The sequence below is a fragment of the Aeribacillus sp. FSL K6-1305 genome, assembly GCF_038050115.1.
GTDB lineage: Bacteria > Bacillota > Bacilli > Bacillales > Aeribacillaceae > Aeribacillus > Aeribacillus composti.
In genome coordinates this window covers 461,372-576,714 of the sequence record NZ_JBBOQV010000001.1, presented here as the reverse complement: position 1 = coordinate 576,714, position 115,343 = coordinate 461,372, and the positions used below count along the sequence as shown (strand labels likewise).

The following is a 115,343-nucleotide window of genomic DNA, read 5'->3' as shown; positions in this document are numbered from 1 at the left end:
GCCCTTCCATCGACGTAGAACAAGCGCCGAAAATGCCGAGATAAGGAACGCCGAACGTTCTTGCTGCAAAGCTGGACGGGGTGATTTGATTCACTAAATCTCCGGAAATAATAAATTCCACCTGTTCTTTTTCAATGTTTCCTTTTTCTATTGCTTTGTAAAACGCTTCTTCAAAAAGCACTTTATGAGCTTTTTCATAAGAGTCCTCACCCAACCACAAATCTTCGTGAAGAAGATCAAAATCGTCGGCTAGTCTGCCATTTGCTTCAAACGGCCCGCCAACGGTAGCGGTTGAAATGATCACGGGTTGATTATGAAATACCCAAGTGCGATGTCCTTTCAGCATTTCAAAAACCACCCCATTTAATTAAAATCGTTTTGATTAAAGCAACTACAAATGCAGAAAATGTTCCAAATAAAATAACAGATCCGGCCAATTTAAACATGTTCCCGCCTACACCGAGGACAAATCCTTCTGTTCGGTGCTCAATCGCTGCAGAAATAACAGCATTTCCGAACCCTGTGACTGGTACAGCGCTTCCGGCACCGCCAAATTGAGCAATCCGGTCGTAAACACCAAATCCGGTCAAAAGCATAGATAAAAAAATCATCGTGGCAACAGTCGGATTTCCAGCGGTTTGTTGAGTAAAATGAAAAAAGTACATGTAAAAAAACTGTATCGCTTGTCCGATGGAGCAAATAATTCCACCGACTAAAAAGGCTCGTAAACAGTTTTGGACAACAGGTCTTTTCGTTTCATTTTTTTTCTCCAATTGATAGTATTCCTGCATGATTTTCGTTTGAAGTTTTCTTTGCTCATTCGCCATCGAAAACACCTTCTTATGTTTCTTCTCTGCTCAATTGAATAATGTTTTCCACTTTCTTGTTCATTTCACGCTTGTCCAGATTTTCCAGTTTGTTAATTAATTTTTCTGTTTCCCAATAAATTTTCATGTCGCTTGAAACGGTGACATCATAATCTCGGAAAGATTTTTTTAATTTTTTTTCAATTGTTTTTTCCTTTTGTTTTAATTGAAACCGTTTCATATGATCTAATTGAAAAGCAAGCAATAGCTTGCGGTCTGTATTGACGCTTATGGCTTTGGGAACTCCATCATAGCTTTCCGCTATTTCCTCCGCCTTTTTCGCGACCTTTTGATTAAAAGGAGCGTTCTTCGTCGAATAATTGATTTTTGTCGGTTGTTCTAAAGTCGGATCGACCATATCGTTCTGTTGGCATGCTGAGAAAACAAAAAGGAAAGTGAAAAAGAATATAAAATGTTTCATCCTGACCAGCTCACTCTTATTTGTGATGTGTTGAAAAGGTTGGTAAATACCAACCTTTACTGTTGTTTATATTGAGGCTCTTCATTCTGGATTTGCTGCAAGCGGGTATTAATCAAATCAACAATTGACTGTGTTTGCTGCGCAGCCTGTTGATAAATCTGTTTTGCTTGCTTGTTTTCCGTTTGCAGTGCAAACGTTTCAAAGCTTGCTTGAGCACTTTTTAATCCTGCTAATGTTTGTTGAACTTGAGTTGAAACTGTCAATGTCAATTCCTCCTTTTTGTTGTTACAAGTTTAATATTTCCTAAATGCCCAAAAGTAAAAAAGGGATGTTCTTCCCTTATATCCATTTTATTCTGTATTATTATTTTGATTTTTCAGGCATAATGACAGCAGGTGCCGAACCAGTCCCGCCGCTGTTGTAAAACTGCGGAACTTTTCCTTCAATAAATAAATCACCAATTTTCACTGAATTTTCTATTTCCATATCTTTTGAAATCGAAGGAATAATGACGTTAATTTTAACTAAAATGTCCATATAAATTTCTAAATAAGCGTTATTAATGCCAATTTCCTTATATTTTGTGCTAATTTCTGAATTAACTGAACCAATAAGTTCAAAGCGTACGGGAACTTCAGGACCTAAATGGGAGATGAGCGCATTGTTCGTTATTAATCCGAGTGGAATATGATAAACCAGGCCTTTTCCATCTGGGTTTTGATTGACGGGGATGCCGTCTTCCGATTCCACCTCCACATTCCCATCCAAATATTGCTGAATATAAACGGTCGCATCTGAAATAAGACGGTTATAAATTTGGGAATTAAAGCTGTAAGTCGCCGTTTCGTCTGATTTCTTTTCATGAATAATGATCAATTCCTTCATATCAAGTTTTTCTGCTATTTTTTTCGAAACAGCATCATGAATTGCATGTTCGGCAATTTGCCTCGTCTTTGTTTCCGCTATTCTGACCAATGTCGGTTCAATAATGGCATTGATCAGCCATAAGCTGTATGCTGTCAAAACATTGAAAATGACAAATGTAATTAAAAAAACATATTTAGCCGGCAGAGGGCCGCGTCTTCGTCGTCTTCTGAATTTTCGGTACAAAAGAATTTCCCTCCCTTTGTACCAATATATGTAGAAAAGAAAGCTGATTAGAAGCTAAAATAAAATTGGAATCAACTGTAACTAATAAAGAATCGTGAAAAAACAATACTATAACTGTTGGAAGATGTTCTTCCAAACACAACTTAGGAAGAGGTGCTTTTATAATGAGAAAAATGGGGTCCCTCTTCAAAATGGGAAAAAACCGCTCCATGTTTCCTAAGAACCGGCAAAGAAACAGCATGATGTGGATTTCTTTAGTCGGTTTGGGGGCTGCAGCATTATACGGATTTGGCAGACGACAAAACTTATTCGCTAACATCATCAAACCGCTGCAACAAAAATTTGCAAACAGTCAAATTCAACAAATCATGCCAAACCGATAAAAGAAAACGGCCGATTTTCTTTCTCATGTTTGAAAGAAAATCGGCTTTTTTTGTAATATGTGTCAGTTGAAACTTTTTCACCCCATCGCTGTTCTAGATTTCCATCGATTTGTGAATTTTCTCCTCCAGCTTCTATTAAAAAGAAAAGGCAACCAATCCATTGAGTTCCTTTGAAAAATTTGTATAATAGAGTAGTTGGTAATTGTTCGAGTATCTAAATATTTTTGTTTTTACAATGCAGGAGGTGCCATCAAATCCATGAAGGATTCTGCCGTTCATACCGCCAAGCCGCCGCTTTGGACAAAATCATTCATTTTGTTAATTATCGGAAATTTATTTATTTTTATGAGCTTTCAAATGCTTTTGCCTACTTTGCCGCCGCAAGCGAAAGCAATTGGAGCATCGGACATTGAAATCGGGCTTGTTACAACCCTTTTTTCCATCGCTGCTGTTGTCATTCGACCGCTCATTGGTTTTCTTCTTGAATCAGCGAAACGAAAATGGCTCGTTATAACTGGAGCTGTAGGCTTACTCTTTTTAACCCTTTCATACTCGCTTACATCGATTGTTTTTTTATTTTTAATTGTCCGCCTCCTTCACGGTTTTGCCTGGGGATGGTCAACAACAGCAAATGGAACGGCAGCTGTTGAATTGGTTCCAACGAAACGCCTCGGAGAAGGAATGGGCTATTATGGTTTATCTATCACCATTGGGATGATCATCGCTCCTAGTTTTGGCATTTTGCTTTTTCAACATTTAGGATTCCAGCCGCTCATCATCGGTTCCGCCATTTTCGGTGTCATATCGATTATCGCCCTTTCATTAGTTCAATACAAAACGCCAAAGTCTGTTTTAGAAAAATCAATGCATGTAAAGGATTTTTCTTTTTTTCGCTCACTCATTGATAAACATGGGGCGTTTCCTGCACTGATTACATTATTATCAGCTTTCGGTTATGGGGGAATTGTCACGTTTATCGTCATATTCGGCCAAGAAAGAGGGATCGATCAAATCTTCTTATACTACTTATGTAATGCGTTGGCGGCAACTGCTGTACGACCAATTTCAGGAAGGTGGTTTGATCGAAGCGGTCCTTGGCTTCTTGCCATTGTTTGCTCATTCTTAACATTTATCGCCTTTTGGGTTTTATCTTTCACATACTCAGTCGGAATGCTTGTTTTAGCTGGTATTTTATTTGGCGCCGGTTTTGGGTCACTGCTTCCTGTTTTGCAATCATGGGTGCTTTCTAAAACACCTGCCGATCGGAGAGGAGTCGCAAACGGAATGTATTATTCAGCATTGGATGGAGGAATAGGAATAAGTGCGGTTTTTCTAGGCTTCTTATCATCCTATGTTGATTTAGGAACGATTTTTCAATTATCAAGCATTTGTTTTTTCATTGTTATTCTGCTAGTTTTAATTGATTATTTAAAAGAGAAAAAGAAAACGGACAAGCGGGAAAACCAGCAAGTTCATGCCAAATCGTTCTCGTAACGAGCATTGACAGATTCAAAGCTTGCGACTCCCGCGCCCGTTTCGCGCCGGCAAGCTTGCGGTCGAGGCCGTCTAAGCAAAAGAAATGCTCGGAGTCTCTCGCTTTCTTTGCGCTGTCAAAATTGGGGCACCCGTCAGTTCGTTGATGATGATAGAAAATTTTTTATGGAAGAAAGTCTTTTCTTCATTCCCGAATTTTTAACGCCCTAATCCGGTTCAAGGCTGCCGCTAATTCAAATCTTCTTACATACGCCAATTCACCTTGATGACCATGATGGGCCGAAAAACTTTGGAGACCGTCCTGATTGATCTTATTTTCTACGAAATCAAGCAATTGTGATACTGTTAAGCGTCTGTCAAAAAGGTTTGTCCGTTCGATATACGATAATATTTCTCCAATCATTCTTGTCTGGCTTTCGTCGACCAGCTGTTCTACATAAGATAAATCAATTTTTTCTAGTCCATATTGAATTTCAGAAAGCCGGCAAGCAATTTTAGATTTTTTCCCTTTTCTGCTGTTCAAGCTGCCTGATTCCGGAATACGAAGCTTCCATTCTCCAAATTTCTCCCCTCCTTCATGCTTTCTTCCGGTTTTAATTTGACAGGCAATCTGTTTTGCTTCATGTGTGACGTCATAAGGCTTATAATGATCCATTTTAATTACGCGATCCGCAACGGAAAAGTAATCTCCCGATCCGCCCATAACTAAAATTGTTGAGACATCAAAATCCTGCTTCAATTGTAAAACTTTATCGATAAATGGAGTAATGGGCTCATGCTCTTTATGAATTAATGCTTGCATTCTGGCGTCCCGAATCATAAAGTTTGTTGCACTTGTATCCTCGTCGATCAATAATGTTTTTGCTCCTGCTTCTAGCATTTCCATTATATTGGCTGCCTGCGATGTACTGCCGCTTGCATTTTCCGTAGAGAAGGATTTTGTGCTTTTTTGAAACGGCAGATTGTTAATAAAAGCGGAAATATCCACCTTCTTTATACTGCGGCCATCTTCGGCACGTATTTTGCATGCTGAACGGTCCGTCAAAACAAATTCACGGCCGTCCCCTTCAATATGGTCATAAACACCATGCTCGAGCGCCTTTAATAAAGTGCTTTTTCCATGATAACCTCCTCCAACGATCAAGGTGATGCCTTTGTATATAGCCATGCCCTTCAACGGTTCTTGCCGATGCGGAACAGGAATTGAGACTTCCATTTCCTTTGGACTTTGAAAAGGAACAGCGCCCTTCAACGGCTGATCACTTACGCCGCTTGCACGCGGCAAAATTGAATTATTTGCAATAAACGCTATTATTCCTCTCTCTTTCATATAGGAGCGGATCGCCATTTGCTGATCGCAAAGCTGAATCGCGCTCTCAATATCTTTCCCCTTCACAGAAAAGACAGAATGCCGCAAAATTTCGGGAAGTAGTTGAAAAAATATTTTTTTGGCTTCCTTGCCTAATATTGTTCTCCCTTGAGCCGGAAGACCGATTGAAAGACAAACTGTAATATCGTTTTCTCCTATCTGAACAGCTGTCCGTTCTAACACCTTCTGCCCCGGTTTGTCAATCATGATCAGCCCGCTTTTTCCAGAGCCGCGTACGTTATTTTTCAAATTAGAAATAGCTTGAAATACTTCGCGGACAATCATATCTTCACATCTTATCTTTCTTTGCCGGCTGTTTGTCCATTTTTGTAAAAAAGCCGTTTTGCTTCTAGCGATCAATATTCTGATTTTCGAAGGACTCGCAAACGGATCGCCCTGTACATAATCGATCAACAATTCAAAATCAGGAAACTTGTACGAGCCTTGAATCTGTTTGTACGCTTTATATCCTTTGCCATCGATTTGTTCCAGCTTTTTTGCAAGATTGATCATAATACTCCTCCATATTTATGCAAAATTGTCTCGTATAGCTTTTTCAATAATTGCTTTTGAGCGGTCCAGCTCTGCTTTTAGTTGTCTTTTATATTGTTTTGCTTTTTCATAATCGACAAACTGATAATAGACAACCTCTTGAAACTCGGCTCCTTCTTTTTTTCGTTTAATTTGTTTTAAAATGCCGTCTTTTATTAAATCATGAAGCGCTTTGTACAGCTCAGAATGATTCGGACGGTAGCCATACGGGCGAAACTCTTCCCGCAGTTCATCCAATATTTTAAAACCATACAGCCGCTTCTTTTCCGTCATCGTGATTAAATATAATTTTAAAAAAGCGCGCTGCTTCAATAAAAAGCCGCTAGGTTTTCTTTTTTCCGTCATCTCTCCATCCATCTCCTTTTTACAATAATATAATTATGTAAACTTATAGTTTTCCGATCCTTTTATTTTAATCATAATATAAGTTCATATAAAAATATATCTTTTTTTCATTTAGAACATTGTTTGCAAAATGAATTGTCACACAATATGACAAGACCTCCATGCTATTTGTTAAAATATTTGTTTAAGCATAAAGTGGAATGGCATTCGGCTGTTGGTTAATTCGAAAGTCTTTTCCTCTACCACCGAATCTTGACCTTTTTAAAATTTAGATTGCATCTCGGAAGCATCGGGCATGAACATTTTTTATTCACGCAATAATGAGTGTTACAAACAAGATGATTCTGTCTGAAAAAACGTAGATTAATGGGATGGATTACTTAAAATCATTATTCCTAACATGCCACCTTTTGAAAACCATTAGAAAAATTTAGGAGCAGCTTGACCAAGGGATCCAACCTTCATTATAATATTTCTATAAATTGCCAAAATCCTCATTCGGAAATACTAGTTTAAAAGAAATTACATGACTTTGTTTTCGGGTTTCATCACATAAGAATTCACGGGCTGCTTAGCTATGCAAGTTCGGTTGATTACAATTTGGCTTCCCGCTTTAGTACAATTGCATGATTTGTTGTTTATAGTCTACTTGAACTAAAAATTTTTGACCAACTAAGTACAGCCCATTCAGTTGCAATTTTAAACGAGGAAAGAATATTATTTGTGTGAAATTAAAGCAATTTTGAGAGGATAAGTTATGAATTTAATCTGACTGCTGCCGGAATTATTCTTGATGGTCTCTCTCAATGAAATTTCTTATGTTTCATGGTGATTGACTCTAACTGTAATAGCCTTTAGCCTCCTGCTGTTTTAATTTTTGTAATAAGGCGGAACACCTTTTCTTATAAAGGGGATAAATATGCTCAAATTAAAAAATGAAAGAATAATAAATTTACTTTCTTTTTGCCTGTTAGTGCTAGCAGTTGTGGCGAATTCATTTTTTTCCATTAAACAGTTTCAAGTGATTGAGCAATTTGATAAACTGCAAGCGAGCTTTCCATTGTTTGCACATTCGTTTGTTGCTGCTTTGTTAATTTTAATACAATTGATTGCGGGAATTACCGTGATCATAATCGAAACAATATTTGTTACTTATATTACAAATGTCATGACGAATAAAAAGTTTACATTTAGTAACTTTTTATCAGCCATCATTTTTGCGAATCTTGTTTCCATTTTATTAAATATGACGATCATTTCACTGGCTGGCTTTAATCAACTGCAAGATATTCAATGGCTGGGCTGGTTTCCAGGTTCGCAAATCCTATTGGTTGTTTTTTTCTACTTATATTTATCATATTTAGACAGTTCCACTTCCATCAGCCTAAAAATAAGACTGTGTACAATAATATTTTCGACCACTTATGGTTTGACGCTTATCATTCAAACGTTCATGACTGTTGTGCAATTTCAATGATCTTAGGAAGGTGCATAATATGGAAAAAAAATTTAAGGCTAAAATGAGAATATTGTTCGTAATCTCGATAATCGTTTTTTTAGTAGGAATTTTTAATCTGGTAAAAATTGTTACGAAAATGTTGGGGAATTGAAGAAGATGAAATACTTCAAATACAAGCGGTTAATGAAAAAAAGAAAAGCATTAGCAAATTTCGAGATTTTATTTGGGAATTTTCTAAATAAGTTTGCTGGCGGCGATAAAAAATTGCTGCTGGTCTTTCTCTATAACGTAAATGCAGTCATTACTTTCGCTTCGATGTTAGCACCGATTTTTGTCTATTTGCTCATTTATTTTTTTCATTCCTTTATAAATATAAATCCTTTTTATATCGCCACTATCTATTTTTTTATAACGCTTTTGTTCACTGATATTAATAATGATGATTACGATCATGTGGAACTGGAGAATATTTCTCAATGGATGTATAAAGCTCACAAAATTAAATTTCAATTACTGATTATTAAAAAATTGCTGTTAACATTTGGAACAAACATTTTGTCTTATTGTTTTTTTATGTTGATTTTTATGAGAGAATTTCATTTTAGTTACATAACCATTCTTTTATACGAGATTTTCTTCTTAATAGCTGTTTTTTTTACTATTATTGTAAAATTTTTATGGAGCAATCCTCAGATTGTCTTTTTATTTATTCACGGGCCGAACGCTACGAAAAAGAAAGAACATTTCATCCGGTATAAAAATGACCTGCATTTAGATCAGTATCAAGCGGCTTTATCCCGATCTTGTCAAAATAGAACTTACTACTTATATATATTGTATACTTATTTGTTTGCAGCTGCTTCTTTAGTTCTGATATGTATGATTCATTTTTATTTTAATATTCATAAATTGATTATCATTTCGGTTTATTTAGGAATTGAAAGCGCAATGATTAGTATGATATCTCAAGGAATCATAAATAGCTCAAAACTGTTAAACGACTGTAATTTAAGCGATTTTTATTATATAAAGAAGTTTGATCAAAAAACTTATTATGAGAATTCGCTTTCTAAATTTCTGTCAAGAAGGCTCATCGTAATCCTAATCAGTTATTATGCTGGTGTATTCCTCCTTTATGGATTTTCATTATTTTCAGCTGTCACTGTTTTATGTTCAACAATCATTTACTTCTACACAATAAAAATCATTTCAAAAAGAGTCTATCGCTTTCAAAAATTATCAATAGAAGATATTAAAAACAATTTTTTTGTATATTTTTTTAATCCTTTAGAAGATTTATTCGTTTTAGGGTTGCCTTCTATTACATGCAGCGTTGTAGCTTTTTATTCAATGAAATTCGGCAGTATATATCCTATACTCTTTTTCTTTATTGTTTATTCACATTTTTTATTATTATATAATTTTCTGACAAAAGAGAGGTAAAACATGCTTGAATTGATCAATATAAAAAAAAGATATGGTGAATCAGCCTACATTTTTGACGGTATTAACTTAAAAATAGATAACATGAGCATTGTTGAATTACTTGGTGAAAATGGAATTGGCAAATCAACGTTGTTGAATATCATCGGTGGAATGACAACATTCGATGGGGACATCAAGTTAAACAATATTTCATTAAAGGACGATTTTCAAAAGTATATAAAAGGAGTCTCCTTAATTGGCAATACACCATTTTTATACGATTATTTAACAACGGCTGAAACAATTGATATGATCTTATCCTTCCTGAATGGGGAAAGATTAGATTCGTCTCTAGAAGGTCTTATAGAAAAAATTGGACTCTACAAATATAAAAATACCCTTACACGCGAACTGTCTTTAGGAACGAAACAAAAACTATCTTTAATTTTAGCACTTCTATCTTCGCCTAATTTGATTCTCCTTGATGAACCTTTTGTCAATTTCGATATTAGGTCAAGAAAAGTTATTCTCGATTATTTGAAAAATTACGTCATGCAAAACAAGGCAATTTTAATTTATGCCACTCATTCAACGGATGCTGATTTAACTGATTTTTCAAATCAAAAGATCATTTTAAAAAGGAATGAACAACTGAATACAGTAGTTTTAGAGTGCGGCAGCCGTGAAGCATAAATTTTGTATGCTCGGTTATAGGAAGTTCATTTTTCTTTTTGGGCTTTCTAAGGAACAGTTTCACCTTGATTTCCAGCCTTCTTTTTCCGCGATTTTACTAACATACAAATACTGTTTGAATCATTCTTTCATATAGCAGAATGAAAAACAAAAAAATTCCTAAAAAAAAACAGCATTTACGAGGATAGCTCGAGTAAATAGTAGTCAAAGCCTGATGAAACAGTTCATAAAGGAGTCCAAAAGCTATTCAAAACCAATCAATCTCTATAAAAATTGACCCTGCTAGAACAGTCGCTAATGTTAATGGAGATTTTCAAACTCAAGGGGCAGTGTCTTGGACTTATAAAGCCTTGGTTGGAAGATTGTTGTCTAGCTCTTTGGAGCGCTTCACGTGCATCGGGTTTGTCATCACGAGAGGAATGCCCTTCTCGTCAAGAAAGTAAGCGAGATTGAGCCAATAATGTCCCGTTGGCTCGATGCCAACGATCACTTCCGTTTTTTCAACTTCCTCCATCGCTTTCACGATGCACTGGTACAACCATTCCAATCCTTCTTTCGATTGCAGAACGGGAAACGGCTTTTTTAACACCCTCCCTCGCTCATCCACAAAGCAGGCATAATGCTTCTTTTTCGCGATATCCATGCCAACGATGAGCGTTTGATCGGTGACTTGATTAATCTTCTTGTTTGAGATAGAACTCATGTATAGTCCTCCTTGGTATCCAAATTAGGGGGCAATTAATCCGATTGACACCCCCGAATCATACCAAGAGGGCTTTTTTATTCAAGTCCCCGAAAAAACTTCTAACAGGAATGTTCCCTCTATAAATGTTGATATATCAACATTTATAGAGGGAGGAGGATATGATTTTGAATTTTATTCATGGGCTAAAGAAAATGGATTAAGTAATGCAAAATACACTATTTTTGTACGTGAACAGCTTCAATTGATCGATTGTACAGCTGTTTGTATTATTTTAAAAGAAAGAGAGTAAAAAAATTCGATCAATGCTGTCAATCTTGGATATTACCAACAATGTTCTGCCTGAAACATAAAAGGAGCATCCAATAGATGAAAGTACGTCTGATTGGATGCTCCTTGAACTTCTTAAAAAAACTTTTTACGATCACGTTCTTCTTTTAAAATTTCCACCGCCTCCCGAAAACGTTGCGAATGAACAATTTCTCTTTGGCGCAAAAATCTTAATCCGTCATTTAAGTCTGGATCATCTGACATATCGATAATCCATTGATAAGTAGCTCTTGCTTTTTCCTCGGCAGCTATATCCTCATACAAATCAGCTATCGGATCCCCTTTTGCTTGAATATAAGTCGCAGTCCACGGAGTTCCAGCAGCGTTGTTATAAAACAAGGCGCTGTCATGATTGACATAATGCTCGCCTAGTCCTGCTTCCTTTAATTGTTCCGGTGTCGCATCTTTCGTCAATTTATACACCATTGTTGCGATCATCTCCAAATGAGCAAATTCTTCTGTTCCAATATCCGTTAAAAGTCCTACTACTTTGTCGGGGATCGTGTATCTTTGATTCAAATAGCGAAGGGCGGCAGCAAGTTCTCCATCTGCTCCGCCGTATTGTTCAATTAAATATTTTGCCAGTTTTGGGTTGCACGTACTCACCCTGACAGGATATTGTAGTTTTTTTTCATAAAACCACATGTTCTTTCTCCTTTCATCGTATGAGTATAGTTAAACAGATTAAAGCTATACTTGCCATGGCCACGGCATCGTTCCCCAGCTCCAGTTCGCGTCTGAAAAGCTGTTTCCAAATTGCTGCAGCGCACCGAATTTTGATTCAAACATTTGCTTCAATTGTTTTGAGTATTGGGCATATTGGTTAAATTGCTGGATTGCTTCTATATCATTTGGATGAGTGTCTAGATAAAGCGATAATTCAACAAGCACGAAATCAGCCGCTTGAATTTCTTCAAGGAGCTGATAGTACTCTTGAGGAAGCTCCTTCATTTTGGCTACCTCCCTTTTTTCTCATACGGATTTTCGTAATAGTCATAAAAAAATCGCCAAAGAGTCCCTTTTTTTAATGCTTCTTTTGCGGAAAATTGCTGCAAGTTCGGCGGCTGAAAACCGAGGAAAAGGTTTGGCGGTGTGGAATAGTATTTGACACCGATTGGTTTACATGGATCATATCTGCTATGAAAAGGACGATATGATTTTACGGTCGTAAAAGATTTTTGATGCTTCTCATTCATAGTCATCACCTCTTTGAAGTTCATTTCTCTTTATACGATTATTCTTAAATAGTTTGTCTTGATGACTGAAATAAAGTTGTTTTCTTAAGTTTTCTGCGGCCATCCAGCAGTTGTTGGTCAGGAGATTTTTGGTAATTTTTAAAAAATGGGTTGAAATATTCTGAATTTTCCTTTATTATAAAACTGTATTTCGTTCATCCAGAGTTTACACAACGAAAAAAAAAATTAGGAGGATGATCGATGAGTCAATTAATCGCTAATGTTGAAGGGAAAGTAGCGGAGTTTCTAAAGGGGAAAAAAAAGTTGTACATTAATGGTGAATTTGTCGAAAGCGTTTCCGGCAAAACGTTCGACACTCCTAATCCAGCAACTGGAGAAACTCTTGCAACGGTTTATGAAGCGGACAAAGAAGATATTGACCGTGCTGTCCGTGCGGCAAGAGCTGCTTTTGACAGCGGGCCATGGTCCAAAATATCAGCTGCTGAACGAAGCCGATTATTGTACAAACTGGCGGATTTGCTGGAGGAAAACAAAGAAGAACTAGCTCAGCTGGAAACGCTGGATAACGGAAAACCGATCCGGGAAACTAGAAATGCAGATATTCCATTAGCCATTGAACACTTGCGTTACTATGCCGGATGGTCTACAAAAATAGTCGGGCAGACCATTCCTGTCAACGGACCATTTTTCAATTATACAAGACATGAACCTGTTGGTGTTGTCGGCCAGATTATTCCATGGAACTTCCCGCTTCTAATGGCAATGTGGAAACTTGGTGCCGCTCTTGCAACTGGTTGTACAGTCGTTTTGAAGCCTGCAGAACAAACTCCACTTTCAGCCCTTTATTTAGCAGAGCTTATTGAAGAAGCAGGTTTCCCACCTGGGGTTATCAACATAGTACCGGGCTTTGGGGAAACAGCTGGGCAAGCGATTGTTGATCATCCTCTGATAGATAAAATTGCTTTTACCGGATCGACGGAAGTCGGCAAGCTGATAATGAAAAATGCCGCACGTTCACTGAAGCGAGTTACGCTGGAATTAGGAGGCAAATCGCCGAATATTATTTTGCCGGATGCTGATCTGTCAAAAGCGATTCCAGGTGCATTAAACGGTGTAATGTTTAATCAAGGTCAAGTATGCTGTGCAGGTTCTCGTGTGTTTATTCAGAAAAAACATTACGATAATGTATTAGCAGATATGGCCTCCCATGCCAAAAATATCCGCCAAGGCTTTGGCCTGAATCCGGAAACGGAAATGGGGCCGCTCGTATCTGAAGAGCAGCAGTCAAGAGTGTTGAATTATATTGAAAAAGGAATTGAAGAAGGCGCAGAAGTTGTGACCGGCGGATCTACGCCATCTGAAAAAGGGTATTTTGTCACTCCTACAATTTTTGCTGATGTTGAAGATAAAATGACAATTGCCAAAGAGGAAATATTCGGTCCGGTCATTGCTGCATTGCCTTTTGAAGATTTAGATGAAGTTATTGATCGGGCAAACAACAGCGAATACGGCTTAGCTGCCGGTTTATGGACGAGAGATGTGGCCAACGCTCACTATGTCGCCAATCGCTTGAGAGCAGGAACTGTTTGGGTCAACTGTTATAATGTATTTGACGCAGCTTCTCCGTTTGGCGGATACAAACAATCAGGTATCGGTCGCGAAATGGGTTCATATGCTTTGAACAACTATACAGAAGTAAAAAGCGTGTGGATTAGCTTAAATTAAAATATATAATTCAGAATAGCGCCTGTCTAAAAAACAATATCTATGCCCCACAGAAAATGATTTCTGTGGGGCTTTCCAGTTGTCGAGAACTTCTCCTAAAAGGTTGAGTTCCGCCTGCTTTAGTACTTTCTGCATTGAGAAAAGCTCGGGCATTTCCTCTGTGAAAAACAACAGAAACAGTAATTGTCCATAATACAGCAGAACACCCCTTCCCTGTTCGGCTTTAAATTGAAAAAAGCGTTGTCTTCTCTGCTTTTTACATAAATGAAAGGACGCACAGCATCAAAAAGGAATTACAGGGAAAATCGCGATATAAAATGAACATTGTTTCTAAAAATCTTTCAAAAACAGAAATGAAGAGGATTATGAAATCTTTAAAGGAAAACCAAGTAACGGGATAAATCAAGTAATTTAATATATGAAATCTGTAAAAATAGTAAACAAAATGAATTTAAATGGTGTATAGACAGATGAAGCTATTATTTGAGATTGAAGAATATGAGGATACAAAAGATGCTCCTTTTGAGCTATCCTTTTATTTCTACAAAAGATTATATATGTATATTGTTGAAAAGGGACAACACAACATTCCGTGATGGTCTTTTATTAGATATCGGAGATTACTTGATCAAATTCAGTAATGAAAAATAGTTCAAGGGACCGTAGAAGCTTTGAGAATGCTTTAAAATATCACATTAAAAAAATCCCAAAATCGTCTGTTTATTGATTGTTGTATTATGATTCAAGCAAACAAAAAGTACTGGATTGTCATTTCACGGACTTTGTTATAGCCTTTTGTAAAGGAATACCAAAAATATATAGACGACATTTTAAAGCAGGATGAAAATGCGTATGATGATAAAAATTTTTGTTATGATGGCAGATCTAATCAAGAAGTAGTATTTTGTTGTTAAAATGAAATTTGAATGTACTTACTTCTGCCATTAAAGTAGAGTTTGTCTATTCGTTCCCAAAAAAGCTAAAGAAGCTGACGTGCTTATTTGAAAAGATGAAAAGTATACTGTTCAATGAACGATGTTTGGGCAGATTGACTTAAGGGGCTGTCCAATAGTTGATTTCACGGTATTGGATCCCCTTTTCATGTTCAGTAATGCTGATATATCAGCATTTCTTGATTATTGAATTCCAATGGATGTATCCTTTTGGGACAATCCCCTGATTTTATTTTGCATTGATATGCATGGCATTTTTCATACATAATTCAGGCAGCTGCTCTTTTTTCATAACAAGACCGAGTATTGACAAACATATTTCTTCCCATCCAGCCTCTCCTCTCACATAAAAAATGCATTTCTTCAAAAAATCATCCGTTTTTAATTGGTGAAAAACCGCTTTAAGGAGCTCCCCTCTTCCATCTAAAAGACGCGCTTCTTTTAGTTCACCCTTTTTCAAATTGCTCATATAGTATTCTGGACGATTGAATGAAAAGGAGGATTTTGTTGTCTTGAGTGAATCGTATATTAATGAATTAAAAAAATGGTGTGATGATCTTTATGGAAACATCATTTCAGAACACCCTTTTGCAAGCGAATTCGAGGAAAAAATAATCCGTTTCAAAACAGAGCTGGACAAAGCCGAGTCCGTTTCAGAAAGCGAACTTTATGAACAGGCGAATCAATTGTATGATGAATTCAGATTATTTATTGAAGGTGAAGATGACCGGTCTTTGGCTGTGCCGATAGGACAACATAAGCTCCCTCCTCTTCCCTATCGATACAATGCGCTTGAGCCGTATATTTCAGAAGAAATCATGAGGCTTCACCATTTGAAACACCATCAAAGCTATGTAGACGGTTTAAACAAGGCGGAAATCGAAATGGAAAAAGCACGGAGAACAGGAGATTTTTCATTGATTAAACATTGGGAACGGGAAGCAGCTTTCAATGGGGCAGGCCACTATTTGCATACAATTTTTTGGAATATCATGAACCCAAATGGCGGGGGCGAGCCGAAAGGTGAATTAAAGGAAGCGATCAAAAATTCATTTGGAAGCTTTCAAGCATTTAAAAAGCATTTCAGTGAAGCTGCAAAAGCAGTCGAAGGCGGAGGCTGGGCGATATTAGTATGGTCCCCCCGTTCAAGAAGATTGGAAATATTGCAGGCGGAAAAGCATCAAAACTTAAGCCAATGGGATGTCATTCCTCTTCTTGTATTAGATGTTTGGGAGCATGCATACTACTTGCAATATAAAAACGATCGGCAAAAATATATCGATAATTTTTGGAAAATCGTCAACTGGCCAGAAGTGGAACAAAGATTTCAAACTGCAAAAAAAGTCATTTGGAAGCCATATTGATAAGGCTATTCGAATCGTTTCATCACTTCCGGCAAAATGTCTGGAATATCGCCCGCAAGCATTGATCTTACACCTTTCGTTTTTACAAACAGATCTGCACATAAACCGTGTAAATAGACTGCATTTGCCACAGCTGCTTTTTTGTTCTCATAATAGGACAAAAAAGCAGCGATGATTCCCGTTAATGCATCTCCGCTCCCGCCTTTGCCCAAAGCAATGTTTCCAGTTGGATTGATCATTCCTGTTCCATCCGGAAATGCAATCACTGTATATTGGCCTTTTAAAACCACAATGACATTTTCTTCAACGGCAAATTTAGAAGCAGCTTCGATTCTGTTCTTTTGTATATAGCTGATCGGCTGATCGATTAAACGGCTAAATTCCCCCGGATGCGGTGTTAACACAATAGGATGTTGTCTATTTTTCGGATATGTGCGTTTATGTAACGCACCGGCATCCAGCACAACAGGCCAATCGTTTTGTAAGATGGATTGAATGGCTTTTTCGGTCTCTTCTCCAGGAACGATACCTGGTCCAATTGCACATACTGACAGCTTTTCCGGGAATTCACCATCTCCTGCTTTTATAAGACCTTCAAAAAAATAAGTTGCTTCAGGAATTTGCCCGGCGATGGCACCGGCTACAAATGGTGTTGTGCCGATCACAAGCTTGCCAATTCCTGCCCTCATAGCTCCCTTCGCAGCAAGAAGCACACTTCCCGGCATTTCGTCGGAGCCAGCAATTAAATAGCCTGTTCCAAAAGTGCCTTTATGGGAAAAAGACGGATGGTTCGGCCATGTTTGCTTCACATCTTTTTCTGTCCAGACCTTCCATTTCCCTTCTTCCTTCAGGCCGATGGACACAACTTCCTTTTTTCCGTAAAAAGATGAAGAAGGCAGCAAAAAGGCTGATCGCTTATATCCGTGGATGCTGATGGTGACGTTTGCTTTAACCGCTATTGGCGCTTCTCCGGAGTCGGATAAAACTCCTGAAGGAACATCAACGGAAACGACAAAAGCGTTTTGTCCATTAATCCATTCAATGATGTTTTTCACATCATCTCTTAGCGGATGCCTTGCACCGACCCCCAGCAAAGCGTCAACGATGACTTGGTAATGATTTTGTTCATATTCGGCTGTTTCGAGAAAACCGCTGTTTTTATAAAAAGCGAAATGATGCTTCGCTGCTTCACTTTTCGGTGCCCCAAGCGGAAAAGAAAGATTGGCATGGTAGCCGTTTTGTTTTAAATATCTGGCCAAAACAATTCCATCTCCGCCGTTGTTGCCTTTACCGGACAATATTAAAATGCGATCATCTTTTTTTACGTACGAAACAAGCTTTTGAAATAAAGAGCGCCCGGCGTTTTCCATCAACACAATAGAAGAAAGGCCATTTTTTTCTGCCAGATTGTCAATGTTGCGAATATCCTCTTCAGTATAAACGAACACGAACAACACCTCCTCTCAAAAAGGAAAGAAAAAATAAAGGGATGATTAGCTATTTTGCTTCTTCAAAATATTCTTTGTAAAACCCGCCTACTTTTCCGGAATTGTCGATAATAAAATAATACTCTTCCGTTTCGTTCAAGACATCATAAGTTTGTCCAGGTGTCAATACATTATTTACCATATACTTTTTTGCATTTGTATGTAAACATACAACTTTTTTATTCGCTTTTTTGTTTTTCCATGATAGATGATTCATGTTTGCCACTCCTTCAATCGCTCGTTTTCATATGAAAAGAAGAACGCGGAATGCGTTCTTCCTTCATTAGTGATTTACCCTTCCAGCAAGAGCTGCTCTGGATCCTCCAACAGCTTTTTGACAGTTGCCAAGAAGCTGACAGCTTCTTTTCCGTCAATAATACGGTGGTCATATGATAAAGCAATATACATCATCGGACGGTTTTCAATGCGCTCTTCGTCAATCGCAACTGGGCGAAGCTGGATTTTATGCATCCCTAAAATACCGACTTGAGGTCCATTTAAGATCGGTGTTGACAATAAAGATCCGAAAATACCGCCGTTAGTTATCGTAAATGTTCCTCCTTGCAGATCCGAAAGCGCAAGTTTATTTGCTCTCGCTTTTGCTGCAAGATCGGCAATTTCTTGCTCGATTTGAGCAAATGTTAAACGATCTGCATCTCTTACAACAGGAACAACCAAACCTTCATCTGTAGAAACAGCTACTCCAATATCATAATATTTTTTCAACACAATTTCATCGCCTTGAATTTCCGCATTCAGTAGAGGGAATTTTTTCAAGGCTGCGACAACTGCTTTTGTAAAGAAGGACATAAAGCCTAAACGAACATCATGCTCCTCAAAAAATTGATCTTTTCTCCGTTTGCGGATGTTCATAACTGCTGTCATATCCACTTCATTAAAGGTTGTCAGCATAGCTGCTGTATTTTGAACTTCTTTTAGACGTTTGGCAATGGTTTGTCTTCTGCGGGACATTCTGATCCGTTCCACAGGCTTCTGATCTGCAACCGTTGCCTTTTGTGTTTCTTGCGGTTCTGGTTTTGGTTTATTAGGGGCTTTTTCTTCCGCTTTTGGCGCTTCATAATATGCAATATCTTGTTTGCGAACACGACCGAGCGGATCAGCCGTCGGCACGGCCGATAAGTCGATTCCTTTTTCACGTGCAAGCTTTCTTGCTGCAGGTGTTGCGATTGGGCGCGGTTTGCCTGCAGACTGTTCTTCCGATTCCACTTGAACTGTTTGCTCCTCTAGATTTTGCTCTGGAGCGGCTTCTACTTTTTGTTCTGGCTGAGGGCTGCTTGCCTGTGGAGCTTCACTTGCGCCTTCATCGATGATTCCGATGACTTCGCCAACTTCGACAACATCGCCCTCATTTTTAAATACTTCTTTTAAAACACCAGCATGTTCAGCAGTAATTTCAACATTGACCTTATCGGTTTCCAGCTCAAGAATGTATTCGCCTTTTTCAATTTTATCGCCAGGTTTTTTCAACCATTGAGAAATTGTACCTTCTAAAATGGATTCTGCTAGTTCTGGAACTTTAATTTCAGCCATTTTTTAAATTTCCTCCTCATTCATTCCATGTAAGCGCTTCTGTTATGATTCGGCTCTGCTCTTTTTTGTGAATTGTCGGGTCTCCTTCTGCAGGGCTTGACCGTCTTGGACGTCCAATATATTTAACAGCGAGCTTATCACCCACAATAGATTTTAATTGCGGATATGTGAAAATCCACGATCCCATATTCTTCGGCTCTTCTTGCACCCAGACGATTTCCTGCAAGTTAGGGTATCTTTCTATAATCTCTTTAATTTCTTCTTCAGGGAACGGATAAATTTCCTCCACCCGTACAATATGAAGAAAATCTTTTTGATCTAATTTTTGCAGACCATTCGCCAATTCTATCGATATTTTGCCAGTGCACAAAATTAAACGTTTTACTTTTTCTTTATTTTGACCTAAACCAGGCTGTTCAATAACCGGTTGAAATTGACCTTCAGTCAGCTCTGTAACGTCGGAAACCGTATTTGGATTACGCAGCAAGCTTTTTGGCGTCATAATGATGAGCGGACGCACTTCTTCTTTTGTTAAAATCGCTGCTTGTCTTCTTAACAAATGAAAATATTGAGCAGCAGTCGTTACATTTGCCACCGTCCAATTGTTTTCTGCAGCAAGGGTCAAGTACCGTTCCAAACGCCCGCTGGAATGTTCCGGTCCCTGGCCTTCATATCCATGCGGCAGCAACATGACGAGTCCAGATTTTTGTCCCCATTTTGCCCTGCCGGCTGAAATAAATTGATCGAATATGACTTGTGCAACGTTTGCAAAATCACCGAATTGTGCTTCCCAAATGACAAGCGTTTCCGGAGAAAATACGTTATATCCGTATTCAAATCCCAATACAGAAACTTCAGACAACGGGCTGTTATGAATCGCAAACGATGCTTGAACATCCGACAAACGATGCAGCGGCGAGAAGGTTTTGCCTGTTTTCACATCGTGCAAGACTAAATGTCTATGAGCAAAAGTCCCGCGTTCCGAATCTTGTCCAGTAATTCTAAGCGGAGTTCCATCTCTCAAGATTGTCGCAAAAGCGAACGCTTCTGCAAGCGACCAATCTACTTTTCTTTCTTCTTCATATACTTTTGCCCTGCGTTCTAGAATTTTTTGCAATTTATTAAAAACGGTGAATCCTTCTGGGAACGTAATTAATTCCTTGTTAATTTTGTCAAGGACATCCACCGGCACAGTCGTGTCGATTTTGGGCAGACCATGGCTGACCGTTTCTGGAATATGAATTTCCTCTTCTTGGTGTTCGTTTTTTGGAACTTTATCGTATGCTTTTTTCAGCCGATCCTGCACTTCTTGTTCAAACTTTCTTGCGTCTTCTAAGGAAATAATTCCATCGCTTTCAAGCTGTTTAGCATATAATTTGCAAATTGTTTCATGTTTCTTAATTTTTTCATAAAGCAACGGATTTGTCGCCATCGGCTCATCCATTTCGTTATGCCCGTAACGGCGGTATCCGATTAAATCAATTAAGAAATCTTTATGGAATTTATTGCGATACAAAATGGCAATATAAACAGCTGCCAAACATGCTTCTGGATCATCCGCATTCACATGAACGATCGGAATTTCGAAGCCCTTGGCTAGGTCGCTGGCATATTTTGTTGATCGAGAATCATGGCTTTCCGTCGTAAATCCGATCATATTATTGGCGATAATGTGGATTGTTCCTCCGGTTTTGTAACCGTTTAACTGACTAAGGTTAAGAGTCTCTGCCACGACTCCCTCGCCAGGGAATGCTGCATCGCCGTGAATCAGCACAGCCATGGATTTGTGAATATCTTGTTCAGGATATCCGCGCACATTACGATTATCTTGGGCTGCACGTGTATACCCTTCCACAATCGGATCCACAAACTCTAGATGGCTAGGGTTGTTCGCTAGCGTGAGCCGTGCACGAACAACATTATGATCTTTAATTTTTCTGTCCGCACCTAAATGATATTTCACATCTCCGGTCCAGCCGTAGTTGATTCCGATTGAACCTTCAGACGGAACCAATTCTTTGTTCGGTGCATGCTGGAACTCAGAGAAAATAAGCTCAAATGGCTTTCCTAACACATGAGCCAACACGCTTAGTCGGCCCCGATGCGCCATTCCGATGTTTATATTTGTCGTTCCGCTTTTCACAGCTTCAGAAATCAGCTCATCAAGCATCGGAACGAGCATATCAACACCTTCAATGGAGAATCTCTTTTGGCCGACAAATGTTTTATGGAGAAAAGATTCAAATCCTTCAACTTCTGTTAATCGCTTCAAAAGAGAAATGCGTTTCTCTTTTGAAAGTGTTTTGAAAATTTTCCCAGATTCCACCATTTCGTTGAGCCATTCATGCTCTTCAAAATTGTGGACATGCTGAAATTCAAATGCAATCGATTTTGAATAAACATCTTTTAAATATTGGATCGCTTCGTACCCGTTGTGTACATGATCAGGAGTATACGGACTCAACAATTTGGCCGGTATTTCAATTAAGTCCTCTTTCGTCAGACCGTATCTTGATTCATTCAAAACATCTTCTTCGTTATGTTTTATCCCCATAGGATAAATAGAAGCATCCAAATGTCCAAATGTCCGAATATCCTCTGCAAACCTTACAGCAGCTGCTACTTTTTGCAGCTTTTCAAACGTATAAGACAAATTTCTGCTTACAGTGGATGAGGAGTTTACATAAGATTGTTCAGTTAGAGCCTCAGGAGCCCCCCAAGCATCAAACATGTTTCTTAATTCTTCATCAACAGAATTCGGATCTTCTAAATATTGTTCATATAAGTCCATGACATACCCTAAATTAGGTCCGTGAAAATCACGCCATGCGATTTTTAAATTTGACGAAGTTTCTTCCATTTTCTTAAAAACCCCCAATGATCACTAATCATTAGAATTCTTCTGCTTTGTTTCCCCACAAAAAATTTTTTTAAATTCTCATCACCATCCCACAAGAAGCAAGCTATATTTTTTTAAATAACCGCTTCCACCGCTATTTTAACACTATTCATCAGATTGACCAATAGTATTTACTTAAAAATTAGCATCTTTATATAATAATTTTCTTGATTTTTTGAATACATGTTGTATTCTGCCATGTTTTGGCGGTTTATTCGATTGTTTTTTGCAGCAATTTTTTCAAAAGCGGGAACAAGACGTCCGGGAGTTCTGTGATATTTTGCACCATGATGCTGTGTTTTCCATAAATCGTTTTCATTACCTTTCTTTTGCTTTCTTCAACTGCTCCGGCGGATAAAAATATGTTCAGCACCTCTATACCGTGCTTTCGAGCATTCATTACGGCTTCATGTGTATCGACAATTCCGTTTTGATCATATCCGTAGGCAGCAGGCTCACCGTCTGAAAAAACAAGAAGAAATTTTTGCTTCTCTTTTCTTGCAAGCAGTTCGTTTGTCATATGCCGGATCGCAAAACCGTCGCGGTTATCTTCTTCAGGCAAAAGCTGCATGATTTCTGGTCCTGAGCTGGAGCTAAGTGAAGTTTCGAAGTTGATTACTTTTTTGAAATAGTTCGGCTGGTTGTTTTCTGTACTGTTTGCCGAGTCTTCCCAAAAACCGACAATTTGATGTGGAACCCGAACGGACTTTAACGTTTCATGAAACAAAATGATGCCTCGTTTTGTTTCTTCCATTTTGTCGTGCATGGATGCAGAGCAGTCGACGAGCAGTGTAAACACCCCGTCAAGATCATTCGCAGGATTCCTTTTTTTGAAAAAAAGCTTCGGGTTTTCATCCGTCCATAGACGCAACAGCTTTTTATTCAATCTGCCGAAATGTTCATCTTGTTTTGGATATGTCTTTTTATGTTCAAGCGTTTTTTGAATGATTCGCTGCAAACGTTTTTTGTACACGATCAATTGCTGCAATTCCTTTTCATACGCAGATTTTTCTGCTTCCTTTGGCATGTTTGCCGTCAGGAAATATGCTTTTGCATGCTTGTTTTCCTTCCCGAGTTGTTGTTGTATTTCTTGCTCTGCTTCTTTTTGCAGCTTTTCATCAGCATTTACTTCGTCATAATAATTGTTTTGAGTCTGTCTAGCTGAACCTTCCACAATCACAAGCGCCTGATCTCCCGTCTCAGTTTGCCTTGCATGTTCATCTATTAAATTCGTTTGCGTTCCTTGTTCTAAATCAAATTGCAAAAAGCTTTTCGTCGGTGTGGATGTTTCACGATGCCATATGGCCATTTTTTCATCATGAAGATCTTCATCGCCCTTTTTTACATTATCCAGTGCATCCTGATTTTGAAGCCGGTCTTTTCGTTTCATGTCGTCAAAAGTCAAGGTATGGAGATCTTTTTCCGATAAATCAGGCAAAATGAAATAAGTATGGATCAAATCTTTTTTCAACACTTCATCCAACAGCCCCATCGTCTTCAGGACAATATCGGAAACTTCTTTCGTGCTATTTGCATCGTATACGTTCATCACTTGTTCCTTCACGAAAGGCAGCAGTTCATCTATTTGGACGCTTATTTCTGGTACATTCAAAACAGGTGATGTGGCCGTAGCCATTTCATACAGGGCCGCAAAGAGCGCATCGGTTGCAAATCCCCGATCAAGGCTTGCTTTCAGCTGATCACGGTAATATTTTTTATAAATATTCAGCCGCTTGCGGAAATAGCGCTTTGTCCCGGGACGATCGCGTTTAACCAGTTCTTCAATCCGGACATCTTCAAGCAGCATCAACAGCTGTTTTGCAAATTTTTGATGATGTAATATCCGAACGAGATCATGAAATGCAGCAATTTGATGAAAATCCGTATAATAATAGCTGCCAATTGCGCGCAAATAAATGTCTGATTTAAATCCTGCAAGCTTGTCTTCTTCCGCACGATAGTTCCAAAAATGGCTGATATAAATTTTTTGTTCTGCTGGATGAAAGTAAGACTGAACGGCAAAAGCGATATCGATATCTCTTCGTTTTGTCAATGTTTGCGCTAAATCGGACAGCTCCATCATTAACATTGAATCTATGATTTCATCATTAAATTTTATATAATGCATCGGATTTCCCTCACTCAAAAACGGTTTCTGCAATGTTCATGATCGCTCTTTTTTCCAGCTCATCATCCAATTTTGCTGCAATGGCCCGTTCAATCGCTCTTAAAGGGGGCAAATAAACCGACAAATCGCAGGCATCGATCAAAGCCCGGATGGAAGCTGCTTCTTCCGAAACCTTCCCGATTTTTACTTGTGTAATAATGTCGCTGGATAATGTGAGAAACTTTTCTATCAGCTTTTCATCTTTTAAAGAAGACTGCTCAGTGAGCACTTGTTTTAACTTTTCATTTTGTACATATGGAACATCAATCACGACGAATCGGTTTTTCAACGCTTCGTTTAACGGAACCGTCCCTACATACCCTTCGTTAATAGCTGCGATGACACCAAATCCCTCTTTCGCCGCCACAACCTCTTGTGTAAATGGATTCGTGATCCGCCTCCGGTAATCTAGCACCCCATTTAAAATTGGCAATGTCTCAGGTTTCGCCATATTGATTTCATCTATATATAAAAAATGCCCTTTTTTCATCGCCTGAATAACAGGTCCTTCGACAAACTCAATGGCTGTTTGATTGCTGGAATTGACAATCGTTTTATATCCAAGCAATGCTTCGGCATCAAGATCAACTGAACAGTTAATGCTGTGCATCGGCTGAGAAAAAAATGATGACAGCGTTTCAGCAAGTTTCGTTTTCCCAGCACCGGTCGGTCCTTTTAACAAAACATTTTTTCCAAGGGCCAATGCCACCAGCGCATCATACAAAATGACTGGATCGTCAGACAAAAAACCGCCTTGTCCAATTAATCTTTGATCTTGATCAGAATGCACCCGCTTTTTGCGAGATTCAATTACATTTATTATTTCTTTTGGCAAATGAAGCTCTAAAGACATCATAAAAATTTCCTTTCTAATCATCACGTTCTTTTTTATATTGTTTCACTACATAACTATATCATATCCTTTTTTAACACATTAATTTTTAAGATTCTTTTGAATTTAAAATATTATAATTTTTACAGACAGCACAAACCATAGACGTGGTTTGTACTACTGGGATTGTCCAGAAAGTCAAAATCCATCAAATCATAAGCATGAATATATCAACGTTTTAAAAAAAGTTAAAGGGGCGTCTATAAGCCCAAAAATCGACTTATTAGACAGCCCCCTATAAATCAATAAATTATATAGAAATTTATTTATATTGAACTCAACTTTCGCATACCAGTAGCTTAGTTAAAATTTTATATATATATAGATCTTGTAATTCAAATGTATCATTTAACATTTTGGCAACATTAAGAAAGACACCTATTTTCAGACCGTCGAAAAACGGTCCAAGCTACATATCCATGCAGATGTTAACATGTCAAGTTATATATAGGGAGGAATGGATTAATCCAATCGTTTTCTATCTTACCAAATGAAAGACGCCTTTCCGCCATTCCCCCATCTCTGGATGTTGGGAGCTCTGAACAGACAATCTTAATTATCGGAATAAAAAGAACAAATCATTTGATGGAAAAGATGAAGCTTTCCCTTTAACTGATGAATGCCGCTCCGTATCAAGAAAGAGCGGCTTTTCTGATTGGATCATCATTCGTTTACACTTGTCCTGCACCATACGAGCGTTTTCGTCGTTGTGATGGCATACAAAATCCGTTGAACACCGAGCGTGCAGATTTTGGATACTAATGCGTCTTTTCAAGCGGCTTTTTAGTCTAATTCACATTCATCGAGAGGAACGACCTTTGTCTTTTTCACGATTTTATAGCCAAACCAAACTGCTAAAAACAATGGCAATCCAATGTAAGAAACGAGAATACCGTACCAGTCGATTGATTCTCCCATAAAGGCCCTGTAGTTCTGTCCCAAAATGACGACCGCGCAAAGTACCAGAGCGAACAGCGGTCCGAATGGAAACCATTTTGCTTTGTAAGGAAGATCACGGAGATCTCTCCCTTGCGCAACATACGCTTTGCGGAAACGATAGTGACTGATTGCAATGCCAAGCCATGCAATGAACCCCGACAAACCAGAAGCATTTAATAACCATACATAGACGATCCCATCCCCAAAAAACGAAGCCAAGAAAGCAAGCGTTCCTAATGAAGCAGTAACCAGTAATGCATTAACAGGGACTCCCCGGCGATTCAACTTAGCCAAAAATTTTGGCGCTTTCCCCTCTTTTGCTAGCCCCCAAAGCATCCGAGTAGACGCATACATACCAGAGTTTCCGGCTGATAAAACCGCTGTTAAAATGACAGCATTCATAACGGATGCAGCGAACGCAATGCCAGCTTTGTCAAAAACGAGAGTAAACGGGCTGACCGTAACATCGCTATTCGCTAGATTTTCATTCGTATATGGAATAAGAAGTCCGATTGCTAAAATAGTCAATATATAAAATAGCAAAATGCGCCAAAATACTTGCCGAATGGCGCGAGGAATGTTACGCTTCGGATCCTCGCTTTCACCTGCTGCAACTCCAAGCAGCTCTGTTCCTTGGAAAGAAAAACCCGCCGCCATAAAAATGCCGAGAGTCGCCATGAAACCACCATGGAATGGAGCGTCGCCGATGGTGAAGTTTTTAAATCCAACCGCTTCACCACCCATAATACCTACAATTATTAAAAAGCTGACAATAAGAAAAATAATGACTGTTATTACTTTAATGAGCGAAAACCAATATTCTGCTTCGCCAAATCCTTTTACGGATAAATAATTAAGCAGAAACATAATTACTAAGCATAAAGCGCTCCATAAAAGTGAAGGACTATCAGGAAACCAAAATTTCATAATGATAGTCACAGCAGAGAGCTCTGCGGCAATCGTAATGGCCCAGTTGTACCAGTAATTCCATCCTAGAGCAAATCCGAGCGCAGGATCGACAAACTTAGTTGCATACGTACTAAACGTTCCAGTAACTGGCATATAAGCTGCCATTTCTGCAAGACTGGTCATCAAAAAATACACCATTATACCAATTGCAATATACGCTACCAGCGCTCCGCCCGGCCCAGCAGTATGAATTGCTCCACCGCTGGCTAAAAACAATCCAGTGCCAATCGTCCCACCAAGAGAAATCATCGTTAAATGCCTTGTTTTTAGCTTGCGTCGAAGCTGGTTAGGCGAAGAATGGTCGGTCGTAGCTGTTTCCTTCTTTTTAATAACGCTTTCCATTGTTTTCATCGCTCCTTTTTTCTTTGTCATGGAAAGGAGCCGGGTGATAATCGAGTAGGAGTGGGTGACTAACCCCCGACCTCTCACACCACCGTACGTACCGTTCAGTATACGGCGGTTCAATTAAGATGACGCAGAAATTGATATCTTTCGAATAGACTTCTTAACCCTTGTCGACTCCAGTAGGAGTTGTCGAGGGTTTTGTGTAGAATGGGACTGCAGGCAATCCGACAGTATTTCTTGCGTATTACCCCACTCGAATGGCTTATGCGTTGGAACACTTAATCCTCTGAGTTTCCGAATTTTTGTTTTCGGCGTTTTCCACTCTTTCCATAAACACATTCGAAGTCTTCGTCTGATCCATTCGCCAAATTCTTTGAACTTACTTGGTGTATCTGCCAAGGCAAAATAGCCGCACCATCCCCTTCTGTTAAGCTAACTGCTCTTCTGCCTTTGCAGCTCGGGACTTTCACCCTAGAGATTACACCCATGCTGGGCGCACCAAAAAAGCCGCCGAAGGTGATTCGGCGGCAATACAAACATTACCCGTATCAACCCTTCCGTGAAGATAGCGCTCCACGGCTGCTTTTCTTCAGGCAAACCGTGACAGTGCTGCCCCTGTTCGGTGGCAACCCCAGTCCGCACATCCAGAGAAATGTGCGAACTTCGGCGGCTTTCCCTTTCCAGCGAAGTCTTCAATGTTCTCTGCATCTCGTTCGCAGTACTCATAAAAGCCGCAACCTCTACCTCATCGGGTGAATGAGGATGCTATTTATTTAATTCCATAATGATTATAAAACAATTTTTGTGCAAAAACAATATCTATTTGCACCTCGATTGAGACAAGATTTTTTCGTATAGATTTTTTTTAAATCCAACCATTGCTTTCAAGGGATGATCAATCGGTCTACCAGATGATTGTTGTAGATAGAAGACATGGTTTCTCGTGATGACTTTGATCTTTTGTTTAAAAATGATTTTAAATATGGTTCTTACGAAATTTTTTATGAAAACGAGTAAGGGTTGAAAACAAGTTTATATTTGTTATTTCGCAATAGTTATCACAATCGATAAAGCACCTGTTTCTCTAACAAAAATAATCCAGCTCGTCCGCAAGTCACTCGTTTTATTATTTGCAAGCGATTGATTTGACCCTCAAGCAGACCGATGTTTTAGGGGAAGTAAAGCATTCTTTACAGCTTGGATATCACTTCTCAGCCTAGAAGCATAATAATATAATGGTGTTTTTTGCTGGTTAATTGTTCACAAATCCTATGTAAGGTGGTAGAAGTACTGTAACCAAAACAAAAAGCCATCATGTTATTTTATTAATGATGACTTTTTGTTAAATTTCAATATTTTGATTTTTTATTATATTTTCAGCTTCTTCTTTTATAATTCCAAGAGATAAACACTGCAATAAATTTTCATCAATTAATTCCATTCTTTCATCTGGAATTTTATCATATTTTGTCAGCAATAAACTTTTATGTATTGTCATAATCTGACTTAAATCCACATATCTTTCTATATTTCCTTTGGGAATATATGTGAAAATTGGATGTTCATCATAAATTAACTTTTCATACCAATCTTTAGATTTTTCTGATAATTTAATAGTATTTATTGGAGCAATTAAAATATATTCAAATTCTTCATTTTGATTTATTATATTATTAGTTACAATAATTACTTTTCTTGGCTTAATAGTAACAACAACTTGTTGTTCTCTGGCTCTAGGTCTTCCTTCAATTATTTCTGGAGAAAAATTACCTATTTGATCAACTATTTTTCCTTCTAATGGATTGTTTTTATTAGGAATAAAAAACGAAAGAGGTCTTTTTGTATCTGACGGATAAAGGATGGCAGCTTCAAATTCATAACCTCTTTCAATTTGTTTCCAGTTTTCTTTATTTAAAAAACCAGTCAATTTATTTACCTCCAAATAAATCCCTATAAGTTATTTTTGAAATTCCTCTTGTGTTTTTACTTACTTCATTTGCTTCTTTCCAATCTTTTTTAGATAAATTTAAAAATTTATTTTTTGTGATAATAGGCTTTTTAAGTTTATTCTTATTAGTAGCTGCTAACATTTTTTTATCATCCTCTCGACACATATACTACACCTCCTCAGATGCAGTATATGCAAGTTTTAGCTAAATTATATCATATCTACATATTGAAATGATATTATTTTTATTCATGTATATATTAAAACTAGGTAGACGTTGCGGAAAGAGTGGCAAAACACTTAACTAGAGCTGATCAGACCATAGCAGATCTAGCTAAAAATAAACTCTACTAATTTCTTCATTTTCACCAAAAAATCTAACCCAATCACACAATATTATGTACATCCAATCACTCTACCATTCATGTTTGTTAACAATAACTCATCCATCCAAACCATATCATCATTTACATTATATTATAGTATGCTTTCATAAACTCTAGTACTTCATTGATTGAATTTACATCTATTGAAACATCTGTTGAGTGTCGTTAAATAGACATTAAATAAATTTTTCAAAATATCACTAAAACCTTTTAATTTTACTAATTTCTTAAAAATAGTACCGAAAAGTACGTTATTATTAATAACCCGTGGTGCTAGATAAAATCAGACAAGCATAAAAATAGCCCTTGCATGAGGATCTCCTTAAAATGAAAGTGCGACCAAACATTTAAAAGGAGAATTCACATGCAAGAGCACTTTCATTTTACAACAGATCGAGCCAAACTTCAAAAACAATATGTATCGATTTTGTGTTTTGTATCAGCTCAACTATCGAGTATCCAGATTCATCTTCAACGTCGAAATCTTCATTTGTTGAAACAGAAGGACGAGGTCATCATCGCCGTCCATGTCCTTGGAAAGTTGTTAGGCTTCACTTCCGAACGGGCTTGGCACCGGTTTGTGATCGGGAATTTGTTTTCCAAGGACTTGTTCCCTGAACGTTCTCGATACAACCGTCGCTGCCGAGCGCTTGGCTTTGCGATCAAGTGGATGCGGCACCAGCTGGCCAAGCGTGGACAACACCATGCGTATGCGGTCGTGGACAGTTTGCCGATCGAGCTGTGTCATTCATCCCGAATGTATCGCGCCAAACGGTTTCGTGGAATTGCGGATATTGGCTATTGTGCTTCGAAAAAGATCGCTTTCTATGGGTTGAAACTTCATCTGCAGGTCACCGACCAAGGGCTTCCGATGGGATATGTCGTCACTGAAGCGTCTTGTCACGATCGGGTGGCCGCTGAAACCGTCATGACGCAAATTCCACATCCATATAACCTAGGTGAGAAAGGGTACATCAGCCAAAAACTGCAAAAGAAGCTGTACGAAGAGCATCGAGTCGCTTTTTGGACGCCCGTTCGAAAAAATCAGCGAATTCTCCAATCCGACGCATGGAAACAGTGGATGAAACGAAAACGCAAAGTGATTGAAACCGTGTTTTCGATTTTAGTCGATTCGTATCGGATCACCGAGATTCGAGCGAACTCGGTTTCTGGATTTGAAACGGCACTGGATGGTATTTTACTGGCTTACTCCCTTGTTGTTCTTGGGTTAGTTGAGCGTTAAGACTCAACTAGCACCACGGGTTTATTAATAATCTTTTACTAGAAAAAACTTATATTTTTTGTTCAAATTTCATACTCATGCAAAATCCCTATTATAAGGAAGATGGATGTATCGGCAAATTAGACGATTCTATCATTCTTCCGATTAAAAAAGCAATCAGCCAACAAACGGCTGATTGCTTCATGTTTCTCATTCTCGCAAAATATAATTTTAAAAATAAGATCTGGCTCCTAAATATCGATCATTCCAATATTTTTGGTTTAAATTCGATATTTGCACGCCACTTGATCCGGCATGAATGAAATCCCCATTTCCTAGATAGATTCCCATGTGGGAAGGACCTTCTTTATATGTTGAAAAATATACAAAGTCTCCGACATCTGGTGAACTTACTGGTTTCATCATGTTCCAATAACCGGCTGTACTTAACCGAGAAACGGATGTCACTTTGTTTAATACATAGTAAACAAATCCGCTGCAGTCAAAACCAGATGGCGTATTTCCGCCCCATCTGTACGGAACTCCAACTAATTTTTTGGCTTCTCGAATCATTACTAAAACTTTGCCGTTTTGAGTAGATGAATCAGAATTCGTTTTTGTACCGGAATTCACTTGACGTGCACTATCGGCTGAAGAGCCTGACAGCTTCAATACTTGGCCGGGGTAAATAACGTCAGATGAAAGGTTATTCGCAGCTTTTAATTGATTGACGGTTAATTTAAATTTTACAGCAATTTTCCATAGAGAGTCGCCTTTTTGGACGGTATATGTATTTTGTGAACTTGCTTTATTTGAAGTTTGTGAGGTTTGTTTGGGCGCCTGCACCTGTTCTTTGGCGCTAACCTTTTCGCTAGATACAGCTTGGCTGGATCCAGATAGTTTTAACACTTGGCCAGGATAAATTAAATCGCTGGTTAATCCGTTCAGCCTTTTTAATTCGCTGACAGACGTTCCGTTGTTTTTGGCAATGCCCCATAACGTATCACCTTTTTTCACTGTGTATGTCGAACCAGTTTGTTTAGGAGCCGCCTCTGTTTGATTATTAGCAGTTACTTTCGCTTTCGGAGAAGACGATGCTTCTGAAGGAATATTTAAAACCTGACCTATGTATATTGTATCGCTTGTAAGTCTATTTGCTTCTTTTAACTTTACAACAGTAGTATTATATCTTTGCGAGATTCCCCAAAGAGTATCCCCGGCTTCTACTCGAATCGTTTCAGCGGAAGCGACTCCTGCGAAAACCGAAGATCCAAGAACCGCGGATGTCGTTAATCCCAACACTTTTTTCTTCATACAGCCTTTCCTCCTCATATGAGACATCCTATGTTCGTTTATCGTACAATAAAATTTCTTACTTATTATATCGACAACTTTCTTCATATTTTACTATATTATAAGATAAAATTCATCATTTTTTCAAAAAAGAGGATGATAGACCTGTATTGTAAATATTTTCAAAGCAGCCTATTCGATCGTTTATTTTTCATCATCAAATGGGTAAATCCAGAACGTTTCTTTATGAAAAAATTGTTGAAATTGAGGGAGGTCTTTTCCTCCTTCTTCTATTTTTTCTACGATGGAATACGTTTGCGATCGATGAGCCTTCAATGCCTGTATTTTTATATCTGCAACTTCAGATATATCGATTTCTACATCCGGCTCGCCTATATGTTCAAATCGATCGTTTGAAAAAGCTATGCAATAAACGGTTGGACGCTCCTCCCTTTTCAAGCGTTTCACCGCACGAATAACCGCCTCGCCACAAGCGTTGTGATCTGGATGAACAGCATAACCGGGATAAAATGTGACAAGAAGGGTCGGTTTGACTTCCCTGATGATCTGTTCAAAGTGGTCTGCCAATTTTTCTTCATCTTCAAATTCCAACGTTTTATCCCGATAGCCGAGCATTCGTAAATCGTTTATATTTAAAATTTTTGCGACCTGCTCCAATTCTTTTTTTCGAATATCTTTTAATGTCTCCCTATTGGCGATTAAAGGCTTTCCCATGCTGCGCCCCATTTCGCCTAAAGTGCAGCAAGCATACGTGACAGGTACGTTTGCTTTCCGTTTTAAAGCGATCAGTCCTGCTGCTCCGAACGATTCATCGTCGGGATGAGGCAGGATCACTAATAACCTCTCTTCCATTTATTCCTCTCTCCTTTTTATGAAAATGGAGTTTCACTAATTTGTAATGCAATGGCAAGCTTTCCATCTCGATCGTGGCCGGCCATGAGCAGGCGATTTTGTTCATCAACGGTATAATCGGTAAGACCTTCAGCATACACCCAGCCTTCCTCTGTTTTTAATCCGACACGGTATGGTCCTGTTCCTTTTATTTTACCTTGTGAAAATGTAATTTTTGCATTTCGGACAAACGCGACAATAGTCATGCTGTTTTGATTGTGGTGTGAAGTATAAGCACCGGTTGTCGTTTCAAGATGAATATACACCTCTTTATGTAAAAAAGAATCAATGATTTTTTGAACCCTTATCGGATCAATCGGTTTCAAAGCTTCCACCTTCTTTATTTTGTTAAGATTTTCTCATACATCTCCATATGCTTGCTGATTAATTCAAGCTTCTCTTCCGGTGAAATGTCGGCTGCTATAATGCGTTTCAGCGCATCTAGTAATTTTTTATCTGGACTTTTTCTTACTCTAGGGTGAGTCATTTCATCGAGGAGTTCTTTTTTAATCGCCTCTTCCAACGTTTTTTTCTCATCTGACCCTACTGAAAGAGTTCGGTTTGACCAAAGTTTTCTGTATGCATGAAGAAGTTCGTTATCATTCACATTTATTCACCTCGAGGAACCTGCTTGCATGAGGTTACTTTGAGATTCTAGTCTTCCATATCGTTTTGAAAGAAGGTTCACTCATTGTAAAAATGATGATGCCTGTCCAAATGCAAACAAAGGTGATCAATTCTACAACAGTAAACGGCTCGTGGTAAAGAAAAACGCCGAGAAAAAAAGTGATCGTTGGCGCAATATATTGCAAGACTCCGAGAAAATACATCGGAATTTTAGGCGTACCTTTCGCAAACAGCAATAAAGGGATCGCCGTAATGACGCCTGTTCCCATTAGAAGAAAGTTGGTCGATGCATCCCATTCAAAAAAAACACTGCTTCCTAACGATTCTAAGTATAGCACATAAATGATTCCAATTGGAAACACAACAAACGTTTCAAGCGCCAGACCAAAAGCAGAATCTAATTTTATCACTTTTTTAGCCAGTCCATAAAACCCGAATGTACTCGCAAGAATAAGCGATGTCCACGGGACATGGCCATAATGGACAGTTGATATGAGCACTCCGAAAGCCGCAAACAAAAACGCGGTCTGCTGCCCTTTGTTTAGTTTTTCATGCAAAAAAATCATTCCTAATAGTACGCTCACCAATGGATTTATGTAATAACCAAGACTTGTCTCAAGTACACGGTCATGATTCACCGCCCAAATATAAACAAACCAATTGGCGCTGATCAAGAAGGATGAAAGAGCCAACGTTAACAAAATCTTGGGTGATTTAACGATTTTTGTGCACTCATATAAAAAATCAGCAAATCGTTTTTGGAACAAAAGCAACAGTAACACAAAAACAAAAGACCATATGATTCGATGAGCCAAAATTTCCTCAGATGACACATGATCTAATACTTTCCAATAAATAGGGAATATCCCCCATAAAATATAAGATAGACTAATATACATGATTCCTGATCTCATGCTAGATCATCTTCCTTCCCATATCACACATTATATTCTGTTTCGATCGCTTTTTCCAAGAAATTGTTTTGAACGATCTTTCCGCAGCAGTCATATATTACAATGTAACAATTAGGGTCGAAGAGGGATGTGTGAGCAATGAATCTTTGGAAAAACATGAATGCCGGACATGTTGAACAATATATTCAGGAAGTAATGAAGCAAGCGTTTGGTTCACACTATACGGAGCAATTCCCATTCACCAGTCCTTTTCCTATTATGAATCATAAAGAAGCTCCTCCTTCACCTGAATTTTATGAGACAGATGAATTTATCTATATTAAACTTCCGATGAATGATGATTTAAAAAAAATGATAAAAATCCAACATAACCAACACCATTTGCATCTTATGAATTATCCGGAAAAAAATCAACAAAAAAAATTTGTATTTCCTGCACCTGTGAAAAGAAAAGGGACAAAAGCCGTTTTTTCTGACGGAATTCTTGAAATTAAATTCGTTAAATTAAAAGATCATCATTATACGGAAATTGATCTTTTCCCATCTGAGTAAAATGAGGCCGGTTTTGTTAACCAGCCTCCACTCATCCAATTTTCTTATGGATAAACTCCGCACTGCCAAAAGGGATCTTCAACATATTCCTGAAACTGAAGATGAAATGCAGACAAATCCGATTCCGCATTTTACTTTAATCCCTTTTCATAACACCAATTCAAAAATATCGAAGCGAACGTTCGCCGCATTATATGAAAGCTCAACAAAAATGAAATGAAAATGTCAGAACGATAGGGAGGTCTATGATTATTAAATTTTCTAAAATGAAATGAAAAGTGGAGAAGGTAGGCAAGAATTTAAAAGCAAAATATTTGTCACTTGCCCTTTTTTATTTGCGATCACTTTACATATATTTGGATGCCTTAGTTGTATTAGCAATCATTCCCTCTTGCTTCATCGTATAGAAAAAATCAGTTAAGTAAAGCTTTTGCAACAGGACTTTCCCTAAATAAAGTCCTTTCAATGTCAACAATATGCTTGAACAAATCTGAAAATAAAGAAGGCGGCCGGAAGACCAAGCCGCTGCTGTCAATTTTATTCCATCTTCGATTTCAATACTTCAATTGCTTTTTTCATTTGGGTATCATTTTTTTCAATTTTTTCTCTTACTAAATCCATCAGTTTGATTGTCGTATCTTGTGAGATTTTCCCCGTTTGTTTTAATTGATGGTCTCTTTGGAAAGCAACAACAGTATTTTTTAATGCTTTATCAAAATATCCGTCCACATCTGTTTTATAGCCTAAAGCTTGAAGCATTTTCTCAGCTGTTTTCACTTCTGTTGAAACGTCGCCTTCCTGCAACGTTTTTTCCGGATTTAAATATGGTAAATGAGCATATTCAGGCAAAGTCACTTTATATTGAGGTTCTATTCCTTTTTCGTGAATCCATTTGCCTGAAGGTGTCAGCCATTTGGCAATCGTATATTTCATCGACGAACCGTCTTCAAACGTTTTAGCGCTTTGAACGGTTCCTTTTCCGAACGTTTTTTCTCCTACAATCGGAATTCCCTCCGATTCGTTCAAAGCCGCGGCCATAATTTCGGCTGCGCTGGCTGTTCCATTATCTGTGATGACTACGACCGGAACATCAACGATTGGTTGATTTTCCGCTTTATAAATATCCTTTGATCCGTCTTTTGCTTCAACTTGCAAAATCTTTTTGCCTTTGTCTACAAACATATTTGACATCGTTATGGCTTGGTCCATCAGTCCCCCAGGATTTTGTCTTAAATCGAGGACAATTCCTTTTACTTTTTTCTCCTTCAGCTCTGTCAATGCATCTGCCAATTCTTTTCCAGTGTTCTCGGAAAATTTTGTGATTTGTATTTTTCCAATTTTATTTTCTACTACTTCACTATAAACTGTTTCAATCGGAATCGTATCTCTTGTAATCGTAAAGGTCAGCGTGCCGACGCCATCCCGTTCAATTTCAAGGCTTACTTTCGTTCCTTTTTCGCCACGAATAAGAGATACCGCTTCATTCACAGACATTCCTTCAACACTTTTATTGTCAACTTTTAAAATTTTATCTCTCGGCTTCAACCCTGCTTTCTCGGCAGGCGAGCCTTTTATCGGTGAGACGATCATGATATAACCGTTCGTCTCTGTTACTTCTGCACCGATTCCTTCAAAGCTTGAAGATATATTTTCTTCAAATCCTTCTGATTCTTTCAAATCCATATATGACGTATACGGGTCGTCGAGAGATTCTACCATCCCTTTGACAGCACCTTCTACCAATTTTTCATCATCTATTTTTTTATAATATTCTTGCTTTAACGTATCATATGCTGAATAAAGCTTCTCAAAACTATCATTTTCTTTTTCAGATGCTGACGTAAAGTTGAGTAATGTGAGCGTAAAACCGCAAGTTATTATGACCGTCAGTACAATAGCGATGAAAAAATTTCGTTTTTTAATATACAACACAACTCCCCCTTTAATCCATCCATTTCATTATGTCCGACAATTACAATATCGTCAAACGATCTATGTGTTTCTGTCGGCAAAGAAATGGCAAGTCAAAACGTTAAATCAACGCTCTTTCATCCTTCATCTCTTGTTTATGAAAAAATCAATCCCGCTTCAGCGGGAGAGCTTCGGTTAAATTTTCTTTACTTTTTGGAAATATTCTTCAAGTGTTAAATTATTTTCATATATGACTTTTGCAGCTTTCTTTCCGACGTAGCGAATATGCCAAGGCTCATACTTATATTTTGTGATCGCTTCTTTCCCTTTCGGATAGCGGATAATATAGCCAAATTTATGGGCGTTTTGTTGAAGCCATTTTCCTTCCTTCGTTTCCCCAAATTTTTCAGTAATTTGAAAATCTACACTTTCACTCGTCACATCAATAGATAACCCTGTCTGATGCTCACTTTGACCAGGTTTTGCTACTGCTTGAACTGCTTTTTGCTCCCCTTTTTGTTTTTTTTCTGCTTCAAACAGCTCAACCTGCCGATCATACGAACGAAAGCCTGAGGCTCCGAAAAGAATCACGCCGTCTTTTTTCGCAGCTAGAAAAAGCTGTTCAAGTGCCGCAGCTGCTTCCTTGCGCAAATAACGCTTCGGAACATCCGCGTCCCCGAATGAAAACTGTATGTTTGGCACTGTCAAATCATTTGGTTTATAGTCGACAGGAAGGAAAAAATCTTTATTGACAAGAACTAAAATATTGTCAGGATTTTGAATAACGGGTTGACCGTTAACCGTTTGTACGACATTAAAATATTGCTCCTCAAGCAAAAATTCCGGATCAATTTGTTCTGTTTGGACGGTTTTTTCCGTTGTTTGGACGAGTTCTTTGTTTTCTACTGTTTTTGCTTGCGGTTCATTCTCTTCAACATAGTCGCTTCCATGAAAAAAGGGAAGCTTATCAAATGGCATTGAGCATCCGGCAAGCATCAAAGCTGCAAGAATCGTGACTGCGATGATTTTATGCATAAAAATTCCCACCTTGTATAATCTCTCACTCCTATTTTAACACTTGTCCAAACAGAAGAAAAACGGTTCCTACATTATAACTTATCATAATGTTCAATAAAAGAAAGGAGCAGATGACGATCTTTCAAATTCTAAAACAAGAGAGTGGATGTAATAAATGGAGCTAAGCCGTTTCCTTCAATTTTTGTGAACATGTTTTAAAAAATAAAAAGCGGCATGACGCCGCACATGCCGTTTTATTCCTGTATAGCAGCTTCAAGAGCGATTTCAACCATTTCGTTAAAGGTCGATTCCCTTTCGGCAGCAGATGTTTCTTCCCCAGTCAGGACATGGTCGCTGACCGTTAAAACAGATAATGCTCTTCTGCCGAATTTCGCTGCAAGTGTATAAAGAGCAGCCGTTTCCATTTCAATTGCCAAAATTCCGTATTCAGCCCATTTTTCGTGCTCCGCTTGATCATTATAGAATAAATCCGTCGTGAACACGCTTCCGACTTTGACGTCGATTCCTTTTGATACTGCAGCATCATAAGCTTTTTTCAACAAATCAAAATTAGCGGTAGGCGCATAATCAACAGAGCCAAACGTTATGCGGTTCATTTGGGAATTCGTTGATGCGCTCATAGCTAAAATGCAGTCTCTGATGTGGACGTCTTTTTGAATGGAACCGCAGGAGCCAACGCGAATAAGCGTTTGCACATCGTACTCTTGCATGAGTTCATGAATGTAAATCGAAATCGATGGAACCCCCATTCCTGTTCCTTGGACAGAGATGCGCTTTCCTTTGTAAGTTCCGGTAAAACCGTACATTCCTCGAACTTTGTTGTAGCATACAGCATTTTCTAAAAAAGTTTCCGCAATATATTTGGCCCGAAGGGGATCACCGGGAAGCAATATTTTGTCAGCAATCTCGTCTTTTTTCGCACCAATATGAATGCTCATGTTATCAAGCCCCTTCATTTAAAATAATTGAAGTAATATTATCATAACATAGCAGATTTTTCATGAGAATCCGTGCAGCATATTTTGCATCCTCCAATCACCGGACGTGAATGCGGTGAATTTTTTCCCACCCGCCGGTCACTAATTTATAATACTTTGTTCCATTTTTTCCTTCATCAATAAAAACAATGTCTCCTGTCCAAATATAACGTCCGTTATAATCCGGAGGGATCGCTTCCGAAATATTAAATTTCCGAAAAATTTTTTTGAGCACTTCCTGATGATTTTTTGCACGGACAGTTAAGCGGTATACGGGTCGATACCCTTTTTTCTCCCCGATGTTTGGTGTTTGAAAGATCGTCACATCATAATCGGTCGATGGATTAGACAATTTAAGAAGATTCAGTGCCAACCTTGTCCCCTCCAAATACAATTTTCCAAACTTATTTGCTGTCAATGGAGGGAATTCCTGCTGCGAATGTCAACTACTTTTGTCGAACCTTTTCTGATATTGTCAAGATAAACATAAGCCAGCATAATCCAACCGCAAATCCCGCCAAAACATCTGTTAAATAGTGAACTCCCAAATAAATTCTGCTTAATCCAATCAACAGACATAAAATACTGGAAACGGCAAAAACGACCCGCTTTCCTTTTTTTATGCGGGTGCTGATTAAATAAGCGATCAAACCGTAGACAGCTGTTGAATTCATCGTATGACCGCTTGGAAAACTGTAGCCGGAAATATCGGTCAGTCGATCAAAATCAGGGCGCTCTCTTTTCACCATTTCTTTTATCATTTCATTCATCCAACGAACGCCGTATAAATTTATGTAAAGAATAATAAACGTGATCCATTTTTTTCGAAATATATAATAAATACTTATGAAAATAGTGACAGGGAGAAGAATATGATATGAACCAATTTCTGTGAAAAAGAACATAATGGAAGTGAATGGATCATTTCGAACCCCTTCGATTGATTGAATAATTGTATCGTCAACATGGCGAACTGTCTCATTTTTAATCGCAAAGGAACTCGTTATCAAATAAAAAAGCAGGATGAAAAATATATATGTTTTATTCATCTAAGGCAGCGAAGATATGCCACTTTTTAGCGAAAGTGGGAAAGGTAATCGCTTTTTCCTCCCTTCGTTTCGTTGTATTTCTTAGTATAGTAAAAAATAGGAAAAACGCAAATCGTTTAAAACGTCTTATTCTTTTTATCGCTGATATTCGAAACAATTTTTGCTGAAACCTATGATAGTTGGGGAGGTGGAGGAAAACAGTGGATAAAAAAATACATCCATTCATACTATTAAATCTGTTGATCAATTCGATCGTGTTGGGGATGTTTGCTTATGACAAATACAGCGAACATAATATAAGTTATAGCATCACTTTTACAGTCTTATGTATATTTTTTGTTTTCTTAACTATTTATGGGTTCATGAACAATAGTAAAATTAACCGAGCAAAGCAATAAAAGAATGATGCTTCTTTTTGATGTTAAATAGTAGTGATGGCCGCCTTTTTAATAAGGTGGAGGAGAATTTCCTTTGCGTGCTGTTGGTATTTTCTTATTCAAGTTAAGAAGTTTACTGTTGCCGCGCATTGATAAATCCGTTCATTCATCTTTTCAAGAGAGTGTGTGAACTGGATACATTTCCTTCCGTCTTTATATACATAGAGAGCTTTGATTTTTAAGTTCTTCATCGCCATAAATTTTTGATAGCTGGCTTCTATTTCTGAGCAGCAAAAGCAGAGGGGTGACGATATGTGCTGCCCAACACCCCTTCCATTTTCGCAGCCTTAATGCGCCCTCTTCCTCCCATTTTGGGTTGGTCCGATTTTATCGCGGCCACAATAAATTTAGCTAGTTAAAAATGCCGCGTAATTTGACTGCACAGCTACTTTGACAGCTTTTCTAAACGGAATAGTCTTCTCCGTTGTCGCTAATATGAGAGCTTTGTTATACACCTACTTACGCCATAACCGACTGATTCTATTCCCCGTCGGATTTTATGACAACAGCCTTTTAAATTGGACATGATTGAAAAATTTTCATACAAAAAAACTAGGCTCTCCTTGTTTATCAGCTATATTGGCGAATGATATTGATAAGCTTGCTATCAAGATTCGGCACGTCCTGCCTGCTTACACGAACTCGAACGTAGCTTTCATCCAAATCTAGCGCTTCGGCGAGAAACCCGGAAAGTCCTCTTGCTCTTCGATCAATTTCCATAATCATTTCAATATCGTGTTCGCCTATCGAATAGAAAACAATTTCAAGCTCCTTTAAACGGCCTCTAAATGGACCGGAAGTCGGATAAAATTCAAACTCTTGAATGAACGGTAGCCTTTTTCTTAAACGATATGGCGCTGCTTCATTTTCAACTTGAAGGAGCTTAAATCCGATTCGGTTTATACTGTTTAATACTTCCTTCATTAAGCCGCCGGGAACAACGTCGATATAGTCCGTATCTTTCGGATCGATCGCTCCTTTAATATCCAATCCGGTATGAATCCATACTTTGGATGCTCCGATAGTAATTGGAGTATCAAGCGGAAGCTGAAATGAAAACGGAATTTCTTTCGTTTCATTCGGCAGTATGACGAAAGGTTTATTGATTTGTATTTTAGCGATTTCTGCTTGCCTCTTCTCTCTACGATCATCTACTTCTTTTATATAATGCGTAAGAACGGACAAGTAAATTTCGTCAATTTTTTGTTCAACGTTTCCTCCATTAATGACAACAATGCCTTTCACCTCTTCGCCGGGATAGAACGTTGAGGAGGTAAGCTTCGTATCTACTTTTGCCGCTCCAATCCCAATGCCCGCGAAAATTTTATTAAATAGAGACATTTATTCTCCCCCTATTTCGGAATTTTTCTGAATATCCTCTAGAATCTCCTCTGCTGATCTGTATGAACCATCCATTCCAAACAGCTTTTTTATAATATTCTTTGATTCTACGGAAATATCTAGCTCCTCTTCCCAACTTTTTTCTTTTTTTCCCTTTTGATCAAATGATGAATAAAGCAAAAACAATACGAAATGCCCCAGCGCATAAAAATCCGTCTGAAAGCTAATTTTACGCATCCTTTGCTTTTCCGGCTCCCATTTATGAAAACTCTCCTCTTCTTCATCTGTAATCAAACGGGACAAGCCAAAATCAATGATGGAAATACTGTCGTTGTAAAGAAGAATGTTCGGTATTCTTAAATCACGGTGGACAACGTTTTGATCATGTATATACTGGACAACTTCGAGAATTTTTGTTAAATAATGAAAAGCATCTTTTTCGGAATATTTTTTTCCAAATTGAAAGATTAATTGCTCAAATGTTAGCCCTTCTTTGTATTCCATGACAAGATATTGATGGCTACCATCATTGATTTCAGCGTATAAAGCTGGAACGGCAGGATGACTTAATTTTTGCAATATTTCCCTTTCTTTTTGAAAAGGCCGTTCACCCGTTGTTTTTCTTCGCTTTCGGAGCTGCTTCAAAACGACTTTTTGATGTGTGGACAAATCTTCTGCAAGATACGTGATTCCGTAGCTCCCTACTCCTAAAAATTTTTGGACTACGTATCGTTCGATAACAGATCCTGGTTTATGTAGCCGCTCACCCCAAAGCGGAAACGGCTTCCAAAACTTTTTCCATACTTCCATCATCAGCTGCTATACGAACCGGAAAAGAATCCAAACCCAGAGCGATGTTTTCTTTTATAATAATGATGGCCGTAAGAAGTTGGATCATGTTTGTATTTTGACTTAGGATAATGCTTTTTGTGGTAGTGGCTGCTGCTGGAATAATGGTAAGGGCGATGGCCTAAAAACGATTTGATGAATTTTCTCAACATACACCTTTTCCCTCCTTCTTGTATTACTTGTTTTTACGAAAAAAATCTGCATTGGTTTCAGTTTAAAAAATTTTTTGAATAAAAAGATTGGAAGACCTGGTAATCTTCCATTCCTCTATTTCTATTACTTGTCATCCATTGCAGTTTTTTCATTAGAAAATTTTTCAAAAAAAGATCATGGTAAGCGGCTCATTTTTTTCAAATATTGAATGACAACGTCCATCATTTCCTTATATTTTTTATCCCCAAATAAATCGTAAAGACCTTTGTAATCATTATACAGATCAAGGAGGGAATCAATGATTTCCTGCTGCATAGGCTTTGTTTTCTTTTCGTTTTTTTGGCTGTTCATCGGAGCAGAAGCATTTTTCTGTGCGTCCATCCCAGCAATATGTTGGATAATATGAATATTTTGCAAATGTTGATCTGCTTCTTTTTTCGAAACGGCCAGCTTTAATTCATCCGCAGATGATTCCATCCATTCCCCGTCGCGCACCCGCACTAATTCATAAATAACTTCCTCCCACGCATCGTCTTTATATCTCCACAATTCCGTCCGGTACCCGACAATTTTGAAAATTTCATCACCATAGCCTTTCACATAAACAAGGTCGCCAATTCCAAACATCAGTTCCACTTCAACCGTTTCTGACTCAAACACAGTCCCATCATATTCTGATAAAAACTGTAATGAATGTTCAAAATATAAAATTTCACTGTAATTGATTTCATATAAAAACTCTTCGTCCATCGTATGGATGTTTGTAATCGTCCCCAAAGTACCGTACAAAGTAATAACGACTTGATCGCCAATATTGAACTTCGGTTTTTTTCTTTTCAGTATGAAGGCACCCCCTTTAATGCCATCACTCTTTCGATTATCACATTATATGCATCATCAACTTGTTTGAGTTGGGCGAACTATTTTGAAGGCTCAGTCAATGTTTTTGTTCAATCAATTGAACATATTTTTCCCAAGCTTCATCAAAAACAGACATGTTTTCCAAATATGATCCATTTAATTCCAAGTAAGTGCTGAGTTCATCATAATCAGTTGAATTTTTCGGAAAGCTGTGGTCAAGATAAGCATCGTTTGCAAACTTGCTGATTTTGTCCTTCGGTTTAGGATGTCTGAACGTCATCAAATAATGATAAAAAGAACTCATATTTCCACCTTCCTAAAAAATTTGCTTGTTTCATTATAACGTTTTGATAAATTTTCGAAAATAAAAAAACCGCCTTTTTATGGAGCGGTTTTAAAGAGAAAAATGCTCTTTCTTCAGCTGCAGCTGGAAAAAGATTTTTTATTGTTTTATAGAATGGACCATATTTATTCTCCACTGATTAAAAAACAACGATCCATTATGCCAAGACACCGTTTCCTTATTGAACGGTTTCTGGAAGCGGATTTAAGTCAATCTCAAAGCCTAAATCTTTTAACATTTCGTGATCTTTTGACATTTCCTGTCCTTCAGTTGTTAAATAGTCTCCGATAAAAATAGAATTAGCCGCATATAACCCAAAAGGCTGCAGCGAGCGCAAGTTTACTTCCCTTCCTCCGGAAATGCGTATTTCTTTTGTCGGCAGCATGTAGCGGAATAAGGCAAGCACCTTTAAACAATATCGAGGATTAAGATTATTTTCTCCTTGCAACGGAGTTCCTTCAATAGGATGAAGAAAATTAACCGGAATAGAATCTGCGTCGATCTTCTTTAAAGCAGCAGCCATTTCAATAACATCTTGTTTCGATTCACCCATCCCGATAATCACACCGGAGCAAGGAGAAATCCCTGCACGTTTGACTTTGTCAACTGTGTTTACGCGATCTTCATATGTATGACTAGTGACTATATGTTCATGATATCTTTCTGATGTGTTCAAGTTATGATTGTATCGATTGACACCAGCTTCCTTCAATCGTTCCGCCTGTTCGTCTTTTAAAATTCCTAAACATGCGCAAACCGTCAAGTTGTATGTATCTTTTATTTCGCGTACAGATTCGCATATTTTTTCTACCTCATGGTTTGTAGGCCCTCTTCCGCTTGCAACGATGCAGAAAGTTCCAGCTTTCAACTCTTGTGCCCGTTTGGCCCCCTCTAAAATGGCTTCTTTTGAAAGCAGCGGGTATTTGTCGATCGGAGCCGTTGATACGGAAGATTGGGAACAGTAGGAACAGTTTTCAGGACAATATCCTGATTTTACATTCATGATCATATTTAACTTCACTTTATTCCCGTAAAATGCTTTTCGAATCTTGTAAGCACCATGCAGAAGAAGCAGCAATTCTTCATCAGGACAGTCCAAAATTGCAGCAGCTTCCTCATAAGTTATTTTATGTCCAAATAGTACGTTTTCGGCTAATTCAACCCAATCGATTCTCATTTCGTAATCCCCCTTTTCTGTAATCCTGAATCCGTGATGAATTGAAATCGACTTTGATTTTGTTGTAATTTTGATGGATTGATAATCCATAAAACCCCTTTTATGCTTATGACCTATGTCATCTCTATTTCCGAAAATGGAACAAATCTCTTTTTTAGGTATACGAACCAAAAAAATAGACAAAAAAGCACAGGGAGTGACGTTGGACATCAGTGCCCGAACATTCGTTCGTTATCTTACCTCTCTCCATTTCTGATAGACGTTCAGTAGGGGCTCGCTATAGCCACTCCTTCGCGTCAGTTTCATCCAGATCTGTCGTGATCGACGGACGAGTCGCCCTGCCATCGTGATCACCGTCTGAATAATCGTCTTGATGCGGCGGCGTTTCACTTTGTGGTGCAACGGATGTCTCGGATCGCTTAATAGATCTTGTCCAATCAGACGAAGAAGATTGTAAACGAAGGCTCCCATGACCAACACGAGCGCATTCGTTTTCATCTTCCCAGATGGAAGCCGCTCTAAATCTAAGTCGCTCTTCAGTTCGCTATGAAACTGTTCGCATGTCGCATGGTCATGATACAACGCGAGCACATCGCTCATTCGAACATGCTCGTATCCTTTGAGCCGCACCCAATAGCTTTCCACTTCATAATCAGGAACGAGCATCAGCTGTCCATTGCGTTCCATCGTCCGTTCCGTCACTTGGGTGACTTGAACGTACGTATACGTGTTTCCATCGATCGCTGCCTTCTGTGGAAGGCATAGCTCATAGGTTTGTACTCCTTCGCTTTGTCCATCATCGACACGTTTGCCCTTTTGCGAAGCGATCTGGAACCAAAGCGCTTTCGATTCTCGGCGTAAGTTTCGCTTGATGACAAAGTCCACGTCTTCCTTTAGGCATACGTGCACATTCGCTTCTGCATCGTTTCCTGCATCCATGCGAACAAGCAGACGAGATGAAGTCAGTTGACGAGCTCGACGGATAGCGGTGACTAAAAACGAGGGCATGTTGTCTTGCACATGTTGTTTCCCTGGACGCAACTCGGCATGAACGAGATACCCTTCCTTCCCTGCATACGCAAACAACGGTGTAAAACCGTCAAATCCTTTATACGTTCGACTGACTCCTTCTTTTTTCGTATCGGAGTTGTCAAATGGGGAACCATCTATATCAAGGGGAAGCCATGTCGTCTTTCCTTTGGTCCAACAAGGGGACAAAGTGGCATGTCGTTGAATCAACAGACGTATGGACTCCTCCCAAAGAATCGTTTCGGTCATCGGAAGACAAGCGAGCTGATCGAGTCGTTGTCGCAAGGTTGGAGAGGAAGGCACGTGCTGAATCCCCATCGATGCCGAAAAGATATCGTCCTGACGATACGCTTCGATATGATCGAAATCCGTTTTTCCTGTGGCAAGCAAGCCAATCATCGAGCGAATGACATCGCTATGGGAAATGTGCACTTCTCGACGAACCGTTGGAAGCCGAAGTGCGTTTACCCGTTTATCCAGTTTCGTTCGATGGAGTAAGTAGCCAACGAGAGCAAGCCCAGCACTTGGGGTAATCGCTTCATCTGTCAATACAAACCGAATCGGGAAATCTTTCATCACATCACCTACTTGATGAAGAATCGTCAACGTCGTTTTCCCTTATCGTATCAACGGTTTGCGACCATTGTAAAGATGTTTTGTCACGGATTCAGGTGTAATACTTAAATGGTAAAAAAAGAAAGGATATATGTCAACTATTTTTTAGATTAAGTTTACATAAAATACAGATAAAAATCCTGCCCGAACAGGCAGGATTTTTTTATTTTACATAAGCGCAGCCGACAATGATCAAAAGTATAAATAATACTACGATCAAAACGAATGAAGATCCGCAGCCATATCCGGCACCATGTACCGGATAACCGTATCCATGTCCACAATGGTGAAAATCGTGATGGTGAAAATGCATTTGCCCCACTCCTCATTTTTAATCTAGGTTTCAGTTTACATTATGTTTTTTTGGACTTTCAGGTATGTGCACATGCCTATTTTTCCAAATTCTTTGGAACAAACGCCCTGCAGTTGGAAATTGGAAACACCAGTTGTGCAAGCGGGCAGATGATATCGTCCTATAAGAAACATGAGGAGGAACTTCATCTGCGACCGCATTTTGATTGTCTTAAAAAATCAATTTTACAAATTTTAGATTGTTTGAGATTACTGTATAGACATGGCAGCGGTCAACGAAAGAAAAGGAGTGGGCAAATTCGTCTTTTTCCGACATAAGCTGCTAGTATTAGTTCAGAGTCATCTGACCAGTTATGGTTGTACAAGTTTAAAAATATCTTTTTTTCCAAAAAATATAAGCTGTTAAGCTTGACATGAGCAATGAAATGGAAATGGGAATAAAAAACGCAAAATGATGATTTTGAAACGGTATCGGCACATTCATTCCATACAAGCTCGCTACTAATGTCGGAATAGAGATGACGATCGTAATTGCCGTCAAAAATTTCATGACAATATTGACATTGTTGGAAATGACTGATGCAAATGCGTCCATCATTCCGCTTAAAATACTTAAATATACCTCTGTCATTTCAATTGCTTGTTTGTTTTCGATAATGACATCTTGCAAAAGATCTTGATCTTCCTCATACATTTTCAAGTAATTTAATCGCAGCAGCCTTTCCATGACAATATTATTGGATTTCAGCGATGTCGTAAAATAAACTAAGCTTTTTTCCAGACTGAGCAATGAAAAAAATTCTTTATTTTTCATCGATTGATGAAGCTCTTTTTCTACTTCGCTCGTTTTGCGATTAATTTGTTTCAGATATCGCAAATAATATGTTGAAGTTAAATATAAAATTTGAAAAGCAAATCGCGTTTTCATAAACGTATAAAAACCTTTAACTTTGTTTCTGGCAAACTGTTCAAAGATTGGGTTTCCTTGCAAACATACTGTAATAAAACAACTGTCAGTAATGATCATTCCGATCGGGATCGTTTCATAAAACGTTTGCCCGATGTCATCTACCGTGATAACCGGAATGTCAACAATAATCAACACATTGTGGTCCTCTTTTTCAATCCGGGATCTTTCCTCATCATCCAGTGCATCTTTAAAAAAGTCTATTGGAATTTGCAGCCGTTCTGACACGAAATGAACTTCTTCCTCAGTCGGTGCCACCATGTTGATCCAACAACCGTTTTGAATATCTTCAATTTCCTTCAATTGGCCGTTCGCGCTTGACATATAAATGTTCAGCATGCTTTAACCTCCTTTGCTAGAGGCAGTCTGCACGCGCAAGAGTGTCATCGCTTACGAACAGCGCCTCTTTCCGCATACATACTGCCTTACCTATCTCGGGTCCGTCCGGATCTAAAAAAGAACCGCTATTCATAAACGATTTTCACCCTCCTTCATCCATAAAAATTCAACCTAATATATGATACTAATTTTGTTTTACGATGTATATAGGTTTTAACGGAATTTTACATAAATTTGAACATTTAATAAAAAAAGGGCACATGTTTTTGTGCCCATTCGTTTACATATAATCTTTACTCTGTTTGATCGTCTTCAAACAGTTTTTTATATTCACCATAGCCTTCTTGTTCGAGCTGATCTTTCGGGATAAAGCGAAGCGCAGCCGAGTTAATGCAGTAGCGAAGGCCTGTCGGTTCTGGACCGTCAGGGAAAACATGTCCAAGGTGCGAATCCGCCGTTTTGCTTCTAACCTCTGTACGGATCATGCCGTAAGATGTATCTAATTTTTCGACGATCTCATGCTGATGAAGCGGTTTTGTAAAACTTGGCCATCCGCAGCCTGAATCAAATTTATCGAGCGAGCTGAAAAGCGGTTTTCCCGAGACGATGTCGACATAAATCCCTTCTTCTTTATGATCCCAATATTCATTTTGAAATGGAGGCTCCGTCCCGTTGTTTTGCGTCACCTCATATTGCATCGGAGTCAATCGTTTCTTCAGCTCTTCTTTATCCCAGTCGCTCCAATGCTTGCGTATAAATTCATCCCGTCCAGACGCTTGACGATACCGTTTGTAGTGAAAAGGATTTTTTTTGTAGTAATCTTGATGATAGTCTTCGGCTGGGTAAAAAGGTTTTGCCGGCAATATTTCGGTCGCAATCGGTTTTTCAAAACGTCCGCTTTTTTCTAAAAGCTCTTTCGATTGTTCCGCGAGCTCGCGCTGTTCCTCCGAATGATAAAAAATAGCCGTTTTGTAAGATTCTCCCCTGTCATAAAATTGTCCGCCCGGATCAGTCGGATCAATTTGCTGCCAAAATATATCCAGAAGCTTTTTATATGGAAACACGTTCGGATCAAAGGTAATTTGCACGGCTTCCACATGACCCGTCGTGTGCGAGCACACTTCTTCATATGTCGGATTTTCCTTATGTCCTCCCGTATATCCGGAAACAACCTTAATAATTCCCGGAAGCTCGTCAAAAGGCTGGACCATGCACCAGAAGCAGCCACCCGCAAAAGTAGCCAATTCATATTTTTCATTGCTCATCATTTTTCCCTCCCTTTAGCTAATTTTCCTGCCTGCTCATTCTCATCGCAAAAGTAAAGATCAACTTGTTCTTCCTACAATACATTATAAAACGATTAAAAAGAACAAAACAATTGATTTGCAACTCAAGCATAGCGAAGTGCAAAAACTAGTATATTCGTTCCATTAAGAATTTTTCCTTTTTTGCTCCATGTTATCACGAAATGGCCATAAAGCTGCCATCATGAAGGCTAAAAGCAAAACGATGGAAGCTAAAACGTATGGAAAATCGACGTCGATATCAAACAAAATTCCTGCAATCGCAGGACCGACAATGTTTCCTAAACTTGTATAAGTAGAGTTCATGCCGGCAATAAACCCTTGTTCATCTCCTGCCATATTGGATAATAGAGTGGTGACAGCTGGTCGAAGAAGATCGCATGCTAAAAATACAGCAAACGTTACAGCCATAATGAAAAAGTAGCCGTCAACTAAGGTTGACAGAAAAATAAAGACGGAAGCGCCTAATAAACAAATTTCAATCAACCTTTTCTCGCCAAGATACTTCACTAGCTTGTCAAAGAAAACGATTTGGGCGATGAGTCCAAAAATCGTTCCTGTTGTTATGACGATGGAAACATCTTTCGGCGAAAAACCGAATTTTTTGTCGACAAACAAACCGAACATCGTTTCATATGCGGAAAGACCAAATGCTAAAACAAACACGATCAATAGCGGTACAACATACGGAGGTTTGATCGATTTGCTTAATTCGCTGAAAAATTGAAGACGAGTTTGTTTTTCATCTAATTGTTGAATGTTATCATTTGGAAGCGGTTCTTTTAAAAGGAGAATGGAAAAAACGGCTGCGACAAGCGCAATAAATGCCGCAAGAAAAAACGGCATCCGAATGCCGAATTCTGCCGCAAATCCTCCGATGCCGGGCCCGATAATAAAACCTGCGTTAATGCTGGCAGACAAATATCCAAGCGCTTTCGGCCTGTCCTCTAAAGTGGTGATATCTGTAATAAACGCAGTAACAGCGGGCATAATACATGCCTCGCTGATTCCGCCAATTATTCTTGAAATCAAAAGCAAGAAGAACGCAGAGCCTATTGCAAATAAAAATTCGGATACAGCAAACAAAACTAAACCGATGACAATCATAATCTTTCTGCCAAAACGGTCAGTAAAAATCCCCGTGACCGGCGAGGAAAACAACTGGGCAGTTGAAAATGCTGCTATGAGATATCCCATATAAACGCCCGATAAATTTAGTTCATTCATATAAGCAGGCAAAACCGGAACAACGAGTCCGATTCCTAAAAAACCGATAAAAACATTGCAAAGCAGTAATATGAGGGAGATATTTTGTTTATTTGAACGTAACATGATAACTTCACCTGCATATCTTTGACTTTAAATTTTTATGTATCAAGAATCAACTACGATGTAAAATTTTTACTTTTACAGAAAAGAAAGAAGGCGATCCATCAAAGGACGTTTTTCATCCTTCTGGATCCTCCTTCTATCTCGCTTTTCTTTAACTTTTATGCTCGCGCAAATGAAGTACATATACAGCAATGCTTAAAAACAAGGCGCAGTAACCGACATTTATGTAAACTTTGTCTAAATTGTAATCTAAGTTTCCAGCAAGGTATTGTTTATATGCCATACCGCCAAAATAAACAGCAAGGAGGAACATGACGATGCTAGCAATTAAATATATTTTTTTCAAATACATCACCCCTACACCAAATTCCCTTGCTTTTCTTTTTCTATAAAAATGTTTCATCTCTAACAATTTATTTTCTCTTATCTTCACCTCTCCGTCAAGAATTCGCCAGAAAGAATTTTCGCCATTATGTTTCATATTCCGCTATAATATTTTAGGAAAGGAGATCTGAAATATGGCATTACCTGATGATTTTTGCCGGAAAATGAAACAATTGTTAAAAAATGAAGCAGATGATTTTTTTTCTGCTTTGCGAGATGAACCGATCAAGGGACTGCGCTTCAATCGTCTAAAAATAGAAAAAGAAACGTTCATTCGGAAAATATCTTTTTCTCTTTCTTCAGTTCCCTTATGTGAAGACGGATTTTATTACGATGAAAAACAAGACGAGCCCGGAAAACACCCTTTTCATGCAGCTGGGCTCTATTATATACAAGAACCGAGTGCTATGGTTCCTGCTGAAGTGCTTCAGGCAAAACCCGGAGAAAAAATATTAGATTTGTGCGCTGCGCCAGGAGGAAAATCGACGCAAATTGCCGCGTCGATGGAAAATGAAGGAATTCTAATCTCAAATGAAATTCATTTCAAACGAGCGAAAGCACTATCGGAAAATATTGAACGTTTCGGAATTCAAAACGCTATTGTGATAAATGAACGGCCCGAAAAACTGGTTCAACACTTTCCGAATTATTTCGACAAAATTTTAGTTGATGCCCCGTGCTCTGGAGAGGGAATGTTTCGAAAAGATGATAACGCCATCGAATTTTGGAGCGAGGATCTTGTTGAAAAATGCTCGTACACGCAAAAAAAGCTGTTATCTTTAGCGTTTCAAATGTTAAAACCCGGCGGAACTCTCGTCTATTCCACCTGCACGTTTTCTCCTGAAGAAAATGAACAGGTTATTGAGGCATTTGTAAGCATGCATCCAGAAATGTCTCTTGTTGAAATTCCTAAACGTGAAGGTTTTGATCGAGGAAGAGTGGAATGGACAAAAACGAATTTTGAAGAAATTTCAAAATGCATCCGCCTTTGGCCGCATAAAATCAAAGGTGAAGGGCATTTCGTTGCGAAATTAATCAAAAATGGCGAAACCAATACGAGAAGCAGCGTTTCATATTTAAAATCAAATGTCAAAAAACAGCAATTAGCTGAGTTTCAGCAATTCGAACATTCTTTTTTAAAGAAAAGAATAACCGGGGCATTTTTCTTAAAAAAACAACAGCTGTATGTATTACCTGAAAAATGCCCAGATATTACTTCGTTGAACGTTTTGCGGGCGGGTCTCCATCTTGGAGAAATCAAAAAGAAACGATTTGAACCGAATCATCATCTTGCCCTGTCACTCACACCAAATGATGTGAAATACAGTTATTCCTTCTCAACGAACGAAAAAGATTGGCAAGCTTATTTAACGGGAGAAACGATTTCATCTCCATTGGGTGTAGACAGGGGATGGATATTAATGACAATAGACGGCGAATCGATCGGTTGGGGAAAAGAAACGAAAGGAACCATTAAAAACTTTTATCCAAAAGGTCTTCGTGTTCAATTTTGACAAAACAAAAGCGGGTTTTGATACCCGCTTACTTATTTGAGAGGGAGCGGAACATACAAATTTGCTGAAATTACCCCTTCCTCCAAATCAATTTTTTCAGCTTGAATTTTAGACCCGTTTTCCAATGCCAGCTGATCAAGAAAGACTACAATCTGGCGATTTTTTGCATCAATCTGCACTTCTTTTGGAAAGTGGTATTGGGAATCAATATATTTCAACACATAAGAAACCGGAACGGAAAGTCTCCCAACCGATAAGCTTTTCACCTTTAAAATGACGTTTCCCTGCTGTACACTCGGTTCAAAAGACATGACCATGTCCAAATCCCGGCCGAAAGCGAGAAGGCTGCCGTACAGTTTAATATCATCCGTAATTTCAACCCAGTATGTGAGAGGCTGATGAACGGCTTCCTTTTTTAAATAATCATTGATGACCTTAGTTACTGTCTGTTTATCTGTTTCCACTTTAAAGACAGCAAAATCTTTACTACCTTCCGCTTCCTTTTTCAGAGGCGGCTTTTCCCCAGGCATAAGCAGAAGACCAGAGGAGATGAGAATAATCAAAAAATTGGAAAACAACAAGATAAAAAATGCAAGCTTCCATTTATTCATTTACTTCAATCCTTTTTTGTTCCATTTTCCAATGTTTCCATAACCCTTGCCGCAATCAATACATATCCGTTCTCGTTCGGATGGAATTCATCTGTATATAAGAGGTTTTTGTCCTCTCCTTCTTGAAAAATATCCTGAATTGAAACGAATACCGCACGTCCATCTCCGAGCAAAATTTGTTTCGTCCGCTCGTTCCATTCCGAAATAATCATATCAATTTCCGGAAATTCTGCCAATTTCCACGCAAACGGATTATAAAGCCCAATAAACGCAATCACTGCCTGTTCATTTGTCAACCGGATCTTGTTCATAATGTCTCTTAAACGTTGTTCATAAAGAAGGCGTTCTTCTTGAAAAAGTTCAACTGTTAATTCAAAAATATTTTCCCGCACGACTTTCATTAAATCATTTGCACCAATCGTCATGAAAATGAGATCGGCATCTTCCAATTCCTTTTTTACTTGATCTTCATCAAGCTTTTTTAACAAATTTTCCGTTGAATGCCCCATCGCTGCAAAATTGACTGTTGAAACAGATGAAATGTCTTCCTTTTTTTCTAATTCATCTGAAACGAGACCAACATAGCCTTCTTTTGTTCGGTCGCCCACTCCTTTTGTCAGGGAGTCGCCAAGTGCAACAATTTTGATATCTCCTTGCAATTGAAAAGAGCTGGACCTACTTTCATTCCCCGCGACAGCGATTTCAGTTTCAATCGGTTTGCTCTCTTCCTCTTCCGCCTTCGCTTGATTTGAAGGAGAAGCAGTGGATTTTTGGACACATCCGGTTAATAAGAAAAAAGTCATAATAAGAAGAGAAAATTTTTTCGACAGCATTCCTATCACCTTGTGACGATCTCTTTCTTTTTATTATATCATACGAAAAAAAGTTTAAAATTGACCCAAAGGCATCATGTACAGAGGGTCCTTTCCCCCTGCTGTCAGACGCTTTAGGCCAACTTTAAACTTTATTGAACAGCTTTTATATCGTTGATAATTTCGTCATACGGCGTATTTTCAACACCGTTGTAGCTTTTTAAAACAACTCCGTTTTGATCCACTAAATAAAAGCTCGTTCCATGAATGACCTGATCATCGCTTTCCGGTTTTTGAACGATCGTTTTAAAACTGTTTTTTGCAAAGTTTTCAATTGTCTCTTGGCTGTATCCGGTTAAAAAATGCCAGTTGTCAAGAGAATCGGAAAATTGATTTGCAAATTGTTTCAGTTTCTCTGGTGTATCTACTTCCGGATCAACGCTGAATGATACAAACTCGACTTCAACACCTTCTTTTTCCGCTTTTTCCTGCAATTGAGCCATATGGGCTGTCATCGGCGGACAAACGGTTTCACAGCTTGTAAAAACAAAATCAGCTACCCAAACCTTCCCTTTTAAATCTGCTAAAGCAAAGGGCTGTCCGTTTTGATCCGTAAATTCAAAATTTTCCACTTTATAATTCAACGGATCTTTTATTTTATTTCCGCTGCAAGCCGTTAAAAAGATCAATAACAGAAAACAGGAAATGAACATTTTCTTCTTCATCGATCATTCACCTTTCACCTATTCTCATCGAAAGTGTATCAAATTTTCATTCAAGTGAAAACAAATTCCAAAATGATTCATAAAAGATTCAAAAAACTAGCTTTTACTTATGGCTTCACATAGTAAGAAACTCCTAAAGCTCCTTTGCCGGTATGAATGGAAATGATTGGTGTCGTTGTGCAAATATCAATTTTATCGGCGGTTGTGATCTTCAACAATTCCTCTTTTAAGCGCAGAGCCAAATCTAATGCATTGGCATGCGCCACCCCAATCCTCAGCAAATCGCGATCTTTTATATCTTGAATCAATTGCTTCATAAAAAATTTAACAACTTGCGAATGGCTTCTAACTTTTGTGATTGGCGTAAAGATCCCGTCTTGTAAAGAAGCGATCGGTTTAATATTCAATAACGATCCTAATAGAGCCTTTCCCTTTCCAATCCGTCCCCCTTTTTCCAAATGCTCGAGAGTGTCTACTGATACATAAAGAAAAGTGTTTTTTCGTACTTGTTCTATATGAGAGATTATTTTGTCTAACATTGCTCCCTTTTTTGCCATTTTTGCCGCTTCAATCACTTGAAAACCTAAAGCGCTAGATATATAGTTGGAATCTATGATCGTAACTTCTCCCTCGGTCAGGCTTGCCCCCTGCTGTGCGGCGCGCACTGTTCCGCTCAGTTTACCGGACATATGAATGGATAGCACTTGAAAACCTTCTGCATGAAGGCGATCATACACTTCCTTAAAATGGACCGGAGAAGGCTGAGAACTTTTCGGTATTTCTGCTGATTCCATCATTTTTTCAATAAATTCCGCTGGTTCAAAATCAATGCTGTCCGTATAAGATACACCATTCAATGTATAAGTTAACGGAACAACTTCAATATTGTATTCCTCCAAAATATTTTTATCTAAATCTGCTGTTGAATCGGTAACGATCCTTACCTTTTGTGTCAATATATTCACTTCCTATCAAACAATAATATTTCAACCTTATCACGTTTCTGATCAAAAGAAAAGAAACAGTCTCTAATCTTTACCCGTCCTAACATATTTTGAAACTTAAAAATTCAAAAACGGTCAATTTCGCAGATCTCTCCTTCTTCTCCAAAACGCTTAAAAAAATAAAAAGCCCTTGCCGATAATCAAATATCTGCAAGGGATATTTCTTTAAGCGTTATGTTTTAATCGGTTGTCTTGAAAAATTGATTCATAATCTTTCCACTTTAAAGCATGCTTCAAATAGCTTCGAAAATTATAAAGGCTTTTTGGCTTTGATTCTTTGCAAATGTTCGCTATAAAAAGCTGCAAATGAATATTTAACATGAAACGGTAAGAGTTATCCTCCTCCAATACTGGGATTTCAACAATCTTCACCTTCTGTCCATTTTCAAGTTTGAACTCTAGGCTTTTAAATAGCAAAGTATCAATCCTCTTTTTACCCGTTTCTTCTATTATACAACAAAATAGGAGCGAATTTTGCAAAAATTTGTCATATACAAAAATATTTTAAATTAACAAATTGAATAAGTTGCTGTCCTTGTTAACCTCTGTAAAAGGAAAACCTTTCTTTTTCATTCTTTCGACTAATCCGCGATAATCTTCCCGATGCTTGACTTCGATGCCGACAAGCGCAGGACCGCTGTCTTTATTATTTTTCTTCGTGTATTCAAAGCGAGTGATATCATCCGTCGGACCTAATACCTCATCTAAAAATTCACGTAAAGCACCCGCACGCTGCGGAAAATTAACGATAAAATAATGCTGCAAGCCTTCATAAATTAAGGATCTCTCCTTAATTTCCTGCATGCGCTCAATATCGTTATTGCCTCCGCTAAGAATGCAAACGACATTTTTTCCTTTTATTTGATCTTTGTAAAAATCAAGCGCTGCGATTGGAAGCGCACCTGCTGGTTCTGCTACAATTGCATTTTCATTATATAAGTTCAAGATCGTTGTACAAATTTTTCCTTCCGGCACAAGTAAAAGATCGTCCAAAATTGTCCGGCAAATGGAAAATGTCTGATTTCCTACCCGCTGGACCGCCGCTCCATCCACAAATTTTTCAATTTCATCCAGTTCGACTACTTCGCCTTTTTCGAGTGATTTCGCCATAGCTGGTGCGCCGGAAGGTTCCGTGCCGATTAATTTTGTTTCCGGCGATACGCTTTGAAAGTATGTGCCGATGCCAGACATTAACCCTCCGCCGCCGATAGCAGCAAACAAAAAATCAATTGGCTCATCGCTGTCATTTAAAATTTCAACAGCAATGGTGCCTTGGCCCGCAATGACATCTTTATCGTCAAACGGATGGATGAACGTACGGTTTTCTTTTTCGGCGCATTCAAGCGCTTTTTTATACGCATCATCAAATGTATCGCCTGTCAACACAATTTCAATGTACTCTCTTCCGTGCAATTCCACCTGAGATATTTTTTGTTTTGGAGTTGTGGAAGGCATAAAAATTTTTCCATGCACTTTTAACGCTCTGCACGAAAATGCGACTCCTTGCGCATGATTTCCAGCACTTGCACAGACAACCCCATTTTTCGTTTCCTCAGGAGTCAAATGTTTCATTTTGTTGTAAGCTCCTCTTATTTTAAAAGAGCGTACAACTTGCAAATCTTCCCTTTTCAAGTATACCCGGCAACCATATTTTTCAGATAATCTTTGGTTAAATTCCAATGGAGTATGTGTCACAACATCCTTTAATGATTGATGCGCTTTTAATATATCTTCTACTTGGACGAATGCTTCAACTTTTGTCAAATTCGTCATCGTACATCCCTGCCCTTAAACAATTTCTTAATTTTTAAATTATAACACGATTCAAATAAAAATAAAATTACATCTATTGTTTTTATTTAGAAATCGGCTTTTTTGACCGATTGAATCAAATTTTACATGTGAAATTATATGATTCTTATATGTATTACTTGCAAGATATGGCACAACTAAAAAAGACGCTTAAGCGCCTTTTTTAATGTCCTTTAGAAACCGGCAAAAGAAGCAATGCTTCCTTGACTTCAAATTGACTCAGACCGTTCTTATTTATTTCGCTCGTACACAAGGAAGCGGTGCGGATAAACATTTTTTTCATCAACTACTCCATCTTTTTGGGAAATAAGCTTCCATTCAGAAAAATCAATTTTTGGAAAATATGTGTCGCCTTCAAACTCCCCCTCAATTTCTGTTACATAGAGTCGATCGGCAAACGGAAGCAGCGCTTCAAAAATCTTCGCTCCGCCAATTACAAAAATTTCTTCTTCCTTATTGTTTTGGGCAAATTGCAAAAATTCATTTATCGAATGAAAAACGAGACAGCCTTCAGAAGAAAACTTTTCATTCTTTGTTAACACAATCGTTTCTCTTCCGGGAAGGGGCCGTCCAATCGATTCAAAGGTTTTACGGCCCATGACGATCTTTTTGTTCATCGTTGTTTCTTTAAAATATTTTAAATCATTCGGAAGATGCCAAGGAAGCTTATTGTCCTTTCCGATCAGCCGGTTTTCATCCATCGCAAACAAAAAGGAAATCATACACTCACCTCACCTTTAATGTGAGGATGAGGATCATACCCTTCCAGCGTGAAATCTTCATAAGTAAAATCAAAAATGGATTTTACCTCTTTATTCAATTTCATTGTCGGAAGAGGCCGCGGCTCCCTCGTCAGCTGCAATTTTACTTGCTCAATATGGTTGTTATAAATATGAACATCGCCAAATGTATGGATAAACTCCCCGGGCTCCAAGTCGCAAACTTGAGCAATCATCATCGTTAAAAGCGCATAGGAAGCAATATTGAACGGCACACCTAAAAAAAGGTCTGCGGATCGTTGATAAAGCTGACACGAAAGCTTTCCTTCCGCAACATAAAATTGGAAAAACGCATGGCACGGCGGGAGGGCCATTTTATCTAAATCAGCGACGTTCCAAGCACTTACAATCAATCGCCGTGAATGTGGATTCGTTTTAATTTGTTCAATTACATTTGAGATTTGGTCGATGGTATTTCCGTCTGCACCTGTCCACGAACGCCATTGGTAGCCGTAAATGGGGCCCAAGTCGCCGTTCTCATCTGCCCATTCGTTCCAAATTCGGACGCCGTGTTCTTGTAAATATTTTACGTTTGTATCACCTTTTAAAAACCATAACAGCTCATAAATGACCGATTTTAGATGAATTTTTTTCGTCGTAACAAGAGGAAACCCTTTAGCCAAATCAAAACGCATTTGATATCCAAATGTGCTGATGGTTCCTGTCCCCGTCCGATCCTGTTTTTTAACCCCGTGCTCAAGCACATGTCTGCATAAATTTAAGTATTGTTCCATTGATGACACATCCTTTAGTTGAAATGTTACTTTAGTTTACAATCGGCTCGTTCTCTCATTGCTATTAAACCGTTTGTCAAACGAAAAAATTTTTTCAAAATCCGGATCGAAAAAGCCGTCTCATGCAGCTTATTTTTGCAATCTCCATCTTTAAAAATGGAAAAATTGGCGAATCGCCAATTATTTCCCGCTGCACACTTTCTGAAATTATTTTATCTCTTCCAGCTTATCATTTACATCTTCGTTATTATGAGCAATGCGGCTAGCTGCACTTGCAGCAATGGCTGCCACGATATCGTCTAAAAATGTATTGACTTTCCCGTCATGGCTATTGTTCAGCTCTTTGATGATTCCAAATTTTTCTTTGTCTAAATAGCCATAATTCGTAAATCCAATTGACCCATAAACATTTACAATCGATAACGATAAAATTTCATCAATTCCATATAGCGGTTCATCTGATTCGATAATTTGCTGAAGCGGTTCAGGAAGCAATTTTTGTTCCGCAAGCTTGTCTAAAGCAATTCCTGTCAAGACAGCATGAATGATTTCTCGTTTTCTTAAAATCTTTTCAACATGGTATGTGCATTCTTCAAGAGACAGATCGGGAATGTATTTTTTTTGCAGCTCCAACACGATTTGTCCAATGTCTTTTAATGTTACTCCCCGATCTTCCAACAATTCAATCGCTTTTTTTTGGAGCTTTTCAAGTGAATACGCCATATTCAATCACTTCCTTTACTGCATCCAATTTGGAGGTGTGTTTGTGTCCCAATAAATTTTCCCCAATGCATAATGGGTTTGAAAGTGGTCATGGTATGTATGGTAATGAAAATCAAACCAATAGCCCTGTTTTGGCGGATGATCGACGCGAACATGAAATCGTATCAAGTCTTTTCCGCTCGTACGATCATAAATGTGAAAAATTTTTTCTCCTTTTCCATTCGCAGGTTTTTGGGATATAGCCAAATCTGCAAATTTTTCCTTCTCCGTTGCCAAGAAGGTTTTGATCACTTCTTCCATTTGCGGCAAAACTAAGTTGCGAAACTCATCTTCTATCACACCGCTGATTTTTTTGCCGAATTTTTCAAATGATTGTTTTTCCGCTTCAAACAAAAATTGATCGACAATGTTTGGCTGTTCTATTGCTGACTGATCTTGTGAATCACGATGCAGTAATAGTTTTTTCTCTTCGGCCTCCGGTGCATAGTTTGCATCAGGAGCCTGTTTATTGACGGTTAAGGCGGACGGAGGCGCTACAAGCCCGAATGTTGCGAGTGTAAATAAAACGACAAGCGATTTTCGAATCCAATTTTTCAAGTTCCCAACATCCTTTCCGCCAAATGAACAAACGATACTATCATTCTATCATATTTTAATCAAAATAGATATTTGATAGAGTTTTTTGACTGAAAAGAAATGGGTTCAAAAAAACGAGAAAAAAGGGTAAAATAAAAATCAGAAGTTGGAGGCAGCAGATCGGAAGCCGACAATTTGGGAAACCGGCAAAAAATGACCGTTCAACTCATCCTGCAAAATTTTTTCTAGTTGATTGGAGGAAAGTACATATGTATGATGCAATGTTCATAATAGGTAGCTTTATTACACTTGCATATTTAATTGTAATGGAACTTACAGACTAAAAGCTCATGGAAGACCATGAGCTCTTTTACTTTTAAGAAGCTGAATATTATTAGCAATGCTTTTCAAATGCTTGAAGAAGATTTTCCATAACTCCTTCCAGCGTATTGCCTTCAATGTCATGTCTTGGGATAAAATGGACAACTTCTTTTCCTTTTAAAAGAGCCATTGACGGCGACGACGGTTCATAACCGATAAAATACTCCCTCATTTTTGCCGTCGCTTCCCGATCTTGACCCGCAAAAACTGTTACGAGATGGTCAGGAGTTTTTTCGCTTCTTACTAAAGCTTGTGTTGCCGCTGGTCTTGCAAGTCCCGCTGCGCAGCCGCAAACGGAATTCACAAAGACGAGCGTTGTCCCTTCCGCTGATTCCATAAATTGATCCACCTCTTCAGGTGTAACTAATTCGCGGAATCCGGCATTTGTCAACTCATCTCTCATCGGTTGAACGAGCTGACGCATATACTCTTCATAAGCCATTGACATTTTCAATCCCCCTAATTTTTACTATATTTAACATTATTCGTTTATGAAACAGAAATATGCTACTTTTGCCGGCTTTCGGTCATTTGCTTCCAAACGGATCCTTTTGCTTCTTCTCCTTTTTCGATCCTTTCTATTGCCATTTTTATTTGCATTTTCACTTCAAATTCTGGATCGTCTTCCGCTTCCTTCAGTTCCTTTAAAACAGATTCATCTCCTACTTCGTACAAAAACATGGCTGCTCGCCAACGAACAAGTTTACTTTTGTCCTTCAATGCTTTCGCCATTTCAGGAATAGCCGCTTTGTCCCCGATGTCGGATAGCGCATCACCTGCTGTTCTTCTAACAGTAACGCTTTTATCTTTTAACGCTTTATAGAGCAAAGGAAGGACAGCCGGATCTTCGAGCATTCCTAAATAGACCGTTGCAAGTCTTCGTATCGATGCTTTCTCATCATTCAACGCTTTTTCCAGCACATCTAAATCTTCAAGCGTTGGATCCATTTGCTCCAAATGGGCAAACCGCTTTTGCCAATCAGGATCATCAAGCATGTCAACCGTTACTTTGTAGCTGAATCGCTTAAACGTTTCCTTTTCATCCTTTTGATGAATGATTCTATTTTTTATGCGTTCCAGCCTGTCATCCGGATAGGCTGCTGATATTTCATCGACAACCTCCTGGCCGATTGCATCCAAATCTCCGTAGCGGACGCCATGCTCCTTCCATTCCCTTTCTAAAACAACGTTGTTCGCATGCTTTTGAACTTCCATGATCATGTTTCGGAAGCGTTCAGGCAGCCCGTAGCGGCGCTCCTCATGTCCGTCTGTCAGCTTTACTTGCATCGGCAGACCGTGAAACATTTGAATAAACACTTTTACTTCGCCATATCCTTCTTCAGGAGAATAGGCGTCCTGGCTGTTATCTTCAACCTGCTCGCCGAAAATGCTTCTTACTTCTGATAAAATATCCTGCCAATGATATTTGCTGTTTCGTTCAATGGCCATAAAATCTGCAACATGATAAACCCCTTTCACCCCTTCAATTGCTAAAATGGATTGGATTTCCTTTGGTGCTTCATGAGCATTTTCTTTTTTATAATTGTTCCTTTTACCTGCCGGAAGCTCTTGGTCGAGAATTACTTTCATCGTATTAGGGCTTGGGGTAGGTTCAATCGACTTAATGTTCACAAGATGTCACTCCCTACTTCCTCTTAGCTAGTTCCATTTTAACATGCCAGTCTGCAAAATTCTTTCCAAAAGCACTTGCAGTGAAATAATGGAGAATTTACAAAAGCTTTTCGATATAAGGAGCGATGTCTTTCGGATTTGTTTGCGGAACAAATCGCTCTACCGGATTGCCGTCGCGGTCGATCAAAAATTTTGTAAAATTCCATTTAATCATCTTTGTTCCAAACACGCCTGGAATTTGTTCGGTCAAGTACACAAATAAAGGATGGGCATTCGGGCCTCTCACATCAATTTTTGAAAAGACGGGAAATGTCACACCATAATTTTCACAAAATGTTTGGATTTCTTCGTCCGTTCCCGGCTCCTGATTGCCAAACTGATTACACGGAAACGCCAGTACGACAAATCCTTTTTCTTTGTATGTTTCATATAAATTTTGCAAATCTTTGTATTGCTCCGTAAAGCCGCAATAACTTGCAGTATTGACAATGAGCATGACATTTCCTTTATACTGTAATAGTGATATTGTTTGCCCATCTGCGGTTTTTACATCAAAGTCATAAACAGTCATCACGCCTCCCCCTCCATTTACGTTGATTTTACAATACAGTCATAATAATAACAAATCTAAAATTGAAATATCATTTTAAACTATCTATAATATTAGCAAAACTTAGTCTGATCATGTTCTGTTTCGCTCTGCACATGATTCATTTTTTTGTTTTTCGATTACATTCCGGAGGTGCACATACATGCCAATTAATATACCAGCAAATTTGCCGGCAAAAGAAATATTGGAGAAGGAAAACATTTTCGTGATGGATGAAAAAAGGGCTTACACTCAGGATATCCGCCCATTAAATATTGCCATTTTAAATTTAATGCCAGAAAAAGAAAAAACGGAGACCCAGCTTCTCAGACTTTTAGGAAATTCTCCGCTTCAAGTTAATATCACGTTTTTGCGTCCGAAAACCCATACGCCAAAAACAACGGCAAAGCAGCATTTAGAACAATTTTATACAACGTTTGATCAAGTCAAGCATCGAAAATTCGACGGGTTGATTGTAACAGGGGCTCCTGTTGAAAAAATGCCTTTTAATGCTGTTAATTATTGGGAAGAGTTGACAAACATTTTTGAATGGACGAAAGAAAATGTGACATCTACTTTGCATATTTGTTGGGGTGCTCAAGCAGGCCTATTCTATCATTACGGCATCGATAAATATATGCTGCCGAAAAAATGCTTCGGCGTTTTTGAACATAAAATATCAGATCCTTCCGTCAAGCTGTTAAGAGGTTTCGATGAAATCTATTACGTTCCTCATTCTCGCCATACGGACATCGATGTGGAAGAAGTGAAAAAACAAAAAGATTTAGAGATTTTGTCTTATTCGGATGAAGCGGGTGTATGTCTTATTTCTTCGAAAGACGGGAGATTTATTTTTTTAACCGGACATCCTGAATATGATGCAACAACATTAAGAGATGAATATGAACGAGATTTGGCGAGAGGACTTGACATCGAAATCCCAAAAAATTATTTCCCTAATGACGACCCGACGAAATCGCCTTACAATCGCTGGCGGTCACATGCGAATTTGCTGTTTGTCAACTGGCTTAACTATTATGTATATCAAGAAACTCCTTATATTTGGGAATAATAATAGCAACCTGGTCGGATTAAAATACGACGTTCTGAAATTGAGGTGATGAAATCGTTTATGAATAAGCAGAAAATTTTGATCTTGACAGCAAAGTACGGAAACGGGCATATTCAAGTGGCAAAGACGCTGGAAAAGCGATGTATGGAACGGGGTATGGACGTCATCGTTTGCGATCTATATCAAGAGTCTCATCCACTCATTACTGAATTCACAAAATACCTGTATTTAAAGAGCTTTTCGTTTGGAAAACAGTTTTACCGTTTGTTTTATTATGGTGTAGATAAAATGTACAATAAACGAGTCATGAATGTTTATTACACAATGGGCAGAAAAAAACTCGAACAAGTGATTGCTGCTGAAAAACCCGATATCATCATCAATACGTTTCCAATGATCGTCGTACCCGAATACCGGAGACGCACCGGTCACGTGATTCCGACCTTTAATGTCATGACAGATTTTTGTTTACATAAAATTTGGGTGCATCAAAACATAGATAAATATTATGTTGCATGTGAAGATGTAAAAGAAAAACTTCTCAGCTTAGGGATCGACGAAAAAGACGTAAAAGTTACCGGAATTCCTATACGCAGCCGATTTGAAGAAAATATTGAGATAGAACCGTTGTACCGCAAATATGGATTAAGTGAGAACAAACATATTTTGCTTATTATGGCAGGTGCTCACGGCGTCTTAAAAAATGTGAAAGAAATTTGCGAAGCGATGCGCTATTCAGAAAACGTCCAAACCGTTGTTGTATGCGGAAACAATCATGCGCTCAAAGACCGCTTAGCCCCTCTTGCTAAAGCAAGCAGAGATCAATTGAAAGTTTTGGGTTACGTCGAAAGAGTGGACGAGCTGTTTCGAATTGCTTCCTTGTTGATTACAAAACCCGGAGGAATTACGTTAACAGAAGCTTCTTCCCTTTCGGTTCCTCTCGTTTTATACAACCCGGTTCCTGGGCAGGAAAAAGAAAACGCGGAATTCTTTGCAAAACACGGCGCTGCGGTCATCGTCAACAATGTATCTGATATGATTGATGAGGTGAACAAATTATTGCATTCACCTGATAAATTAAAACGGATGCGTAAAAATATTTTTCAACTGTACCATCCAAACGCTGTGGACACCATTTTAGACGACATAAAGTTAGAAAGTGAACGAATGTCTAAATATATTCATGAACATATTTCATAAACGAGTGTCAATAAGACATTCGTTTTTTTATAAAATGACGTCGCTTTATCGTATTAACTTCCTCGTATTACCTGGAAAATGCTTTTTTTTGCGAGAAAACAGCACCGATTTTCACGGTGAAAGCATCCTTGTCATGTAGCCGGCAATTAAGCTGATTTATTCCCAATCAATTTCCATCTTAGCGTTTTGACAAAAATTCGAATCATTGGAATAAACTTGACTTTCAATAATTGGTTAGTGTATAGTAGATATATCATTTAGCTGAATATAGGCAGCCTAAGGTTTTGAGACCTTGCTTGTTGCATTATATTCCTGTTAAATGATAAAAAATTTTTTAAGCACGGCTTTGTGCGGAAAGTATTAGGAGGAAATCGAAATATGCAACAAAATGGTAAAGTAAAATGGTTTAACAATGAAAAAGGTTATGGTTTTATTGAAGTTGAAGGCGGAGACGATGTTTTTGTCCACTTCACTGCAATTCAAGGCGAAGGTTTCAAAACCTTAGAAGAAGGTCAAGCGGTATCTTTTGAAATTGTCCAAGGAAATCGTGGACCACAAGCAGCGAACGTTGTAAAATTATAATCGATGATCATTTGATCTTCAAATATAAAAAGAGGCTTTTGCCTCTTTTTATTTTTTATTTTCGGAATTTTTATTTATTACTGAATTTTCGATCGCCGCGCTTGCGTGTCCCCCTCAAATTTTTCCCCAGCTCTTTAATTTGCTGTCCCACCGTGCATTTATTAATACAAAATGAATGGGCATATGTTTTTCCGTATTCTTTTCGAAAATGAGCTTTTAAAAAACAATTTACGCAATATTCATCCATTAATTCAGTCACTTTTTCAAATATAGCCGCACGATCTTTCATCATTCCATCTCCACTGTTTTTTATTTATCATTATGCTGTTTCACAAAAAGAGATTGTACTTTCTCGAAAATGTATCTTTCGCATTCTCAATTGAAGAGACTAATTTTTTATACCATATTCTGTTCAACCTTGCAACCGATTCACTCAAAAGGGTTTTTACAGACATTGATCGAATTGTATGGTATAATCACATCGATTTTTTTGAAAAGAAAAAGGCAGTCAAATAGATGTTTTACTTAATAAGATCAAAAGCTCCTCACATCTATTTTAAGCTTTTTTCATCCTTATCATGATCTTGATGACATGTTATATTCTTCATTTTTAAAAAAATTCCTCTAAGGGAGTGAAATTGATTGGTAGAAGTCTACATAGATGGTGCGGCAAAAGGAAATCCCGGACTTTCCGGCGCCGGTATTTATATAAAAGGAACGAACATTCAAGAAAAATATTTTTTCCCCCTTGGCTTGGCGTCATGGATAATCATGAAGCTGAATTTGCTGCATTAGTCAAAGGACTTATGATCTGCCTTGAAAAAGGATATAAGATCGTCTCTTTCAGAACCGATTCACAGGCAGTGGAGCAAGCAGTGCTTAAACGTTATGCAAAAAATCAACGCTATAACAGCCATCTTCAAGAAGCGTTAAAGCTCATCGATCAATTGGATTTGTTTTTTATTAAATGGATTCCCGAAAAGCAAAACAAAACGGCTGATGAATTAGCCAAAAAAGCATTGCAGCTTCAAAAAGGGATTGATCATGAAGGAACAACAAGCGGCTGATTTTAAGTTTTTTTGCGTTACTTATATTTGGAAACAGCATTTTTTATCGTTCAGAGGGCTTTATGTGTTAACTCATATTATTGAAGAAGAACTAACAACGTTCTGGTCTTTCATTGGAACCCTTTATTGTATTAGCACGCAATAAACTAACAACATTCGTGAACATTTAGCGGGACCTTAATGTGTTAGCGCGATAAACTAACAACGTTTGTGAACATTCACTGGAACCTTTAATGTATTAGAACACGATAAACTAACAACGTTCGGAGCATTCAGCGGAGCCTTAATGTATTAGCGCGATAAACAACGTTTGTGAGCATTCACCGGAACCTTTAATGTATTAGAACACGATAAACTAACAACGTTTATGAGCGTTCCATCAAGGGCGTGGCCCCATGAGATCATCCGCTTTTTGATCAGAGGGATGAGCTTGGTTTTTGCGGCTTCTCCTCCCTCCCGGCATCCCGCAAAAAACATTTCCACAAACCATTTTGCACGTTCTGTTAGCATCCAGAAAATAAAGACTCTTCCATAAATTTTATGAGGAACTGGGTCATCCAGTTCCTTTCAGCTTTGCTTCCGACTTACATATTCTTTTACCATTTCTTCCGTTACGTATTTTCGTTGCGGAACGATTCCGGTTGCTCTGGCCAGCTCATTCATTTCTTTTGTAATTTCGTTAATCGTTTGCACGGAAAAATGAAGCCCCTTTTCGCAAAGCTTTACAGCTTCATCGATTGCCTGCTCCCGTTTTTCTTCGAGATGCAAAAACTTTTTCACGATCTCGTGCTGGCGGTTTGAATGCTTTGTTATCTCTTTATGTACTTCTGCCATCTTTTTTCCCCCTAATTTTTAAGTTCGAGCTCTTTCAAAGGAAGAGAGGAGCTTCTGCCCCTCTTTATGAAAGCGATGTTAATTCATTGAATTTTTCTTTCATCCATTGTACATCATTTGGAGCTGTCAACGTTTTTAATCTAGCTTGAATAAATTGTTCCCCTTCTTGAATCATTTTTTCCTTCAGCTGTTCGATTTCCTTTTTCAATAATGCTTCGTAATGGCGTGCCAGATGCTCTTCAAAAGCTCTCACCGACATGTCAATCGTATCTTTCAAATTCTGTTCTAGAATATCATACAGCTTTTGCTTTTCGTTCTGCTCGAAAAATGATTTCGTATTTCGGAACACTTTATGTGCTTTTGAAACATCAAATTGAATGTAAGGGAAAACGGAAACTTGGATCCGGATTTCTTCCCATTGAATCTCTTCTATATTTGAAAACGGAACTGCTACACATTGTTTAGCAACCATGTCGGAAAGGTTCTGATTGATTTTTTGCAATATTCCGTTTAAATAATTTTCAATACGAAGTGTTGTAGCGTTCATTTCCTGCTGGAGCTGAATATTCAGTCCTTCTATCATTTCGTTAAAACAATCCATTAAAATGGCTGCTTCTCCCTTTGTGCTGTTTGTAAATTTGCCAGGATGATACGCCTCTTTAAACAGCTCCGGAAGTTTATGAAGAAGCCGCTGTTTTACGTAATAGTTCAATTCTTCCGTTTCCTGCTGGAATGTTATAACGTATTCGTCAACTGATTGCGTACGAATTAATTCCTGCATGCGATTGAGCTGATCCTTCAATTCGCGAATTTTCTGATCGCGTTCGCTTTCATCAAGCTCCAAAAGCTTGATCATATCTGAAAGTTCTGAGACCGCCTGTTGAAATTCATGTTCAGCCGCTTGAATTAAAACGGTCATCAATTCATGATGGATAAAATGTTCAAACGACTTGAGAAAATGCGGAAACTCGTCTCGAACCTTCGAAATCTTTTTCTTTTCCAATGCCTGTAAGCTTGAAACTTGAAAAAGCTTCGGCTGTCGGATTGAATGGGACAATAACATTTGCTCGACATAATTTCGAACATCTTCTGCATCTTGATCATGTTCCGCCAAATCAATTGCATTGATGATAAAAAACATTTTATCTAACGTAAAGGCGTCCTTTACAAGACCAAGCTGATCCAAAAACTGCTGATCTCCTTTTGAAAATGGATGGTTGTAGTAAGTTAAAAAGATAATGGCATCCGCATGTTTTATATATTGGAAAGCAAGTTCTGTATGCCGGCCGTGAAATGAACTCGCACCTGGAGTATCAACAAGAGTAATCCCTTTTCTAGTCAGATCACAATCATAATAAATCGTTACATCCTGAATCATACATGACCGTTCTTCTTTTGCAACAAATGACTCAAGCTCATCTGCCTTGATCCATTTCACTTTTTGATCTTCTTTTTCATAAAATGAGATTCCTTCTAAAAAGGTGTTCAGCCTTCGTTGAACCATTTCATCTTCCGTTCGTTTCATTGCTTGAAGCATCGCTTCGCGCAAACCGGAAAATCTCTCTGCCTTAAGAGAAAGCGGTGCTAGCAATTCATTAATTTCTTCTAAAATTTGCTGCTCATTTTTAAAGACTACTTCCACATCCCCGTGTTTTTTGCCATCTTTAACACCGGTTAATTTATTGATAACAGCGGTTGTTGGAGTTGGCGAGGAAGGGAAAATTTTTTCACCAATCAAGGCATTTAAAAAGCTCGATTTTCCTGCACTAAACGCGCCAAAAATTGCAATTTGAAAGGAGCGGTTCTCAATTTGAGAAAGTTTTTCTTTTAAGCGGTTGGCTGAATGCTCCAGCCCAGTCTCATTTAAAATTTCAATCCCTTTTTGCAGCTTATTTATCATTTGATCTTTCTTCGCCGCTTCATGTTTTCGTTCGGTTTCTTTTTTCTCTATTTTTTTATCTTTTCTTTGCTTTTCATTCGAAATAAGGAATTGAAGAGAATTCCATTCCATGATTTGTTTTTGCAGATGTTCGGCTTTCCATCGCTCGATATCGATATTGTCAACAGTTCCTTGACCATTTAATATGTCGGAAAGCTGTTTAAACTCATTCATAAATTGTTCTTTCTCATCAATCGCTTTAGACATTTGCATCAGTTTGACTGTAAGCTGTTCCCGCTCCTGTTTCATCCGTTCTCTTTCTGTTTGATTCATCTTGTGTAACGCTTTGATCATGTGATCGCGCAAGCTTTGAGCTTCTCGTTTGCACAATTGCTGTACAGCATTTGAAACATCTTTCCCATACTGGAGCACATATTGACCATTTAATTCAGCCCCTGGTTTGATCACGTCAAGCAGCATATTTTCATCAAATTCGATCGAAAAGCTTAGTATTTGCTGTAAAAGAGAAGGTTGGTCGATATGATGCTTTTCATAATATTTTTTCGCCATATTGATGATGTGCCATACAATTTGCGATTCCACATTTTTGGCCAGCTCTTCATAAAATTGAATAAGTGCATTTCGTTTTGCCTCTTCTGTTTTCTTTTTTGAGAAAAACAAACCAACTTTAAAATCTTTTTTCTGGGTTTCAATTAATTTTGCCGCTTTTTCCCTTGTATCATAAGGCATAAGATTGGCGTTTCTCAACAAACCATCAAGTTCTTGATCAAATGCTGCTTCAAACTGTTTAATGTCTTCATCTATCAGTTTGAGCTTCTGTTCTATTTCCGACAATTTTTGCTGGCTGTTTTGAAGCAGCTGATCAAGCTGATTCCATTCATCCAATGAGAGATGAAGACTCTCCGCTTTCTCTTTAGACAAATCCTCCTTCATTTGTTGAAGCAAAATTTTTGCCTGCTCCAATACATTTTTTCGCACTAAATGCTTTTTATTATCGACTAGCCCATTTAACCGCTCCTCTAACTGCTTAAATTCGTTTAAAGGATGCTCAGGCGATTTCGTTGTCGTATAATAAATATTTTCCTTTTCAATTCCGATAGCTGTCAGCGAGGCTTCAATGTTTGTTTTAAACGTTGAAAAAGGGATTTCATCTTCTTGATGCTTATCAATTTGGTTGATGATGACGATGATCGGTTTATTCATCCCCCTCAGCTTTGACAAGAAAGAAAAATTCAGCTCCGACTGAACGTGATGATAATCCGTCACATATACGATGTAATCCGCTAAATGGAGCGCCGATTCTGTTCTTTTGCGATGATCGTCATCCGTCGAATCAATTCCCGGCGAATCTGTTAAAATCAGATGTTCACGAATCGTAAAATAAGGCCGTTGAATAAATACTTTTTCAATTTCATTTTCTTGTTTGCACAGCTTGCTGATCAGCTCATTATCCAAATCGTCTTTCGATTCATACATTTTGCCATTAAACAGATGCACACGGGTCAAACGTTCGCCTTTCGCCAGCATGACGATATTGGAGCTGGTCGGAAGCGGACTCGAAGGCAAAATGGTTCCGTTTGCAAGCTTGTTTAACAGCGATGATTTTCCTGCCGAAAAATGGCCCATAAATGCAATTTGGATTTGATCCTGCATCTCTTTTTCAATTAATTCTTTCCATTTTTGTTTATAGGAAGCTTTGACTTCTTTAGGAAGCTTTTCAAATATTTGAATCAAGCTGCTGATTTGTTCTTGCTCAACTACATTTCCCATACCTCAGGCTCCTTTTCGTCAATTCCTCATGTTGATTTTACCATATTGCCCGTAAATGAAGGCAAAAAAATTATTTTCAGGAGCCTGGATCAAGAAAAAACCCGCTTCGCTTCCTCCCAAGCGACTGTTAAAAAGCTCAGTTTTCCCATAAAAAAGAGATTGACGGTTTTTTGCCAATCCCCGCTATGTAATATATGAAAAATTTATTTATGAATTTGAATCGACTCGCTTCAAAACATATCCGATTAAAATGCTATAAATCAAAACCGTACTACCGACAAAAAGCATTGTCATGTCGTCACAGCCTTTCTTGAGAATGATTTTCATCATTAATTAAAGAATAACATGAGTGAAAATCATTTTCAATAGTTTTTTCGAAACGAAGTTTTAAATTTTAAAATTTTACATAAAAAAACCAGCCAAAAATGGCTGGCACAAAATTTATTATTTAGTGATTTCGATTAACAAATCACCTGTTTGAATAGCTTCTCCGCTCTTCACATAAATATCTTTAATAACACCTGCAAATGGAGCTTGAACAGTCGTTTCCATTTTCATTGATTCAGTGATCATTAAATGATCGCCCTTATTTACTTTTTCGCCTTTTTCTACCAAGACTTTAATTACTGTTCCAGGCATAGACGCTCCAATATGTTCAGGGTTTTGCGGATCTGCTTTGACTCTTTGCTGAACAGTTGATTTGATGCTCTCGTCTTTAATGACAACCTCACGCGGCTGGCCGTTTAATTCAAAGTACACGATCCGCGTTCCATCAGGCTGCGGTTGGCCAATGGAAACTAGCTTCACAATCAGCGTTTTTCCTTTTTCTATTTCCACTTCAATTTCTTCGCCTAAACGCATTCCGTAGAAGAATGTCGGTGTATCTAAAACAGAAATGTTTCCATATTGTTCATATGTTTTCAAATATTCCGTGAACACTTTTGGATACAGTGCATAAGCAATCGTCTCGTAAGGCGTCGGCTCACGATGGAGCAGCTGCTCCAGCTCTTCTTTTAATGCTTGGAAATTAACCGGCTCCAATAGCTCCCCAGGTCTAACTGTAATCGGCTCACGGCCTTTTAAAATCACGCGCTGGAGCTCTTTCGGAAAGCCTCCGTACGGCTGGCCGAGATATCCGGCAAAAAATTCAATGACTGAATCTGGGAAGTCAAGCGATTCTCCACGCTCATATACGTCTTCTTCCGTTAAATTGTTCTGAACCATAAAGAGCGCCATGTCACCAACAACTTTTGATGACGGAGTTACTTTAACAATATCGCCAAACATTTGGTTGACGCGGCTGTACATTTCTTTCACTTCCTCCCAGCGGTCACCCAAACCTACAGCCTTCGCCTGCTGCTGTAAATTGCTGTATTGTCCGCCAGGCATTTCATGTACATAAACTTCTGAATGAGGAGCTTTCATGCCGCTCTCAAAGTCTTGATAATATTTGCGAACTTCTTCCCAATATTGAGACAGCTTTTCCAATGATTGAATGTTAACATTCGGTCTTCTTTCCGAACCTTCAAGCGCATAATATAAAGAATTGGCACTTGGCTGAGAAGTTAAACCGGCCATTGAGCTCAACGCTGTATCTATAATATCGACTCCTGCTTCGATCGCTTTGGCATATGTGTAAATGCCGTTTCCGCTTGTATCATGTGTATGCAAATGAATTGGCAGATCGACCGTTTCTTTTAACACTGAAATAAGCTCATATGCCGCCTGTGGCTTCAACAGTCCTGCCATATCTTTAATGCCTAAAATTTGTGCGCCTGATGCTTCCAATTCTTTTGCCATCTGTTTGTAATAATTCAAATCATATTTTCTTCTTGTTGGATCGAGAATATCCCCTGTATAACAGATGGCTGCTTCGGCAATTTTTCCGGTTTTACGGACGGCATCGATGGCAAGGGTCATCCCTTTTACCCAGTTTAAGCTGTCAAAGATTCTGAACACATCAATGCCTGCTTCCGCTGATCTTTCGACAAATTCTTTAATTACATTATCTGGATAGTTTTTATATCCGACAGCATTCGATGCGCGCAAAAGCATTTGCAGAAGCAAGTTTGGCACATGCTTTCTGACAATTTGAAGTCTTTCCCACGGATCTTCTTTTAAAAAGCGATAGGCAACATCAAACGTTGCTCCTCCCCACATCTCAAGCGAAAACAGGTTTGGAAGCAATCTCGCAGTAGGTTCAGCAATCTTTTTAATATCATTTGTACGCACGCGAGTTGCCAGCAATGATTGATGAGCATCTCGGAAAGTCGTATCCGTCAACAGCACTTGTTTTTGTTCTTTTACCCATTTAACAAGGCCGTCGACTCCTTCTTTCTCTAAAATTTGTTTCGTTCCTTCTGGAATAGGCTCCGATAAATTTACGTGCGGAATTGGTGGCTCATCAAATACTGGTTTTTTCTTTTTCCCGATGCCTGGAAAACCGTTCACCGTCACATTCCCAATATATGTGAGCATTTTTGTTCCCCGATCTCGTTGTTTCGGGAAAACGAACAGCTCAGGTGATGAATCAATAAAGGACGTATCATATTCTCCAGATAAAAATTTCTCATGTTTAATGACATTTTCCAAAAAAGGAATATTTGTTTTTATTCCGCGAACTCGAAATTCTCTTAAATTTCGAATCATTTTTCTGGCAGCTTGCTCAAACGATAGCGCCCATGTCGATACTTTTACAAGCAATGAATCATAATAAGGTGTAATAACAGCGCCTTGGAAGCTGTTTCCGGTATCCAATCGAACGCCAAAGCCGCCTCCGGAACGATACGCCATAATTTTTCCAGTGTCCGGCATGAAATTGTTCAGCGGATCTTCCGTCGTCACCCTTGCTTGAATAGCATATCCCCATGTTTTAATGTCTTCCTGTCTTGGAATTCCAACTTCCGGGCTGTGAATTGAGTGGCCTTCTGCCACAAGAATTTGTGTTTGAACGATATCTATCCCTGTAATCATTTCAGTAATCGTATGTTCTACTTGAACACGCGGATTTACTTCGATGAAATAAAAGTCATCTCCGGAAACTAAAAATTCCACCGTACCTGCATTGACATAGTTGACATTTTTCATTAACCGTACAGCCGCTTCGCAAATTTTATCCCTTAATTCCTGCTTTAAAGAAACGCTTGGAGCAACTTCCACGACTTTTTGATGACGACGTTGGACAGAACAGTCCCTCTCATAAAGATGAACAATGTTTCCATCGTGGTCACCAATGATTTGCACTTCAATATGCTTCGGATTTTCGATCAGCTTTTCTACATACACTTCGTCGCTGCCGAATGCAGCTTTTGCTTCCGATTTAGCTCGTTCATAAGAATCCTTTACTCCAGCCTTTGAACGGACTATGCGCATACCCCGGCCTCCGCCGCCAAGAGCAGCTTTAATGATAAACGGATACCCGTATTCTTCACCAAACTGAATCACTTCATCCAAGCTTTTGACTGGACCGTTGCTGCCTGGAATGACTGGAATTCCGGCCTTTTCCGCCTGATGTCTAGCTTTCACTTTATCGCCAAACATATCTAAGTGCTCTGTTCTAGGGCCGATAAAAATGATTCCGGCTTCTTCGCATTTTCTAGCAAATTCGATATTTTCAGATAAAAAACCGTATCCGGGATGAATAGCATCCACGTCATGAGCTTTTGCAATTTCAATGATACCGTCAATATCGAGATATGCTTCGATCGGTTTTTTTCCTTCGCCAACTAAATAAGCTTCATCTGCTTTATATCGATGATAAGAACCTGAATCTTCCCTGGAATAAATTGCAACAGTTCGGATATTCAATTCATTGCAAGCTCGAAATACCCGAATCGCGATTTCTCCACGGTTTGCTACTAAGATTTTTTCAATTTTTCTGTTCGTCATATAAATCCCCCTTGCAGTGTATATTAGATTTTCAAGAAAATAAAATTAGAGCAGCATATGGCGGAACGATTACATGCTTGCAATTTCTTTTTCTTTTTTATATTGCTCCCGGTAATTGACAAACATTGAAACATTCACTAACAATCCCATCGATATTAATAGTACTAATAACGATGAGCCTCCATAGCTGACAAACGGCAATGTAACACCAGTGATCGGGATCAGCCCTGTCACTCCTCCCAAGTTGACGGCCGTTTGAATGGCGATCATACTTGAAACTCCTACGGCAATCAATGTACCAAAGGGGTCGGTGCATTTTCTTGCAATATAGAGGCCTTTTAAAACGATAAACGCCAAAAGCGTAAGAACAAATAATACACCGAAAATACCTAGCTCTTCCGCTACAACGGCCATAATAAAATCAGTGTGCGCTTCCGGCAAATATCCGTATTTTTGCACGCTTTCCCCCAGCCCCAGTCCAGTAAGACCTCCGGATCCGATCGCAATATATGAATTGACGAGCTGATAACCTGCTCCGTCTTCATGTTCAAATGGATCCGTATACCCTGTAAAGCGGGAAAGACGTTCTTTACTAAAAATATCATCGGCCTTAAATAAAATGAGCGGACTTAGCAGCAATAAGAAAAATAAAGCAAGCAATACTAACTTTAACATGTTTTTGATGCCCATACCTGAACATAAAATAATAGACAAGGCAATCATTCCAATAATGAATGATGTCCCAATGTCAGGCTGAAGCATAACAAAAACGCAAATCAATACGGTAAAGATTACCGGAGGCAATGCTCCCTTTCCAAAGTGCCATATGTACGATTGCTTTTTTTCGTATACAGCTGATAAATAAATAATGGCGGAAAGCTTGACAAATTCTCCCGGCTGAATGGCTCTTCCGGCAACTTTAAACCAGCTTTGCGAACCGCCGGCAACATGTCCAAAAATAAATAACAGCCCGAGAACAGCAATCGATCCAAAAAACAAAATTCTTATAAATTTTCCGTTCAGCAGAGCGCGGTACGGAAAAAACATCATTACTAGAAAAGCTATCGTTGCAAGCAGGAGCGAGGACAATTGCTTGCGAAAAAAATAATCGCTTTCCGTATAATACCTCGTGACTGCCATGATCATACTTGAACTGTACACCATGACCAAGCCGAAACCGCATAATAAGAAAACTGCTAAAATAAGCGAATAATCATATGATTTTAAAATTCGTTTCAACATGTTCATCTTCCTTACGACTTGCTGCTCTTCTTGTTGCAAAATAAATACACAGTCATCGTTTTCATAAGTGTAAAGAAAATTTATTTTCTATTATACTTTGAACAATTCATTTTCTCAATGGCAAAATAAAAATTGCGAAGGAACACCTATTGTGGAAGGTCGATATGATAAATGGAAAAGATAAAATAAAAGCCCAAACCTTTTTTTTACCGGTTTGAGCAAGCTTTTTATTTTCGTACAAATGCCTCGTGCAGAGCTGACAGCTCACGCTCAAGCTCATCAAGCAGAGCTTTTCCCTCGCGTTCTTCAATCAGGCCCAGTCTGACAGCAAAGTCAATTTCCCGAGATAATCCGAACATTTGCGTATCTAAAACCTCTTCATAAAGAGGACATTGAGGCATTGTCAAATTGTCCATTTGTACTTTAATCAATTTCATGATTTTATCTGCATCCGCCTTTAAAAGCGAAAGAGCCTTTTCCCGGTGACTAAGAACCATTTCAAATGATGCCATCTGAATCCCTCCGTTCCCCATTAAGGAATCCCTATTCTATCTATTAATATTAAATGTTATAAAGGAAAATTGCAAGGAAACACGCGACCTCCTTCCCTAATAATTTTAAAGTTGTTCATATATATGTATGAACCTTCCAAAAAAATGCTAGAAGAATTTGTCTGATTGATTTGCCGCGTCATGACTCAGCCGCCTGACTGTCGCCTTTTTGAACTGAAATGGACAACGGAATGTGACAAAATCCATAAAAGCGCTTATACTTTAACGTGGAGGGATGCTCATGAGCGATATTATTCAAATAAAAGGGAATGTAAAATTTCCAATTACTTTGGACCCAGGTGTTTGGATCTTTGATGACCGCCGCATTGATTTAAATACATATTTTGATCAAGGCCGCAAAGAGGAAAACATAGAAGAGGACTATGTGAAAAAAACAGCAAATCAATGGCAACGGGAGATTCAGGAGGGAGCTGTATTTCCGCCTACTTTAAAAACGGAACAAAAATTTGAAAAAGAAAAGGTGCTTACCGGGACTTTCGGCATGCCGCTTAAACCGTTTTTATCAAATGCTGAACCGTTAACGAACGCCAAAACGGTCGTTTTTGAAACCGAAAACGGCGAAGTCGAAATGCCGATTGAAAAAGCAGAAGAATGCATTTTGGCATTTAGCAAGGAAGGAAAACCGCTAAAAGAAGACGGCCCTGTCCACATCATTTACGGAGATGGCTCGAACCGCCATGATCCAATTAAAAAGGTGAGAGCAATAATCGTAAAATAATTTTTGGGGGTGTCTAATAAGTCGTTTTTACGGCTTATTGACGCCCCCATTAATGTTTTGTTTTAGAAACGTTGATATATCGGTGTTTATTACTAATGGCGATTTGACTTTCTGGACAGTCCTTTTATTTCCATTGCTCACAATTTGAGAATCGCAAATGTTAGAGCAAAAAATCTTTTTGGGTGCTGCAAAGAGCTAAAGATAAATCAGCTTCTGCAAAGCTCACACTTTTATCTCTGACCCCTGAGGCTTTTGAAACTACAACATCTCACTTTTTCATAACAAATCTGCTGCTATTTGCGCCAATTGGGATCGTTCGCCTTTCAGTAATTTTACATGCCCCGCAATTGCTTGATCTTTAAATTTTTCCACTACATAGGTCAACCCATTGTTATATTCATCTAAATAAGGATGATCAATTTGTCCTGGATCCCCCATCAACACAATTTTGCTTTTTTCGCCAACTCTTGTTAAAATCGTCTTCACTTCATGTTTCGTCAAATTTTGCGCTTCATCGATGATGATAAATTGTTCCGGGATGCTCCTGCCGCGAATATAAGTCAGCGCCTCCACCTCGATCGAATTCATACCTGCTAAAATCGCATCAAGCTCGCCAGCTTTTTTCGTATTAAATAAATATTCTAAATTATCCCATATCGGCTGCATCCAAGGCCTCAGTTTTTCTTCTTTTTCTCCCGGCAAAAAACCGATATCTTTTCCCATTGGAACAATTGGTCTGGCGACAAGAAGCTTTTTATATGATTCCATGTCTTCTGTTTGCATCAGCCCGGCCGCTAAAGCCAAAAGCGTTTTTCCTGTACCTGCTTTGCCGATCAAAGTCACGAGCTGAATATCGTGTCTCATTAAAAGTTCGAATGCCATCGTTTGTTGAACATTTCTCGGCTGAATTCCCCAAACATGGTCATGCTGAAAAACAAGCTTTTTCAATCTTTTCCCTGTTTTATCGACAATCCCAATGGCAGATGATTTGCCTCCTAAAGCATCCTTCAGCAAAATAAATTGATTCGGATAAAAAGGATGATTGGTTATTTCCGACAGCAGCAGCTCATTTTTCTCATAAAATCGGTTTAAGTTTTCCATACTTATGTAAAGGTCAAGAAACCCTGTATAGATATGGTCAATTTCTACTACACGATCGCTCAGAAAATCTTCAGTATGAAGTCCAATCGCATCTGCCTTCACTCTCACTAAAGCATCTTTGCTGACTAAAATTACCGATTTTCCATCTTTCTTTGATTGCTCTTCCAGTGATAAATTTTTGGCTACTGCCAAAATTCGGTTATCATTTGTTTTTTCCACGAAAATCTCCTGCAGATCATGAAACGAACGATGATTTAATTCAATTCTTAAAGATCCGCCGTTTGGCAGAGGAATTTTTTCGTGCAATTTCCCTTGTTCCCTCAACTGATCAATGATTTTTGAAACTTGGCGCGCATTTCGTCCAACTTCATCCATATATCTTTTTTTGGAATCCACCTCTTCAAGAACAACGGCAGGTATTACAACTTCGTGCTCATCAAAGGAAAAAATGGAATTCGGATCCTGCAACAAAACATTCGTATCCAGCACATATATCTTGCCCAATCTTTCTTCCTCCCTCATCCGAAATTATTGGAGGCTTCCTTAGCTAAAATATATGTCTTTATGAATAAAGATAGAAGGTTTATTAAACAATAAATAAAGAAAGATGCTGCCTAAGCCGATGTCTTCTACAATCCAGTCGGGAGTTAACTCCGAAAGATTCAGGCTTCTTTATAAGTTTTGTAACTAGAACCAATGTTATTCGTCAAAGACGGAAGCACGAAATAAGTAATGGATTACTTTACACCTTACTTGTAAGAAAAGGAGTGATAGCATGCGCAGCTTTTTGATGTTTATTTTGCTTGTCGGCTTATATTTAAACGGTTGTTCCACAAACGAAAATGCACGAGAGGAAAATCGTGGTGAAAACTATTCAAGAACAATTACTGTCAAAGATTCCGTGCGGGAAAATGTTGATCGCAAATCCGGCCAGGAAATCGCCCGCCGCTTGGCAAAAATAGCCGAAAATGTTCCAGATGTAAATGATGCAACTGCAGTTGTTCTTGGAAATTATGCAGTCGTCGGAATTGATGTCGACAAAAAGCTGGATCGTTCAAAAGTTGAATCGATTAAGTATTCCGTTGCAGAATCATTAAAAAACGATCCTTACGGGGCTTATGCTGTAGTTATTGCCGATCCAGACACAAATGAACGAATCCGCCAAATTGGAGAGGAAATTCAAAACGGCCGGCCCATTGGCGGCATTCTAGATGAGCTCGCTCAAATCGTCGGAAGATTGATGCCGGATCTTCCTGGTGACGCGACAGACAATCAACAAAAGCAGCCGATGAATGAAAAAGATCAGCTTCCGAAGTCAAAAAATCAAGAGCTGAATAAAGAACAGCGTGATCAATCAAACCAAAAACAACAATAAAGACATTAAAACGCTTAAGTCCGAAGCTTAAGCGTTTTTCATTGCTTGTGCGCCCGGCATGGGTGTAATCTATAGGGTGAAAGTCCCGAGCTGCGAAGGCAGAAGTAGCAGTTAGCTTAACGCAAGGGTGTCCGTGGTGACGCGGAATCTGAAGGAAGCGAGCGGCAAACTTCCGGTCTGAGGAACACGAACTTCATATGAGGCTAGGTATCACTGGGTGAGTTTGCAAGACAAAACAAAGCCCTTTCTGCCGAAGGTGATACAGAGTAAATGAAGCAGATGGATGGAAGGAAAGATTACACTCTTACCCGGGGAGGTCTGGCGGATATGTGAAGTACGCTTCATAACCTACTTAGTGATAAGTAGCTGAACCGTCAGAAGTCAGCAGAGGTCATAGTATTAGTTGGTCTAGAACAACTAAGAAGGACCGAACAATTAAGAGAGAATAGCCCTTGGCATTCAGTGAGTCATGATGAACACAGAAAACGTAGTACCTCACTTGAGGGAGGAAGCGGTGAATCCCGTGGGAGATCTCTTGGAGGGTGGAGTGACCACTGGCATAAAGAGAACAGCTATTCACGGAAGTTATAAAGACTTGCGTCAATTATCTTAATTGAACCGCCGTATACGGAACCGTACGTACGGTGGTGTGAGAGGACGGGAGTTAATCGCTCCCTCCTACTCGATTCAACACCTTTTAGTCAAAATCCGATGATATTTTGTCATATTTAATAAAATAACAACTCATAAAACATTGTTTCACTATCGACCTGCGCGGCTGAAGATCAGTATGTCTATTCATTTTAATAATAGCTTGACTATCGCCGGATGATTCACGATCCCAAGTCGGAACGGAAATGCAAATGGCTCTGGTTTGGATAAAGAGTATTGACCTGTCTCACAATGTTTTTTGCAATGCTCGAAAGTGGCTCAATAGCTTATTTTTCTGTCTTTTCTTATAGAAATTGTATTGTGTGTAAGTCCTATAAAGCCGCTGCTGGCTTGATTCTTTTGCAAAGTTGCAAAAGAAATTGTGTGAGCGGAAGCAAAACGTGATATACTATGCGAGAGGCGAGTGAGTATAGAGGCGTGTTGTCTGAAAGCAATCCAAACTATCATCGAAGCCTTTTGATGCTGAGACGAACAACGTTGTACAAAGCTTAAAAATTTGATTAGAAAGTGTGAGAAGCAAGATGAAAGTCAAATGTGTTTTATGCGATAAAATCGAAACAATTGATGACGAATCATTGAAGGCAAAACAGCTGAGGAATAGACCGATTCATACATATATGTGCAATACTTGCTATAATCGAATTACGGAAAAAACAAACAAAAGACTATCAACCGGAAAGTTCCGTTTGTACCGCGAAAGAAAAATGAATGAGCTTTTTTGAGAACAGAAAAATACTCAGAAAAAAGTTAAACAGATGAAGGTGGTGCGCACTGGCACATACCGACATCTGTTTTTATTTTCTTTAAAGCTATGTGTTGTTTTCATTTTTTTTCGAATAGTAAAGCCGAATTTTATATATGCTTAAAATAAGGACAGCGACTACCAATCCTTCTGCAATCGGCAGAAAAATTGCCAAAAACGTCAGCACCGTACAGCCCAAAGCGAGAAATAAATAGATTATAGCAGACTTTAAAATCGGGAGCTTCTTAGCAAATCCCAGTTTATATACAATAATTGATAAAATCAGAATGGTAATATACAAATACCACATTCCGACATCATGCTGCTCATGAACACGGAAAAGACGCGCAAAAAAAGACAGCCTTTCAATTACTTGTTCTTCTGTCACTACGTCCCTCCCCCTTTCACTCATTAGCTTTGATTTGACAGTTTTTTCTTTTTCGCTGCTTTTTCCCTCTCGTTTTTATCCAAGATTTTCTTTCTTAAACGAATCGATTGAGGCGTGACTTCACAATATTCATCATCATTTAAATATTCAAGTGCTTCTTCCAACGACATGATCCGAGCTTTTTTCATTCCGACCGTTTGTTCTTTCGTCGAAGAACGGATATTTGTTTGTTGTTTTACTTTACATATATTTACAACAAGGTCATTTTCACGATTATGTTCACCGACAATCATCCCAGCGTACACGTCTGTTCCGGGTTCAACGAAAATCGTTCCGCGATCTTCGACCTGTTGAATGCCATAAGAGGTAGCTTTTCCAGTTTCCATTGAAACAAGAACCCCTTGACGCCTTCCGCCAACTTGTCCTTTTTGCATAGGCTGATACAAGTCAAACGAATGGTTTATGATGCCGTATCCTCTTGTTAAAGACATAAATTCGGTCGTGTAGCCGATTAATCCGCGCGATGGCACCATAAAAATCAAGCGGACTTGTCCATTTCCGTTATTGATCATGTCGACCATTTCCCCTTTGCGCGCGCCCAATGATTCCATGACAGGACCTGTGTATTCCTCTGGAACGTCCACCTGCACCCGTTCAACCGGTTCGCAAAGTACTCCATCGATTTCTTTTACAATTACTTCAGGCTTCGAAACTTGCAGCTCATACCCTTCCCTGCGCATGTTTTCAATTAATATGGATAAATGAAGCTCGCCTCGCCCTGATACTATCCATTTATCCGGGGAATCCGTCGGCTCCACTCTTAGCGAAACATCTGTTTGCAGTTGTTCATGCAGCCTTTCTTCGATTTTTCTCGCCGTCACATATTTTCCTTCTCTGCCTGCGAAAGGACTGTTGTTAACTAAAAACGTCATTTGCAGCGTCGGTTCATCAATCCGAAGAACAGGTAGCGCCTCTTGATGATCAACTGGACAAACCGTTTCCCCGACATTAATGTCTTCCATTCCAGAAACAGCGACAAGATCACCAGCTTTTGCCTGTTCAATTTCCAATCGTTTTAATCCTTTAAATCCAAACATTTTCGTAACACGGAAATGCTTCACACTTCCGTCAAGCTTCATTAATGCGACTTGTTGTCCGACTTTCATCTCTCCGCGAAAAATGCGGCCGATGCCGATCCGCCCAACATAGTCGTTGTAATCCAGCAGCGCCACCTGGAATTGAAGGGGTTCTGAGCTGTTATCAACAGGTGCAGGAATATGTTCGATAATCGCATCAAATAGAGCTTCCATATTTTCATCCTGTTTAGTTGGATCTGTGCTTGCCGTTCCGTTGATGGCCGAAGCATAAATAACCGGAAATTCTAATTGATCATCGTTTGCATCAAGCTCAATAAACAGCTCAAGCACTTCATCGACAACTTCTTCAGGCCGGGCAAACTCTCTGTCAATTTTGTTCACGACGACAATCGGTGTTAAGTTTTGTTCCAACGCTTTCTTCAAAACAAATCTTGTCTGCGGCATGCAGCCCTCATAGGCGTCGACAACTAGCAGCACGCCATCGACCATTTTCATAATTCGTTCTACTTCTCCGCCAAAGTCGGCATGACCAGGCGTATCTAAAATATTAATGGTCGTTCCTTTATATTCAATCGCCGTATTTTTGGCTAAGATGGTGATTCCGCGCTCGCGCTCCAAGTCATTGGAATCTAATGCGCGCTCCGCCACTTGTTCATTTTCCCTGAACGTTCCTGATTGGCGAAGCAATTGGTCAACCAATGTTGTTTTCCCATGGTCTACGTGCGCGATAATAGCAATATTGCGTAAGTCGTTTCTAACTTTCACACTGTCATCTCCTATTTGCTAAACTGAACCTAGGCTATTATACCATAAATACTGTGGAAACGTTGAACGTTTTTCGATAAACTAAAGATGGAAAGAGGCTTAAAGGCTATTAATGGTTTTCGTCTTGGATTGATGAAAGGAGGATGGGAATGGGCAACGGAAAATGGATATTTTGGGTTCTCGCCACCATTGCGGCGCTGCTTATTGTGTCGGTCGGCTTTGCAATAGGGGCTGGCAGCCTGTTGGGAGTAGTTGTTAGCATCATTGGAATTATTATTGTATTTGGACTCGGCTTTACCCAAAAAAAGAAAATGCGAGAGAGAGGATTATTATAAAGAATTTACATCTTGGCATCGGCCACTTTATACTTTCAAACGGTTTATGATACATAGATCGTCCCCTCTACTGATAGAGGGGCTTTATTACATGGCATTAGTTTCTTTCAAACCTACAAAGACCCATCTTTTGTTTCACAATATGTTCGGTTTTAGCTAAAATTCATTTACAATAGCCTTTTTCAAAAGACCAGCCAGAAATGGAATGGATACAAAAAAGTTCCATTTTATGTAAATTTTTAAACAACCCGATTTTTAGCCCTATTTACAAAACGTTGATTGCTACAACATTTCATTGCTCCACACTTGTTCCATTTTTCTCGCCTGCCATCACGATGTGAAGTTTGCCGAACGATACCAATTCTTTCATATTTTTATAAGAGACTTTTTATACTGCTTTCCTCATGCTTGTTTTTTAGCAAGCTATGATGATCTATAAGCTGTCAACAGCATTTGCAGCTTTATATTTTCCCTTTAATATACTCCTCGATAATTTGTTGATGAATGGTTTGGTTAGCGGTGAAAATGCTTTGCTTTTTAAGCAAATCGACTGGTTTTCCGTCAAGCGTTGTCGTAACCCCGCCTACTTCGTCGACAAGGATTAAACCTGCCGCAAAATCCCAAGGAGCAAGTCTCATTGTAATATAGCCGTCCAGCTTGCCTGCAGCTACATAGGCAAATTCAAGAGCGGCTGAACCAAATGATCTCGTTCCTCTTAAACGTTTGACAAGCGGACTTAATATTGATGGGTCAATTCGTCTGTTTTCCACCAGCCATGATGCATTCAAGCCGATGATGGATTCTTCTATTGTTTTCTTTTGTAACGGCGGAAGCTCCGTTTTGTTTAAATAGGCGCCGTTCCCCCTTATCGCATGGTACATTTCATCTCTGACGACATCATAAATCAGTCCTATTTGACCGACACCATCCGCAAAAACAGCAACCGAAATGCAGAAATTCCGCTTTTGATGTACAAAATTCATTGTGCCGTCAATCGGATCAATTATCCAAACGATACCGTCCAATGATTTCAATTCATGACCGGAACCTTCTTCTCCTAAAATGCTGTGTTCCGGAAACGTTTTGCGAATATTTTCCCAAAAGAAATGCTCTACTTCCCGGTCAATATTCGTCACTAAATCGTTTGGACTTGATTTCGCTTCAACGACCAGCTTTTGTTGAAATGATTGGCGAATTCTTTCACCAGCCTCATAAATCCATTGCTTTGCTTTTTGATCTATTTCATGCCAGTTCATCTATCTTACCCACTTTCTATTCAATCACCTTTTTTAGCATACTGTAAAGAAATGGAGAAAATCAAGTTTTTCACCTTTTTCATTGCAATATTTCACCCACATTATTTTTCTTTCTCTGTCGGTTTGTGCTACAATGTGGACAAACAACACAAGGAGGATTTTTATGGATTTTGTGCCATTTGTGAAGGAAGATTTTGAAGTTTTTCAAATAGACGGTTTAGAAGCGAGAATGGATGAGCTAAAAAAACGGGTGCGCCCAAAACTTGAAGCGCTGGGACAGCATTTTGCACCTACTTTGTCTGCTTTGACGGGAGATGAAATATTTTATCATGTAGCAAAACATGCCCGCCGTACCGTTCATCCTCCCAATGACACATGGGTTGCATTTGCAAACAGTAAACGGGGTTATAAGAAGCTCCCTCATTTTCAAATCGGATTATGGAGCACACACGTCTTTGTTTGGTTTGCCATTATTTATGAATCCCCTGTGAAAGAAGAAATCGGAAAACAATTTCTACAGAATTGGCGGCAAATTCGAAAGCAAATTCCTGAAGATTATTTCTGGTCAGCCGATCATACAAAACCAGATGCGGAAAAACAAAAAAATTTATCTGACGAAGATTTTCAACGAATTTTTCAACGTCTGCAATCGGTGAAAAAAGCAGAAATGTTATGCGGCATCAACCTTCCAAAAAATGAAGTTCTCTCTATGAGCAGGGAGCAATTTTTGGAAAAGGTTGACGAGACGTTTAAAACGTTAATGCCGCTTTATCAAATCACACAAAAAAGCACTGTTTAAAAATGGTCAGGATGCGCTGCATCGCTGACCATTATTTCTTTTGAAAAACAATTAAGCAATGCTAGACCATTTCCGCCTTATCTCTTTCGCCTGTTCAATGATTTCGTCAAACAGTTCCGCAACGGACGGAATATTTTTTACCAGCCCTATAGATTGACCGGCCCATGCGTATCCTTCCTCGATTTTGCCTTCATAAATATATTTTTTGTTCGCTTCTCCACTAATGAAATCTTTTAGCGACTCATAATCTCCTCTTTCTCTTTCAATTTCCAAAATTTTTTCGGTCCAATTATTTCGAAGCGCCCGACCTGGTGCCCCTAACGACCTTTTAATAATGACGGTATCAAGTTCAGTACCGTTGACAATTGCTTCTTTATATAACGGGTGTGCATGAACGCATTCCTTCGTTGCAATAAAACGAGTTCCCATTTCAATCCCTTCAGCTCCAAGAGCCAATGCTGCCATTAGTCCCCTCCCGTCCGCAATGCCTCCAGAAGCAATCACCGGAATGGAGACAGCTTCCACTACTTGTGGAATTAATACGAAATTGCCGATATCGTCTTTTCCTAAATGACCGCCGCCTTCCTGTCCGACGACCATCACTGCATCTGCTCCAAGCTCTTCCGCTTTCTCCGCTTGTCTTCTTGCCGCAACGAGAACTAGTTTTTTTACATCGACACCTTTTAATTGGTCAAAAAGCGGAGCCGGGTTCCCGCCAGTGATGGAAATGACCGGCACTTTTTCTTCAATCGCCACATCAAGCATATCGGAAAATGGACGGCCATGCTGACCGATGGCGAAGTTCACTCCAAACGGCTTATCCGTTTTTTGTTTCACCTTCCGTATTTCCTCTCGAAGCGCAGCTGGATTCGGAAGAGACATAGCCGTGATTTGACCGAGCCCTCCTGCATTGCTTACTGCACTTGCTAATTCTGAATACGCTAAATAAGCAAGTCCCCCTTGAATGATCGGATATTTAATCCCTAGCAATTCGGTAATTTTTGTTGAAAATACCATGTTTACCCCTCCCCATTTCGTATTATTCTTTTTCCACGCATTAAATTCCTTCTTTATAAAAACGTAGCTCAAACAAAGAGAAGCACAAAGATTTTCAAAACCATATTCAGTGCCTTTTGCAGGTTTTATAGGAAAGTGCTATAATTTCATTTGTTTTTAATTTTGGGGAACCTTTAAAAAGTAGGTGAAAAGGAAAATTGTCACAGCATGATACACCATTGTTTACAGGTCTTTTAGAACATATTCAAAAAAATCCAATTCAATTTCACATTCCCGGCCATAAAAAAGGAGCCGGAATGGAGCCAAAATTCCGAGAATTTATCGGACATAATGCTCTCGCGATGGACTTAATTAATATCGGTCCTTTGGATGATCTTCATTCGCCAAAAGGAATTATTAAAGAAGCACAAAAATTGGCTGCTGAAGCTTTCGGGGCCGATCACACCTTTTTCTCGGTACAAGGTACGAGCGGAGCCATTATGACAATGGTCCTGTCGGTTTGCGGACCTGGAGATAAAATTATTGTTCCAAGAAATGTTCATAAATCGGTCATGTCAGCAATCATTTTTTCAGGGGCTTCCCCCGTTTTTATACATCCTGAAGTGGATAAAAACCTCGGCATTTCTCACGGAATAACGACAGAATCAGTTGAAAAAGCTCTTCAGCAATATCCTGATGCAAAAGGGCTTTTAGTCATTAATCCAACGTATTTCGGAATCTCAGCTGATTTAAAACAAATCGTAAATATTGCTCATTCATATAATGTCCCTGTTCTTGTAGACGAAGCGCACGGCGTCCACATTCATTTTCATGACAAGCTGCCATTATCCGCCATGCAGGCAGGGGCAGATATGGCGGCAACTAGCGTTCATAAGCTGGGAGGATCGATGACGCAAAGCTCTATTTTAAATGTTCGGGAAGGTCTTGTGTCTCCTGACCGTGTTCAATCGATTTTAAGCATGCTGACTACGACATCGACATCCTATTTGCTTCTTGCATCACTGGATGCAGCTCGAAAGCAGCTGGCAACGAAGGGCTATGAATTATTAGAGCAAACGATTCAATTGGCGAATCAGACAAGATACGAAATTAACAAAATTGATCATCTATATTGTGTAGGAGAAGAAATTTTGGGAACGAATGCAACGTATGATTATGATCCGACAAAATTAATTATTTCTGTGAAAGAACTAGGCATAACGGGATATGATGCAGAGCTGTGGTTAAGAGAACATTACAACATTGAAGTGGAGCTTTCCGATCTGTACAATCTGCTCTGTCTGATCACGCCCGGTGATACAGAATATGAAACATCACTTTTAATAAAAGCGCTTCGTGCTTTGTCAAAAGAATTTTCCCATCAGGCAAACAAGCAAGCGGAAGTCTCTGTCCTTCTGCCCGATATTCCTGTTTTGGCGCTGACACCTAGAGATGCTTTTTATGCAGAGACGGAAATGGTGCCTTTTGAACAATCTGTCGGACGCATTATTGCAGAATTTGTCATGGTGTACCCACCGGGCATACCGATTTTCATACCAGGAGAAATCATCACTAAAGAAAATTTACATTACATCCGAAAAAATTTAGATGCCGGCCTGCCTGTTCAAGGTACAGAAGATCCAACTCTTTCCTACATTCGCGTTATTAAAGAGCATAAACCGATTAAATGAGAAATCGCTGAAGAAGCTTTATAAATCCATACATTCGAGGACAAGTCGAAAAACGGATGAAACCAAATTTTGCTGAAGATCGATCATAAAATAATTTTGCTGCGGTAATGGCTAAAACCATTACCGTATTTAATTTATAATAATATTCAATTCTTTTAAAAGGAGCGACAACAATGAAAGAATATCAATTTCCCGTTCCGCCTATTTTTATTTTACTAATTGGTGTTATTTCTATTTCATTTTCTTCTATTTTTGTTAAATGGTCTGATGCGCCTGCATCTATATTAGGAATGTATAGACTGCTTTTTACGGTGATCGTTATGTTGCCGTTTCTCCCTTGGAAGAAAATCAAAACAGGAGCTATTAACATTCAATGGAAGGATTGGATTCAACTATTTTTATCTGGAATCTTCCTAGGTTTTCATTTCTTATTTTGGATGGATTCCCTTAGATATACAACAGTAGCAAGTTCAATGATTATAACTACGTTAGAGCCTGTATTTGTTATGATCGGAGCGTATTTTATTTTTAAAGAGAGAACAAACCTTATTGGGATTGTGAGTATTATTATAGCTGTTAGCGGTTCAATCATTATTGCATGGGGAGATATTAATCTTTCTACAAAAGCATTATATGGAGATTTCCTTTCATTAGCAGGAACGTTAGCAGTAGCCATTCATATGCTTTTTGGACAAGTATTATGCAAAAAAATTCCAACATCAATATATAGTTTTTGCGTGTTTTTTATAGGTGGATTTGTATTATTGATTTACAATCTTAGTTACGAGGTCCCGCTGATTCATTATTCAGTTCATGATTGGGGCATATTTGTACTTCTAGCACTAGTCCCCAATATTTTTGGTCACGCATTATTTAATTGGCTTTTAAAATATTTGGATGCTACGACGATTTCAATGAGTATTTTAGGTGAACCAATAGGGGCAATTATATTAGCATACTTATTTTTAGGAGAAGCTACATCTATTTCCCAAATGATTGGCGGAGCGTTATCTTTAATTGGAGTCAGTATGTTTTTGAAAAATAAAGGACTTTCTAATAAGGAATTGACTGCGAATGCTTCTGTAAAAAGTGCTAATACATAACTAAAATATGGACGACGGCCTTCCTACTTCGTGGGGAAGGTCTTTCATTAAAAAAACAGTTAATAGATGTAATGAAATATTTTTTGATAAACAAACGGTAAAACGGAAGCAATGATTAAACCTGTAACAATTGAAGATATGGTGAAGATGATGAACTTCCGAAGCGTTATTTCTTTCCTCTTAAAAGCGATGATGAATACCCTTATCATAGAAAAGACAGTAATAAATATAATAATTGCCGAAAAGACGCTTGCTGCCATTACCTCCATTGTAAAGCTCCTTTCACAAAAGTCCTTTAGCTACATTTTACCGCCTAATGAATGGAATAGACACCACTTTTTATACTTTTATTGAAAAGACATCGATAACAAACTTCGCTATATCGAATTGCTGCCAGTTCCAATATTGGCTGCGAAATTTGTCGTAACTCCAATAAATTTTTCATCCAACCTTTTATGCACAAGTGACATTTGGTATATGTTTCATCAATCTTTACAAACCGCATCGCTGTCGTTTTAACACTTAAAAACCGCAATGACCGTACTTACTGAAAAAGACAAAGGTGAATTGATAAAAAATGAATTCAAACGATGTTTTTCTGTCTTAGCTCTCTCAATCACAATCCTGCAAGCATCCATTTCATTAAGATCACCAGCATTTGCTTTACATAAAAAAAAGCTGCCTTAAAGACAGCCCATTTATCTTAAACCCCTTTGTTACACGTGTTATTCAATATGTTATTGATGATTGCTTTTTTTACGATTCTTTTCTGTACAGCAATTGTTGCATTTACCATACAATACCGTAACTTTTTCATCATCAAAGAAATGAATTGTTGAATTGCAGTCTTGACAGACAATTGTTCCCATCCTGTATTCCCCTTTTCCATATAGCGTCATAAAGAATAAAGTGGAGACAAAATGACCTGATAGTTATATATTAATATGTCACATTATATTCGTCAAGCAGAAAATTGTATAACACATTTATTTTTTTATGCATTAAAAAATATGTAAATTGATTTTATCCGCTACAATTAAAGTTTTGTACATTTTATATGGGGATGGGGACATTTTTTTGGTTCAAAGTAGCTTTCAAATGACCTTTATCTTTATGATCATTAGCATTACATGATGCTGAGTATGATCCATTACGTGCATCTAAAGTCTACAACCCAACAACTCAAACATTCGCTCTAGATATCATACTTCTCGTACACGATTTGAATTTTTTAATTTGTTTAAATAATATTTTATTTTTGTAACATTTGCATAACATTCAAAAGTGACGGAATTAAATATGTTAAAATGACGTTAAGAAAAAATGAACACATTTTACCAGTTTTCTTTAAACGAAAGAGGTAGGACAATGGTGAAATTTATTGCATATACCTATACCGTTGCCGTACTGCTTCTATTGTCTTCTTGTATTGCTGATCCGAAAGACGATCACTCGATTTCAAGCTTCGACAAAAAACAAATTCTTTTTTTTACCGACCAAAAAATGATGGAAAAAGAATCAATTTACTACGATGCTTTATTAGATTTAAAAAAACAATTTCCAGAGGAAATGGACAATATGATGATCTACCAAGCTGATAACCCTGAATCTAAGCGGTTTAATATTAAAACATATCCTTCCATTATCGTGATGGATCATGACGGCATCATTTTGCATATTAAAGGATCAGTTTCAACAAAAGATGAAATTGTAGAGCCGGTCTCAGAAGTGCTTTCCGAATAATGAGAATGTCGGTTTGAGGTAATTAAGCGCTGAGAAGATTCTTTAGTTAAATAGGATTTGTGCTCAAAATCTCTGCACAACATATTTTTGTGAAAAAAACTTTCACAACAGTGAGAGAATTGTTCCATCATTTATTTTTCATCATAAAAAGGGGTTGTCCAAAAAGTCAAATCCCCATTGAAAACAAATAATCATAAACACCGATATATCAACGTTATTAAACATTAAAAGGGGCAGTCAATAAGCCGAAAAAACGACTTATTAGACTGCCCCTTTGGGCTGCATTACTTATTTATAATATGAATCGGTGTTCCAAGTGCAAGTTCGGCAGCTTCCATTGCAATTTCTCCTAATGTCGGGTGGCCATGAATCGTCAAGGCAATATCTTCTGCCGTCATGCCTGCTTCGATCGCAAGTCCAAGTTCAGCAATCATATCTGATGCGCTGACACCTGCGATTTGAGCCCCAATAACAAGGCCGTCTTCTTTTCGTGTAATCAATTTTACAAATCCATCGGTTGCATTTAATGACAATGCGCGGCCGTTTGCTGCAAATGGAAACTTAGCTGCCACAATGTCAATTCCTTCGTCTTTAGCCTGTTGTTCCGTATATCCGACAGAAGCCAACTCAGGTTCTGAGAAGACAATGACAGGAATTCCGTTATAATCGATTTCAGAAGGTTTTCCAGAAATCGCTTCTGCAGCAATTTTCCCTTCATATGAAGCTTTATGAGCAAGTGAAGGTCCTGGAACGATGTCGCCGATAGCATAAATATTTGAAATATTTGTCCGGCACTGTTTGTCAATTTTAATGTAGCCTTTTTCATCGATTTCTACTCCGACTTGTTCGAGACCAAGTTCATCAGTGTTTGGTTTGCGTCCTACTGTAACTAAACAATAGTCCGCTTCCACTACTTGCTCTTTTCCTTTCGCTTCAAATGTCACTTTTACTCCGTCTTTTGTTTCTTCAACACCTTTTGCAAGTGCGCTAGTATGAATTTCGACATTTCCTTTTTTCTTCAACACTCTTTTTACAAGAGCTGTCATTTGTTTTTCAAATCCTGGAAGAATTTCTTTGTCTCCTTCAATAATCACAATTTCAGTGCCGAAATTCGCATAAGCAGTTCCAAGCTCTATGCCAATGACTCCCCCGCCAATAATAACCATTTTTTTCGGAACTTCTTGCAGGGACAACGCTCCAGTTGAGTCAATGACTCGCTCAGAAAATTTAATGCTTGGAATTTCAATTGGACGGGAGCCAGTTGCAATGATTGCATTTTTAAATTTATACGTTTGAGCTGAATTCTCGTTTATGATTCTGACGGTGTTGCGATCAACAAAATATGCTTCGCCTTTTACAATTTCAACTTTATTTCCTTTTAAAAGGCCTTCAACACCGCCTGTAAGTTTTTTGACGACACTTTCTTTCCAAGCTTGCACTTTAGAAAAGTCTAGTGTTACATTTTCAGCTTTTATTCCTATATCTTCTGATTCTTTAGCCTCTACATAACGGTGTCCTGCACTAATTAATGCTTTAGAAGGAATACATCCAACATTGAGGCAGACGCCGCCAAGAGATCCTTTTTCAACGATCGTAACTTTTTGCCCTAATTGCGCAGCTCTTATTGCAGCCACATAGCCGCCGGGACCAGCTCCTATGACGAGAGTGTCAGTTTCAATCGGGAAATCTCCTACTACCATTTATTACGCCTCCATTAGTAATAATTGGGGATCATGCAATAAACGCTTAATATGGTTAAGCGCATTTTGTGCAGTTGCACCGTCGATCATTCGATGGTCAAAGCTTAAAGACAGCGCTAAAACAGGGGCTGCAACGATTTCTCCGTTTTTCACAACCGGTTTTTCAGAAATGCGTCCGAGACCTAGAATGGCTACTTCTGGATGATTAATGACAGGAGTAAACCATTGGCCGCCAGCGGAACCGATATTTGTTATCGTGCATGATGCGCCTTTCATTTCATTTGGAGTAAGTTTGCCTTCACGCGCTTTTGTTGCCAATTCATTAATTTCTGCAGAGATTTCAAAAATCGATTTTCGATCTGCATGATTGACAACAGGAACTAAAAGTCCTTTTTCGGTATCAGCTGCAATTCCGATATTGTAATAGTGCTTATGAATAACTTCTTCTGTTTCATCATCAAACGACGTGTTTAATACTGGATATTTTTTCAGTGCCGATGTTAAAGCTTTGACAACATAAGGCAAATATGTAAGCTTAATGCCTTGTTCTGCCGCAATAGCTTTAAATTTCTTCCGATGTGCAACAAGCTCTGTTACATCGACTTCATCCATTAATGTTACATGTGGCGCAGTTTGCTTCGATTTAACCATTGCTTTTGCAATTGCTTTTCGAATACCGCTGATTTTCTCGCGGGTTTCTGGGAATTCTCCTTCAAGGACAACCGGAGCCGGCGCTGCTTTTTCTCCTGCTGATACGCCTTTTGCAGCTTCTTTTTCCACGTTTTCAACAGGTTTTGCTTCTTCTTGTCCACCTTTCAGATAAGCATCAATATCTTCCTTCAATATGCGCCCGCCGTTTCCTGAGCCTTGTACCAATCGAATATCAACGCCTTTTTCACGCGCATATTTTCGGACGGATGGCATTGCAATAACGCGTCGGTTAACATCTACGTCTTCTGAAGCAGACTGTGAAGCGTTGCTTTCCACTTTTTGCTCTTCTGTGGAAGGCTTTTCTTCTTTTGCTGCTTCACCGCTTTCATCGCCTTTTGATTGATTTTCATAACCTGGAGCATCAATTGTGACTAATACTTGACCGACAGTTGCAACTTCCCCTTCATTCACTTTTAATTCTAATACTTTTCCTTTTACAGGGGAAGGGATTTCAACTACTGCTTTGTCATTTTGCACTTCACAAAGAACATCATCTTCATTGATTTCATCACCAGGTTTGATAAACCATTTTACTATTTCACCTTCATGAATGCCTTCACCGATATCCGGCATTATAAATTCAAAAGCCACAGATTTCAACCTCCTAAATAATTTTCAGTTGATGGCCGAAAAGAAGAAAAGATGATGCTCCTCTTTTTAGCCAATTAGAAATTCAATGCTTTTTTAGCCGTTTCAACGATATCTTTGTAGTTTGGAAGCCATACATCTTCCGCTTGTGAGAATGGATAGACAGTGTCCGGAGCTGCCACGCGGAAAACAGGAGCTTCCAAGCTAAGAATCGCTCTTTCATTAATTTCTGCAACAACATTAGCAGCAATTCCTGCTTGTTTTTGGGCTTCCTGCACGACAATCGCACGGTTTGTTTTCTCTACTGAAGCAATAATCGTTTCTATATCCAGCGGACTTACTGTACGTAAATCGATCACTTCTGCTGAAAAGCCCTCTTTTTCAAGTTCGTCAGCAGCTTTTAAAGATTCATGCACCATTGCCCCGTAAGTGATGATCGAAATATCTTTCCCTTCACGTTTTATATCCGCTTTGCCGATCGGAATTGTATATTCTTCTTCCGGAACTTCATCACGGAAGGAACGATAAAGCTTCATATGCTCCAAGAAAATGACCGGATCATTATCCCGAATTGCTGAAATAAGCAACCCTTTTGCATCATAAGGGGTGGAAGGAATAACGACTTTTAAACCAGGCTGCTGCGCCATCAAGCCTTCCAAGCTGTCCCCATGAAGCTCAGGGGTATGAACGCCGCCGCCGAAAGGAGAACGAATGGTGATCGGAGCATGCCAGCGGCCCCCGGAGCGATAACGCAAACGCGCCATTTGTCCAGAAATGGAATCCATAACCTCATAAACAAAACCGAAGAATTGAATTTCAGCTACCGGACGAAAGCCTTGTGTGCTTAAACCGATTGCCAAGCCGCCAATTCCTGATTCTGCCAGAGGTGTATCAAAAACTCGGTCTGGGCCGAATTCTTTTTGAAGTCCTTCTGTTGCACGGAACACACCGCCGTTTACACCAACATCTTCCCCAAATACTAACACATTTTCGTCGTTTTTCAGTTCCGTACGCAACGCATCAGTGATTGCTTGAATCATTGTCATTTGCGCCATGCTCACTTCGACTCCTTCTCTTTATAAATTTCATATTGTTCTTTTAGGTTATAAGGCCAGCTTCCTTCTTCAAACATAATGTTGATTAAGTCTGTCACTTTTTGTTTTGGAGTTTCATCCGCTTTTTTGATTGCTTCTTTTATATCTTCTTTCGCCTTTTCGATAACTTCGTTTTCTTCTTCCTCGCTCCACAATCCTTTTGCTTGAAGGAAGTTTCTGAAACGAACAAGCGGATCTTTTGCCTCCCACTCGTCATCAAGCTCTTTTGCCCGATATCTCGTTGGATCGTCTCCTGCCATTGTATGCGGACCGTAGCGGTAGCATAATGTTTCAATTAATGTCGGACCTTCACCGTTTATTGCCCGTTCACGCGCTTCCTTCACAGCTGCATAAACAGCAAGCGGATCCATTCCATCTACTTGTATACCAGGGATTCCAGCTGCAACAGCTTTTTGTGCAAGTGTTTCAGCTGAAGTTTGCACTTCTACAGGTGTTGAAATTGCAAACCGGTTGTTTTGAACGATGAAAATAGCAGGTGCTTTAAATGCCCCAGCAAAGTTTATTCCTTCGTAAAAGTCGCCTTGAGACGTTCCTCCATCACCTGTATACGTAACAGCAACTGCTTTTTTGCCGCGTTTTTTCAAGCCTAATGCTACCCCTGCAGCTTGCACATATTGGGCGCCGATAATAATTTGCGGTGAAAAAGCGTTTACGTCTTCAGGCATTTGGTTTCCATGAAAATGCCCGCGGGAATATAAAAATGCTTGATACAAAGGCAATCCATGCCAAACTAACTGCGGTATATCACGATAGCCCGGGAGAATGAAGTCCTCTTTTTCCAAGGCAAAATGAGAAGCAATTTGTGATGCTTCTTGTCCGGCAGTCGGTGCGTAAAAACCTAAACGACCTTGACGATTTAAAGAAATTGAACGCTGATCCAACACTCTGGTAAATACCATTCGTCTCATTAATTCCTTTAATTCTTCATCAGAAAGGGAAGGCATCGCATCTTCATTCACGACTTCGCCTTTTTCGTTTAAAATTTGGAACGTTTGGAATTCCTTGCGAATCGCATCAAATTGCTTTTCGCTGTCAACGACAACATTTTTCGCCTTTTTTGCCATTCAACACACCTCTTCGTTTCATTTTCTCAGCCTTTAAATTCATCCATAAAACTAGATTACCCCAAATTGTTCATGGAGACACACATTGCGGATCTTTAATTGCCAAAATCGTCAAGTACATTGCAAGATCGCTTTACAAACTGTATTAATTTTTTTATTTAAAATAGTAATACACATCGATTTCACTTCATAGTGTACACCCTTTTTTCACATGCGTCAATTAATTTGTTTATTTTTAAAACAATATATAAAACGCTTTCAAGATAATTGGAAATATTTTTACTTTTAAATCTGTACTAATACAACAGATAATTCTGTATCACTATTACAGATACAGACGGAAGCGAATCATTTATCTGGAGAGCGTGTTGCTTCTCTATATAAATTACAGAAGAATTTATATAAATAAGGAAGTCTTCTAGGCAAACGTCTATACCTTTATTTTGCTTCATCATACGATGATATAGACATTTGCCCTAAATAAGGCGATATGGAGTCCTTATGTGGAGGTGAAAGAGATGCATTATTATTCCAATCCGTCTTATCATTACCCATCATACGGATATTTTCCAGTTTCAAACTGGACATTTGTATTGATCGCTGTGCTTTTTATTTTGCTCATTATTGTTGGCGCTGCCTGCTTAAACTATTAATTGATGATTGTCCGATTTTCGGGCAATTCTTTTTTGTTTCTTTTAAAAGATTTATGTATAATGAAATTTGTTGATATAGGTTCAGGAGTGATTAGCCATGATTACAATGGAAGATATTATTAAGGAAGGACATCCAACTCTTCGTCAAGTTGCCAAGGAAGTGGAATTGCCCGCTTCTGAAGAGGAGAAAAAAATTTTAGCGGAGATGCTTCAATACTTAAAAAACAGTCAAGATCCAGAGATTGCAGAAAAATATGGATTGCGGCCTGGGATCGGTCTTGCCGCCCCACAAATTAATGTATCAAAACGAATGATTGCCGTTCATGTGACGGATGAAAAAGGAAAATTATATTCGTACGGCCTGTTCAATCCAAAAATTGTAAGCCATTCAGTGGAACAAAGTTATTTAACAAGCGGTGAAGGATGCCTTTCCGTTGACAGAGAGGTTCTAGGATATGTTCCGCGTTATGCACGCATCCGCGTCAAAGGGGTTGACCTTGAAGGCAATGAAGTCGACCTTCGTTTAAAAGGTCTTGTCGCTATTGTGTTTCAGCATGAAATAGATCATTTAAACGGCATTATGTTTTATGATCGGATCAATAAAGAGAATCCTTTTAAAGAACCGGAAAATGCAACTCCAATTGACAGATGAAGCCAGAAGTTAGCGCCCGGCATCCAAGCCGCGGAATATTTTGAAGCAAAACGAAAATCCATGCAAAAAATCCCGAATAGTTCTTTCGGGATTTTTTGTTCATAAAGAGAAATTTTTTGTGCACACTACCATTTGAAATCGCCTTTGCAAGGCTTTTTTTGATTTTGACTTCTGATTTATATCAACTGCAATTGCTTTGCAGCATAAAATATTCCATCTTCATCAACAGGCTTTGTAACAAAATCAGCTACTTTTTTCACATGCGAAACAGCATTACCCATAGCAACGCCTGTTCCAGCAAACGAGATCATTTCTATATCATTCAAACCGTCTCCAAAAGCAACCACATCTTGACGGCTAACGCCAAGCATATCCATTATCTTTTTGATCCCTTCTGCTTTCGATCCTTTTTTTGGAACAACATCAGTTGAAAGCTGGTGCCAGCGGACAAATTTTATCTCTTCAGAAATATTGAACTGTTCTTCTTCTCCTTCTTTGCAAAACAAAAGCGCTTGGTAAATAAGTTTTTCTTGAAAATAATCAGGTCTGCACTCAGGATGCGAGAGGTGCAAAGATTTCAAACTTTCATGAATAAACGGATGATCTTCCACATTTGCTTTCATATCTTCTTCACTCAAAAATACAAGCGGGTAATCAGTATTTTCAGTCGCTTCGATTAATTGCTCCAACGCATCGACCTTCAAAGGATTTTCATAAATGACTTCTCCTTCATGCACAACATACTGTCCGTTATAGCTGACATAAGAATGGATTCCTAGCTCTTCTCTTAGCTTTTTAAACATAAAAGGGCCGCGGCCGGTTGAGATGGCGACGTGATGTCCGGCTTTTTTCAAACGGGTGACCGCGTCAAGAGTAGATTCCGGCAAATGTTTATCATGATCCAATAAAGTACCGTCTATATCAAAAAAAATAAATTTTTTCCCCATGTTCAATCTCCTTTTCTCTTTCGTGAAACCTTATTTACACTAAACAAAACGGTATAGTATGCAAACGCTTTATGTCAATAGAGCTTTTCCACGTTTAGCCATAAAAAAAATAAAAAAATAGCATATAATATAAGTAAATACAATCGGACTCGACTTTGACATCTTAATGAAGGAGGAGTTGATATGTTAAAACGTTTAAAGAAAAAAATTAAAAAACAGTGGAAGCAATTGCTTCGCAGAAAATCGATTGCTTAAAGAAACCGGGCGGCTTTAGCCCGGTTTTCGTTATTTTCAATGAAGGTTGGATTTGCCATCAGAATCGACTATAATAATAAAAGCTAGTTTAACATGGAAAGTAAGGAGAGATTACGCAAATGATGTTTAAAGTTTTTTATCAGGAAAACCCGAATGAACCGCCTGTTCGGGAAAGAACGAAAACATTTTTCGTTGAAGCGGAATCAGAAAGAGAAGTTCGTGAAAAATTAAAAGGCCGCTCCATAAACATAGAATATATTCAACCGATTAGCGGTCCGTTTTATGAATTTGAAAAACAAAGCGAAAATTTTTCTGTATTGGAGAAATGATAGTATATGAAATTTGTAAAAAGAGACCAAGTAGCAGCATTCGCCCTCGGCGGATTGGGCGAAATCGGAAAAAATACGTACGGTGTGCAATTTCAAGATGAAATCATTTTAATTGATGCTGGAATTAAGTTTCCAGAAGACGAACTTCTAGGGATTGACTATGTGATTCCGGACTATACGTACTTAGTAAAAAACCAAGAAAAAATTAAAGGCTTGTTCATCACACATGGCCATGAAGATCATATAGGCGGTATACCTTATTTGCTGCGGGAAATTAATGTACCAATCTACGGCGGTAAACTGGCGATCGGACTGATTCGCAATAAGCTTGAAGAGCATGGACTTTTAAGACAAGCTAAACTAAACATCATCCAGGAGGATGATGTGATTCGGTTCAGAAAAACTGCCGTAACTTTTTTCCGTACAACTCACAGCATTCCAGATTCATATGGAATTGTTGTCAAAACTCCCGCAGGAAATATCGTTCATACAGGAGATTTTAAGTTTGATTTTACTCCAGTCGGGGAACCTGCAAATTTAACTAAAATGGCGGAAATCGGCAAAGAAGGTGTGCTCTGTCTTTTATCGGACAGCACAAACAGTGAAATTCCTGAATTTACAATGTCTGAAAGAAGGGTCGGCGAAAGCATTCACGACATTTTCCGAAAAGTAAGCGGCCGCATCATTTTTGCAACATTTGCATCCAATATTCATCGACTTCAGCAAGTAACTGAAGCAGCTGTTAAAAACAATCGAAAAATAGCTGTTTTTGGAAGAAGTATGGAAGCAGCTATCCAAATTGGTCAAGAACTCGGGTATATTCGCTGCCCGAAAGATACGTTTGTTGATGCAAATGAAATAAACCGTCTGCCCGCTCATCGGGTCGTGATTTTATGTACAGGAAGCCAAGGCGAACCAATGGCCGCTCTGTCCCGAATTGCAAATGGAACTCATCGGCAAATCCAAATTATTCCCGGCGATACGGTCGTTTTCTCATCATCGCCCATCCCAGGGAACACTTTATCGGTTTCAAGAACGATCAATCTGCTTTTCCGCGCCGGTGCGGAAGTAATTCACGGGTCGTTAAATGACATCCACACGTCTGGCCACGGCGGACAGGAAGAGCAAAAATTAATGCTGCGGCTAATGAAGCCAAAATATTTTATGCCGATTCATGGAGAATATAGAATGCAGATCATGCATATGAAACTAGCTGTCGATTGCGGAGTTCCAAAGGAAAACTGTTTTATTATGGATAACGGAGATGTGCTGGCGATGAACGACCGCGAAGCATCCATTGCCGGTAAAATTCCATCCGGATCCGTTTATATTGACGGAAGCGGAATTGGCGACATTGGAAACATTGTGTTAAGAGACCGAAAAATTTTATCTGAAGAAGGACTCGTAATCGTTGTCGTCAGCATCAATATGAAAGAGTTCAAAATTGCTGCAGGACCTGACATTATATCGCGCGGCTTCGTTTATATGAGAGAATCCGGAGATTTAATTAAAGATGCCCAAGAACTGATTACTAAGCACTTAAATAAAGTATTGGAAAGAAGAACTACGCAGTGGTCGGAAATCAAAAATGAAATCGCCGATACACTCGCTCCGTTTTTATATGAAAAAACGAAACGCCGACCGATGATCTTGCCAATTATAATGGAAATTTAAGTAATAACTTGTGATCGATCCCTCTTGTGTTGACAGTGGAACGTACTGTTTAACATAAGAGGGATTTATTTTGCAAAAATGTCCAGTTGTTATTTTGTCGGCTCATAACACGCAGCATCCGGCCGCTCTTGCTTTTTTAGGTAGATGGTTTTAAAACGGGCAGCCGTCAGCTAAAAGTTCTTATAAAAAAACGAAAAAGTGAGTGCTTGCAGAGAAGAAAGACGGAGATCAAAACATGTAAATGAAAAATACCGAAAAGTTTTATGGTTAATTTTTTCGATATACAAGTGTTTAATAGAAGAGCAGAAAGACATTTTATGTACGTTTGTGCCATCATATAAATTTATACGCAATCATTTGAAAAACATTTCATGAAAAAATTCGACTTGGATAATGTCATAATCAGAATTTTTCAGGAGCAGGTGCTGCAAGTGGCAGCAGTAAAGGGAGATAATAAAGAAATCAATTTGTAGTTAAAGAAGACATGTATTCGATTGCCAGAAAAAACAACGACATTCTTGCAATAAGGAAGGATTTTGAGCCGGCAAACAAAAAAAGAATGAGAAGAACTGTCTTGAGGCATTCTAGACAGCTGCTTCTCATTCAATTACCATGTAAGCTTCAAATGATTGTTTTTACTTGACTGGATAAGTTCAGTTCGTTCTTCAGTAGATTTTGATTTTGCCAAATGCGGATGAAACATTTAAAGCTCCGAAAGAATGTATAGAAGTTTTCATTATTCTCCTAGCACTTTCTTTTCAAACCGATCAATATCGACGTCAGCTCCGATGACAATTAAAATATCTCCTGCCTTGATTACTTCTGTAGCTTGCGGCGATACGATAATTTCGTTATTTCGTTTAATCGCAACAATATTGATTCCGTATTTCGCACGAATATCGAGCTCGATGAGAGAATGGCCGGCAATGTTGCGGTTAGCAGCAATTTCAACAATGCTGTGCTCTTCCGACAGCTCAAGATAGTCCAACACATTGTTCGAAAGAAGATTATGGGCAAGCCGCCGCCCCATATCCCGTTCAGGGTGAACAACTGTATCTGCTCCTATTTTTGACAAAACCTTTTCATGATAGTCGTTTTGAGCTTTCACCGTTATATGCTTAACTCCTAGTTCTTTCAACATAATGGTTGTCAAAATGCTCGCTTGAATATTGTCGCCGATGGCTACGATCACATGATCAAAATTTCTGATTCCCAAGCTTTTTAATACGGCTTCATCCGTTGTATCCGCTACAACAGCATGTGAAACAATATTGGCAAATTCGTTTACTCGATCCTCATCCACATCAATGGCAAGCACCTCTGCTCCTTCTTCCGATAACGTTCGGCAAATGCTTCCGCCGAACCGCCCCAACCCGATTACGGCAAACTCCTTTTTCATCAATACTCCCCCATTACAACTTGAATGACATTATTCTTGTATTTCTTGGCCAAAATCAATCGCTTGTTTCAACTTTTGCTGCATAAACCCTATTCCTTTGCAATCGGAAAGAGGATAATGAAAAGCTGTCTTATTTGTAAACACTTGTTCTATATATGGACGGAATTTCTTTCCTCCCAAAAGAACAATATCATCTACATCTAACAAATTTTTTTCAACCGCTTGTTCCTTCAATTGGTTGATTGTCATTAATTCAGGATGCTTTTTCATGCTAAAGGAAACATTGTAAGGACCAGGCACAAAATCATTTGGCCGCAAAAAGCCATGCTTGGCAGACAAAATCACCCATTCATCGAAAAATTTTTTAGCATACGCCTGGCAAAGGCGGTGAAAAACTCCTATATACGCTTTTTCTGCGGAAACAGCACCTGCACTGGGCTCTTTATCCCATACTTTTTTTGTTCCGCAAGGTATGACACAAATCCTTCTCATTTAACATTTCACCTGTTCAATCGATTATTCAATTCATTCAAAAATTGTATAATATCGTTATGAAAAACAAAATCAGCCCATTCATCGAAGTCTGTTTGTTCTTGGTTGACAATCACTAATACCGCTCCCATCCTTTTTGCCAAGAGCGGTATTTCGTTCGCTGGCCGAACTGTTAAAGATGAACCAAGCACGATCATAATGTCTGCTTTTTCACATTCAAGCTCCGCATCTCTAAAAGCATCTTCCGAAAGCAGCTCTCCGAACAGTGTAATGGAAGGACGAATAAAGCCCCCGCAGCCGCAATAATATTGATTTTTCAAGTATACATCATTTAGAAAGCGTTGGCCGCAATTGTGGCAGTGAAACGTTTGAAGTGTTCCATGAAGTTCAATTACGTTTTTGCTTCCTGCTAAGAGATGGAACCCATCAATGTTTTGAGTAATAATCGATTGAATCTTCCCTTCCTTTTCCCATTTTGCCAGCAAGTAGTGTCCTTCATTCGGAGATTTGCTTTTATATAATTGAAGGCGTTCTTTATAAAATTGAATAAATTCATCACGGTTTGTCTCCATCGCTTCAATGCTTGCCAATTTACTCGGATCCTTTTTGCGCCACAAACCAGTTTTTGAACGATAATCCGGAATTCCGCTGGCAGTGGACATCCCTGCGCCAGTAAATACAACAGCATGTTCAGATTGTTGCAAAAGATCAGCGATTTCGGATATCAAAGCCATCTTTTTTCATCCTTTTTTATTAATTGTGAAAACAATTATTTTAACCTGAACTTACCATTTTTTTATAAATGAAATCAATAAATTCGTCAACAATTTCTTTGCGGAACCGTTCAGTCCGAGACAATATCGATAAATGCCGTTTAATTTCCACATCTTTTATTTTCAATTCATGTAAGTAGCCGTATTTCAGTTCTCTTGACACCGTAATCCTCGGCAAAAAGCCGATTCCCAGCCCGGATTCTATAGCAGCTTTTACAGCCTGCGTGCTTCCTAGCTCCATATAATAATTTATTTTATCTAACACCCCATATTTTTTTAAAGTATTTTCGATAATGAGACGGGTTCCTGAATTTTTTTCTCTCCAGATCATTTTTTCTTTTGCCAGCTCTTCAATGTCAATTTGTTTTTTCTCCTTCAAAGGATGCTCTCTTCCGCATACTAAAATAAGCTCGTCATCGACAAGCTTTTTTACATGAAAAATGCTGTTTTCTACAACTCCTTCTACAAATCCGATATCAATTTTGCGGTCAACAAGCCGATCAATAATGCCCGGAGTATTAGAAATCGCTAATGAAAGCTTTACATCTGGCACTTCTTTTTTAAATTTTCCGAGCAGACTAGGCAAAAGATATTCCCCAATTGTCAACGTCGCTCCGACACTTAGTGTAAAATCTTTGTGTCCGGTTATTTCCTTTACTGCTTCTTTTGATTGTTGAATTTCTTCCACAATATTTTTGGCAATCGGATATAACATTTTGCCGGCTTTTGTCAAAGTCATTTTTCCGTTCGAACGGTCAAACAATGGGGTTCCATAATAATCCTCTAGTTGATGGATTTTTCTCGTAACAGCCGGCTGGGACACATAGACAAGCTTTGCAGCACGGCTGATGCTCCCTTCCTCAACAACAAGACAAAACATTTTTAAACTTTCCAAATCCAATTCGGAATCACTTCCTTACAATTTAAACACTTAAAAACAACTTCATGCTAACACCTATCAGCAAAAAAGACAACATTTGCAAAATCCATTTTCCAGGCACTTTTGTTGATAAGATAGCTCCCAGTTGAGAGCCGATCATCACTCCTATACCGCCCCACAAGCAGGCCGTCCAATTAACATTCCCTAATGCAATTTGATTCAGCGCACCAACAAGTGAATAGATCGATAATGCAAAAAGAGAAATCGCAGTTGCGTCGTGAGGACGAATCTTCAATAAATAAATTAAAATGGGGACGAGCAACCATCCGCCGCCAATTCCAAAAAAATTCGATAAAGTTCCCAACAAAAGTCCGATGATGAATAAAAAAACAGCTTTTAAACGGTTTCTGCCCTCATTGAAAAAACCTGCTTTCATACTATGTTCCGGCTCTTCCGGAGCTTTTTTTAAAAGCAAAAACATCCCGAGCATGAATAAAGCAGCGGCAAATATCCAATAAAAAAAGTCGGGTGAAATAATTCCCAACAGCCAAGTGCCGATAAACGTTCCCGGGATGGAGCCGAAGATGATCGGCCAACTGATAGAAAAATGAACACGCTTTTGCCGTATATAATTCATCGACCCTGATATGGAATTGAGAAAAACCACAACAAGACCCGTACCAGCTGCAATTTCAGGAGGCAATTTCAACAGCAATAAGAGAGCAGGAACAAACACAAATCCTCCTCCTGCTCCCACCATTACCCCATAAGCGCCTGACAAAAGTCCAAGAGCGAGTAGCAAAACCATTTCCACCATTCAAGTTCACCTCTTTAATATCCTAATTAAAGGGTACCAGTGAGAAGGATTGGTGTGAAATGCTTATTCAACATGGGGTATAACAAAATGTTATAGTTTGTGATATTTTTGTTTTTAGTGCTTCTAGCCTTGCCCATTTAGAAAATGTTATATATAATTAAATCGAAATCATTACGATTTAATACAACGGGGTACACATATATTTTGAAAGGAGTTCAAATCGATGAAAAAAGTCTTTTTTGCATTTTTAATGGCAATGCTTGCAATCTTTCCTATCGGCTGCGGCCAAAATAACAACAATGCTTCCGAAACGAACAATCATAATGAGGACAAAAACAATCAAAAAGAAATTGAAATTTATACAACAATCTATCCACTGACAGATTTCACTAAAAAAATCGGCGGTAAATACGTTCACGTCGAAAGTGTTTACCCGCCGAATGTAGAAGCCCACACGTATGAACCTACATTAAAAACTTTGGAAGCAATTGCGAAAGCGGATTTATTTATCTATACTGGAGCTGGTATAGAAGGATTTGCCGATAAGGCAGAAAAAACGCTGAAAGACGGCAATGTCAAAATTGTAAAAGCAGCTGAAGGAATTCCATTATTAAGTGCGTCCGAAGATGAACATGACCATGAAAGTGGAGAAGAAGAGCATTCACATCATGAAGAAGATTCAGATCATGAAGAAAAACATGTGAACCAAAACGAAGAGGAACACGATCATGCACATGGAGATGTTGACCCTCATGTATGGCTTGATCCAAATAGGGCCATTACTCTTGCGGAAAACATCAAGAACGCTTTAACGGAAGCGGCTCCTGATCAAAAAGAATATTTTGAACAAAATTTCGCTCAACTTAAACAAGATCTTGAAGAACTGGATCAATCATTTCAAGAAACAATTAAAAAATCGAAAACAAAATATATTCTTGTGGCTCATGCTGCTTATGGTTATTGGGAAGACCGCTACGATATTGAACAAATTCCAATATCGGGATTATCTCCAACAGATGAGCCTAGTCAAAAGCAGCTTGTCAAAATCATTGAACTATCGAAAAAACATCATTTAAAACATGTGATCTTTGAACAAAATGTATCTGAAAAAGTAGCAAAAATCATCCAACAAGAAATTGGTGCCAAATCATTAACGCTACATAATTTAGAAAGTGTTTCGGAAACAGATTTAAAAAATAACGAAGACTACTTCAGCATTATGAAACGCAATCTTGAAACGTTATCTGAAGCTTTAAATTAAATACTATTTGCACGCTTTTAGGGGGCTGTCCAATGAGTCTTTTTTGGCTTATTGATGCCCCTTTAATGCTTTAGAAAACGTTGCTATATCTATGTTTATGAGTTTTTTGTTTTCAAATGGAAATTTGACTTTCTAGACAGACCTTTATATAAACTGAGTTTACATAATAAAACTACTGTAAACTGACAAACTTTTTTATTTCATATTTTTGTAAAATCAAGTAAAATATTTAGACATACGAATAAATATGAGAGGAGAAACCAAAATGGAAGCAGCTGTTCAAAAACAGAATATGGGTCAAATTACATTATACAGAATATTATTTATTATCGGATTTGTTCATCTTCTAAACGATTCGATTCAAGCTGTTATTCCAGCAGTTTTCCCTATATTGGAAAAATCAATGAATCTTACATATATGCAGCTTGGATTCATTACATTCAGCCTTCAGCTAACGGCATCTTTGCTTCAGCCTGCTGTCGGGTTTTATACAGATAAAAAGCCGATGCCTTATTTGCTGCCCATCGGGCTTACGTGTACGTTTTTCGGCATGCTGGGACTTGCTTTTGCACCTAATTATTGGATTGTTTTAGTTTCGGTATTTTTCGTCGGAATCGGTTCAGCCGTTTTTCATCCGGAAGGTTCAAGAGTGGTGCATTTAGCAGCGGGAGAACGAAAAGGGCTCGCCCAATCCATTTTTCAAGTTGGAGGTAATGCCGGACAATCTCTGGCTCCCATTATGACAGCTCTTATTTTCGTCCCTATGGGACAATTTGGCGCGATTTGGTTTACTTTAATTGCCGGCATGGCCGTCATCGTCCTTCTATACATTGCAAATTGGTATAAGGAAAAGCTCGACAGCCGAAAAAAAACAAGCGCAAAAAAAGCCGTTGTGCAAGTTCCTGCCGCTCGAAAAAAGCAAGTGAAAATTGGACTTATGCTGCTCATCTTCTTAGTTTTTGCTCGTTCATGGTATCATGCAGCAATCACTAATTTTTACCCTTTTTATTTAATTCATGAACATGGACTTTCCATCAGCAAAACACAGCTATATATTTTTATATTTTTAGCAGCAGGTGCAATCGGAACATTTTTAGGAGGGCCGCTTTCAGATCGTTTCGGAAGACGGAATATCATTGCTTTCTCAATGCTTGGATCAGCTCCGCTGGCGGTCATTTTGCCTTATGTGAATGAATTTTGGGCAATTCCAATAATGCTCATTAACGGCTTTATTATTTTGTCAAGCTTTTCTGTAGTTGTCGTATACGCACAAGAGCTAATGCCTGGAAAAATCGGAACTGCATCAGGCTTAATGGTCGGTCTTGCCTTCGGTTTAGGCGCTTTAGGATCAGTCGTGCTCGGTGCTCTCGCGGACTTATTCGGCTTAAAGCCAGTTATGATCGCGTGCGGCTTTCTTCCATTTATCGGCATGCTCTCCATGCTTTTACCTTCCGATCAAAAGCTGAAAGAATGGACATCTTAACATTTTTACAAGACAGCAGCTACTTTTCAATTGATGTGAAACAAAAGACAAAGTTGTTTTGACAATAAAAAAAGATTGAATGAAGTTAAAACCAATGAACAATTTTTTGTTCAAATGTAATAAATGAAAGCTTTTATTTGTACTAAGGAACGAATGAACACAGAAATAATAAAAGGCGTTTTTCGGCTGTCCATCAACTTTTCAGCCTGAGAAAACGCCTTTTGTGTTCTTTTATTCTTGAAAAGCACGGTCACCGAAAATTTTTAACGTTATATCATCTGCTGGAGGATTATGAAGACCGCATCTGACATCCCGATAGTAGCGCTCCAATGGGTATTCTTTTCTTAAGCTTTGTCCGCCTGCAATTCGCATGGCTAGGTCAACGACTTTGATCGCACTGTTTGTGGCAACATATTTTACGGCAGCCAGCTCATGCCCCATTTGTTCGTGTAAATGCGGCTGTTCATCCCATTTTTTCGCCACACTGTACATAAAATGCCGTGCGCTTGTAAGCTCCAGATCCATTTCAGCTGTTTTTCGCCGCACTTCCGAAAGTTCTGAAATTGGATGAGAAAGACTGGCAGGTTGATACTCTTTTGCATATTTGACAGCAAAGTTTCTTGCGGCGATAGCGATCCCGAGGTAGCAGGCAGGAATATGTAAAAGCCATCCTTTCGGAGTGGAAGGACTGAATGTAGCTTGTCTGATCGAAACGAGAGCGTCTTTTTCGACCTTTACGTTGTGCAGTAATAAATCGTCGCTTCTTGTCGCGCGCATACCGATTGTATCCCATGTTTCTTTTATGGAAAGCCCCTCTGCTCCTTTTGGGACTAAATATTCGCCAACCTCACCTGTTTCTTCAATTGTTGCGGTTACAATAAAATAATCTAGAATCGGGGCCAGTGATGTGAACGATTTATGGCCATTAATAATCCAGCTGCTTCCTTCTTTTCTTGCCGTTGTTTTTGGTTTTCCGCCTCTTGCAGGACTTCCGGCAGCCGGTTCTGATGCACAGCTATTGATTAATTTTCCTTCAGCGACAATTTCTTCGCAAATGCGCTCAAACGTGCGTTCATCCCATTTTTTTGATTCGGATAAATCCATTACGATTCCATTATGCCACCCTAACGATAAACCTGTCGCTCCATCTCCTTCTGCAATTTTTTCTTGAACAAGCAGAAATTCATATAAAGAAATTTCATTTCCTCCATATTTTTTTGGCACAGTTAATTTCAGAAATCCTTCCGTTTTTAAATCTGAAAAGTTTTCAAATGGAAACGAAGATTCCTGATCATTTTTCGCGGCTCGCTCCGCGAACTTCTCCGCAAGTTTTTCGGCTTTTTCTCTTAATTCTCGATGCGATTTGTTGACAATAACCATTTCATCTAAAAAATTCATATTCTTCACACACCTGTTTCTTTTTCTTTCTTTTCTATCTCTATTGTAGCTCTATTATTCATTTTCGTTAAGCAATCCAATTGGTTTTATTTTAATTTTTTTGGTAAAATACAGAAAAAAATATGTAGGAAATAAAGGAGAATGATGATGACAACTTTCAAACAGCAGCTTGAAAAATATGCAGAACTTGCCGTCAAGGTCGGAGTCAATGTTCAAAAAGGACAAGAATTGTTCATTTCTGCAAGCATAGATGCAAAAGAACTCGTCCGATTTATTGCGGAAAAAGCTTATGAGGTTGGTGCAAGGAATATTCATATCGACTGGCAAGATGATGTTTTAACAAGATTAAAATATGAAAAGGCTCCTGATGACGTGTTTTTAGAATATCCTGAATGGAAGTCTCTCGAAAGAACTGCCCTAGCAGAAAGAAATGCAGCTTTTATTTCTATTGTGTCCCAAAGCCCTGATTTATTAAAAGGCATTCAGCCTGAGAGAATCGCTAATTTCCAGAAAGCGTCTGGAACGGCTTTAAATACGTTTCGCAGATACATACAATCGGATAAAGTCAGCTGGACGGTTATCGCTGCCGCAAGCGAAGAATGGGCGGAGAAAGTTTTTCCAAATGAAGAAAAATCGCTTCGAGTTGAAAAATTATGGAATGCTATTTTTCAAGCAACACGTATTAATGAGGAAGATCCGGTTTCTGCATGGAAAAAACATAATGAAAACCTTCATCAAAAAGTCGATTATTTAAATGCGAAAAAATATAGAAAACTCCATTATCAAGCTCCTGGAACGGATTTAACTATTGAACTGCCTGAAAAGCACCTATGGGTGGGTGCAGGAAGCGTTAATGAAAAAGGCGTTTCTTTCATGGCAAACATGCCTACAGAAGAAGTGTTCACAGCTCCGAAAAAAGATGGGGTAAATGGTTATGTGACTAGCACAAAACCGTTAAGCTACGGCGGAAATTTAATCGAAAATTTTGTAATCACATTTGAACGAGGACGCATTACAAATGTAACAGCCGAAAAAGGCGAAGAAATTTTGAAGCAATTAGTCGAAACAGATGAAGGCTCTCATTATTTAGGTGAAATTGCTTTAGTACCTCATAACTCACCGATCTCAAAGTCAAATCTTTTATTTTATAACACGTTGTTTGACGAAAATGCTTCAAACCATTTAGCGATCGGCAGCGCCTATGCATTTTGCTTAGAAGGCGGAAAAACGATGACAGAGGATGAATTGAAACAGCATGGTCTCAACACGAGCATTACACATGTTGATTTTATGATCGGAAGTGCAGAAATGGACATCGACGGCATTCTTCCGGACGGCACACGTGAACCAATCTTCCGAAAAGGAAATTGGGCGTTTTAAAAAAGGGCCGGCTGATCGTTTCTCATGAAAGCCTTGCTTAAATATTGCACAACACTTAGCTGAAACTGTATCGTACATCCTTAACGTTTGTTTCAGGCAAGTCAGTAAAAGCTCTATATTTCTCGTTTTGCTTATTTGCTGCATCAACATCATCATAGTATTTGTCTTCTTTGAATCGAATCGTACTTTATCATGCTAATGGGCGGTCATTTGACTTTGCCCTTTTCATTCTTATTCAAAGAAAAAAACAGCCAAACTTTATAATGATCCACTATGCGAAAAGGAGAACGTAAAAAATGGAATTGTCCATCATTTTAAGTTTTCTTGCAGCTTCTATTTTATTAACCGTTGCACCAGGACCCGATAATTTATTTGTCATTGCACAAAGCATGTCTTACGGCTTTCGAGCGGGGTTCATCACTACTCTCGGACTTTGCACCGGACTTATCGGACATACTTTAATCGCATCACTCGGACTGTCAGCCATACTCTATCAATCTACTGTTATTTTTACAGCTATTAAATCTGTCGGTGCGATCTATCTGTTATATTTAGCATGGGAATCTTATAAGGAAGGGAAATCAGCAGTTTCCGGTAAAATAGCAAATGTAAAAAGTCTTTCACTCTTTTCTTTATATAAAAGAGGCATCTTGATGAACCTGTTAAATCCGAAGGTGTCATTGTTCTTTTTAGCTTTCTTGCCGCAGTTTGTATCAACAAACAGCGTCCATGTTCAGCTCGACATGTTTGTGCTAGGTCTTATTTTCATTGTACAGGCATTGGTATTGTTTTCCTTATTTTCAGCATTAGCCGGCAAAATAAAAATTCTGTTTCAATCTAAAAAAACAGTTTCTGCTATTCATTACGGCAAATCTATTTTATTTGCAGTTCTTGGCGGAAAGCTGCTTTTTACAAAAATTTAGTAGATACAATGAGGGGGAACGTCAGGAGCGAAATTTTTTTCGCTCCAGTTTTTTTACTCTGCCCCCTACTTCATTTGTTTAGAAGATGAATGTCCGAATCAACATCATTACTTTCCCGCACTATTTTTTCTTAAGGCAGTAAGATCGATTTTTTCAACATGTTTTAAAGCCGTTCCAACTCATTCTTTTTACAGCTTCTTTTGTCTGCTGTAATTCTACGTTTATTAATCTATTTGTCCTCCTAAATAACTGAATTCTTCCTATCATCCTTCTCCCAAAAAACAAAATCGTCAAGCTGAATAATTATCATTCCAATCATTTGAAGGTGTTTATTCATTTTAACCTTCTAATTCGCATATATTTGTACAAATGAGAGGTGAACATGGTGAACGCAGAAAAAACTAAGCCGGCTCTACAAATAAAAACATTTTTTGAACATCGTTTGCAGCGGTTTCTTCAGCATCTTTTTTTATCGATCATTTGCGGATATATTTTATACTACTTAGTTAATTAAATGCAGAATAAACGCAGCGAATTCATAACAAAGAGACTTCACATTTTTAGTACGTGAAGTCCGAAACTGCCCATAATAAACAAACGATGACGAAAGCAAAAGCGCTGCAATCGGTATTTCCAGGGCTTTCCGGAAAGCGAAATCCTCAATATATCAACGTTTCTAAAACAATAATGAGGGCTTCTATTATGCGAAAAAACGAATTAAAGATACCCCTAAAAAAACATGCCTTGGCTCGCAAGCTTCTTTGAAGACGGAGTTAAAAAATTCAAATTGAAAAAGACCGCACAATTTCATTAATAAATTGTGCGGTCTTCATCATTTTAACAGCTCGATCCATAAGTAAAAAAGATTACTCAGTTTTCTCCTGTTTCTTTTTAAATGTTCGATAGACGAAGAAAAATATAATAAGCGCCAATAAAACAATTGGCAAATTCCCTACAACGAGCACAACAATCCAAGATGCCGCCTGAACAATCCAATGAATGCTTGTCAAAAATTGTTCTTTCGTTTTTTCCCACGTATTAAAATCCTTTGAAAAATTTTCATGAGATTTTATTTCTGTTAATTGCAGTTCAACTGTTGCATAGTCTGTTCTATTTTCAATATATTTTATTCTGCCCTTTAATTGTTCGATTTCTTCTTGGACAGCTGCCAAATCTTCCGAAATTTTCAACAAGTCTTCTGTTTTCTCAGCCGACTCCATAAATTTAAGGAGCCGAGCTTCAACCGCTTGCTTCGATTTCAATCGAGAGTTTAAATCGACATATTCTTCTGTTTGATCTTCACCAGTCATTTGCTCCGATTTGACTGATTTGCTTGCCTTTTTCACTTCCTCTATAAATCGTTGAAGTTCATTTTGAGGAATGCGGAACGTTACATATGCCTCGATCTTTCCATCCTGTTCCACTGCATTTGATTGAATGATATAGCCCCCTCTGCTTTCGGCCTTCTTTGTTAAGTTTGCAATCGTTTCATCATAGCTTACCACTTCTGCCGTTATATTCGCAGTGTACATAACTTTTCGTTCGTTTGAGTATGTGCTGGCAGCTGATTTCGCTTCAACTGTTTCCATTTCTCCTTTTTTTTCAATTTTTTTCTCTATCATTGTCTGATCCATTTTAGCACTTTCTACGGACGATTTTTGTTCTGAATTGCTGCAGGCGGCCAAGAAGAGCAGCAACAAACCAATCAAGACTTTCTTCATTTTCATCATCTCCAGTTAATGACAGTTTATGGATTAGACGAAATAATGAAGCAAAGGTATCTTAAATAGATGAATAAAATGTGTGCAAACAAATGAAAGTGTGCTACTATAATAAACGTACTTGCGCTTGAAACCTTTCGCTTTTACCATTCGTCTAACATAAGGAAATTCTACTCTTCTAAAAAAATCATTTTCATAAAGTTGGTGGGCTTCATGGATTCTAACAAAAAGGCGCAATCGCGGTTTGATTATCAATTAGCATTTATTATATTTCTACTATTTTGCGCGAGCTGCGTGGCCATTTACGGAGCGCAAATGACTTCAGGGCAATATGCGGTAAACTTTATTTTTAAGCAAATTGCCTTCTATGCAGCCAGCTGTCTTATTGCCGGAGTTGTCATGCTGTTCGATTCAGAACA

At 38.6% G+C, this 115,343-nt stretch carries 110 protein-coding genes, 3 pseudogenes and 1 riboswitch (2 of these 114 running past the window's edge); of the genes and pseudogenes, 32 read left to right on the top strand and 81 right to left on the bottom strand.

The window, feature by feature from the left end; genetic code table 11:
* The 5 genes from spoVAD to yunB form a co-directional block, all read right to left on the bottom strand.
* A protein-coding gene (gene spoVAD / locus NST97_RS02715) for a stage V sporulation protein AD (RefSeq protein ID WP_063389728.1) crosses the window boundary here: on the bottom strand, positions 1 to 346 show its beginning. It extends 662 nt beyond the left edge of the window; 346 of the gene's 1,008 nt are visible here — the first part of the coding sequence; it begins with the start codon at positions 344 to 346; its stop codon lies beyond the left edge, outside the window.
* A gap of 1 nt (position 347) precedes the next feature.
* Complete coding sequence (gene spoVAC, locus NST97_RS02710; RefSeq protein ID WP_063389727.1) at positions 348 to 827, bottom strand: stage V sporulation protein AC; 480 nt, start codon at positions 825 to 827, stop codon at positions 348 to 350.
* A 13-nt stretch (positions 828 to 840) separates the two neighbouring features.
* Positions 841 to 1,287, bottom strand: coding sequence for a YhcN/YlaJ family sporulation lipoprotein (locus tag NST97_RS02705; RefSeq protein ID WP_063389726.1), 447 nt, complete (start codon positions 1,285 to 1,287; stop codon positions 841 to 843).
* 56 nt (positions 1,288 to 1,343) lie between these two features.
* Positions 1,344 to 1,550, bottom strand: a complete 207-nt coding sequence (locus NST97_RS02700; RefSeq protein ID WP_066246606.1) for a DUF1657 domain-containing protein — start codon at positions 1,548 to 1,550, stop codon at positions 1,344 to 1,346.
* 100 nt (positions 1,551 to 1,650) lie between these two features.
* Entirely contained in the window at positions 1,651 to 2,397 is a 747-nt protein-coding gene (gene yunB, locus NST97_RS02695) for a sporulation protein YunB (RefSeq protein ID WP_063389724.1), read from the bottom strand.
* A gap of 164 nt (positions 2,398 to 2,561) precedes the next feature.
* Here yunB and NST97_RS02690 point away from each other — a divergent pair, with 164 nt between their 5' ends.
* Together NST97_RS02690 and NST97_RS02685 are read left to right on the top strand one after the other, a co-directional pair.
* Positions 2,562 to 2,780 carry a hypothetical protein gene (locus NST97_RS02690; RefSeq protein ID WP_341342895.1) on the top strand — a complete coding sequence of 73 codons (219 nt, stop codon included), beginning with the start codon at positions 2,562 to 2,564 and terminating at the stop codon, positions 2,778 to 2,780.
* A 258-nt stretch (positions 2,781 to 3,038) separates the two neighbouring features.
* Positions 3,039 to 4,274, top strand: a complete 1,236-nt coding sequence (locus tag NST97_RS02685; RefSeq protein WP_063389722.1) for an MFS transporter — start codon at positions 3,039 to 3,041, stop codon at positions 4,272 to 4,274.
* A 184-nt stretch (positions 4,275 to 4,458) separates the two neighbouring features.
* Here NST97_RS02685 and NST97_RS02680 read toward each other — a convergent pair whose 3' ends face one another.
* The gene (locus NST97_RS02680; protein ID WP_063389721.1) at positions 4,459 to 6,156 is read right to left on the bottom strand and encodes an ABC-ATPase domain-containing protein; all 1,698 of its coding nucleotides are present in this window, start codon (positions 6,154 to 6,156) and stop codon (positions 4,459 to 4,461) included.
* 15 nt (positions 6,157 to 6,171) lie between these two features.
* Positions 6,172 to 6,540: a helix-turn-helix transcriptional regulator gene (locus tag NST97_RS02675; protein WP_063389720.1), complete on the bottom strand. Its 369-nt coding sequence runs from the start codon at positions 6,538 to 6,540 to the stop codon at positions 6,172 to 6,174.
* Positions 6,541 to 7,459: 919 nt separating this feature from the next.
* Between NST97_RS02675 and NST97_RS02670 the strand changes: the two genes are divergently transcribed.
* From NST97_RS02670 to NST97_RS02660, 3 genes are all read left to right on the top strand, one after another.
* A complete protein-coding gene (locus NST97_RS02670) occupies positions 7,460 to 8,017 on the top strand; it encodes a hypothetical protein (RefSeq protein WP_063389719.1) in 558 nt (185 codons plus the stop codon).
* A 138-nt stretch (positions 8,018 to 8,155) separates the two neighbouring features.
* The gene (locus tag NST97_RS02665) at positions 8,156 to 9,442 is read left to right on the top strand and encodes a sugar transporter (RefSeq protein WP_144597002.1); all 1,287 of its coding nucleotides are present in this window, start codon (positions 8,156 to 8,158) and stop codon (positions 9,440 to 9,442) included.
* Positions 9,443 to 9,445: 3 nt separating this feature from the next.
* The gene (locus tag NST97_RS02660) at positions 9,446 to 10,117 is read left to right on the top strand and encodes an ABC transporter ATP-binding protein (RefSeq protein WP_144597000.1); all 672 of its coding nucleotides are present in this window, start codon (positions 9,446 to 9,448) and stop codon (positions 10,115 to 10,117) included.
* Between the two features lie 349 nt (positions 10,118 to 10,466).
* Here NST97_RS02660 and NST97_RS02655 read toward each other — a convergent pair.
* The 4 genes and pseudogenes from NST97_RS02655 to NST97_RS02640 form a co-directional block, all read right to left on the bottom strand.
* Positions 10,467 to 10,820 (bottom strand): annotated as a pseudogene (locus tag NST97_RS02655) (IS110 family transposase); the annotation flags it as partial.
* 405 nt (positions 10,821 to 11,225) lie between these two features.
* A complete protein-coding gene (cotJC, locus tag NST97_RS02650) occupies positions 11,226 to 11,795 on the bottom strand; it encodes a spore coat protein CotJC (protein ID WP_063389715.1) in 570 nt (189 codons plus the stop codon).
* 45 nt (positions 11,796 to 11,840) lie between these two features.
* On the bottom strand, positions 11,841 to 12,101 hold the full coding sequence (locus NST97_RS02645; RefSeq protein WP_063389714.1) for a spore coat protein CotJB: 261 nt from the start codon (positions 12,099 to 12,101) through the stop codon (positions 11,841 to 11,843).
* Between the two features lie 5 nt (positions 12,102 to 12,106).
* Positions 12,107 to 12,346, bottom strand: a complete 240-nt coding sequence (locus NST97_RS02640; protein ID WP_063389713.1) for a spore coat associated protein CotJA — start codon at positions 12,344 to 12,346, stop codon at positions 12,107 to 12,109.
* A gap of 240 nt (positions 12,347 to 12,586) precedes the next feature.
* On the opposite strand from NST97_RS02640, the gene NST97_RS02635 reads away from it, so the two are divergent.
* Positions 12,587 to 14,071 (top strand): aldehyde dehydrogenase family protein, encoded by a 1,485-nt coding sequence (locus NST97_RS02635; protein ID WP_339195464.1) that lies wholly within the window; start codon positions 12,587 to 12,589, stop codon positions 14,069 to 14,071.
* 1,182 nt (positions 14,072 to 15,253) lie between these two features.
* On the opposite strand, the gene NST97_RS02630 is transcribed toward NST97_RS02635, so the two are convergent.
* Positions 15,254 to 15,493, bottom strand: a complete 240-nt coding sequence (locus NST97_RS02630; RefSeq protein WP_341342894.1) for a hypothetical protein — start codon at positions 15,491 to 15,493, stop codon at positions 15,254 to 15,256.
* A gap of 43 nt (positions 15,494 to 15,536) precedes the next feature.
* Between NST97_RS02630 and NST97_RS02625 the strand changes: the two genes are divergently transcribed.
* Positions 15,537 to 16,388, top strand: coding sequence for a superoxide dismutase (locus NST97_RS02625; RefSeq protein ID WP_341342893.1), 852 nt, complete (start codon positions 15,537 to 15,539; stop codon positions 16,386 to 16,388).
* Positions 16,389 to 16,393: 5 nt separating this feature from the next.
* Here the strand turns inward: NST97_RS02625 and NST97_RS02620 are convergent, their stop codons facing one another.
* The 10 genes and pseudogenes from NST97_RS02620 to NST97_RS02575 all read right to left on the bottom strand — a co-directional run bounded on the left by NST97_RS02620 (position 16,394) and on the right by NST97_RS02575 (position 29,751).
* Positions 16,394 to 17,836, bottom strand: a complete 1,443-nt coding sequence (locus NST97_RS02620) for an NAD(P)H-hydrate dehydratase (RefSeq protein ID WP_341342892.1) — start codon at positions 17,834 to 17,836, stop codon at positions 16,394 to 16,396.
* Between the two features lie 49 nt (positions 17,837 to 17,885).
* A complete protein-coding gene (locus NST97_RS02615; protein ID WP_063389709.1) occupies positions 17,886 to 18,092 on the bottom strand; it encodes a DUF6501 family protein in 207 nt (68 codons plus the stop codon).
* Positions 18,093 to 18,166: 74 nt separating this feature from the next.
* Positions 18,167 to 19,426: a 2-oxoglutarate dehydrogenase complex dihydrolipoyllysine-residue succinyltransferase gene (gene odhB, locus NST97_RS02610; protein WP_130157576.1), complete on the bottom strand. Its 1,260-nt coding sequence runs from the start codon at positions 19,424 to 19,426 to the stop codon at positions 18,167 to 18,169.
* 16 nt (positions 19,427 to 19,442) lie between these two features.
* Positions 19,443 to 22,286, bottom strand: a complete 2,844-nt coding sequence (sucA, locus tag NST97_RS02605; protein WP_063389707.1) for a 2-oxoglutarate dehydrogenase E1 component — start codon at positions 22,284 to 22,286, stop codon at positions 19,443 to 19,445.
* A 250-nt stretch (positions 22,287 to 22,536) separates the two neighbouring features.
* A complete protein-coding gene (locus NST97_RS02600) occupies positions 22,537 to 24,453 on the bottom strand; it encodes a vWA domain-containing protein (protein ID WP_341342891.1) in 1,917 nt (638 codons plus the stop codon).
* A 10-nt stretch (positions 24,454 to 24,463) separates the two neighbouring features.
* Entirely contained in the window at positions 24,464 to 25,369 is a 906-nt protein-coding gene (locus NST97_RS02595) for an ATP-binding protein (protein ID WP_130157580.1), read from the bottom strand.
* Positions 25,370 to 26,167: 798 nt separating this feature from the next.
* On the bottom strand, positions 26,168 to 27,634 hold the full coding sequence (locus NST97_RS02590; RefSeq protein WP_339199804.1) for an amino acid permease: 1,467 nt from the start codon (positions 27,632 to 27,634) through the stop codon (positions 26,168 to 26,170).
* A gap of 119 nt (positions 27,635 to 27,753) precedes the next feature.
* Positions 27,754 to 28,057 (bottom strand): annotated as a pseudogene (locus tag NST97_RS02585) (group II intron maturase-specific domain-containing protein); the annotation flags it as partial.
* A 138-nt stretch (positions 28,058 to 28,195) separates the two neighbouring features.
* Positions 28,196 to 28,388, bottom strand: a riboswitch (Lysine riboswitch).
* A gap of 591 nt (positions 28,389 to 28,979) precedes the next feature.
* Positions 28,980 to 29,564 (bottom strand): type II toxin-antitoxin system PemK/MazF family toxin, encoded by a 585-nt coding sequence (locus NST97_RS02580; RefSeq protein WP_340786982.1) that lies wholly within the window; start codon positions 29,562 to 29,564, stop codon positions 28,980 to 28,982.
* A gap of 1 nt (position 29,565) precedes the next feature.
* The gene (locus NST97_RS02575; RefSeq protein ID WP_094245675.1) at positions 29,566 to 29,751 is read right to left on the bottom strand and encodes a hypothetical protein; all 186 of its coding nucleotides are present in this window, start codon (positions 29,749 to 29,751) and stop codon (positions 29,566 to 29,568) included.
* Between the two features lie 584 nt (positions 29,752 to 30,335).
* Here NST97_RS02575 and NST97_RS02570 point away from each other — a divergent pair.
* The gene (locus tag NST97_RS02570; RefSeq protein WP_341342890.1) at positions 30,336 to 31,214 is read left to right on the top strand and encodes an IS982-like element ISGth1 family transposase; all 879 of its coding nucleotides are present in this window, start codon (positions 30,336 to 30,338) and stop codon (positions 31,212 to 31,214) included.
* 210 nt (positions 31,215 to 31,424) lie between these two features.
* On the opposite strand, the gene NST97_RS02565 is transcribed toward NST97_RS02570, so the two are convergent.
* From NST97_RS02565 to rarD, 5 genes are all read right to left on the bottom strand, one after another.
* Positions 31,425 to 32,507, bottom strand: a complete 1,083-nt coding sequence (locus NST97_RS02565; RefSeq protein WP_327855929.1) for a C40 family peptidase — start codon at positions 32,505 to 32,507, stop codon at positions 31,425 to 31,427.
* Between the two features lie 183 nt (positions 32,508 to 32,690).
* A complete protein-coding gene (gene bshB2, locus NST97_RS02560) occupies positions 32,691 to 33,359 on the bottom strand; it encodes a bacillithiol biosynthesis deacetylase BshB2 (protein WP_063389702.1) in 669 nt (222 codons plus the stop codon).
* Positions 33,360 to 33,376: 17 nt separating this feature from the next.
* Entirely contained in the window at positions 33,377 to 33,724 is a 348-nt protein-coding gene (locus NST97_RS02555) for a YojF family protein (RefSeq protein ID WP_063389701.1), read from the bottom strand.
* A 14-nt stretch (positions 33,725 to 33,738) separates the two neighbouring features.
* Positions 33,739 to 34,005, bottom strand: coding sequence for a hypothetical protein (locus NST97_RS02550; RefSeq protein WP_063389700.1), 267 nt, complete (start codon positions 34,003 to 34,005; stop codon positions 33,739 to 33,741).
* Positions 34,006 to 34,039: 34 nt separating this feature from the next.
* Positions 34,040 to 34,939, bottom strand: a complete 900-nt coding sequence (rarD, locus tag NST97_RS02545; RefSeq protein WP_339199799.1) for an EamA family transporter RarD — start codon at positions 34,937 to 34,939, stop codon at positions 34,040 to 34,042.
* A 138-nt stretch (positions 34,940 to 35,077) separates the two neighbouring features.
* Between rarD and NST97_RS02540 the strand changes: the two genes are divergently transcribed.
* Complete coding sequence (locus tag NST97_RS02540; RefSeq protein WP_063389698.1) at positions 35,078 to 35,491, top strand: Hsp20/alpha crystallin family protein; 414 nt, start codon at positions 35,078 to 35,080, stop codon at positions 35,489 to 35,491.
* Between the two features lie 537 nt (positions 35,492 to 36,028).
* Here the strand turns inward: NST97_RS02540 and NST97_RS02535 are convergent.
* The 17 genes from NST97_RS02535 to ypmT all read right to left on the bottom strand — a co-directional run bounded on the left by NST97_RS02535 (position 36,029) and on the right by ypmT (position 51,871).
* Complete coding sequence (locus tag NST97_RS02535; protein ID WP_066250343.1) at positions 36,029 to 37,414, bottom strand: S41 family peptidase; 1,386 nt, start codon at positions 37,412 to 37,414, stop codon at positions 36,029 to 36,031.
* 183 nt (positions 37,415 to 37,597) lie between these two features.
* Positions 37,598 to 38,437: a M15 family metallopeptidase gene (locus NST97_RS02530; RefSeq protein ID WP_063389695.1), complete on the bottom strand. Its 840-nt coding sequence runs from the start codon at positions 38,435 to 38,437 to the stop codon at positions 37,598 to 37,600.
* Between the two features lie 236 nt (positions 38,438 to 38,673).
* Positions 38,674 to 39,378 carry a purine-nucleoside phosphorylase gene (deoD, locus tag NST97_RS02525; RefSeq protein WP_340856448.1) on the bottom strand — a complete coding sequence of 235 codons (705 nt, stop codon included), beginning with the start codon at positions 39,376 to 39,378 and terminating at the stop codon, positions 38,674 to 38,676.
* Positions 39,379 to 39,475: 97 nt separating this feature from the next.
* On the bottom strand, positions 39,476 to 39,784 hold the full coding sequence (locus NST97_RS02520; RefSeq protein WP_082829560.1) for a YodL domain-containing protein: 309 nt from the start codon (positions 39,782 to 39,784) through the stop codon (positions 39,476 to 39,478).
* A gap of 79 nt (positions 39,785 to 39,863) precedes the next feature.
* The gene (locus NST97_RS02515; RefSeq protein WP_341342889.1) at positions 39,864 to 40,466 is read right to left on the bottom strand and encodes a phosphatase PAP2 family protein; all 603 of its coding nucleotides are present in this window, start codon (positions 40,464 to 40,466) and stop codon (positions 39,864 to 39,866) included.
* A gap of 1,007 nt (positions 40,467 to 41,473) precedes the next feature.
* The gene (locus NST97_RS02510; RefSeq protein WP_063389692.1) at positions 41,474 to 42,244 is read right to left on the bottom strand and encodes a sporulation protein; all 771 of its coding nucleotides are present in this window, start codon (positions 42,242 to 42,244) and stop codon (positions 41,474 to 41,476) included.
* A complete protein-coding gene (locus NST97_RS02505; RefSeq protein WP_063389691.1) occupies positions 42,245 to 43,054 on the bottom strand; it encodes a serine/threonine protein kinase in 810 nt (269 codons plus the stop codon).
* 2 nt (positions 43,055 to 43,056) lie between these two features.
* Positions 43,057 to 43,245: a hypothetical protein gene (locus NST97_RS02500; RefSeq protein WP_063389690.1), complete on the bottom strand. Its 189-nt coding sequence runs from the start codon at positions 43,243 to 43,245 to the stop codon at positions 43,057 to 43,059.
* A 175-nt stretch (positions 43,246 to 43,420) separates the two neighbouring features.
* Complete coding sequence (locus NST97_RS02495; protein ID WP_261308781.1) at positions 43,421 to 44,035, bottom strand: hypothetical protein; 615 nt, start codon at positions 44,033 to 44,035, stop codon at positions 43,421 to 43,423.
* 148 nt (positions 44,036 to 44,183) lie between these two features.
* The gene (locus tag NST97_RS02490) at positions 44,184 to 44,411 is read right to left on the bottom strand and encodes a YozE family protein (RefSeq protein ID WP_066250287.1); all 228 of its coding nucleotides are present in this window, start codon (positions 44,409 to 44,411) and stop codon (positions 44,184 to 44,186) included.
* 217 nt (positions 44,412 to 44,628) lie between these two features.
* Complete coding sequence (bioB, locus tag NST97_RS02485) at positions 44,629 to 45,627, bottom strand: biotin synthase BioB (protein ID WP_066250286.1); 999 nt, start codon at positions 45,625 to 45,627, stop codon at positions 44,629 to 44,631.
* A gap of 231 nt (positions 45,628 to 45,858) precedes the next feature.
* A complete protein-coding gene (locus NST97_RS02480; protein ID WP_339195758.1) occupies positions 45,859 to 47,232 on the bottom strand; it encodes an IS1380-like element ISGsp2 family transposase in 1,374 nt (457 codons plus the stop codon).
* 202 nt (positions 47,233 to 47,434) lie between these two features.
* Positions 47,435 to 47,584 carry a YjcZ family sporulation protein gene (locus NST97_RS02475; protein ID WP_082829556.1) on the bottom strand — a complete coding sequence of 50 codons (150 nt, stop codon included), beginning with the start codon at positions 47,582 to 47,584 and terminating at the stop codon, positions 47,435 to 47,437.
* A 366-nt stretch (positions 47,585 to 47,950) separates the two neighbouring features.
* On the bottom strand, positions 47,951 to 48,889 hold the full coding sequence (locus NST97_RS02470) for a magnesium transporter CorA family protein (RefSeq protein ID WP_063389686.1): 939 nt from the start codon (positions 48,887 to 48,889) through the stop codon (positions 47,951 to 47,953).
* A 293-nt stretch (positions 48,890 to 49,182) separates the two neighbouring features.
* Positions 49,183 to 50,154 (bottom strand): peptide-methionine (R)-S-oxide reductase MsrB, encoded by a 972-nt coding sequence (gene msrB, locus NST97_RS02465; protein WP_063389685.1) that lies wholly within the window; start codon positions 50,152 to 50,154, stop codon positions 49,183 to 49,185.
* Between the two features lie 165 nt (positions 50,155 to 50,319).
* The gene (locus NST97_RS02460; RefSeq protein WP_340881352.1) at positions 50,320 to 51,525 is read right to left on the bottom strand and encodes an MFS transporter; all 1,206 of its coding nucleotides are present in this window, start codon (positions 51,523 to 51,525) and stop codon (positions 50,320 to 50,322) included.
* A 151-nt stretch (positions 51,526 to 51,676) separates the two neighbouring features.
* Complete coding sequence (gene ypmT / locus NST97_RS02455; RefSeq protein ID WP_063389739.1) at positions 51,677 to 51,871, bottom strand: protein YpmT; 195 nt, start codon at positions 51,869 to 51,871, stop codon at positions 51,677 to 51,679.
* Between the two features lie 172 nt (positions 51,872 to 52,043).
* Between ypmT and NST97_RS02450 the strand changes: the two genes are divergently transcribed.
* Positions 52,044 to 53,423: an RsmF rRNA methyltransferase first C-terminal domain-containing protein gene (locus NST97_RS02450; protein ID WP_341342888.1), complete on the top strand. Its 1,380-nt coding sequence runs from the start codon at positions 52,044 to 52,046 to the stop codon at positions 53,421 to 53,423.
* Between the two features lie 32 nt (positions 53,424 to 53,455).
* On the opposite strand, the gene NST97_RS02445 is transcribed toward NST97_RS02450, so the two are convergent.
* The 13 genes from NST97_RS02445 to NST97_RS02385 all read right to left on the bottom strand — a co-directional run bounded on the left by NST97_RS02445 (position 53,456) and on the right by NST97_RS02385 (position 63,783).
* Positions 53,456 to 54,034 carry a YpmS family protein gene (locus NST97_RS02445; protein WP_066250274.1) on the bottom strand — a complete coding sequence of 193 codons (579 nt, stop codon included), beginning with the start codon at positions 54,032 to 54,034 and terminating at the stop codon, positions 53,456 to 53,458.
* A 5-nt stretch (positions 54,035 to 54,039) separates the two neighbouring features.
* Positions 54,040 to 54,867: an SGNH/GDSL hydrolase family protein gene (locus NST97_RS02440; protein ID WP_144596979.1), complete on the bottom strand. Its 828-nt coding sequence runs from the start codon at positions 54,865 to 54,867 to the stop codon at positions 54,040 to 54,042.
* A gap of 131 nt (positions 54,868 to 54,998) precedes the next feature.
* Positions 54,999 to 55,571 carry an SCO family protein gene (locus tag NST97_RS02435; protein ID WP_094245660.1) on the bottom strand — a complete coding sequence of 191 codons (573 nt, stop codon included), beginning with the start codon at positions 55,569 to 55,571 and terminating at the stop codon, positions 54,999 to 55,001.
* Positions 55,572 to 55,678: 107 nt separating this feature from the next.
* Positions 55,679 to 56,527, bottom strand: coding sequence for a DegV family protein (locus tag NST97_RS02430; protein ID WP_340881348.1), 849 nt, complete (start codon positions 56,525 to 56,527; stop codon positions 55,679 to 55,681).
* Between the two features lie 213 nt (positions 56,528 to 56,740).
* Complete coding sequence (locus NST97_RS02425) at positions 56,741 to 56,992, bottom strand: DUF2535 family protein (protein ID WP_063389678.1); 252 nt, start codon at positions 56,990 to 56,992, stop codon at positions 56,741 to 56,743.
* A gap of 87 nt (positions 56,993 to 57,079) precedes the next feature.
* Positions 57,080 to 58,348, bottom strand: a complete 1,269-nt coding sequence (ilvA, locus tag NST97_RS02420) for a threonine ammonia-lyase IlvA (RefSeq protein ID WP_063389677.1) — start codon at positions 58,346 to 58,348, stop codon at positions 57,080 to 57,082.
* A 269-nt stretch (positions 58,349 to 58,617) separates the two neighbouring features.
* Positions 58,618 to 59,109: a dihydrofolate reductase gene (locus tag NST97_RS02415; RefSeq protein WP_340881346.1), complete on the bottom strand. Its 492-nt coding sequence runs from the start codon at positions 59,107 to 59,109 to the stop codon at positions 58,618 to 58,620.
* Positions 59,106 to 59,900: a thymidylate synthase gene (locus NST97_RS02410; protein WP_063389675.1), complete on the bottom strand. Its 795-nt coding sequence runs from the start codon at positions 59,898 to 59,900 to the stop codon at positions 59,106 to 59,108. Before NST97_RS02410 ends, NST97_RS02415 begins: the two co-directional genes overlap by 4 nt.
* Positions 59,901 to 60,107: 207 nt before the next feature.
* Entirely contained in the window at positions 60,108 to 60,623 is a 516-nt protein-coding gene (locus NST97_RS02405) for a phosphatidylglycerophosphatase A family protein (protein ID WP_063389674.1), read from the bottom strand.
* Between the two features lie 15 nt (positions 60,624 to 60,638).
* Positions 60,639 to 61,220: a YpjP family protein gene (locus NST97_RS02400; RefSeq protein WP_066250261.1), complete on the bottom strand. Its 582-nt coding sequence runs from the start codon at positions 61,218 to 61,220 to the stop codon at positions 60,639 to 60,641.
* Between the two features lie 373 nt (positions 61,221 to 61,593).
* The gene (locus tag NST97_RS02395; RefSeq protein ID WP_063389672.1) at positions 61,594 to 62,028 is read right to left on the bottom strand and encodes a BrxA/BrxB family bacilliredoxin; all 435 of its coding nucleotides are present in this window, start codon (positions 62,026 to 62,028) and stop codon (positions 61,594 to 61,596) included.
* Between the two features lie 59 nt (positions 62,029 to 62,087).
* Positions 62,088 to 63,212: a conserved virulence factor C family protein gene (locus tag NST97_RS02390; RefSeq protein WP_066250259.1), complete on the bottom strand. Its 1,125-nt coding sequence runs from the start codon at positions 63,210 to 63,212 to the stop codon at positions 62,088 to 62,090.
* A 97-nt stretch (positions 63,213 to 63,309) separates the two neighbouring features.
* On the bottom strand, positions 63,310 to 63,783 hold the full coding sequence (locus NST97_RS02385) for a glutathione peroxidase (RefSeq protein ID WP_063389670.1): 474 nt from the start codon (positions 63,781 to 63,783) through the stop codon (positions 63,310 to 63,312).
* 181 nt (positions 63,784 to 63,964) lie between these two features.
* Here NST97_RS02385 and metA point away from each other — a divergent pair, with 181 nt between their 5' ends.
* From metA to cspD, 3 genes are all read left to right on the top strand, one after another.
* On the top strand, positions 63,965 to 64,873 hold the full coding sequence (metA, locus tag NST97_RS02380; RefSeq protein ID WP_063389669.1) for a homoserine O-acetyltransferase MetA: 909 nt from the start codon (positions 63,965 to 63,967) through the stop codon (positions 64,871 to 64,873).
* Between the two features lie 60 nt (positions 64,874 to 64,933).
* Positions 64,934 to 66,073, top strand: a complete 1,140-nt coding sequence (locus NST97_RS02375) for a diglucosyl diacylglycerol synthase (protein WP_063389668.1) — start codon at positions 64,934 to 64,936, stop codon at positions 66,071 to 66,073.
* A gap of 378 nt (positions 66,074 to 66,451) precedes the next feature.
* Positions 66,452 to 66,655, top strand: coding sequence for a cold-shock protein CspD (gene cspD, locus NST97_RS02370; RefSeq protein WP_063389667.1), 204 nt, complete (start codon positions 66,452 to 66,454; stop codon positions 66,653 to 66,655).
* Positions 66,656 to 66,725: 70 nt separating this feature from the next.
* Here the strand turns inward: cspD and NST97_RS02365 are convergent, their stop codons facing one another.
* The gene (locus NST97_RS02365; RefSeq protein ID WP_157728045.1) at positions 66,726 to 66,944 is read right to left on the bottom strand and encodes a zinc-finger domain-containing protein; all 219 of its coding nucleotides are present in this window, start codon (positions 66,942 to 66,944) and stop codon (positions 66,726 to 66,728) included.
* Positions 66,945 to 67,297: 353 nt separating this feature from the next.
* Between NST97_RS02365 and NST97_RS02360 the strand changes: the two are divergent.
* Positions 67,298 to 67,722: pseudogene (locus NST97_RS02360) on the top strand (reverse transcriptase-like protein).
* Positions 67,723 to 68,289: 567 nt separating this feature from the next.
* Here the strand turns inward: NST97_RS02360 and NST97_RS02355 are convergent.
* The 5 genes from NST97_RS02355 to NST97_RS02335 form a co-directional block, all read right to left on the bottom strand.
* Positions 68,290 to 68,556 carry a DUF2533 family protein gene (locus NST97_RS02355; RefSeq protein WP_130158285.1) on the bottom strand — a complete coding sequence of 89 codons (267 nt, stop codon included), beginning with the start codon at positions 68,554 to 68,556 and terminating at the stop codon, positions 68,290 to 68,292.
* Positions 68,557 to 68,620: 64 nt separating this feature from the next.
* Positions 68,621 to 72,226, bottom strand: a complete 3,606-nt coding sequence (locus NST97_RS02350) for a dynamin family protein (protein WP_341342887.1) — start codon at positions 72,224 to 72,226, stop codon at positions 68,621 to 68,623.
* A gap of 444 nt (positions 72,227 to 72,670) precedes the next feature.
* Complete coding sequence (gene pyc, locus NST97_RS02345) at positions 72,671 to 76,114, bottom strand: pyruvate carboxylase (RefSeq protein ID WP_341342886.1); 3,444 nt, start codon at positions 76,112 to 76,114, stop codon at positions 72,671 to 72,673.
* 69 nt (positions 76,115 to 76,183) lie between these two features.
* Positions 76,184 to 77,356 carry an FtsW/RodA/SpoVE family cell cycle protein gene (locus tag NST97_RS02340; RefSeq protein ID WP_066250250.1) on the bottom strand — a complete coding sequence of 391 codons (1,173 nt, stop codon included), beginning with the start codon at positions 77,354 to 77,356 and terminating at the stop codon, positions 76,184 to 76,186.
* Between the two features lie 227 nt (positions 77,357 to 77,583).
* Positions 77,584 to 77,868: a YlaN family protein gene (locus NST97_RS02335; protein WP_063389660.1), complete on the bottom strand. Its 285-nt coding sequence runs from the start codon at positions 77,866 to 77,868 to the stop codon at positions 77,584 to 77,586.
* Between the two features lie 280 nt (positions 77,869 to 78,148).
* Here NST97_RS02335 and NST97_RS02330 point away from each other — a divergent pair, with 280 nt between their 5' ends.
* Positions 78,149 to 78,646: a peptidyl-prolyl cis-trans isomerase gene (locus tag NST97_RS02330; protein WP_341342885.1), complete on the top strand. Its 498-nt coding sequence runs from the start codon at positions 78,149 to 78,151 to the stop codon at positions 78,644 to 78,646.
* A 276-nt stretch (positions 78,647 to 78,922) separates the two neighbouring features.
* On the opposite strand, the gene NST97_RS02325 is transcribed toward NST97_RS02330, so the two are convergent.
* Positions 78,923 to 80,269, bottom strand: a complete 1,347-nt coding sequence (locus NST97_RS02325) for a PhoH family protein (RefSeq protein ID WP_375338794.1) — start codon at positions 80,267 to 80,269, stop codon at positions 78,923 to 78,925.
* 253 nt (positions 80,270 to 80,522) lie between these two features.
* On the opposite strand from NST97_RS02325, the gene NST97_RS02320 reads away from it, so the two are divergent.
* Positions 80,523 to 81,122 (top strand): YhcN/YlaJ family sporulation lipoprotein, encoded by a 600-nt coding sequence (locus NST97_RS02320; protein WP_066250243.1) that lies wholly within the window; start codon positions 80,523 to 80,525, stop codon positions 81,120 to 81,122.
* Positions 81,123 to 82,315: 1,193 nt separating this feature from the next.
* The gene (locus NST97_RS02315; protein WP_341342884.1) at positions 82,316 to 82,516 is read left to right on the top strand and encodes a YlaI family protein; all 201 of its coding nucleotides are present in this window, start codon (positions 82,316 to 82,318) and stop codon (positions 82,514 to 82,516) included.
* An 87-nt stretch (positions 82,517 to 82,603) separates the two neighbouring features.
* Here NST97_RS02315 and NST97_RS02310 read toward each other — a convergent pair whose 3' ends face one another.
* Together NST97_RS02310 and typA are read right to left on the bottom strand one after the other, a co-directional pair.
* Positions 82,604 to 82,924 carry a YlaH-like family protein gene (locus tag NST97_RS02310; protein WP_232515525.1) on the bottom strand — a complete coding sequence of 107 codons (321 nt, stop codon included), beginning with the start codon at positions 82,922 to 82,924 and terminating at the stop codon, positions 82,604 to 82,606.
* A 23-nt stretch (positions 82,925 to 82,947) separates the two neighbouring features.
* Positions 82,948 to 84,786 (bottom strand): translational GTPase TypA, encoded by a 1,839-nt coding sequence (typA, locus tag NST97_RS02305; protein ID WP_341342883.1) that lies wholly within the window; start codon positions 84,784 to 84,786, stop codon positions 82,948 to 82,950.
* A 149-nt stretch (positions 84,787 to 84,935) separates the two neighbouring features.
* On the opposite strand from typA, the gene NST97_RS02300 reads away from it, so the two are divergent.
* The gene (locus NST97_RS02300; RefSeq protein ID WP_063389653.1) at positions 84,936 to 85,121 is read left to right on the top strand and encodes a DUF5325 family protein; all 186 of its coding nucleotides are present in this window, start codon (positions 84,936 to 84,938) and stop codon (positions 85,119 to 85,121) included.
* Between the two features lie 461 nt (positions 85,122 to 85,582).
* On the opposite strand, the gene NST97_RS02295 is transcribed toward NST97_RS02300, so the two are convergent.
* On the bottom strand, positions 85,583 to 86,377 hold the full coding sequence (locus NST97_RS02295) for an inositol monophosphatase family protein (RefSeq protein ID WP_144596967.1): 795 nt from the start codon (positions 86,375 to 86,377) through the stop codon (positions 85,583 to 85,585).
* 163 nt (positions 86,378 to 86,540) lie between these two features.
* Between NST97_RS02295 and NST97_RS02290 the strand changes: the two genes are divergently transcribed.
* Positions 86,541 to 87,176, top strand: a complete 636-nt coding sequence (locus NST97_RS02290; RefSeq protein WP_340733628.1) for a YktB family protein — start codon at positions 86,541 to 86,543, stop codon at positions 87,174 to 87,176.
* A gap of 51 nt (positions 87,177 to 87,227) precedes the next feature.
* Here the strand turns inward: NST97_RS02290 and NST97_RS02285 are convergent, their stop codons facing one another.
* Positions 87,228 to 88,193 (bottom strand): NAD(P)H-dependent flavin oxidoreductase, encoded by a 966-nt coding sequence (locus tag NST97_RS02285; RefSeq protein WP_063389650.1) that lies wholly within the window; start codon positions 88,191 to 88,193, stop codon positions 87,228 to 87,230.
* Between the two features lie 197 nt (positions 88,194 to 88,390).
* On the opposite strand from NST97_RS02285, the gene NST97_RS02280 reads away from it, so the two are divergent.
* Together NST97_RS02280 and NST97_RS02275 are read left to right on the top strand one after the other, a co-directional pair.
* Positions 88,391 to 89,863 carry an aminotransferase class I/II-fold pyridoxal phosphate-dependent enzyme gene (locus NST97_RS02280; RefSeq protein WP_066250238.1) on the top strand — a complete coding sequence of 491 codons (1,473 nt, stop codon included), beginning with the start codon at positions 88,391 to 88,393 and terminating at the stop codon, positions 89,861 to 89,863.
* Between the two features lie 173 nt (positions 89,864 to 90,036).
* Complete coding sequence (locus tag NST97_RS02275; protein WP_341342882.1) at positions 90,037 to 90,966, top strand: DMT family transporter; 930 nt, start codon at positions 90,037 to 90,039, stop codon at positions 90,964 to 90,966.
* A 737-nt stretch (positions 90,967 to 91,703) separates the two neighbouring features.
* Here the strand turns inward: NST97_RS02275 and NST97_RS02270 are convergent.
* A complete protein-coding gene (locus NST97_RS02270) occupies positions 91,704 to 91,835 on the bottom strand; it encodes a GapA-binding peptide SR1P (protein ID WP_082830423.1) in 132 nt (43 codons plus the stop codon).
* 499 nt (positions 91,836 to 92,334) lie between these two features.
* Here NST97_RS02270 and NST97_RS02265 point away from each other — a divergent pair, with 499 nt between their 5' ends.
* Positions 92,335 to 92,709, top strand: a complete 375-nt coding sequence (locus NST97_RS02265) for a hypothetical protein (protein ID WP_339195389.1) — start codon at positions 92,335 to 92,337, stop codon at positions 92,707 to 92,709.
* Between the two features lie 284 nt (positions 92,710 to 92,993).
* On the opposite strand, the gene lpdA is transcribed toward NST97_RS02265, so the two are convergent.
* The 4 genes from lpdA to pdhA form a co-directional block, all read right to left on the bottom strand.
* Entirely contained in the window at positions 92,994 to 94,409 is a 1,416-nt protein-coding gene (gene lpdA / locus NST97_RS02260; protein ID WP_339195386.1) for a dihydrolipoyl dehydrogenase, read from the bottom strand.
* Positions 94,410 to 94,412: 3 nt separating this feature from the next.
* Positions 94,413 to 95,711 (bottom strand): dihydrolipoamide acetyltransferase family protein, encoded by a 1,299-nt coding sequence (locus NST97_RS02255; protein WP_339195383.1) that lies wholly within the window; start codon positions 95,709 to 95,711, stop codon positions 94,413 to 94,415.
* Positions 95,712 to 95,785: 74 nt separating this feature from the next.
* Positions 95,786 to 96,763, bottom strand: coding sequence for an alpha-ketoacid dehydrogenase subunit beta (locus NST97_RS02250; protein WP_063389643.1), 978 nt, complete (start codon positions 96,761 to 96,763; stop codon positions 95,786 to 95,788).
* A gap of 2 nt (positions 96,764 to 96,765) precedes the next feature.
* Positions 96,766 to 97,887, bottom strand: a complete 1,122-nt coding sequence (pdhA, locus tag NST97_RS02245; RefSeq protein ID WP_063389642.1) for a pyruvate dehydrogenase (acetyl-transferring) E1 component subunit alpha — start codon at positions 97,885 to 97,887, stop codon at positions 96,766 to 96,768.
* A 518-nt stretch (positions 97,888 to 98,405) separates the two neighbouring features.
* On the opposite strand from pdhA, the gene NST97_RS02240 reads away from it, so the two are divergent.
* Together NST97_RS02240 and def are read left to right on the top strand one after the other, a co-directional pair.
* Complete coding sequence (locus NST97_RS02240; RefSeq protein WP_082829604.1) at positions 98,406 to 98,540, top strand: YjcZ family sporulation protein; 135 nt, start codon at positions 98,406 to 98,408, stop codon at positions 98,538 to 98,540.
* Positions 98,541 to 98,637: 97 nt separating this feature from the next.
* Positions 98,638 to 99,192, top strand: coding sequence for a peptide deformylase (def, locus tag NST97_RS02235; RefSeq protein WP_339199767.1), 555 nt, complete (start codon positions 98,638 to 98,640; stop codon positions 99,190 to 99,192).
* A 176-nt stretch (positions 99,193 to 99,368) separates the two neighbouring features.
* On the opposite strand, the gene NST97_RS02230 is transcribed toward def, so the two are convergent.
* Entirely contained in the window at positions 99,369 to 100,139 is a 771-nt protein-coding gene (locus NST97_RS02230) for a Cof-type HAD-IIB family hydrolase (protein ID WP_341342881.1), read from the bottom strand.
* Positions 100,140 to 100,513: 374 nt separating this feature from the next.
* Between NST97_RS02230 and NST97_RS02225 the strand changes: the two genes are divergently transcribed.
* Together NST97_RS02225 and rnjA are read left to right on the top strand one after the other, a co-directional pair.
* Positions 100,514 to 100,723 (top strand): DNA-dependent RNA polymerase subunit epsilon, encoded by a 210-nt coding sequence (locus NST97_RS02225; RefSeq protein ID WP_063389639.1) that lies wholly within the window; start codon positions 100,514 to 100,516, stop codon positions 100,721 to 100,723.
* A 6-nt stretch (positions 100,724 to 100,729) separates the two neighbouring features.
* Positions 100,730 to 102,397 (top strand): ribonuclease J1, encoded by a 1,668-nt coding sequence (gene rnjA, locus NST97_RS02220; protein WP_063389638.1) that lies wholly within the window; start codon positions 100,730 to 100,732, stop codon positions 102,395 to 102,397.
* Positions 102,398 to 103,133: 736 nt separating this feature from the next.
* Here the strand turns inward: rnjA and NST97_RS02215 are convergent.
* Genes NST97_RS02215 through NST97_RS02195 form a run of 5 tightly spaced genes read right to left on the bottom strand, consistent with a single transcriptional unit; the run spans position 103,134 to position 106,758 of the window.
* Positions 103,134 to 103,799 (bottom strand): potassium channel family protein, encoded by a 666-nt coding sequence (locus tag NST97_RS02215; protein ID WP_269467019.1) that lies wholly within the window; start codon positions 103,797 to 103,799, stop codon positions 103,134 to 103,136.
* A 27-nt stretch (positions 103,800 to 103,826) separates the two neighbouring features.
* Positions 103,827 to 104,288 (bottom strand): DUF6884 domain-containing protein, encoded by a 462-nt coding sequence (locus NST97_RS02210; protein ID WP_063389636.1) that lies wholly within the window; start codon positions 104,286 to 104,288, stop codon positions 103,827 to 103,829.
* An 8-nt stretch (positions 104,289 to 104,296) separates the two neighbouring features.
* Positions 104,297 to 105,022, bottom strand: a complete 726-nt coding sequence (locus tag NST97_RS02205; RefSeq protein WP_066251276.1) for an NAD-dependent protein deacylase — start codon at positions 105,020 to 105,022, stop codon at positions 104,297 to 104,299.
* A gap of 40 nt (positions 105,023 to 105,062) precedes the next feature.
* Complete coding sequence (locus NST97_RS02200; RefSeq protein WP_063389634.1) at positions 105,063 to 105,962, bottom strand: LysR family transcriptional regulator; 900 nt, start codon at positions 105,960 to 105,962, stop codon at positions 105,063 to 105,065.
* A gap of 22 nt (positions 105,963 to 105,984) precedes the next feature.
* Positions 105,985 to 106,758: a sulfite exporter TauE/SafE family protein gene (locus NST97_RS02195; protein WP_094245630.1), complete on the bottom strand. Its 774-nt coding sequence runs from the start codon at positions 106,756 to 106,758 to the stop codon at positions 105,985 to 105,987.
* Positions 106,759 to 106,981: 223 nt separating this feature from the next.
* Here NST97_RS02195 and NST97_RS02190 point away from each other — a divergent pair, with 223 nt between their 5' ends.
* Both NST97_RS02190 and NST97_RS02185 read left to right on the top strand, forming a co-directional pair.
* The gene (locus NST97_RS02190) at positions 106,982 to 108,019 is read left to right on the top strand and encodes a metal ABC transporter substrate-binding protein (RefSeq protein WP_341342880.1); all 1,038 of its coding nucleotides are present in this window, start codon (positions 106,982 to 106,984) and stop codon (positions 108,017 to 108,019) included.
* A gap of 265 nt (positions 108,020 to 108,284) precedes the next feature.
* On the top strand, positions 108,285 to 109,502 hold the full coding sequence (locus NST97_RS02185; protein ID WP_066251268.1) for an MFS transporter: 1,218 nt from the start codon (positions 108,285 to 108,287) through the stop codon (positions 109,500 to 109,502).
* A 231-nt stretch (positions 109,503 to 109,733) separates the two neighbouring features.
* Here the strand turns inward: NST97_RS02185 and NST97_RS02180 are convergent, their stop codons facing one another.
* On the bottom strand, positions 109,734 to 110,900 hold the full coding sequence (locus NST97_RS02180) for an acyl-CoA dehydrogenase family protein (RefSeq protein WP_094245627.1): 1,167 nt from the start codon (positions 110,898 to 110,900) through the stop codon (positions 109,734 to 109,736).
* A gap of 147 nt (positions 110,901 to 111,047) precedes the next feature.
* On the opposite strand from NST97_RS02180, the gene NST97_RS02175 reads away from it, so the two are divergent.
* From NST97_RS02175 to NST97_RS02165, 3 genes are all read left to right on the top strand, one after another.
* A complete protein-coding gene (locus NST97_RS02175; RefSeq protein WP_094245626.1) occupies positions 111,048 to 112,280 on the top strand; it encodes an aminopeptidase in 1,233 nt (410 codons plus the stop codon).
* Between the two features lie 296 nt (positions 112,281 to 112,576).
* Positions 112,577 to 113,203, top strand: coding sequence for a LysE family translocator (locus NST97_RS02170; RefSeq protein WP_130157976.1), 627 nt, complete (start codon positions 112,577 to 112,579; stop codon positions 113,201 to 113,203).
* Positions 113,204 to 113,588: 385 nt separating this feature from the next.
* Positions 113,589 to 113,717: a hypothetical protein gene (locus NST97_RS02165; RefSeq protein WP_327863000.1), complete on the top strand. Its 129-nt coding sequence runs from the start codon at positions 113,589 to 113,591 to the stop codon at positions 113,715 to 113,717.
* Positions 113,718 to 114,069: 352 nt separating this feature from the next.
* On the opposite strand, the gene NST97_RS02160 is transcribed toward NST97_RS02165, so the two are convergent.
* The gene (locus NST97_RS02160) at positions 114,070 to 114,924 is read right to left on the bottom strand and encodes a DUF4349 domain-containing protein (protein ID WP_327855903.1); all 855 of its coding nucleotides are present in this window, start codon (positions 114,922 to 114,924) and stop codon (positions 114,070 to 114,072) included.
* Positions 114,925 to 115,137: 213 nt separating this feature from the next.
* Here NST97_RS02160 and NST97_RS02155 point away from each other — a divergent pair, with 213 nt between their 5' ends.
* On the top strand, positions 115,138 to 115,343 hold the 5' end (the start) of the coding sequence (locus tag NST97_RS02155; protein ID WP_341342879.1) for an FtsW/RodA/SpoVE family cell cycle protein. 964 nt of this gene lie beyond the right edge of the window; the window shows 206 of its 1,170 coding nt (coding positions 1-206); the start codon lies at positions 115,138 to 115,140; the stop codon falls past the right edge of the window.

Bases quoted from the DNA above. Each gene is read 5' to 3' on its own strand.
- spoVAC (WP_063389727.1), bottom strand. From the start codon at position 827: ATGGCGAATGAGCAAAGAAAACTTCAAACGAAAATCATGCAGGAATAC.
- NST97_RS02705 (WP_063389726.1), bottom strand. From the start codon at position 1,287: ATGAAACATTTTATATTCTTTTTCACTTTCCTTTTTGTTTTCTCAGCA.
- NST97_RS02690 (WP_341342895.1), top strand. From the start codon at position 2,562: ATGAGAAAAATGGGGTCCCTCTTCAAAATGGGAAAAAACCGCTCCATG.
- NST97_RS02685 (WP_063389722.1), top strand. From the start codon at position 3,039: ATGAAGGATTCTGCCGTTCATACCGCCAAGCCGCCGCTTTGGACAAAA.
- NST97_RS02680 (WP_063389721.1), bottom strand. From the start codon at position 6,156: ATGATCAATCTTGCAAAAAAGCTGGAACAAATCGATGGCAAAGGATAT.
- NST97_RS02675 (WP_063389720.1), bottom strand. From the start codon at position 6,540: ATGACGGAAAAAAGAAAACCTAGCGGCTTTTTATTGAAGCAGCGCGCT.
- NST97_RS02670 (WP_063389719.1), top strand. From the start codon at position 7,460: ATGCTCAAATTAAAAAATGAAAGAATAATAAATTTACTTTCTTTTTGC.
- NST97_RS02665 (WP_144597002.1), top strand. From the start codon at position 8,156: ATGAAATACTTCAAATACAAGCGGTTAATGAAAAAAAGAAAAGCATTA.
- NST97_RS02660 (WP_144597000.1), top strand. From the start codon at position 9,446: ATGCTTGAATTGATCAATATAAAAAAAAGATATGGTGAATCAGCCTAC.
- cotJC (WP_063389715.1), bottom strand. From the start codon at position 11,795: ATGTGGTTTTATGAAAAAAAACTACAATATCCTGTCAGGGTGAGTACG.
- NST97_RS02645 (WP_063389714.1), bottom strand. From the start codon at position 12,101: ATGAAGGAGCTTCCTCAAGAGTACTATCAGCTCCTTGAAGAAATTCAA.
- NST97_RS02640 (WP_063389713.1), bottom strand. From the start codon at position 12,346: ATGAATGAGAAGCATCAAAAATCTTTTACGACCGTAAAATCATATCGT.
- NST97_RS02635 (WP_339195464.1), top strand. From the start codon at position 12,587: ATGAGTCAATTAATCGCTAATGTTGAAGGGAAAGTAGCGGAGTTTCTA.
- NST97_RS02630 (WP_341342894.1), bottom strand. From the start codon at position 15,493: ATGAGCAATTTGAAAAAGGGTGAACTAAAAGAAGCGCGTCTTTTAGAT.
- NST97_RS02615 (WP_063389709.1), bottom strand. From the start codon at position 18,092: ATGAATCATCTATCATGGAAAAACAAAAAAGCGAATAAAAAAGTTGTA.
- odhB (WP_130157576.1), bottom strand. From the start codon at position 19,426: ATGGCTGAAATTAAAGTTCCAGAACTAGCAGAATCCATTTTAGAAGGT.
- sucA (WP_063389707.1), bottom strand. From the start codon at position 22,286: ATGGAAGAAACTTCGTCAAATTTAAAAATCGCATGGCGTGATTTTCAC.
- NST97_RS02600 (WP_341342891.1), bottom strand. From the start codon at position 24,453: ATGCATTATATAAAATTTAATGATGAAATCATAGATTCAATGTTAATG.
- NST97_RS02595 (WP_130157580.1), bottom strand. From the start codon at position 25,369: ATGATTAGAAAGGAAATTTTTATGATGTCTTTAGAGCTTCATTTGCCA.
- NST97_RS02590 (WP_339199804.1), bottom strand. From the start codon at position 27,634: ATGGAAAGCGTTATTAAAAAGAAGGAAACAGCTACGACCGACCATTCT.
- NST97_RS02575 (WP_094245675.1), bottom strand. From the start codon at position 29,751: ATGTGTCGAGAGGATGATAAAAAAATGTTAGCAGCTACTAATAAGAAT.
- NST97_RS02570 (WP_341342890.1), top strand. From the start codon at position 30,336: ATGCAAGAGCACTTTCATTTTACAACAGATCGAGCCAAACTTCAAAAA.
- NST97_RS02565 (WP_327855929.1), bottom strand. From the start codon at position 32,507: ATGAAGAAAAAAGTGTTGGGATTAACGACATCCGCGGTTCTTGGATCT.
- bshB2 (WP_063389702.1), bottom strand. From the start codon at position 33,359: ATGGAAGAGAGGTTATTAGTGATCCTGCCTCATCCCGACGATGAATCG.
- rarD (WP_339199799.1), bottom strand. From the start codon at position 34,939: ATGAGATCAGGAATCATGTATATTAGTCTATCTTATATTTTATGGGGG.
- NST97_RS02540 (WP_063389698.1), top strand. From the start codon at position 35,078: ATGAATCTTTGGAAAAACATGAATGCCGGACATGTTGAACAATATATT.
- NST97_RS02530 (WP_063389695.1), bottom strand. From the start codon at position 38,437: ATGCATAAAATCATCGCAGTCACGATTCTTGCAGCTTTGATGCTTGCC.
- deoD (WP_340856448.1), bottom strand. From the start codon at position 39,378: ATGAGCATTCATATTGGTGCGAAAAAAGACGAGATTGCTGACAAAATA.
- NST97_RS02515 (WP_341342889.1), bottom strand. From the start codon at position 40,466: ATGAATAAAACATATATATTTTTCATCCTGCTTTTTTATTTGATAACG.
- NST97_RS02510 (WP_063389692.1), bottom strand. From the start codon at position 42,244: ATGTCTCTATTTAATAAAATTTTCGCGGGCATTGGGATTGGAGCGGCA.
- NST97_RS02505 (WP_063389691.1), bottom strand. From the start codon at position 43,054: ATGGAAGTATGGAAAAAGTTTTGGAAGCCGTTTCCGCTTTGGGGTGAG.
- NST97_RS02500 (WP_063389690.1), bottom strand. From the start codon at position 43,245: ATGTTGAGAAAATTCATCAAATCGTTTTTAGGCCATCGCCCTTACCAT.
- NST97_RS02490 (WP_066250287.1), bottom strand. From the start codon at position 44,411: ATGAGTTCTTTTTATCATTATTTGATGACGTTCAGACATCCTAAACCG.
- bioB (WP_066250286.1), bottom strand. From the start codon at position 45,627: ATGAGAATCGATTGGGTTGAATTAGCCGAAAACGTACTATTTGGACAT.
- NST97_RS02480 (WP_339195758.1), bottom strand. From the start codon at position 47,232: ATGAAAGATTTCCCGATTCGGTTTGTATTGACAGATGAAGCGATTACC.
- NST97_RS02475 (WP_082829556.1), bottom strand. From the start codon at position 47,584: ATGCATTTTCACCATCACGATTTTCACCATTGTGGACATGGATACGGT.
- NST97_RS02470 (WP_063389686.1), bottom strand. From the start codon at position 48,889: ATGCTGAACATTTATATGTCAAGCGCGAACGGCCAATTGAAGGAAATT.
- msrB (WP_063389685.1), bottom strand. From the start codon at position 50,154: ATGAGCAATGAAAAATATGAATTGGCTACTTTTGCGGGTGGCTGCTTC.
- NST97_RS02460 (WP_340881352.1), bottom strand. From the start codon at position 51,525: ATGTTACGTTCAAATAAACAAAATATCTCCCTCATATTACTGCTTTGC.
- NST97_RS02450 (WP_341342888.1), top strand. From the start codon at position 52,044: ATGGCATTACCTGATGATTTTTGCCGGAAAATGAAACAATTGTTAAAA.
- NST97_RS02445 (WP_066250274.1), bottom strand. From the start codon at position 54,034: ATGAATAAATGGAAGCTTGCATTTTTTATCTTGTTGTTTTCCAATTTT.
- NST97_RS02440 (WP_144596979.1), bottom strand. From the start codon at position 54,867: ATGCTGTCGAAAAAATTTTCTCTTCTTATTATGACTTTTTTCTTATTA.
- NST97_RS02435 (WP_094245660.1), bottom strand. From the start codon at position 55,571: ATGAAGAAGAAAATGTTCATTTCCTGTTTTCTGTTATTGATCTTTTTA.
- ilvA (WP_063389677.1), bottom strand. From the start codon at position 58,348: ATGACGAATTTGACAAAAGTTGAAGCATTCGTCCAAGTAGAAGATATA.
- NST97_RS02415 (WP_340881346.1), bottom strand. From the start codon at position 59,109: ATGATTTCCTTTTTGTTTGCGATGGATGAAAACCGGCTGATCGGAAAG.
- NST97_RS02410 (WP_063389675.1), bottom strand. From the start codon at position 59,900: ATGGAACAATACTTAAATTTATGCAGACATGTGCTTGAGCACGGGGTT.
- NST97_RS02405 (WP_063389674.1), bottom strand. From the start codon at position 60,623: ATGGCGTATTCACTTGAAAAGCTCCAAAAAAAAGCGATTGAATTGTTG.
- NST97_RS02395 (WP_063389672.1), bottom strand. From the start codon at position 62,028: ATGTCAATGGCTTATGAAGAGTATATGCGTCAGCTCGTTCAACCGATG.
- NST97_RS02385 (WP_063389670.1), bottom strand. From the start codon at position 63,783: ATGACTGTTTATGACTTTGATGTAAAAACCGCAGATGGGCAAACAATA.
- metA (WP_063389669.1), top strand. From the start codon at position 63,965: ATGCCAATTAATATACCAGCAAATTTGCCGGCAAAAGAAATATTGGAG.
- NST97_RS02375 (WP_063389668.1), top strand. From the start codon at position 64,934: ATGAATAAGCAGAAAATTTTGATCTTGACAGCAAAGTACGGAAACGGG.
- cspD (WP_063389667.1), top strand. From the start codon at position 66,452: ATGCAACAAAATGGTAAAGTAAAATGGTTTAACAATGAAAAAGGTTAT.
- NST97_RS02365 (WP_157728045.1), bottom strand. From the start codon at position 66,944: ATGAAAGATCGTGCGGCTATATTTGAAAAAGTGACTGAATTAATGGAT.
- NST97_RS02355 (WP_130158285.1), bottom strand. From the start codon at position 68,556: ATGGCAGAAGTACATAAAGAGATAACAAAGCATTCAAACCGCCAGCAC.
- NST97_RS02350 (WP_341342887.1), bottom strand. From the start codon at position 72,226: ATGGGAAATGTAGTTGAGCAAGAACAAATCAGCAGCTTGATTCAAATA.
- pyc (WP_341342886.1), bottom strand. From the start codon at position 76,114: ATGACGAACAGAAAAATTGAAAAAATCTTAGTAGCAAACCGTGGAGAA.
- NST97_RS02340 (WP_066250250.1), bottom strand. From the start codon at position 77,356: ATGTTGAAACGAATTTTAAAATCATATGATTATTCGCTTATTTTAGCA.
- NST97_RS02335 (WP_063389660.1), bottom strand. From the start codon at position 77,868: ATGGCATCATTTGAAATGGTTCTTAGTCACCGGGAAAAGGCTCTTTCG.
- NST97_RS02330 (WP_341342885.1), top strand. From the start codon at position 78,149: ATGAGCGATATTATTCAAATAAAAGGGAATGTAAAATTTCCAATTACT.
- NST97_RS02325 (WP_375338794.1), bottom strand. From the start codon at position 80,269: ATGAGGGAGGAAGAAAGATTGGGCAAGATATATGTGCTGGATACGAAT.
- NST97_RS02320 (WP_066250243.1), top strand. From the start codon at position 80,523: ATGCGCAGCTTTTTGATGTTTATTTTGCTTGTCGGCTTATATTTAAAC.
- NST97_RS02315 (WP_341342884.1), top strand. From the start codon at position 82,316: ATGAAAGTCAAATGTGTTTTATGCGATAAAATCGAAACAATTGATGAC.
- NST97_RS02300 (WP_063389653.1), top strand. From the start codon at position 84,936: ATGGGCAACGGAAAATGGATATTTTGGGTTCTCGCCACCATTGCGGCG.
- NST97_RS02295 (WP_144596967.1), bottom strand. From the start codon at position 86,377: ATGAACTGGCATGAAATAGATCAAAAAGCAAAGCAATGGATTTATGAG.
- NST97_RS02290 (WP_340733628.1), top strand. From the start codon at position 86,541: ATGGATTTTGTGCCATTTGTGAAGGAAGATTTTGAAGTTTTTCAAATA.
- NST97_RS02285 (WP_063389650.1), bottom strand. From the start codon at position 88,193: ATGGTATTTTCAACAAAAATTACCGAATTGCTAGGGATTAAATATCCG.
- NST97_RS02275 (WP_341342882.1), top strand. From the start codon at position 90,037: ATGAAAGAATATCAATTTCCCGTTCCGCCTATTTTTATTTTACTAATT.
- NST97_RS02270 (WP_082830423.1), bottom strand. From the start codon at position 91,835: ATGGGAACAATTGTCTGTCAAGACTGCAATTCAACAATTCATTTCTTT.
- NST97_RS02265 (WP_339195389.1), top strand. From the start codon at position 92,335: ATGGTGAAATTTATTGCATATACCTATACCGTTGCCGTACTGCTTCTA.
- lpdA (WP_339195386.1), bottom strand. From the start codon at position 94,409: ATGGTAGTAGGAGATTTCCCGATTGAAACTGACACTCTCGTCATAGGA.
- NST97_RS02250 (WP_063389643.1), bottom strand. From the start codon at position 96,763: ATGGCGCAAATGACAATGATTCAAGCAATCACTGATGCGTTGCGTACG.
- pdhA (WP_063389642.1), bottom strand. From the start codon at position 97,887: ATGGCAAAAAAGGCGAAAAATGTTGTCGTTGACAGCGAAAAGCAATTT.
- NST97_RS02240 (WP_082829604.1), top strand. From the start codon at position 98,406: ATGCATTATTATTCCAATCCGTCTTATCATTACCCATCATACGGATAT.
- def (WP_339199767.1), top strand. From the start codon at position 98,638: ATGATTACAATGGAAGATATTATTAAGGAAGGACATCCAACTCTTCGT.
- NST97_RS02230 (WP_341342881.1), bottom strand. From the start codon at position 100,139: ATGGGGAAAAAATTTATTTTTTTTGATATAGACGGTACTTTATTGGAT.
- NST97_RS02225 (WP_063389639.1), top strand. From the start codon at position 100,514: ATGATGTTTAAAGTTTTTTATCAGGAAAACCCGAATGAACCGCCTGTT.
- rnjA (WP_063389638.1), top strand. From the start codon at position 100,730: ATGAAATTTGTAAAAAGAGACCAAGTAGCAGCATTCGCCCTCGGCGGA.
- NST97_RS02210 (WP_063389636.1), bottom strand. From the start codon at position 104,288: ATGAGAAGGATTTGTGTCATACCTTGCGGAACAAAAAAAGTATGGGAT.
- NST97_RS02205 (WP_066251276.1), bottom strand. From the start codon at position 105,022: ATGGCTTTGATATCCGAAATCGCTGATCTTTTGCAACAATCTGAACAT.
- NST97_RS02195 (WP_094245630.1), bottom strand. From the start codon at position 106,758: ATGGTGGAAATGGTTTTGCTACTCGCTCTTGGACTTTTGTCAGGCGCT.
- NST97_RS02190 (WP_341342880.1), top strand. From the start codon at position 106,982: ATGAAAAAAGTCTTTTTTGCATTTTTAATGGCAATGCTTGCAATCTTT.
- NST97_RS02185 (WP_066251268.1), top strand. From the start codon at position 108,285: ATGGAAGCAGCTGTTCAAAAACAGAATATGGGTCAAATTACATTATAC.
- NST97_RS02180 (WP_094245627.1), bottom strand. From the start codon at position 110,900: ATGAATTTTTTAGATGAAATGGTTATTGTCAACAAATCGCATCGAGAA.
- NST97_RS02175 (WP_094245626.1), top strand. From the start codon at position 111,048: ATGACAACTTTCAAACAGCAGCTTGAAAAATATGCAGAACTTGCCGTC.
- NST97_RS02170 (WP_130157976.1), top strand. From the start codon at position 112,577: ATGGAATTGTCCATCATTTTAAGTTTTCTTGCAGCTTCTATTTTATTA.
- NST97_RS02160 (WP_327855903.1), bottom strand. From the start codon at position 114,924: ATGAAGAAAGTCTTGATTGGTTTGTTGCTGCTCTTCTTGGCCGCCTGC.